Genomic DNA, 105,968 nt, shown 5'->3' on the forward strand with positions numbered 1-105,968 from the left:
AGGAAGACGCGCGAAGGCCGCGCCGACGAGATCAATACCTGCATTGCCTGCAATCAGGCCTGTCTGGACTTCATCTTTTCGGACCGGCCGGTCGGCTGTCTGGTCAACCCGCGGGCCGGGCGCGAAACCGAATTCCGGGATACGCCGACAGAATCACCACGGAAGCTGGCCGTCGTCGGTGGCGGCGCCGCAGGCATGGCCACGGCATCCGAGGCATCCCGTCTGGGCCACGACGTCACGCTTTTCGAAGCGCAGGACAAGCTGGGCGGGCAGCTGAATCTGGCGCGCGCGGCACCGGGCAAGGACGAATTCGACGAAACCCTGCGGTACTATTCCGGCCAGATGAAAAAGCACGGCGTTACGCTGCGTCTGGGGCAGCGGGCCGGGCTGGACGATCTGACCGGCTTTGACCATGTGGTCATTTCCACCGGGGTGAGCCCGCGCATTCCCGACCTGCCGGGCATCGATCACCCCAGTGTCGCGACCTATGCCGAAATCCTGTCGGGCGCGCGCGTCGCCGGCCAGACCGTCGTGGTGATGGGGGCAGGGGGCATTGGCCATGACGTGGCCGAGTTTCTCGTGACCGAGTCGGCCGAGGCTCACGACACCGACGCGTTCTGCCAGACATGGGGCGTGGACCCGACCTTTGCCGCATCGGGCGCGCTGGCGGGTGATCCGCTGGCGCCCAAGGCATCGCGGCGAAAGGTTGTCATGCTTCAGCGAAAGTCCTCGAAACCAGGCGCGGGGCTTGGTGTGTCCACGGGCTGGATTCTGCGCAACGCTCTGCGCAAGCACGGGGTCGAGGCCTTGGGCGGCGTGGTTTACGAACGCATTGACGACGCGGGGCTGCACATTCTCATGGACGGAGAACCAAAGGTCATTGCCGCCGATACGATCGTGCTTTGCACCGGTCAGGAACCGGAACGGGCTTTGGCCAAAGACCTCACCGCCCGCGGGGCCACGGTCACGATGATCGGCGGCGCAAAAGAGGCCGCCGAACTCGACGCGCTGCGCGCCATCGACGAAGGGGTGCGTCTGGCGCAAAGCCTCTGACCCGCCGATGGCGCGTTCGATCCAGAGTTAGACAGATGCGGCAGGCGGTTCAGGACACCGCCTGCCTGCCACTCCGGTTTCACGAAGGAAACCGGTTGAGGATGCGCCACACCCGGACGGCGTTTCCGTCATCCGGCAACACCCGTCCGTCCAACCAGCGCCATCAGCGTTCCGGTCATCGTGGCGACCAGCTTTTCATCCTGTCCTTTCAACGCATAGGCGCGCGCCTCGCAGATCGTCAGCGTCCTGCCAGGTTTCACCACATCGGCGACGAATCGAAACCGCTGGCCATCGGCGGGGTTGAGCAGGTTGATCTTGAATTCCACCGTCAGCACCGCGGCATCGGCGGGCATCAGCGAAAAGGCCGCATATCCGCAGGCGCTGTCCAGCGCGGTTGATACGATTCCGGCGTGCAGAAAGCCGTGCTGCTGGGTCAGCGCGTCGCTGTGCGCCATCTCCAGAACGATATGACCGGGCGTCAGGTCGGCAATGCCGATCCCCAGCGTGTGCATCACCTTCTGAAGATCGAAACTGTCGCGCACCCGCGCGTCAAAGTCGGGGTTCTTCGGCTCGAATTGCGCCATGGCGTGATTTCACTCCTTGCTGTCATCCATGATGACCAATCTTAGCCGGTCCTTGATCCCTCGTTCTTGTAACGAAAGGCCAAAAGCGCGCTCTGTGGCCTGAAACCGTAGCGCACCGGGCGGTCGGTCGGCGAAGGCCCGGCAGGATGCCGACATATGCGATTGATCGTAGTAGCCCGCGACCAGCGCCAGATCGCTTAACGGCAGGGCTGGGTCGGCGAAGCGTCCAAGCAGCAGGCGAAACCGGCGGAGCGCCGCAAGACGCCGCCTTGATATGCCGGTCTCTGCCCGTGCCCGGCGGCGTCCGGTCCGGTCGCTGAACGTCTGCGGGGGCGCAGCGAAGGTCAACTCGCTTGCAAGACCGTCCAGCGCCGCAACAAGCGACGGCAGGGCATCATCGCTCTGCCGGACCTTTCCAAGCGCGGCGGCCAATGGCTCTGGCGCCACGGTTCCGGGCCGACGCTCCGGTCGCGCCGACAGCCGCAGCCCGGCGACGATTCCGCAAAAGGATGACGGGCGGGGCACGAAATCCGGGCAGGGCGGCGCGAGCGACATGCGCGTCCCGCCACCTTTATCCGTCACCGAAAGCGTGAACAGATCGGTCGCGAAACGCCCGCTTCCGCGCGCGCTTAACACGTCAGTGTCGCGGAACACGAAGAGATGGTCGACCTGCACCGCAGCGCCCGTTGGCGGCGCCAGTTCAAGATAGAGCGGCGCGGCCGTCAGATCACTGGACGAAAGCATCCCGATTCTCGGCGACGAAATCGTGAAAGCGGCGGGCCGGGCGCCCGAGCACGTCGCTCACCGTGGTCTCGATGCGCCCGAGATAGCCCTTGGGCGCGATCGAGGCCAGTTCCACCATGGCCGCGGCGACCTCGTCCTGCATCCCGCCGGCGACCATCGCCGCCTTGGCGTCATCGGGAGACAGAGGCGCAGAGGTGATGGATCGTCCGGTCACTTCGGACAGGACGGCCGCAATGTCCTCGCCGGTCAGCGCTTCGGGGCCGGTCAGGCCATAAACCTTGCCCGCGTGCCCCGATCCGGTCAGCGCCTCGGCCGCCACATCGGCGATGTCGCGGGCGTCGATCCAGGCCACGGGTCCGCCAAGATCGTCGTAATACACCCCATCCCTTGCGATGCCTTCGGCCTGCCAGAGCAGGTTCTGCATAAAGTAAGTCGGCTGGACAAAGGTCCAGTCAAGGCCGCTTTCCTTCAGTAATTCCTGGGTGTCGGAATGCCACTTGCCAAAGGTCAGCCCCGCCTTTGGCGACGCGCCAAGCCCGGTGGCCAGAACCACATGTCCCACGCCCGCGGCCTTGGCCGCCTCTATCGCGCCGGCTTTCCACCGGCGCATGTCCCGATGCGCGGGCGTCACCAGATAGATCTTGTCCGCACCGGCGCAGGCCTGTTCCAGCGCTGCGGCATCGGTGAAATTCGCGGCGACCGCCTCGCATCCCTTGGCCTTGAGGCCGTCGAGCTTGGCCGGATCGCTGGTGACGGCGCGCACCTGGGCGCCCTTTGCCAGAAGCGTGTCGACAAGGGGGGCGCCGGTGGTGCCGGTGGCTCCGAAGACAGTGATCATGGCTTGTCCTTTCTCAGCTCTGCGATGGGCTGTATGGTTTCGGGGTTACTGATGGATGACAGGTCTCCGGGATCCTCGCCCAGGAAGGCCGCGCGCACGATCCGGCGCATCGTCTTCATGCTGCGGGTTTTCGGAAGCGCCTCGACGAAATGAATCTCTCGCGGGCGGAAGGGCTTCGAGACGACCTCTCCCACCCGGTCCTTGAGCTGTTCGACAAGGGCGTCGTCAGGCGACACACCCGGAGCCGGCACACAGACACAGACCACGGCCACGCCCTTGATATCATCGGGTGCGGCAATGGCGGCGGCATCCACCACCTTTCCGGACTCGGTCAGGGCCGATTCAATCTCGGGCGGCCCGATGCGTTTGCCGGCAATGTTCAGCGTGTCGTCGGACCGGCCGAGGATATACCATGTACCGTTCGGATCGCAGCGCACCCAATCGCCGTGCCGCCAGATGCCGGGGAATGTTGACCAGTAGGTTTCCAGATACCGCTTGCGGTTGCCGGCGATGGCCGGGGTCAGGCCAAGGGGCGGTTGCGTCACGACAAGTTCGCCGACCTCGCCCGGCGCGGCTTCGCTGCCGTCCTCGCGCAGCACTTTCGCCCCGACACCCAGCGCCTGCGCCGAGAATCCTCCGGGCCTGATCTCATGCAGCACCGTCGAGGTCAGGATCGCACCGAAAAGCTCGGTTCCGCCCGAGATATTCAGCGGCACCGCGCGGCGGCGGCAGATATGGTCACGTTGCCAGAGCCAGGCGTCCTCGGTCCAGGGTTCGCCGGTCGAGGCAACGATGCGCAGGGGCGACAGATCGTAACCGGACAGTGGTGCACGATCCTGCGTCATGAACTGCCGCACAAGTGTGGGTGCAACGCCGAGGTGGGTCACTTTCAATTCGGATGCAAGTCGCAACAACCTGAACGGATCACCGGGCATCGAGGGCGCGCCTTCGGCCAGAACCAGCGTCGCCCCCGACAGCAGCACCGACAAAAGGGTCAGTGGCCCCATGACCCAGCCCATGTCGGTCATCCACAGATGCCGGTCGTCGCGCTTCATGTCGAGCCCCAGCAGGAAATCCGCCGTCGCCTTGGCCTGCACACCCAAATGGGTGTGCACCACGCCCTTGGGGCGCCCGGTGGTGCCGGAGGTATAGGCGATGAGCAGTGGCGAGTCCGCCTCTGCCGGATGCGCGGGATAGGTCGGATCCGCATTTCCGACAGTTTCCTGCCAGTCAAGATCGCGGGCCGGATCGGCCGCCGCGCCGCCGAACCGCCGCAGGCTGATGACGGTATGAACCGAGGGCACTTCCTCCAGCGCTTTGACCAGCGTGGACTCCATCCAGACGGGATTGCCCCTTCGTGGCGTGGCATCCGCGGTCAGCACCGCCACGGCGCCGGAATCCTCGAGCCGGCTGGCGATGGCGGGCGGCGCGAAGCCCGAAAACAGCGGCACCGCCACGGCACCCAATCGGGCGATGCCTAAAAAGGCGGCGTCGATTTCGGGGATCATCGGCATGTAGATGCCAACGGCCTGGCCGGGTTTTACCCCGCGCCGGGCCAGCGCCGAGGCCACGCGCGCGGACTCGGCGGCAAGATCGGCATAGGTCCAGCTGCGGCGACACCCATCTTCGCCGACCCAGTCGATCGCGGTCTTGTCGCCCAGACCTGTCTCGATGCGGGCATCGAGACAGGTTTCCGTCAGGTTCAAGGCGCCGCCGACGGCCCATCGGATCGATTCCGGTCCATCGGACATATCCCGTAACCGCGTGTAGGGGCGATGGAACCGGATGCCGGCAAACTCGATGATCCGGCCCCAGAACCAGTCCGGGTCGGTGTTGGCCCGGCTGGCAAGATCCTCGTAACTGTCCGTGCCACAATCTTTCAGGAAAGCGGCCAGCGTGCTTGAACGCTGAATGTCAGTGTCTGGTTGAAACATTCCTCACCTTTCTTCACCGCAAAAAAGGCCGCACCTTGGGCACGGCCAGTCAGGGAGGTAACTTCTGGCCGACTTGGCGGCGCCGCCTTGTGACGGACGCCGCCACCTGCGTTCAGCCGTGCATCGACAAGCCGCCCGAAACCGAAATCACCTGCCCGGTGATGAACCCGGCGTCGTCGGAGGACAGGAAGCAGATGATGCCGGGGTAGTCCGTAGGCTGTGCCAGGCGCTTCATCGGGATGGCCCGCTTGAGGCCCTCGGCGATCTTTTGACCGGCATCGCCCTGGGCGACCTGGGCAAACAACGGCGTATCGGTCGGCCCGGGGGCGACAGCGTTCAATTGAATGCCCTTGCGCGCAAGTTCCCGCGCCACGGTTTTGGTGAACGAGATGATGCCGCCCTTGCAGGCCGAATAAACCGCTTCGCCCGATGACCCGACGCGACCGGCGTCCGAGGCGATGTTGACCACCCGGCCGCCGCCGTTCTGAACCATGCCCGGAAGCACCGCGTGATGCATGTTCAACGGTCCGTAAAGGTTGATGTCGATGACTTTTTTCCAGATTTCGGCATCGGTATCGAGGAACGGCTTGATCACGTCCCAGCCGGCGTTGTTCACAAGCACGTCGATCGGACCATTGGCCGAGAACTCGGCGACAGCCTTGTCGACCTGGGCGCGGTCGGTGATGTCCACCTTGAAGGCCTGTGCCTTGCCGCCCGCCTCGGTGATCAGGCGAACGGTGTCCTTCGCTCCGTCTTCGTTCATGTCAAAGATTGCGACCTCGGCGCCTTCCTGACCGAACCGTTCGCAAACCGCACGCCCGATGCCGCTGCCGCCGCCCGTTACAATCACGCGTTTTCCACTCAACCCTCGCATATGGAGATCCTCCTCTTCCGCTATCATTTTGGCAAAGAACTTGATTCGACGCCGCTCATCGCATATTCTAACACTTGTTAGGTTTATTGCAATGGACAGGCTTGCCGCTGACAAGTATCGAAAATTCATGATGAGACAATCTGATACCATCAAGCATACCGACGATGACTTGAGCAAGTCAGAGAGGACCCGCAGCGGTATCCTCGCTGCGGCCGCCCGCCTTTTCCGGCATGAGGGCTATTATGCGACGACGATGCGCGACATCGCGCAGGAATCCGGCATCGAAGCAGGAAGCATTTATTACCATTTCCAATCCAAGGAACAGATACTCAGCGAAGTTCTGGATCTTGGTGTTCGGCAAATGTACGAGAGGGTCTGCGAGATTGTCCGCCCGACGAAGGACAATCCGAAGGATTTCCGTGAGACCTTTGCCCTGCTTATCGAAACGCATCTGACCTATCTGCTGACCGAAAGCGATTTTACATCGGCCAATATCCGTAACTATCCGATGTTGTCGGATGAGGCGCGCGCGCCGCATCGCGAACTGCGGGCATCCTACGCAGGCGTCTGGACCAGTTTTCTGAGCGAGGCGAAACGCGCCGGCGACCTGCGAAGCGACATTTCGGTAACTGTGATCCGCCAGTTCATTCTGAGCGCCATGAACTGGACCGTGGAATGGTACGATGTGGACCGGTATCCGGTGAGCATTCTCGCGGAACGGATGAGCAAGCTGATCCTCGACGGCATGTGTTCGCGGCGCATCGTCGACACGAAAGGGCTGAAGCCAGACCGCTCCTTTTCGACCGATATCCCTGAATCCATCAACAAGGCCGCGAAAACCCGCGCAGAGATCCTGAGAGCCGCCGCGCGCATGCTGAGAGACAACGGGTACAAGGCGACCACGCTGAGGCAGATCGCTGAAGAAGCCGATATGAAGGCGGGCAGCGTCTATTACCATTTCAAGTCCAAAGAAGCGATCGTGGACGAGGTCTTGCACGCCGGGTTGAACGACCTGCTATTGGGTGTCAACGCCGCAGCCCAGGAATTTCAGGCCCCATATGATCATCACGCAAGGATCGCGACGGCAATCTGGGCGCATCTGGACTATCTGTTCAAGGCAAGCGAATTCACGTCCGCGAACATCAGAAGCTACGGGATGCTGCCCAATCACTTCAGAAAGAGACACGGGGGCATCCGTCATCAGTACGGAAAACTCTGGGACAGGATTCTGCGCGAAGCGCAGGGGGACGATGCCATAAGATCGGATATCAAGATTGTTCCGTTGCGTCAGGTCATGTTGGGTGCCTTGAACTGGACGGTCGAGTGGTTTGATCCGAACAAGGCGGACGTCGAAGGGTATCTTTCCCTGCCCGAATTCTCTGGCATGCTTATCAAGCTGCTTCTCGAAGGGATTTGCGACAGGCGAGATACCGCCTGCGCAGAACCAAACGAGGCTTGCTGATCGCAGCCGCCATCGCGATCAAACCAGGAGGAAGTGATACAGCCCTTCCGCCACTGGTTTATCTCGGGACGTCTGCCAGGAAATCGCACTGACACTCGCGATCCGCTTCCCCTTGCGCGTTACATGTGCGCTGGCATACAGCGGCCCCTTGGTGGCCGGCCTTAGATAATCCACGGTAAGATTGATCGGCTTGGCGGGAACGTCCGAAAATTCGGGATGGACCGCGATGGCCGACGTGGCCTCCATGAAACTTGCGATTATACCGCCGTGGTAAAGCTCCAGGACCGGGTTTCCGATATGACGGGAGGCAAAGGTCATCTCTGCATCGGCATGAAGGCTGTCAAGCCTCTGGACCTCGAAGTCGAGAAACCGGAAAAACGGCACCTTGGATACGTTGGCGTTGACGGTTTGCAGGTCCATTACGAGGCTTTTCCTTCTGTCGTTGCGCCAAACAGGCCGGTCTCACCGCGCGTCAGTGCAAACGAGGCGGTTCCACGGGCAATTTCCGCGTCTTCATGCCCATCGAACCAGATGCTGCCGGCATCAAATGCAATGTGGCGGGTCTGTCGAAAGCAATGCGCGCGCACGATGACATCCGCGCGCGAATAGGCGGGGCGCAGGTAATCGACCCGCAGATCCAGCGTCGCCATGGTGCTGACGCCATCAATCGCCACAAAGTTCGCAAGCCCGAAAACACTGTCCAGAAGGGCGGTCAGAATGCCGCCATGAAGCAGGGTTTGGTCCTTGTCGACGCAGAAGTCAGGATTGAACGGCATCCGGACCCGAACGCCTGCGCTTGATACCTCTTCGATATCAAGCGCCATGTGGGTAATCAGACCACTGCCACGCGCATTCCACATCTGCGCGATCCGCTCCATTTTCTGTTTGGTGACTTCTGGCATGCATTCTTTTCCTCAGCGCCCCGTGAAGTGGGGTTTTCGTTTCTCGATAAACGCGGCGATCGCCTCGTGGTGGTCTTCGGTCTGATGCATAAGGGCCTGATAGGCCGCAGCGGAATTCAGGAAATCCGGCAGATCCATCCGTTCGGCATTGCGCATCAGGCGCTTGGCGACGCGTACCGCGCGCGGTGGTTTCGCGGCGATCATGGCGGCCCGTTCGCGCGCCCGTTCCATCAGCGCGTCATGCGGCACAACCTCTAGCACCATGCCAAGTTCCAGCGCCTCTTTTGCCTCGACCATGCGGCCCGAGAATGTCAGATCGGCCGCTTTCTGATGGCCAAGGCGGCGCAACATGAACCAACTGCCCGCATCGCCGGGGATGATGCCCAGGTTCAGGAACACCTCGCCGAACTTCGCCTTCTCGGATGCGACGCGCATGTCGCACATCATGGTCAGATCGCATCCCGCGCCAACCGCCGCGCCATTGACCGCCGCGATCGTCGGGATGTCGAGGTTGTAAAGCGCAAGCGGCAGGCGCTGCACACCGTCGACATAGCTTTGCGCCGCCGTCAACGGTTCCTTGCGAAAGACGCTGTCGGGATCGTTCATTTCCTTGATGTCGCCGCCGGCACAGAACGCCGTACCTGCGCCGGTCAGAATCATGACGCTGACTTGCGGGTCCGCCTGCACCTTGGCAAATGTGTCCAGAAGCGAGGCGATCATGTCGTTGCCGGTGATCGGGTTGCGGCGTTCCGGATCGTTCAGCGTAACCGTGGCGATGCGATCGGAGATATCCAGAAGGACATGTGGCTCACTCATTTTTACCGTCTCCGCGTTCGCGTTTGTCGAACATGTCGGGATTGATCATGTCACGGGCATCGTGGCCCATATGCAGGGTTTCCCCGCCGTCTACATAGATGTCTTCGCCGGTTATGAAATTTCCCAGATCGGATGCAAGGAAAATAATCGTGCCGGCGATGTCTTCGGCCAGGCCCATCCGGTTCAGGACAGAGCGGTTCAGTTCTTTCCACCGTTCCGGGGGAATGGGATAGCGGCCAAGCGCCTCGGTCTTGATCGTTCCCGGCGCGACGCAGTTCAGACGGATGCCGTATTCGCCCCATTCGGCGGCCAGCGTTTTCATCATCCCGGTCACCCCCGCCCGCGCGGCAACGGTGTGGACAAAGCCGGTCAGCGCCGTCCGCGCCGAAATGGCGGTGACGAAGACGACCGAACCACCGTTATCATACATGAAATGATCCGCGGCCGCGCGGGTCATCTGCCATGATCCGATCAGGTTGTTGCGGATCACCGCCTCGAAGCCCTTGTTGGTGATGTCACGCGCAGCGGCGATATACTGGCCGCCCGCATTGTTCACCAGAACGTCAAGCTGCCCGTAATGGTCCTTGATGCGGCCCATCGCGGCTTCGATGCTGTCCTCGTCGCGGGTGTCGCCGGGCACGACGAACGCCTCGCCCCCAGCCGCGCGGATCATTTCGGCGGTTTCTTCCAACGGCTCTTCGCGGCGCGCGAACAGTGCCAGCCTGGCCCCGCAAGACGCCATTTCAAGCGCCGTCGCCCGACCCATTCCCGAACCGGATCCGGTCACAAGGGCAACCTGGCCCGCCATTAGATCCGGAGCATAACGCGATGTTCTTTTCTCGCTCATGGTTTCCCCCTCAGTTTTTCAGAAGTTCGCCGGAGATGATCAGCTTGCGCACCTCCTGAGTGCCCGCACCAACCTCAAGCACACGCCCGGTCCGGTAAAGCCGGTTCACTTCCGTGTCACGCATGTACCCCGACCCGCCGTGGATCTGGACGGCCTTGTCCAGCACGAACGAGGTTACCTCGGCGGCCTTGAAAATCGCCGCCGCCGTGAGCTTGTGAATTTCGCCGCGCCCGCCTTCGCCCTCTTCCAGGCCCTCGCACATGGCGACGGTTTTCAGGGACAGGCTGCGCGCCGCCTCGATCCGCGTGTACATGTCGGCCAGCATCGCCTGCACCATCTGGAAGCTGGCGATCGGCTTGCCGAACTGCTGGCGCGTCTTGGCGTAATCGACGGAGATATCCAGCGCGCGCTGCGCAATGCCAAGCGCGTTGAAGCAGACGATAGCCCGTTCAAGGTCGAGCCCCGACATCGTGACCGCCACGCCGCCGTCCAGCTTGCCGACCATGTTCTTGGCGGGCACGCGGCAATCCTCGAACACCAGTTCGCCGGTTGGCGAGCCGCGGAACCCCATCTTGTTGAGCTTCTGCGCCACCTTGAAACCGGGCGTGTCGGTTTCCACGATGAACGCGGAAATGCCCTTGGCGCCCTTTTCCGGCGAGGTCTTGGCATAGGCCAGCACCAGATTGGCAATCGGCCCGTTGGTGATATAGATCTTGGTGCCGTTCAGGATGTAATCGTCGCCATCCTTTTTCGCCGTTGTCCGCATCGAGCCAAGCGCATCCGACCCGGCGCCGGGTTCGGTCAGGCCCAGTGCGCCGACCAGCGTGCCGTTGCACAGGCCGGGCAGATATTTGCGGCGCAGATCGTCATTGGCGTTGCGGTAGATGTTGTTGACGCACAGGTTGTCGTGGGCCACATGCGTCAGCCCGATGGCCGCCGACGCGCGCGACAGTTCTTCGGTGATGATGCAGGCCGACGTGAAATCCAGCCCGGCACCGCCAAATTCCGGCGGCACGTTCAGCCCCAGATACCCCATCTTGCCCAGCGTGGGAAAGACCGAGGCGGGCAGATCATCGGTGTCGTCCATTTCCGCGTTCAGATGGTGAAATTCGGACATGAAAAACTTGCCGGCCTGATCGGCCAGCGCCTGCTGTTCGTCCGTCATGAAATGTGTCGGAAGGTCGATGTCGTTGCGCAGTTGCTTGTTCATGGTCTTGCCCCCCTCAGGCGCGCAGCAGTTCTTCGGCGATGATGATCTTGCGCACCTCGCTGGTGCCCGCGCCGATCTCCAACAGCTTGTTTGCGCGGAACAGCCGGTTGATTTCGGTGTCCTGCATGTAGCCGGAGCCGCCGTGGATGTGGCAGGCCTCGGTGACGGCCTTGTTGAACGCCTCGCCCGCGTAAAGGCAGGCAGCCGCGGTCAGCTTGTGAATCTCGCCGCGACCACCGGCCCCCTTGGGCAGGCCGACACAGGCGGCCAGCGCGCGATAGCTGAAGGCGCGGGCGGTTTCGACCTCGGTATAGATCTCGGCCAGTTTCGACTGCACCATCTGGAAACTTGCGATCGGCTTGCCGAATTGTTCGCGGATCTTGGCGTATTCCAGACCCAGTTCCAGCGCGCGGTCGGCCATGCCCACGCAGACCGAGGCGACCATCGCCCGTTCCAGATCCAGCCCGCTCATCACCACCGAAACGCCGCTGTTTTCAGCGCCCATCATGGCCGAGGCCGGCACCCGGCAATCCTCGAATACCAGTTCCCCGGTCGGCGAGCCGCGAAAGCCCATCTTGTCGAGCTTTTGCGCCACTTTGAAACCGGGATTGTCGGTTTCGATGATAAAGGCCGAAATGCCCTTGGCGCCCTTGGATTTGTCGGTCTTGGCATAGAGCAGGACCACATCGGCGATCGGCCCGTTGGTGATGTAGATCTTCGAGCCGTTGATGACATAGTCATCGCCGTCGCGAACCGCCGTGGTCGCCATGGACCCAAGCGCATCCGAGCCCGCGCCGGGCTCTGTCAACCCCAATGCGCCGACAAGATCGCCGGAACACAGGCCCGGCACATATTTCTTGACCTGTTCCTCGGACCCGTTGCGCAGCAGGTTGTTCAGGCACAGGTTGTCATGTGCCCCGTGCGACAGCCCCACGGCCGGATTCCATTTCGAGATGACTTCGGACACCAGCGCCTGGGTGAATTCGTTCTGCCCAGATCCGCCCAGTTCCTCGGGCGCGGTGATGCCCAAAAGGCCCAGCTCTCCCATCTGTTTGAACAGATCGTCAGGCCACCATTCCTCCTCATCCATACGCGCCTGAAGCGGGTGCAGCACCTCGCGCGACACCCGATCTACATGATCGACGATCTGGCGCTGCTCATCGGTCAGCGAATAGTTCGCCTTGATGGCTTCCAGTTCAGCGATGGCCGGTCCGTCCTTGCTGGACATCTCTTTTCCTCCCGAAGAATGTCTTGTGCAGTGTTGACCAAAATCAAACACATGTTAGAAATTAGATCAAGGCATGCTTTCGGCGACCCGAGGTTGCAAGCAAGGCGCTAACAGAAGGGGAGGGTTCGGAAATGGTCGAGAACGTCGTCCGTTCGGAGGCCCGAGGGCACGAAATACGCATTACAATTTGCCGTCCGGACCAGCGCAATGCCCTGAATCGCGACGTGGCAGAGGGAATCGTCGCCGCGCTCCAGGTGGCCGAGGCGGACGCAGATTGCCGGGTGATCGTGGTGACCGGCGAGGGCGAGCGCGCTTTCTGTGCCGGCGGCGACCTCAAGGCGGGGGCCGACGGCGGCCCGTTCGTTCAGGATCCGGCGGATCCGGGGCATTTTGCCGGCAGGTTGTTCGAAGCTCTTCACGCCTGTCGGAAACCGACCATCGCGCGCATCAACGGTGTGGCCGTTGGCGGGGGCGCGGGCATCATCTGTGCCTGCGATCTGGCGGTGATGGCGGATCACGCCAAAATCGGCACGCCCGAGGTAAAGGTGGGGCTGTTTCCCATGACCATCGTTCCGCCGATGATGCGCGTGTTGCCACGGCGCAGGCTGATGGAGATGTTCATCACCGGCATCCCCCTGACGGCCGAGGAATCGCTGCGCCATGACCTGGTCAACTATGTGACAGACAGCGCCGGCCTTGATGACAAGGTCTCCGAACTGGTCGCGCAAATAGCCGCGCAATCGCCGACCGCGATCCGGTTGGGGAAATACGCCTGCCACGCGATGGATGACATGACCTATCCGCAGCAGATGCGATTTGCGGAAACGCTGTTGCCGCGAATGGCACAGACCGAAGACGCGCGCGAGGGCTTCGACGCCTTCACTGCCAAACGCAAGCCGGAATGGACGGGCCGCTGAAACAGCGGGGAGGAGAAGACTATGTCGGATCGAAAGCTGCGCATCGGATGCGCGTCCGGTTTCTGGGGGGACACGCCCGAGGCCGTCGGCCAGCTGGTTTCCAGCGGCGATATTGACTACCTGGTGTTCGACTATCTGGCCGAGGTGACGATGTCTCTGATGGCCCGCGCCCGCGCCAAGACGCCGGAGGCGGGCTTTGCGCCGGACTTCGTCAAGGCGCTGGTGCCGTGGTTGCCTGAGATCAAGGCCAGGGGGATCAAGGTGGTGGCCAATGCCGGTGGGGTGAACCCCCGCGGCTGCCGCGATGCGCTTGCCAGGGCGGCGGAAGAGGCTGGGATCGACCTGTCCGTCGGTGTCGTTCTGGGCGACGATCTGATGGACCGCGCGGACGAGATCCGCGACCGTGGCGTGACCGAAATGTTCTCTGGCGCGGATTTCCCCGACGATATCTGGAGCATGAATGCCTATCTGGGCGCCCGCCCCATCGCCACCGCTCTGGACGGCGGCGCCGAGATCGTGATCACCGGGCGCTGCGCCGACAGCGCGGTGGCGCTTGGCCCGCTGATGCATGAATTCGGCTGGGGCGATGACGATTGGGACAAGCTCAGCCAGGGCTCGCTGGCGGGTCATCTGATCGAATGCGGACCGCAAGGGACGGGCGGCAACTTCACCGATTGGCAGGACGTGCCGGGCTGGGACAACATGGGCATGCCCATCGTCGAGATCTCGCCGGACGGCAGTTTTGTCATGACCAAGACGCCCGATACCGGCGGACTGGTTGTGCCGGGCTCGGTCGGCGAACAGATGCTTTACGAAATCGGCGATCCGCGGGCCTATCTGCTTCCGGACGTGATCTGCGACTGGTCCGGCGTCACGCTGGAACAGGTCGGCCCGGACCGCGTGCTGGTCAAGGGCGGCAAGGGCCTGGGGCGCACCGACAGCTACAAGGTGTCGGCCACCCATGCCGACGGCTGGCGCGCGGTCACCACGCTGACGCTGGCTGCCATCGACGCGCCAGCCAAGGCCGAGCGCGTCGCGGATGCGATCCTGACCCGCTGCCGCCGGATTTTCCGCGACAGGAACCTCGGCGACTTTCGGCAGGTCAGCGTCGAGGTTCTGGGGGCCGAGGCCGCCTATGGCGCCAACGCCCGCGCCCGAACCCGCGAAGTGGTGCTCAAGATCGGTGCGGCGCATGACGACCGGCGCGCGCTGAACATCTTTGCCGGGGAAATCGCACCGATGGCCATTTCCACCGCGCAGGGCCTGACCGGATTTTTTGCCGGGCGGCCGAAGGTGCAGCCGGTGGTCCGCCTTTTCTCGTTCCTGCAAGACAAGTCCGACACGCCCGTTGCGGTCGAGGTCGACGGCAAGGATGTGCCGGTCATCGTGGCCACCACGCCTGTGCAACTCGATCCGCCCGCCGTACCGCACGCAGACAGCCGCGACGCCGGCGCAGATGCGGTCAAGGTGCGGCTGGTCGATCTGGCCTGGGGCCGCTCCGGCGATAAGGGCGACATCGCCAATATCGGCATTCTGGCGCGCAAGCCCGAATATCTGCCCTATATCCGGTCGGCCCTGACCGAAGACGCGGTGAAAGACTATTTCGCCCATCTGTGCGACGGCCCGGTCGAACGCTTCGATCTACCCGGAAGCCATGCGCTGAACTTCCTGCTGCATGAATCGCTGGGCGGCGGCGGCATTGCCTCGGTCCGCATCGACCCGCAGGGCAAGGGGTTCGCGCAGATGCTGCTCGACATCGAAATTCCCGTACCGGCCGATCTGGCTGTGCAAAACGGGCTGCACCCCGCCAAGAGTGCGTGAAAGGACGGATAATGGGGATTTCCAAACTTCTGGTCGCCAATCGAGGCGAGATCGCGGCCCGCGTCCTGCGCACCGCCAGGGCGCGCGGCCTGGCGACCGCCGTCGTGCGGCACCGCTTGGAACAGGAGGGGCCGGCCCATCTGATTGCCGACGAGGTCGTGACCATCGACGGCCCCACCCCCGTGGCCGCCTATCTCGACATTCCGCAGATCGTCGAGGTCGCGAAAAAAATCGGCGCGGACGCGGTGCATCCGGGTTATGGATTCCTGTCGGAAAACGCGGGCTTTGTCGCTGCCCTGGAAAAGGCCGGCGTGACCTTCGTTGGCCCCACATCCGAGGTCATCGACCTGATGGGCGACAAGATCCGCGCGCGCGCCTTTGTCGAGGAGCGCGGCTTTCCGGTTGCCCCCTCGGCCATCGAGGATGACGACCCCGCAAGTTTTGTCGAACGCTCCCGCGCGGTCGGCTATCCACTGCTGATCAAGCCCTCGGCGGGCGGCGGCGGCAAGGGGATGCGCGTGGTGCGCGAAGACGGCGCGTTAGAGTCGGAAATCGAAACCGCGCGCCGCGAGGGCGAGCGTTATTTCGGCGACGGGCGGCTGTTCGTCGAACGCTATATCGAACGTCCGCGCCATATCGAGGTGCAGGTGATGGGCGACGGGCAGGGCAATGTGGTCCATTTCTGGGAACGCGAGTGCTCGATCCAGCGCCGGTTCCAGAAGATCATCGAGGAAACGCCCTCGCCGGCGCTGACCCCCGAACAGCGAGACGAGATCTGCGAAACCGCCGCCGGCATCGCCCGCGCCGTCAATTATCGCGGCGCTGGCACGGTCGAGTTCATCTATGCGCAGGACGGCTCCTTTTATTTCCTCGAAATGAACACCCGGCTTCAGGTTGAACATCCGGTGACCGAGATGGTGACGGGGTATGACCTTGTCGCCGAACAGCTGCGCATCGCGGCGGGCGAGGGGCTGAGCGCAGCGCAGACCGACATTCCGCAGTCAGGTCATTCGATCGAGCTGCGCATCTGCGCCGAGGACGCAACGGAAGATTTCCGCCCCGCGATCGGCGACATCCTGCTGCTGGACGAGCCGCAGGGCGAGGGCGTGCGTGTGGACAGCGGCATTCTGGACGGTGGCAAGGTCACCACCGACTTTGACCCGATGCTCTCCAAGCTGATCGTGCACGGGCCGGATCGCACGCAGGCCATCGCCCGCGCGCGGCAAGCGGTGCGGAATTATGTGATCCTCGGGGTGACCACCAACACTGGTTATCTCGATGCGATCCTTGCGCACCCTGATTTCGCCTCGGGCAATGTCTCGACCGGGTTTCTGGCCGAGCAGGCCGAGGCGCTGACCGCGCCGGGCGAAGATGTGACCGAGCTGCTGATGGCGGTCGCCGCCCTGTCGGATGAACGGCTGGTGAGCGACGTGATGCAGATACCCGAGATGCACCGGAAAATGGGCGGGTGGAGAAACTGATGCGGCGGATATACCAGATCGACGGCGACGAGACCGAATGCTGGCTGTCCCATGACGGCAATCGTTTTATCCTCAACACGCCCGATGGCGCGGTTCCCTGCCAATTGGACCCCACCGGGGCGCCCGGTGGCCATGTGCTGCGCGCGCGCGGGCGCGTGCAGGACGTGCGGCTGGCCGTCGGCCCTGACGCGACTTTTGTGCATATGAACGGGCGGACCTACGCGATCGGGCGGATCGATCCCGCCGAGCGTCTGGCCGGACGCGATGGCGTCGCCGCCGATGACCGCATCGTCGCGCCGATGCCCGGCGTGGTCGTGTCGGTGAACGCAAAGCCCGGCGATCACGTCAAGGAAGGCCAGCGGTTGCTTGTCATCGAAAGCATGAAACTCGAAACCAGCCTGACCGCGCCGCGCGACGGCGTGGTGGCCGAAATACCATTTGCCGAGGGCGACAGTTTCGGGCTGAAGGCCACGCTTGCCCTGCTGGCTCCGGAGGAGGAGTGACCATGCGCCGGATCGAAAGCCAGATCGACACCAATGCCCCTGACTTCAGGGCCAATCACGCGGCCATGTCCGAGCGGCTGAAAGAGTTTCACGCCCGCCAGCACGCGGCGCGTTTCGAACGCCCGCAGCGCGATATCGACCGTTTGGCGCGTCAGAACAAGCTGGGCGTGCGCGAGCGGCTGAAGCTGCTGCTGGACCCCGGCACACCGTTTCTGGAGTTCTCGACGCTCGCCGCCTGTCGCGAATATGATGGCGCTGTGCCCGGTGCCGCCGTGGTGACGGGCATCGGCATCGTGCAGGGGCGCGAGGTCGCCATTCACGCCAACGACGCCAGCGTCAAGGGCGGCGCATGGTATCCCCATACCGTCAAGAAAATCGTGCGGCTTCTGGATGTGGCATTGGAAAACCGCCTGCCGGTTGTCCATATCTGCGACAGCGCCGGCGGTTTCCTTCCGTTGCAGCACGGCGTCTTTCCCGACCGCTATCTGGGCGGACGCGTCTTTCGCAATCAGGTCAAGCTGAGCCAGGCGAACATCCCGCAAATCGCGGTGGTCGGCGGGCATTGCACCGCAGGGGGCGCCTATGTGCCGACGCTGAGCGATTACAACATCATCATCGAAGGCACCGGGGCGATTTTCCTCGGGGGTCCGCCGCTGGTGAAGGCCGCCACCGGCGAAGAGGTCGGCGTTCAGGAGCTGGGCGGGGCGGTCATGCACACCTCGGTCTCGGGCACCGGCGATTACCGCGCCGCCACCGAAGAACAGGCCTTTTCACTGGCGCGCGAAATTGTCAGCCAGTGGAAACGCACGCCCAAAACGATCATCGAAACCGCCTCCTTCGAGGAACCTTACTACGACCCCAAGGAACTCTACGGGATCATCCCCAAGGACCGGAAAACCCAGTTCGACATGCGCGAGGTTCTGGCCCGGATCGTGGACGGTTCGCGCTTTCACGAATATCAGCCCGATTACGGCACCACCATGATCTGCGGCTTTGCCCATATCTGGGGCTATAAGGTGGGGATTTTGGCCAACAACGGGGTGCTGTTCAACGACAGCTCGCTCAAGGCCGCGCATTTCATGCAGCTTTGCAACCAGAACCGCACGCCTCTGGTCTTTTTCCAGAACATCACCGGCTACATGGTGGGGCGCGAATACGAAGAGCGCGGCATCGCCAAGGACGGCGCCAAGATGCTGATGGCGCAGGGTGGGTCGGTCGTGCCGAAATTTACTGTGATCGCCAATGCGTCATATGGGGCGGGCAATTACGGCATGTGCGGACGGGCCTGGGATGCGCGCACGCTGTTCATGTGGCCACAGGCCGAAATCGGCGTGATGGGGGCGGATCAGGCCGCAAACACCATGGCCGACGTCAAGATCCGGCAGCTTCAGCGCGAAGGCAAGGAGTTGAGCGAAGAGGAAATCGCCGCGATACGCGACCCGGTGCTGGAAAAATTCCGGCGCGATGTCGAAGCCTATACCTCGACCTCGGAAATGTGGGACGACGGTATCCTCGACCCGGCCGACACCCGCAACGCGCTTGGCATGTCGATTTCCGCCTCGCTGAACGCACCGATCGACGATCCGCACTATGGTGTCTTCCGGCTGTAAAAGATCACGCCCCGGCGCGCCGCGCTGGCGCCGGGGCCCGAAGGCGCGGCGCGTCAGGTCGCCTTCTGCCGCGCCTCCTGTATCGACACGACATCAGAGGCCGCCATCTCCGGCCTGTTGGCCTCGACCGCTTTCAGGGGGTCAACAGGCTTCAATCCGGCCAGACAGTCGCGCGCCAATTGCTGATATTCGGCCGTCCCGCGGGTTTTCCATGCGATTTCCTTGTCGCTGACCTCGCGGATAACCTTTGCCGGCGATCCGACCACCATGGAACGCGGCGGGATCACCGTTTCGCCCCGCACGAACGCCTGCGCGCCGACAATCGATTCCGCGCCCAGCATGACGCCGTCCATGATGACGGCATTCATGCCGACCAGAGCATTCCGTCCGACGGTGCACCCGTGCAGGATCGCGCCGTGGCCGATATGACCGTCGGTTTCGACCACCGCATCACGGCCGGGGAAGGAATGGAGGATGCAATTGTCCTGAACATTGGCCCCGTCGCCGATCACGATCCTGCCAAAATCGCCCCGCAGGCTTGCGCCGGGCCCGATATAGCACCCCTGGCCGAGTATGACGTTTCCGATCAGCACAGCCTGAGGATGAACGAATGTCCCCTCGGGAACAACGGGAACGAAGCCCTTGAATTCATAGCAATACGCCATTGTTTTCTTCCTTTTGCGGACTGGACGTCTCTGGAGTCCGACAGCAGGCGCCCGATGTTCGGCATCCGCCATTCCAACGCTGGTGCGGGTCTGACGGTCGGAAGCGAACTGGCGTTTCAGACGTCGAGGGAAGGTTATTCAAACACATGTTAGAAAATTCGGCAAGCACCACCACCGCGTGACGTTGTTGACAGTGCCTTCCGTCGGTATGTAAATCTAACAACTGGTAGAAAATGTGATGGCGTTCGACTCATGGCGCTTGGATCAAAGCGGGAGAGAGAAAGATGAAAGACAAGGCTTATGTCGTCGGCGTCGGGATGGTTCCGTTCCAGAAGCCGGGAAAATCCGAAAGCTATGATGTCATGGCAACCGCGGCCACTCGTTCTGCGCTGGCCGACGCGGGGCTGGCTTATGACAAGGTCGAGCAGGCGTATGTGGGGTATGTCTACGGTGACAGCACCTGCGGCCAGCGGGCCCTGTACCATGTCGGCATGACCGGCATTCCGGTTTTGAACGTCAACAACAACTGCTCGACCGGGTCGTCCGCCCTGTTTCTGGCCCGCCAGGCCGTCGAGAGCGGCGCGGTAGAGTGCGCTCTGGCGCTTGGCTTCGAACAGATGCAGCCCGGCGCAATCGGCGCGATGTTCACCGATCGGGTAAGTCCGTTCGCGGCGTTCGACGAAGAAACCGACGACCTGGTGGGCAATCCGGACATTCCGCTGGCGCTTCGGTATTTCGGCGGCGCCGGCAAGGCACATATGGAGGAATTCGGCACGCCGCTGGAAACCTTCGCGAAGATCCGCGCCAAGTCCAGCCGTCATGCGGCCAAGAACCCGGTTGCCCTGTTCCGCCAGGAAGTAACCGCAGACGACGTCATGGCGGCGCAGGTCGTCTGGCCCGGCGTGATGACCAAGCTGATGGCTTGCCCGCCGACCTGCGGCGCGGCGGCGGCAATCGTCTGTTCCAAAGCCTTTGCCGACAAGCATGGGCTTGACAGCTCGGTGCGGATCGCGGCCCAGGCGATGACGACGGACGGGCCCGAGACCTTCAACGCCCATGACATGCGCGAGGTGGTCGGCTTCTCGATGGCCAAGCGCGCCGCCGATCAGGTCTACGAGGCGGCGGGCATCGGCCCGAAGGATGTGGACGTGGTCGAACTGCACGATTGTTTCGCCCATAACGAGCTGATCACCTACGAGGCGCTTGGCCTTTGCGCACGCGGCGATGCAGCGAAATTCGTTGACGATGGCGACAATACCTATGGCGGCAAATACGTGACCAACCCATCGGGCGGTCTGTTGTCCAAGGGCCACCCGCTTGGGGCGACCGGTCTTGCGCAATGCACCGAGCTTGTTCAGCAGCTGCGCGGACAGGCCGATGCGCGTCAGGTCGACGGCGCGCGCCTGGCGCTTCAGCACAACCTCGGCCTTGGTGGGGCCTGTGTGACCACGCTTTATGAAAAAGTCTGACGGCGTCATTCGGGAGGATAAACCATGACTGACAAACTTGACGGGCGCGTGGCGCTGGTCTCCGGTTCGGGCCGGGGCATCGGGCGTGAAATCGCGCTCAAACTGGCCTCGGAAGGGGCCCGCGTCGTGATCAACGATCTGGATGCCGACCCGGCCAATGAAACCGCCGAGGCGGTGCGCGCCGCTGGCGGCGAAGCGGTGGTCTGTGCCGGTAGCGTCACCGAAGACGGCTTTGCCGAACGGTTCATCAAGACCGGCGTCGACAGCTTTGGCGGGCTGGACATCATCGTAAATAACGCCGGCTACACCTGGGACAGCGTCGTTCAGAAGATGAGTGACGAACAATGGCAGGCGATCATCGACGTGCACCTGACCGCGCCCTTCAAGATCCTGCGCGCCGCTCAGCCGGTGATCAGCGCCAAGGCCAAAGAAGAAGCCGCCGCCGGACAAGAGGTGTTCCGCAAGGTTGTGAACATCTCGTCCATCGCGGGCACCGGCGGCAACGCGGGCCAGATCAACTATGCCGCCGCCAAGTCCGGCATTCTGGGGGTCACCCGGACGATGGCCAAGGAATGGGGCCGCTACAAGGTCAACGTCAATGCCGTGGCCTTCGGCCCGATCCGAACCCGCCTGACCGAGGGCAGCGCGGACGGCGACAGCACGATCAAGGTCGAGGAAAAAGAGATCAAGGTCGGCGTGAACCCCGACCTTCTGTCCCAGATGGAACGGATGATCCCGCTGGGCCGGGTCGGCACACCGCAAGAGGCCGCGGGCGCGGTCTATCTGTTCTGTGCGCCGGAATCGAACTTCATCTCGGGCCAGCACATCATCTGCGGCGGTGGCTTCGTGATCTAGCACCGGCCGACTTGGCCGCGTGTTCGGGTCCTGACTGACGATTGGGATTCCCGGGCAGCCGCATGACGGTTGCCCGAACTGCAACAGGATATCCGACCCATGGCGCGTCTCGAAACAACAGTACTGACCGCATCCGAAACCTATGCGCGCAACCACGCGGCGCAAAGCGAACGCGTCGAGACCCTGCGCGCGCGCATTGCCGCGGCGACGTCGGGCGGGCGCCCCGACATGGTCGACCGGCACCGCAAGCGCGGCAAACTTCTGGTCCGCGACCGGATCGACCTGCTGGTGGATCCGGGCACCGCGTTTCTGGAACTGTCGTCGCTGGCCGCCTATGGTCAATACGGTGGCGAGGTCCCCGGATCGGGGATCGTGACCGGCATCGGCATCGTCCACGGTCTGCCTTGTATGGTGATCGCCAACGACGCCACCGTAAAGGGAGGCTCATTCTACCACGAGACCGTGCAGAAACACATCCGCGCCCAGGAAATCGCGGCGGAAAACCGGCTGCCCTGCCTGTATCTGGTGGATTGCGGCGGGGCCTATTTGCCCGAACAGGACCGCGTCTTTCCCGACGCCCGCCATTTCGGCAATTCCTTTTATCGCCAGACCAACATGTCGGCCAGCGGGTTGCCGCAGATCTCGGCCGTGTTCGGTGGTTGCACGGCGGGCGGGGCCTATATCCCGGCGCTGTCGGACGAGGTCATCATGGTGCGCGGTAACGCGCGCATTCATCTCGGCGGGCCTTCCATCGTCAAGGTGGCGATCAACGAAGAGGTCGATGGTGAAACGCTGGGCGGGGCAGAGATGCATTCTCGTGTCTCGGGCGTTTCGGACCATCTGGCCGAGGACGAACACCATGCGCTGGCGCTGATGCGCGACATCGTGGCCGAGCTTGGCCAATCGCGCCCGATGCAGCCCGACACGCCCCGCGAAGCGCCCGCGCATGACCCGTCCGAACTGCTCGGTGTCATCAGTGCCGACCGCAAGGAACCCTATGACATGCGCGAGGTTCTGCTGCGCATGATCGACGCTGGCGAATTCCGCGAATTCAAGCCCGGCTGGGGCGAAACGCTGGTCTGCGGCACGGCGCGCATCCATGGTTATCGCGTCGGTATCCTGGCCAACAACGGCGCGCTTTTGTCCGAAAGCTCGCTTAAGGGCGCGCAATTTGTATCCATGTGCGACCAGCGGAACATCCCGCTTTTGTTCCTGCACAATATTTCCGGCTTCATGGTCGGGACGGAGGCCGAGCGCGGCGGCATCGCCAAGGACAGCGCCAAGCTGGTCTATGCGATGTCGGTGGCCAAGGTGCCGCGCCTGTCGGTCCTTCTGGGCGGATCTTACGGGGCGGGCAATTACGGCATGTGCGGGCGCGGCTTTGGGCCGAACTTCCTCTTTGCCTGGCCCACAGCGGAACTGGCCACCATGTCCGCCGACATCGCCAGCAACGTGATGTTGGAACTGCGTCGCCAGAAGGGTGGCGAGCCTGAAAGGATGCAGGCCGATCTGGCGCAGATCGAGGCACAGGTGCGCGCCCAATACGGCGAACAGTCCGATCCCTATTACGCCACATCGCGGTTGTGGGATGACGGGCTGATCGAACCGGGTCAGACCCGCGATATCCTCGGATTGTGTCTGGCGATCGTCTGTTCGGTACCCGAAGCAGGGCGCCACACGCCCGTATTCAGAATGTGAGGCCAAAAACATGACGACCTATGAAACCATTCATGTCGAAACCGACGCGCGTGGGGTTGCCACGGTAACGCTCAACCGGCCGGACAAGCACAATGCCCTGAACGGTACGCTGATCGCCGAGCTTTACGCCGCAACCGGGACGCTGGCTGCCGATGACACGGTGCGCATCGTGGTTCTCACCGGCAACGGCAAGAGCTTCTGTGCAGGGGGGGATTTCAACTGGTTCTCGTCGAATATCGACAAATCCCGCGCCGAACGGGTCGACCAGAGCGCGACGCTGGCGCAATTGCTGCGCCGCCTCGATACCCTGCCCAAACCGCTGATCGGACGGATCAACGGTCCGGCCTATGGCGGCGGCGTCGGCATGATTTCGGTCTGCGATTACACGATCGGCGCCGAAGGGTCGCGGTTTGGCCTGACAGAGGTCAAACTGGGCCTGTTGCCGGCCAATATCTCGCCCTATGTCGTGGCCCGCATCGGCAAGGTGCATTCGCGCGAAACCATGCTGTCGGGGGCGCTGTTCGACAGCGCGCGCGCCGAACGGATCGGACTGTTGACCGAGGTCGTCGCCGCTGATGATCTGGACGCGGCCATCGAAAATGTGGTGCACGATCACCTTCAGGCCGCGCCGGGGGCCGTGGCCGACACCAAGGCGCTGATCGCCTATGTCGCGGCCCACGATCTGGAAACCAACATGATCTACACTGCCGACCGTCTGGCCGACGCTTGGGAGACCGAGGAAGGCATCGAAGGCATCAACAGTTTCCTCAACAAGAGCATTCCTTCCTGGCGGGTGAAATGAGCTTTACTCGCGTCCTGATCGCCAACCGGGGCGAAATCGCCCGGCGCATCCAGCGCGGGTGCCGCAAGCTGGGGCTGGAAACGGTGGCGGTCTTTTCCGAGGCCGACCGCGATGCGCCTTTCGTGGCCGAAGCCGATCACGCCGTCTGCATCGGCGGGGCGGCACCATCGGAAAGCTATCTGAATATCGCCACGATTCTGGACGCCGCCCGCGCGACCGGCGCGGGCGCGGTGCATCCCGGCTATGGCTTTTTGTCCGAGAACGCCGGTTTCGCCTCTGCGGTCGAGGCGGCGGGTCTTGCGTTTATCGGGCCCGGACCGGGCGCGATTGCCATGATGGGATCGAAGATCGAGGCCAAGGCCGCCGCCGAGACCGCAGGTGTGCCCGTCCTGCCCGGCTACCGCGGCGCGGAGCAATCCGACGCGCGATTGTTGCAAGAGGCGCAGGCGCTTGGCACACCGTTTCTGGTCAAGGCCAGCGCGGGGGGCGGCGGGCGCGGCATGCGCCTTGTCACCGATCTGGCCGACGCGCCCGAGGCCATCGCTTCTGCCCGGGCCGAGGCGAAAGGCGCCTTTGGCGATGCGGCGGTTTTCCTCGAACGCTACGCGCCCCGCGCCCGCCATGTCGAGGTGCAGGTGCTGGGCGACAGCTACGGCACGGTGCTGCATCTGGGGGACCGCGACTGTTCGCTTCAACGCAACCACCAGAAGCTGATCGAGGAGGCCCCCGCCGCCGATCTGCCCGAGGCGGTGCGCGATGACATGCTGTCGGCGGCGGTGCGGCTGGCGCAGTCCATCGGCTATCGTTCGGCGGGGACGGTGGAATACCTCTACGATCCGGCGCGCGGCGAATACTACTTTCTTGAGATGAACACCCGCCTGCAGGTGGAACATCCGGTGACCGAGGCCATCACCGGCATCGACCTGGTCGAATGGCAGTTGCGCATCGCGCGGGGCGAGGCCCTGACGCTGGCGCAATCGGACGTGCGGTTCGACGGCCACGCCATTGAGGTGCGCATCGCCGCCGAGAACCCGGCCGAGAATTTCAGCCCCGAGACGGGCCGGATCACCCTGTGGGCTCCGCCCGCAGGCGTACGGTTGGACAGCGGTGTCGCGGCGGGGTCGGTCGTGGGGCACCACTACGATTCCATGCTGGCCAAGCTGATCGTCCATGCGGCGGACCGCGCCGGGGCGATCCGCAGGGCCGTCGCCGCGATTGATACCTTCGCCGTTGGCGGCGTGGGGCTGAACCTGTCCTATCAGCGGGCGCTGTTGACCCATGCGGATTTCCAGGCGTTTCGCCATCACACCTCGGGACTGTCCGAAATGTTTCCGGGTGGCTGGTCACAGCCCGCACCCGACGCCCGAGATACAGGTCTCGCCGCCATGGCGCTGCATATGCATCTTGCCCCGGCGGGCGGGTCGCCCTGGCAAAGCCTCGGGGCATGGCGGATCACGGCCCCTGCGGGACGGTCTGGTGCTGCGTCCTATTGGGCCACATCCGGGGATGAGCCGATCCGCTTGTCCGGCACCCCCGCAGAGCTTGCCGCCCTGTTTCCGGACGGCCAGAGCATCACCGTCGAAAGCGCCGTCCTGACAGGCGGCCGCCTGAGCGGGCGCATCGACGGGGTCCCCTTCACGCGCATCGCCCATGTCGAACGCGCCCGCGATCATTGGCGGGTGCATCTGCAGACCCCTGCGGGAATGACCGTGACAGACCTGCGCACTCTGGAAGATCAACACCTTGCCCGCGCCAGCGTCGGGGCAAGCGGCGCTGACCTGCTGACGGCCCCGATGCCGGGCGCCGTTGCCGAGGTGCGCGTCGCGCTTGGCGACCGGGTCGCCGCCGGCGACACGCTCGTGGTGCTCGAAGCCATGAAACTGCTGCAAAGCCTGCCCGCGCCGGTCGCGGGTGTGGTGACGGAAATCTATTGTGCGCCGGGCGATACGGTCGCCGGACACGCCCCACTCGTCAAACTTGACCCGGAGGAAACGACATGACCAGACAGGACACCATCACCGCGGCCGCCGGCCCGTTCAATGAAGACCTCGACATGATCCGCGACCAGCTGCGCCGGTTCATCCAAACCGAGGTGACGGCCAAGGCCGACGCATGGGAAGAGGAGGGCATGGTGCCCCGCGACGTGCTGCGCCGGATGGGCGAACTGGGCGTTCTGGGCATGCGCTATGACGAGGAATACGGCGGCGCGGGGCTGGATGTGATGTCCAGCGTGGTTCTGGCGGAAGAGGTCGGGCGGTCCACCTTTGGCGGTTTCGCGGCCACGGTGCTGGTGCATACCGACATGGCCTCGCCGCATCTTGAAAACGCCGGCACCTCGGAACAGAAGGCGCGCTGGATGCCTTCGATCACCTCGGGCAAAAAGATCGCCGCCGTCGCGGTGACCGAACCCGGCGCCGGGTCGGACGTGGCGGGCATGCGGACCCGCGCGGTGAAGGACGGGTCGGACTGGGTGCTGAACGGCACCAAGATGTTCATCACCAACGGGGTGCATGGCGATATCTTCTTCGTCGGGGCCAAGACCGACCCCGATGCCAAGGGGTCGCGCGGGATCACCATGTTCGCGATCGAAAAGGGCACGCCGGGTTTCTCGGTCGGACGCGCGCTGAACAAGACCGGCTGGCTGTGTTCGGACACGGCCGAGTTGATTTTCGAGGATGTCCGAGTCCCGGCCGGCGACGTGCTGGGTGAGGTCAACAAAGGCTTTTATTCGGTGATGAAGAACTTCCAGAACGAACGCATCGTGCTGGGCGCGATGGCCTGCGCCGAGGCGCAGACCGCGCTGGACATGACCCTGGACTACGTCAGGCAGCGCAAGGCATTCGGCGGTGTGCTCTGGGACAAGCAAGCGATCCGCCAGCGGCTGGCCGACTGTCAGACCCGAATCGAGGCAGGTCGCCAGCTTGTCTATCATGCGGCCAGGCAGGACGCCGCGGGCCGCGACTGCGTGAAAGAGGTCTCGATGGTCAAGGCCTATTGCGGCGAGCTGGTGAACTCTGTGCTTTACGACTGTGTGCAGTTCCACGGCGGCATGGGTTACATGCGCGAAACGCCCGTTGAACGCATGTCGCGCGATGCCCGCGTGCAGGCCATTGGCGGCGGGGCGAGCGAGGTCATGCTGGAAGAAGTCGCCAAGCGCATGTGAGCCATCGCTCAAGGAAAATCAAGGATCTGCTGACACGAGGACCAACGTCATGAACATCGAAACCACCCGGCGCCAGCCAGTCGCAAGATTGTCCCGAGAGTTCTTTGTAATACTCATCGGGACAGCTCTTCTGACACTCTCGGCGAAAGTCGCGGTGCCTTTCTACCCGGTCCCGATGTCGACCCAGACGCTGGTGGTTCTGAGCCTTGGGCTTTTTCTGGGACCGGTACGCAGTGGTCTTGTCGTCACTGCGTACCTTCTGCAAGGCATGTTTGGCCTTCCGGTGTTCGCGGGCACGCCACCCGCACCGGCAGGGCTGGCCTACATCATGGGTCCTACCGGCGGTTTCCTGATTGGATTCGTGCTCGCAGCGGGCGCGGCAGGCTGGGTGGTTCAAATGCTGGGAAGGGTTGGGCCAGCACTTTGCGCCACTGTCGCTGTGCTTTTCGGGTCGATACTCATGTATGGCACCGGCCTGCTCTGGTTGGGGGGTTTTGTCGGGTATGGCCAGGATTTGCTGAGCGCAGGTCTCTACCCGTTCCTGCTCGCGGACCTCACGAAGGCGGCGATTGCGGTGCTGCTGTTCACGGGGTTCCGCAATCGCTGTGCCATGTGACGACCGGACGCTTGGCTTCCATTTTCCAGTTGCCGGCTTGACCGGCGCCGGATCCCGTCTTGGGGTGACTGTAACGATGCCGAAACCAAAGGCAGAGAGACACATCTTGTTGTTTCGCCGGATGCACCGTCGTTCAGCGGAATTTATTTCACGTCTTGCGGCCAAGGGGGCGATGTCCTTTCCTCGGGCCGCAGGGCGTTGGCTGACAAACGGTGGCGATAACCAATGACAAAGAGCAGCATGTTTTTCGCAGAGCCGGAACCTCCCCGTGCGCAATGCGTGCAGGTGGCCGAGGGCATCCAGAGGATTGTCGCGAACAATCCTGGAAAGATGACCTACCATGGGACGAACACCTACCTCGTCGACACATCCGAGGGTCGGTATGTTATCGACCCCGGTCCGGTGGAAGACAGCGGTCACCTCGACGCGATTATCCGGAATCTGGGAACCAGCCCAACCGGGATTCTCGTCACGCATCACCATTCCGATCACTTTGGCGCGGCCCCGGTCTTGCGCGAAAAGACAGGTCTGCCGGTGTATGTCTCGCGGGTTTTTCCGGACGACGCGTTTCAACCTGACGGAGTCCTGGAGGACGCAGAGATGATCGCTGATCTCACTGTCCTGCACACACCGGGCCATGCGAGCGATCACCTCTGCTTCGCGCGCCGGGACGGGGTTCTGTTCAGCGGCGACCATATAATGAGTTGGAACAGTTCGATCGTGAGCCCGCCCGACGGCAACATGCACGACTACTGTGCCCAGCTTCAGCGATTGATCGCGCGTGACGACAAGATTTACCTGCCGGGTCACGGTCCGGTTCTGCGGAATCCGCAACCCTATGCCAAACGGCTGCTCGCCAATCGGGAGCGTCGGGAAGCGGAGATTCTCGCGCACCTTGCGAACACCTCGGATACGGTGAAAAACATTGCCGCTTCTGTCTACAGGAAATCCGATCCGCATATTGCAATGGCCGCAGAACGAAATGTTGCAGCGCATCTTGAGAAGCTTCTCTCGGAATCGCAGGTGGTGCAGGATGGAACGTACTGGAGACGAAATTAACATAAAACGGATTATCGGATTTTTTATAAATTGTTGTTTTCATGCAATTTTTATTCACTCCAGTCGAGTTTCAACCAGTATCGCGTGTGCCTCCGCTCGCCGGTTCGAGCGAGCACGCCCTTCTCGACCAGATCCTGCAGATCGCGGGTCGCGGTCGCGCGTGAGGTTCCGGTGATCTTGAGGTAGTTGTCGGCGCTGAGGCCGCCTTTGAAACCGCCAGGGCCTTCCCGCAACATTCGAGCGATGGCCTTGGCCTGGCGTTCGTTCAAGTGGTCTCTGTGACGATCGTAGAAGTGTGCCTTGCTGATGAAGAAGCCGACGCGGTCGAGTGTTGCCTGTTGGGCTTTCAAGACAACTTCCGCGAACCAGACGAGCCAATCGGTCACATCGAGCGTTTTTTGATGCTGCTCGAGCTGGTCGTAGTATGCCTTGCGCTGCTTCTCGATGGTGAAGGCGAGCGAGATGAGGGTCGGCTGGCCAATATTCTGCGCCAGCGACTTTTCAGCGAGGGCGCGACCCAAGCGTCCGTTGCCGTCTTCGAATGGGTGGATGCTCTCGAAATAGAGGTGGCTTAGCCCTGCGCGCGTCAGCGCTGGAAGCGGCTCTGCTCCCCCCGGCCCGGTCTTGTTGTACCAATCCGCGTATCGCTCCATCTCAGGCATGACCCGCTCCGAGGGCGGCGCTTCGAAATGGATCGTGGGCCGGTCAAGGCGGCCGGAAACGATTTGCATCGCCTCGGCGTGTTGTCGGTAGGCCCCGATGGTTTCCAACCGACTGTCATGGGACAGGAGCATTCGATGCCAGCGGTACAGCGTCTCATGGGTCAGCGGCTCTGCAAAACTGGAATAGACGTCGACCATCATTTCCGCGACGCCCTGTTCGCGCGGTTTGGCAGGGTAGCTGTCCGGATCGAGGCCCAGATGGCGGCGCAACGAAGACTGGACACTGAGCCGGTCGAGGATTTCACCCTCGATGGCGCTCGTCTGCATTGCTTCCTCGCTGAGCAGTTCGATGCGGAGTTGCTCGCGCTCCGGCTGGCTGACATGATGGACCGCGCCGAGGATTTCTCCGGACGACAGCAGGAACGTCTGCTCAAACGGCTCCAGCGCGGAGGCGTCATACCGGAAATCCGGCCAATCAGGCAGCGTCCAGTTCCAAGCCATGAGTTATAGATATCCTTTCTATAACTCACAGATAGATCACTTTTGAGGCATAGAAGTCAACTCTATCGCTCAAAGGACCTGCGGGATGGGATGACCCACAAACCGACGCGAGGCCTTGAGCTAGGCCTTTTCAAGGTGCGTCAGATCTTGCTGACGCGGTCTGGGGGTCTTCGGATCGACTGGGTTCTGTTCCGTCGCTTGAATGAATGGTTCATAGCGAACGTCCGCCATGGCGCCGTCGAACCAGGCAGGCTGCACGTCGCCATTGTTCCATTGGTACAGGTAGCCAACCAGATTTTCAGATGTCTTGCAGAGGATGCGCATGATCGGTTCGCCAGTCAGGCGGGGCTTCGTGTTCATAATGCGTTCCTCCTAAATGGACCTCGTAACTCGTCACCACTGAGGTCTGAAAATCTATATGACGCTCAATAGCGCCACGTTTTCCGCAACTGCAAGGCGAGCTTCTGCCGTTGGGCGAAAATCCACCGGCGAAATGCAAGTTATCTTTTCAGATAGATCTCTTACGGTGTGTGCTGCTCATGCGGCGATGCAGCGCGAACGGCAATTTCTTCCAAGATTTTGTCGATCTCGCCCCATATGCGTGGTTCCACTTGGCCGCGGATCAGAGCCCATTTACTCAAGACGTCGAGGGGGTCGTGGTCCCGAAGGAGCATACCCAGGCTGGCCGCATCGACTGCCAGTGATGTCCGGGCCTGCCACTGCGTGTTTCGAGTGCGCCGCTCCTCAGCAATTGGCGCGAAGACCGGCGACAGTTGCCAGCCTTTGACTGCACGGCGCAGGGCGGCACGCACCACATGTGCCGGCTCAACACCACAAGTTTCCAGCGCTGCTTCCTGTCGTTCGAGTGCGTTGACCCTGATGTCGATCTTCCGGGTCGGGCTCAAAGCTCGTGCCGAAACGGGAGCTCTCAGGCTGGTATGCGGGTCAGAGCTTTCCGCGGTGACTTGGTGCGGCGCCACGGCACTTTTCGGCGCACGCTCTGACTCGTGCCGATCAGCGCCAACGTCAGCGACTGGGGTGCCTGTCTTTGTTGCTGTGACCTGTACCTCTTCCTCCTTCTCGGGAACCTCGCGGTCACCCTGTTGCAGGGTGGCGGCGTAGGCTGGGTCGGGCCTAGTGATGGTCGGGATCTTCTTGCGCAATCGACTGTCCTCACGCAGCAAGAATGTTGTTGAGAATGTCCGTCGCCTCCTCAAGCGCCTCGACGACATGACGTACATGTGGACGCATAAGGGGGTTCGGATCGGATTGCTTTTCCAGCGCCAAGGCGTGGAGAAGCCCCTTCTGATCCATCTCCTTGTAAGTGTTTCGTCGCATCATGACGGTCTCAATCACCGGAAAACGGGTGAGCGCTTCTTCAATCAGGGCGGCGTCAGCACGGGTCGTTTTCGGGTCGACCATGTTGAGGACGACGTGGTGGCGCGGAAGGCTGGAGGGGTCGTCAACACGGGATTTCAGTTTCTCAAACCAATCAGAAGTCTGCGCTCCGACATCGAAATCAGACGTCGACAGCATGACGGGCGTCACGATGTGGTCCGCAAGCACCGCAATGCCGTCTGACCATTCGGCACCGACCCCTGCGGTATCGATGAAGATGAAGTCTGCCGTGCCTGCCATGTAGACCTGATTGATCTGATCCTCGACACCCGCCACGCTTTCGACGGTGACCGAGCAGAGAAGCGGCGAACTCAGCCCACCGGTTTCCGCCCGAGCATGCCAGGCACCGAGTACTCTCGTGCTGTCCGTGTCGATCAACATCACTCTGCGTCCGGCGGCGATCGCGGCGCTGATCAAGGCGCGCGAAAGCGTCGTTTTTCCACTGCCCCCTTTCCGGGCCATCGCTGCGATCACCACAAGATTTTCGTTCGGCATTCTGATCCTCCGCAAAAATAGTGAATCGCAACGATAATACCCAAATGTCGCTAAACGCATGAGGCGGAGGGGTCAAGCAGAAGTCGGGATGCGACCCGCGTTTGGCATGCAGCGGGCGGCGTTGTGCGATGACCGTGCGACGTCTGCCGTGGCGCCATCAGCATTCGCCGCGGGGCATCACACACCCTCCAAGTGTCGGGATACGCTTGGCGATGCGCTTCGGACAGAATGCAGGTGACGGTTAGCGCGCTCCAGACGACGGGAGGCAGTCTCGCGTATGTCGTTCTGCGGGTGACGCGAGCCGGTTAGCACGCAGCAAAACCCGTCTTGCGGGGTGCAAGAGACGGGGCGCGAAAGACGCGATGCGCGATGCGGAGACCGCATCGCGTGGTGCAATGAGCGCGACGCGCGATCCATTTGACAAAGGACGGAAAATCGCCCCTGCAGGGCGATTTTCTACATTGAGTACAAGCCCTTATGGTCGACTCCACTTGCGTTGGGAGTCGGCGGGCTTGTACGAAGTTGGCAAGAAATAGGAACGTTAACTTCAAAATGCCCCGCCGCCGCAGACTGTCAGTGATCGAACGATCGACCATCTCCCAAGAGCGCCGGAACGGCGTCTCCGCGGTGTCGTTGGCAGCCCGCTACGATGTCAGCCTGAAGACGATCTACAACGTGGTGAACCACTGGGATGAGCGTCAGACAGCGAACGGCAGCCGATCGCGGGTTGTGGGGATCCGGGTCTCGGACGACGACCTGCGCCGGTTCGACGCGGCGCTGTCGCGGCGCGGGATTGCGCACCGCTCGGATGCCATGCGCCGCCTGATGCTGGCGGCCGAAGGTGTTTTCCTGCCCGACGACGAGATGTGTGACGAGTTGCGCAACCTCGGCGCCGCGCTCAACCGGGTCGGCAACAACGTGAACCAGATCGCGCGACGTCTGAACGAGGCCAAGGTGCGGGGCGAGAGACTGTCCTACCCGGCCTCAAGTCACCGTGACGTCCGCGCCCTTGCGGGTCTGGTCTTCGATCTGGCCGACCAGGTCCAGGAGATGTCGCGTGCGCGGCGCAGCGTGCTGGACCTTGAGATCAGCTCTGCCCTGGCGGGCCTCGCCGAGAGGAATGAGAATGGCGCGGAGTGACCGGGTCCGTGGCATCGACCCGGCGCTATTTGACCGCGGCTGGAGCCGAGTTTCGGGATCCTGGCAGGGGCTTTCCAGGGGCGCGCAGATGGTTCGGGCCGCGCGCGGCTATTCGCCAGCGATCTTCAAGGCTATCTCGAAAGGGGGCTGTCACACCGGGGCGCAGCTACGGGCTCAGCTCACATATCTCACAACAAAGTCGACCCATATCCTCGACAGTCGCGGCACCCATGACGGGAAGAAGCAGCTCTCGGAAGCCGAGATCAACCGAGTGGCGCGGCGGTTCGAGAACCAGTGGAACGAGCGCTACAGCCCCAAGCTTGGCCATACGTCGCATCTGCTGATGGCATTCCCGGTTGGGACCAGGGGTGAAGAGGTGCGCGATATCACCCAGGCGGTCTGCGAGAAGTTCTTTCAAGGTGAGGGGTCGCAATTCGACTATATTGCTGCAATACACCAAGATCGCGCGCATCCACATGCGCATATTGTTCTGAACCGCCGCAGCAAGGATGGCGAAATGTGGTGATGTCACGTTAACTGCCCTATTGTTGTTCGCGTCGCGATTTCTTCTTATCTGACTGCAATGCAGACATCGGCTATCAGCTACAAGCGCCATCGCTTTCCATCCCAGATTATCGCTCACGCGGTCTGGCTCTACATGCGCTTCAACCTAAGCCTGCGTGAGGTTGAGGAGATGTTGCTCGAGCGCGGAATTGATGTGTCCTACGAAACCATCAGGCGCTGGACGGTCAAATTCGGGCCTCAGATCGCCCAGAATCTGCGACGGAGGCAAGCCCGTCCGGGTGATGTTTGGCATCTGGACGAAGTCGTCGTGAAGATTGCCGACAGGCCATTCTGGCTCTGGCGCGCGGTCGATCAACATGGGGTTGTGCTGGATGAAATCCTCCAGTCCAGTCGGAATAAGCCGGCTGCGAAACGTCTGATGCTCAGACTTCTCAAGCGTCATGGCTTCGTGCCAAAACGGATTATAACGGACAAGCTGCGATCCTATGGCGCTGCCAAGCGCGACGTAGCGCCCGGTTTGGATCATTGGTCGCACAAGGGCCTGAATAATCGCGCAGAGAACAGCCACCTGCCGTTTCGAAAGCGGGAACGGGTGATGCAAGGACACCGATCACCCGGCGGCTTGCAGCGCTTCGTGTCTGTTCACTCAGCAACCCGAAACTGCTTCTTTGTCCCATCCTGCCGCCGCACAGCCTTAACCATCCGCTTCCATCGGTTGCAGGCACTTGATGTCTGGAAAACGGCTGCGAACATCGCCTGATCCCACTAACGCGATGCCTTCGCCGATTGCCGACAGGTTAACGTGACAACACCCGCCCAATGCCACGGTGACTTCGATCACTGGCACATTGGAAAAATCGCCGATATCGGGGATTTGCACATCAATCTTCATCGCGTTTCCCCTTACAGGCTGATGCGCCGGAAATCCGACAGGATTGTTTTCATCGTCACCAGGAAATGCGCCGCCGCCACACCGTCGACCACGCGGTGATCCCAGCTTAGGCTCATCGGCTGAACCAGACGGGGCTGGAACGCCGCGCCATCCCAGACCGGCCGAATCGCGGACCGGGTCATGCCAAAGATCGCAACCTCCGGCGCGTTGATGATCGGCGTGAAGTTGGTGCCGCCGATCCCGCCGAGCGACGAGATGGTAAAGGTCGCCCCCTGCATGTCACCGACCTTGAGTTTGCCCGCACGCGCAGCGCCCGCAAGTTTGGTCATTTCGGCTGCGATGTCGTAGATGCCCTTCTTGTCGGCATCCTTGATCACCGGCACGACAAGCCCTTCGGGCGTGTCCGCCGCGACACCGATGTTATAGTATTTCTTCAGGATCAGGCCATCGCCATCGAGCGATGCGTTGAACTTAGGGAACTGCTTGAGGGCAGCGACAGCCGCCTTCACCACGAAAGGAAGAATCGAGAGTTTCGTGCCATCCTTCGCCTCGCTGTTCACCATCTTGCGGAATGCTTCGAGATCGGTGACATCGGCGTCTTCGAAATTGGTGACATGGGGAATGATCGTGGCGTTGCGCGCCAGGCTTGGCCCCGAGATTCTGGCGATCCGCGACAGAGGCACGCGCTCGATCTCGCCGAATTTGGCGAAATCGACCTTGGGCCAGGGCAGCAGGTCAAGCCCCCTGTCGGCGCCGCTCGCCGCAGGGGCAGAGGGCGCGGCCAGCGCCGTCTTGACGAAATCCTGCACGTCCTCGCGGGTGATGCGGCCTTTGGGGCCGGTGCCGGAAACAGCGTTGATATCAACGCCAAGCTCGCGGGCGAATTTGCGGATGGCGGGCGAGGCATGCGCCAGCCTGGCCGGCTGAGCCGGTGCGCTGGGTGTCGGGGTCGGCCTGGCCACGGTCGCCGCAGCCGCAGCCGCCGGAACAGCTGTCGGCGTGGGCGCCGGGGCCGCGCTTTCGGGTGCGACCACCGCCAGCAGGCTACCGCGACTCACCTTGTCGCCTTCGGCGACGAGCAACTCGACAACCCGGCCCGCGACGGCCGAGGGCACATCGAGCGTGGCCTTGTCCGATTCAAGAATCACCACCGTGTCGTCAACGTCAATAATGTCGCCTACCGCGATCACGATCTCGATCACCGGCACATCGGTGAAATCACCGATATCGGGCACGAGAAGCTCGATTTTTCCAGTAAGGCCCGCACCTTCGGCGGGTGCGGCGGCAGAGGCGCTCAGCTCTGGAACCGCATCGGCGGCCTCGCGCACATCAGGCCGGGTGGTGTCAGCTTCGGGGACTTCGCCCGCGGCCTCCAGTGTCATCACGAGGCTGCCCTCGCTGAGCTTGTCACCCTCGACCACATGGATGGCGGCGATCTTACCGCCGGTCGGTGCGGGAATATCCAGGGTTGCCTTGTCGCTTTCCAGCATCAAGATCGGGTCGTCCTTTGCGACGATATCGCCTACAGAGACGTTGATCTCGATCACGAGCACATTGGAAAAATCGCCAATATCAGGCACTTTCACGTCAATGGTGTTGGTCATGTCGCCTCCCCCTCTCATACGGTCCAGGGCGCCGGTGCCGAAGCATCCAGGCTGAATGCGTCCAGAGCCTTCGCCAGCGTGGCCGGTTCTTCGTCGCCTGCGCGCACCAGAGCCTCGATTACCGCCAGCGCGATGTTCTTGCGGTCCACCTCGAAGAAGGCGCGCAGGTCGGCCCGGTTGGCCGAACGGCCGAAGCCATCGGTGCCGAGCGCGATGAACCTTGCATCGACGTAGGGCGCAATCATCTGCGGTACGGCGCGGACATAATCCGTGGCCGCCACGATGGGGGCAGAACCGGCCAGTGTCTGGGACACATAGGCTTCAGTCGGGGTCGTGGTGCCGCCCAGACGGTTTTCCCGCTCCACCGCGCGCGCGTCGCGCGCCAGTTCGGAAAAACTGGTGGCGCTGAAAAGATCGGTGGCGATCCCATAATCCGTCGCCAGCATATCGGCGGCGGCGATCACCTCGGTCAGAATCGTGCCCGAGCCGATCAGGCGCGCTTTGGCGCCGCCCTCGCCGCGCGATCCAATCTGATAGAGCCCCTTCAGGATGCCTTGTTCGGCACCGTCAGGCATGCTGGGCTGGGCATAGTTTTCATTCATCACCGTCAGGTAATAGAACTCGTCGGCCTGATCTTCCATCATCCGCTTCATGCCGTCGTCCATGATCACCGCCAGTTCATAGGCATAGGCCGGATCATAGGCGCGGCAGTTCGGAACGGTCGCGGCGATGACGTGGCTGGTGCCATCCTGATGCTGAAGCCCTTCGCCCGACAGGGTGGTGCGCCCTGCGGTGGCGCCAAGCAGAAAGCCCCGCGCCCGCTGATCGGCCGCGGCCCAGATCAGGTCGCCCACCCGCTGAAACCCGAACATCGAATAGTAGATGTAGAACGGCAACGTCGGTGTATCGTGAACGGAATAAGAGGTCGCAGCGGCCGACCATGACGAAATCGCCCCGGCCTCGGTTATACCCTCTTCCAGCAACTGGCCGTTCTTGGCTTCTTTGTAGAACATCATCGACCCCGCATCCTCGGGTTCGTAAAGCTGCCCCTGCGGCGCATAGATGCCGATCTGGCGGAACAGGTTGTCCATGCCGAATGTGCGGGCCTCGTCGGCCACGATGGGCACGATGCGTGGGCCGAATGTCTTGTCTTTCAGCAGCCCGCCCAACATCCGCACCGCGGCCATTGTGGTGGACATCACCTTGCCGTCTGCCTCGGTCGCGAATCTGGCGTATTTGCTGCGGTCGGGCACGATCAGACGCTTGGGTTCCGGGGTTTTGGCGCGCCGTCTTGGCATGTAGCCGCCAAGGGTTTCGCGCTGCGCGTGCAGATATTTCATCTCGGGGCTGTCGGCGGCGGGCTTGTAGAACTTGAGTTCTTCCAGATCCTTCTCCGTCAGCGGCAGGCCGAACCGGTCCCGGAAGGCGACCAACGCCTCCATGTCCAGTTTTTTCGACTGGTGAGCTGTCATCCGGCTTTCGCCCGCGTCCCCCATGCCAAATCCTTTCTTGGTCTTGGCAAGGATCACAGTCGGGCGGCCTTTGTGTGCCTTGGCGGCTGCGAAGGCAGCATACAGCTTGCGAAAATCGTGGCCGCCGCGTTTCAGCGCGTTGATTTCACCATCGGTCATATGCATGACGAGATCGCGGGTGGCGGGGTCGCGATCAAAAAACTTGGCACGGTTGTAGTCGCCGTCCTTGGAGCCCAGATCCTGATATTCGCCATCCACGGTTTCGGCAAAACGGCGCAGCAACACGAGGTCTTTGTCGCGGGCAAAGAGATTGTCCCATTCCGAGCCCCAAAGCACCTTGATAACGTTCCAGCCGGCGCCGATGAACAGGCTCTCAAGCTCCTGAATAATCTGGCCGTTGCCGCGTACCGGCCCGTCCAGGCGCTGCAGGTTGCAGTTCACGATGAAGGTGAGGTTATCGAGGTTCTCGCGCGCCGCCAGCGTCAGCGCGCCAATGGATTCCGGCTCGTCCATCTCGCCGTCGCCGAACACGCCCCAGACGTGCCGCCCGGCGGTGTTGGCCAATCCGCGCCCTTCGAGGTAACGCATATAGCGCGCCTGATAGATCGCGCTCATCGGGCCGATGCCCATGGAACCTGTCGGGAACTGCCAGAAATCCGGCATCAGCCACGGATGCGGATAGGAACACAGCCCGTTTCCACCCACTTCCTGGCGGTAATTCGCCAGCCTTTCCTCGCTCAGGCGGCCTTCCAGAAAGGCGCGGGCGTATACGCCTGGCGCCGAGTGGGGCTGAAAATAGACCAGATCACCCCCGAAATCGTCTGATTGAGCGCGGAAGAAGTGGTTGAACCCGGTCTCGAAAATCTCGGCCGCCGAGGCATAACTGGCGATATGGCCACCCAGTTCGCCATAGGCCTTGTTGGCGCGCACCACCATCGCAAGCGCATTCCAGCGAATGATCGAGGTGAGCCGCTCTTCGACGTCAAGGTCGCCCGGATAATGCCCTTGCTGGGCCACCGGAATGGTGTTGCGATAGGACGAGAACGGCTGCCCCCCGGTGAAGACGCCGTTGCGGCGCGCCACGTCTTCAAGTCGGCGCAGCAGGTATTGCGCGCGCTCACTGCCGTTGGCCGCGGTGACAGCCGTAAGCGCATCGATCCATTCCTGTGTCTCGACTGCGTCAATATCTTGGGTCGGTACTTGGATGCTCATCGGGGCTGTCCTCGGCTTCACGTTACTGGTTGCTCTGCATAGCGCAACTTGACCGGCAGGTGGCGCTAAAATGATGGCGTAGCTCCCCAGTCTGCGGCATGAACTGCCTCAACATGCATGAATTGGAGAGAATTATGCCGGTGAGTGATCTTGACGCGACAGACCGAAGAATCCTGAAGCAGCTGCAGAATGAAGGCAAACTAACCAACATCGAGCTTTCAAACCGGATCGGGCTGTCTCCGTCCCCCTGTCTTTCAAGAGTGCGCGCGCTGGAGCAGTCTGGCGTGATTTCCGGCTATGTTGCGTTGGTAAACCCCGAAGCCATCGGATTGGGCGTCAACGTCTTTATCCAGATCACCCTGGAGCGTCAGATCGAGCAGGCGTTGGAAACGTTCGAAAACCGGATGGAGGCTTACCCGGAAGTTATGGAGTGCTTTCTGATGACCGGAGACAGCGATTATCTGATCCGCCTGGTTGTCCGCGATATCGCTGAACTCCAGCGCTTCATCCTGCAGAAATTGTCAAATATTCCGGGTGTGGCCAACATTCGTTCAAGCTTTGCGCTCAAACAGGTGAAATATAGAACCGCCCTGCCGGTGGACGATCTCTAGCCCGAAGTCTCCTCCCGCGCGACCGTATCTGATCTGCCACGGGATTGTTCCTCCCCCGTTGATTAAAGTTCGACCTGACTTGAGGACGGACAATGAAGCCATAGGAGACTTACATTCCTGCCAATTTGGCGGCCGCGCAACGGTGCGGGTGGCGTTCGCTGTTCAGGCCACGCGAACGATGTCGGCTGTGCCGAACCGCCCTCATGAACCGCGTCAGTGCCGGTGAAATTCCCGAAAGCGTCCGCGTGGGATGGCGTCGGTGGGCAAAGGCGAAGTCACGCCTTTGGCGCCAGTTTTGCAACATATGTAACCGCCCCAAGCGCAAGAGGTATCTTCAGATCTGATTTTGGCGCGTTGTCGGATGCTGACATAAGACCGGTCTCATGATGCGGCCATCAACATGCCGCGGGCCCGTATGGTGTGCGAAGGTCGGGTCCAGATCAACACCGCGTGCTCACAGGCACTCTGTTGCAGGCTGGTTCTCCCGATGCCGCCGCGCTGTCGCTGAGACCTGCCGATGTCCCCCACGGCTTTCTCGACCACCCTGATCTTGTCGGCATCGCTCCAGTGCCGACGACGCGGCGCATCCTCGGTGGACAGGATCTCGATCCGGGGTGTGAACGTAAGGTCGACCATAACGTCGGACTTATCATCGCCTCCAACGCCCCGTCAGACGGCCCCCGCCGGAGGGATACGCTTAAACGAGCACTTGGGGCGGCACGAAACTGCGACAGGTCCATGTAGCCTCGCAGCTGCCTGTGCTTTCGCTTCACACTGACGTGGTTCTTCTCGCCGTAGTGGCGCTTGCCGTGCTTCTTCTTCCGGCGATCGTCAGGGTCCGTCCGCCCGGCCCTCGGGTTCCCTGCCGTTCTCGTCTCGCATGTTGAGGTTGTACGACGGCCGCGCCGAGGATCTGTCCTGCCCGCGTGCGAAAGCGTATAGCGGTAAATTATTACCGCTATATCATTCGGCACCGGCCCACGAGATCGAGGCCAAAGAAGCGTATGAACAACAGCCGCTCGCGCAGTTGATACTTGATCTGGTTGCCGGACAGGGTGTAGACCGTGTTCAGCACGAGCGTCTTGAACATCAGCAACCGCATCCATCGACGCGCGACTCGCTTTCCGCACCCGGTTTGCGGTGGCCCTGCTCAAGCGCCAGGCGAAACTCCTCTGACCGCACGAGCGCGTCGATCAGCGGATCTGTCGTGGCATCGAGAGTCGCGCAGCGTTTTCAAAGATCGAAGAACCCCATCTGCGCCATCGCTTCATGCGCTGTACCGGTTTACCGCTTTATTGATGTCGCAGCGTCAAGAACAAGGTAATTTTTCGAGGTGACCTGTAGTAACACCCAGATCGTTGCGCTATTCTTCCCATCAAGTCACGTTTTCTGAAGTCGCCGAACATGTGTATTGCAGAATTGACCGCGACTTCAGGACGCTTGTGATTCAATAACGTCACCTTGGAATCTTATATGGCACCGTTAGCATGAACGAAGCAACACACAGCGAAATTGATATACACACTTTGCGAAGCCACCCCGGGCACTTGATCCGTCGTAGCTATCAGATATTCCTTTCAATGTTTGAGGCAGTCGGAAAGGACGTCGACCTTTCTCCGGTGCGCTGGATTCTCATCGCGACAATTCGCTTGCGTCCCGGCCTCTCGATGGCCGAGGTCTCCTTTATGACGGGCGTGGACAAAGCTTCAACGGGTCGCACTATACGCAATCTTGAAGGCTCTGGCCTGATCCGCGTTGTGCGCAGTGCGCACGACAAACGCGAGCGGCGGGTGTATACCACCACCAAAGGCGATAAACTGGTTCATGCGTTCTATCCGCGCATAAAGATTCTGCATGATGATATTATGGCAGCATTCGAACCGGAAGAGGCCAAGGAATTTGTTCGATTGCTCGGAAAATTCATCGAAGTTAACGATCACAGAAGCCGTGCCGCCCTTTCTGACAACCTGAGCGTTGGCCCTCTGTGAACGGCAGTGACAGTCTCGCCCTTGGGAATGGCGGGATGACCTGACTCCGGACGGACTAAAAACCGTCCACTTTCGCCTTTTCGGTCTCATGCCCCATGATTGCCACCGGCAACCGGGCACTCCCGCCGCTTCGAGATGTCATGATCCCGCGTTACCCCTGAACGCCGCGACAATCGCGTGTGCCGTTCCCATTTGGGAATGTGATCCGACCTGTGCGCGCATTTCGCTTGCAACGCAGACCGGCGGCGGAGTCCGCGCAAACTGCGAACCGATCCGCCATTTTTTCTGCTGCTATGGGCATTCGCGCAACGGGCGGATCATCAGGGCCGGGTTCTCGGGCTGACGGGGCTGCGCAGCGGCGATCCGACATGAATTTGCGAGTGCGCCAGCCGAGGCGGTCCGCCCGCCGCGCCTGGGGCAGCAGGCAACCCCGAAGGCCGACGTACCCGGTTCTTGCATCATTTCGACGGCGGACAACCCTGCGCCGCTCGACCGGGGTGCCATCTCGGTGTCAGGACCTCCGCCGCACGGTTCCTGTCAGTCGTTCCGGTCGAATTGCAGAGGCGCTCAGTCGGCTTCTTCGGCTTGGCCCAGTATTTCGGTTTGATGCTCGCCCACCGCCGGGACTTGGCCGGCCGGCTCGCTTATCCCCGCCATCGGCACCGGAAAGGCCATCACCTGCGCCGCACCGGCGGCGCGTACCATTCCGCGCGCCTTGAGATGCGGGTCTTGGGCCAGATCCTCCAGTCGGTTGACCGGGGCAAAGGGGACGTCCTCGGCCTCGAAAACCCGTGCCCAATGCGCATAGGGACGCGCGGCGATCAGCGGGGTCAGGGCGGCGCGGATGTCATCCGTGCGATCTGTGCGTGCGGCGAAGTCGTCAAGCGCCGGATCGTCGAACCCCGTCATCCCGGTTGCGCGGATGAGGCGGCGGAAGAAATGCGTTTCGATCGCGCCGATGGTGATGTATTTGCCGTCGGCCGTCCCGAAGATGCCATAGGCGGCCCGGCGCAGAATGTCGGCCTTGGTGATTTCGCGCCCGGCCTGGCGTCCGGCATCCCATACGCCGTAGCGCGGGGCGATCCAACTGGCCAGCGCGTCGGTGATCGCCACGTCGAGGTACTGGCCCCGCCCGGTGGCGTCGCGTCCGCGCAGCGCGGCCAGGATGGTGATGATGGCATACATCGCTGCCGACAGATCTCCGATCGGCACGCCCGTCGTGTATTCTGGCGGTCCGTCGGGCGCGCCCGAGATCGCCACCGCGCCCGCCATCGCCGCGTAGTTCAGATCATGCCCCGGCCAGTCCCGCGCTGGCCCGGTCTGACCATATCCGCTGACCGAGCAGTAGACGAGGCCGGGATTGAGCGTTGAAAGCGTCTGGTAGTCGATCCCGAGCCGCGCGGTCACACCCGGGCGATAGCCCTCGATCACCACGTCCGCCCGCTTGGCCAGCCGCAGGAAAGCCGCGCGGTCCGCGTCGTCCTTCAGGTTCAGCACGATGCTTTTCTTGCCGCGGTTCACCGCCGCGAAGAGACCGGGGAACATGACGCGCGCGGCGTCGCCCGCGGGGCGCTCGACCTTGATGACCTCGGCCCCCATCTCGGCCAGTTGTTGCGTGGCATAGGGACCGGGCAGAAGCTCGGTCAGATCCAGGACACGAAGCCCTGAAAGCGGTGCAGTGCCGGTCATTTTCATTGTTCCTTTCTGTCTCCGCGGGCCGGGTCGGCGATGCCAGCGCATTCCGCCGAATCGTCCTGCTCCAGGATCATGTCCCAGATCTTCTGACCCTGCGGGTTGTCGAGTTCTTCCATAAGATGCGCCAGAAGCCCGGCCGAGCGTCCGATCAGCGCGAAGGCCCGCGCCCAGATGGGGGAAAGCCCCATGTCCGACACGGTGGCCCCGACCGCGCCGGCGGCGTTGATCGGCAGCAGGCGACCATATTCCTCACGCGCGGCGGACTCGACGGCCGCCATGAACCGCCAGTGCCGCCCGTCGAACCCGTTCTCGCCCGCGATGCGCCGCAGGACCGGCGTGCGGGGGTCACCCGCCACATGGATCGGATGGCCGATGCCCGGCAGGACGCGCCGCGCCGCGCGAAAGGTGCGCACCACCTCGCGCGCGTGGGCGGCATAGGCGGCCTCGTCGTCGTTGTCGGTCAGCCCGCCGATCTCGTCGCGGGTAAAGGCGGCGGCGTTCTGCATTGTGCCGAGAAAATGGTTTCCCGCCCCCAGCAAGCCGGCGGCCACAGCGCCCTGAAGCGATTCCGGCGCGCCGAGAATGGTCATCCGCGCGGCAATTGCGCTGGGGGTAAGGCCGTGGTCGGTGGCGGTGACGATGATCGCGTTGGTCATCGCGCGGGTGCGGGCGTCGGGTTCCGTTCCGGTGGCGGTGAAATAGATCATGTCGATGAAATCCATCTTGCCGAGGACGTCATCCGCCAGGTCGCGCCCGCGCACGAAGATACGGTCGCGGGTGGTGAAGCCTATCTTCGTCTTGACCGTCATTGCCTTGCCCTTCCTTGTGTTTCGGTGGCCGCACGCGGAATCATTGCGCCCAGCCCCATGGTGCCCGCCGGACCGGCGCGCGCCGGAGTGAGGTCCATCGCCGCGATGGTGGCCAACGCATCGGTGGGACGCCTCGGCATGGCCGCATCGACGGGGCAAATCGACGCTCGGACCCGAAACCTCCTCGGGCCCGGGATTGAACGGGAAGACGTCTCTGTCGCAGTCGCAATGCGCGGCGCGATTTTGCAGCCCGCACCGCAGGGCCGGTCGCCGAGGCCGGGAATCGCCACGATCCGCCGTGCAGGAACCCGCGCAGGACTGGGGAAACCGCCCGCTCCCATTCGTTCAGGCACCTTGCGGTGCCCGCCGCACGAGCAGTTTCCAGATCCCTTCCACCACGGTTTCGCCGCGCTGGTTGATGACCTCGCGCCGGAACGACAGGATGCCGCGTTCGGGTTTCGACGTCTCGCGTTTCTCGGTCACGGTGACGCGCACGCCGATCGTGTCGCCGATGAAGGTGGGTTTCGGGAATCTGCACTGCATGTCCAGAAGCCCCAGAAGCGAAGGTTCGAGAAAATTGTTCATCAACATCCGCGTGGTCAGCCCGGACATCACCGACACCACCAGAAGCCCGTGCGCGATGCGCTGGCCGTAGGCCGATCCGGCGGCGTACTCGGCATCGACATGCAGCCGGTTGAAATCGCCGGAAAGGCAGGCAAATCCCGTCACATCGGCCTCGGTTATGGTACGGGTGGGGCTGTCGAACGCGTCTCCCTCGCTGAGATCCTCCCAGTAGAGCTGCTGGCCCGTCAGGGCTGAAAGGTCGGGGCGGGTCATCGGCTTTCCTCCTCCTGGGGCAGCGCCAGCACCGCCTCCTTGAGATCGGCCTTGAGAACGCGGCCGGTCAGGTTGCGCGGCACCGCTGTCATGAACACCACGCGGCGCGGGCGCTTGTAGCGGTCCAGCCGGGCCTCGGCATGGGCGATCACATCGGCCGCTGTCAGCCCGGCGCCCGGCGCGGGCACGATCACCGCGCAGATCGCCTCGGTCCAGCGCGGATCGGGCAGGCCGATGCAATGCGCCTCGGCAATCGCCGGGTGACCGGCCAGCGCCTCCTCGATCTCGGGGGCGTAGACGTTGATGCCGCCGCTCTTGATGATGTCGCGCTTGCGGCCAGTGAACCAGAGCAGCCCCTCGGCGTCGATCCGGCCCAGATCGCCCACGGTCAGATAATCGCCGCGCCGGGTTTCGGCGGTCAGCGTCTCGTCCTTGTAATACCCGTCATAGCGGCTCTCGCTGCGGGTGCAGATCTCGCCGACCTCGCCCTGCGGCACCTCGGTGCCATCGTCGTCCAAAAGCTTGAGTTCGACCCCGAAGAACGGCCGTCCGACGCAATTGCCCGTAAAGTTGCGGCGCAGATCCCGCGCCGTGAGGTTGGCGTAGGGCCCCGCTTCGCTGGAGGCGGCATAGATCATCAGCGCGTCGCCGAACTTGTCCAGCGCCGCGCGCTTGAGGTCGGGATACATCTCGCCGCCGCCCGATTGCAGCGTGCGCAGCGACGACAGGTCGGCGTTCGCGAACCCCTCGACCTCGACCATCCGTTGAAGCATGGCCGGCAGCAACATGGTGGCGGTCAGCCGTTCGTCCTGGATCAGGCGCAGCGCGGCGACCCCGTCAAACCGGCGCATCAGGTAAACGCTGGCGCCCAGGTAAAGCGGCAGCAGCGTGTAGGTGCAGCCAGCCGACAGGCAGATCGGCAGCGCCGAAAGCGCCCGATCGTCGGGGCGGAAGCGTTGCTCGATGGCGCGTTCCTCCATGCCGAACAGGCTGCGCAGCGCACCCTTGGGCTTGCCGGTGGTCCCCGAGGTGTGCAGCATGATCGTGGTGCCATCCTGTCCTTGCGGCGGATCGGGCGGGGTGTCTGCCAGAAGGTCCGACAGCCGTGGCAGCCCTTGCGCACCCTCCGCCACATCGCCCAGGGCGATGATGTCGCTCACCACGGTCCGGAACAGATCGGCATGGTCCAGCGCCGCGTCGCCCAGCAGCAGCGTCTTGCTGTCCGAGCGGGCGACCACATCGGCCATGACCTCGGGCGCGATGCGATAGTTGATCGGCGCGGGGATCGCGCCCAACCCGGTCACCGCCACATAGGCGGCAAGGAAATCGGGATGGTTCTCCGAGATCACCGCGACCTTGTCGCCCGGCCCGGTGCCGCGTCGCGCCAGCACCGTCATCATCCGTTCCACCCGGTCGAGGAGCTCCGTATAGGTCTGGCCGTGCCCCTCGAACACCACCGCCGGTTTCGTCGGAAACCGCCGTGCATTCAGCCTGAGGGCATGGAGAAAGGTCATCGGCATGGCCGCCTCCTCAGGTAAAGGCCGAGATCCCGAGAACCTCGCGCCCTATGATCAATGTCTGGATTTCCGACGTGCCCTCGGGGATCAGCCCGCCGCGCGTGTCGCGGAACAACCGCTCGACCGGGTAGTCGGTGGAATATCCCAGCCCGCCGTGCGCCTGCAGCGCCATCGAGGCCACCTCATGCGCCGCCTCGCTGGCATAAAGCTTGGCGATCGAGCATTCCTTGCGCCCGGGCAGCCCCGCATCAAGCGCCAGCGCAGCCCGGTCAGTCAGGGCGCGCGCCGCTTCGGTGCGGATGGTCATGTCGACGATCAGCTTCTGCACCAGCTGATAGCGTCCGATCACGTTGCCGAACTGCTTGCGCGTCTTGACGTAATCGGTGGACAGGTCCAGCGACCGCTGCGCCGCGCCCACCGCGCCCGCCGCCACGTTGAGCCGACCGTAGTTCAGCCCGGTGAGGATCGCCTTCAGCCCCTTGCCCGCCGGACCCAGCAGGTTTTCCTTGGGCACCCTTGCGTCGCGAAAGGCCAGCTGCGATGTCGCCGTGGCCTTGATGAACATCGTGCCCACCCGCGAGGCTTCGAAATCGGTCTCCTCAGGGTCCACGATGAACAGGCTCAGATCGCCATCGCAGCCGGTGGTGAAGGTGCGCGCAACCAGGATGCCGACCCGGCCGTGAACGCCGTTTGTCGTCCACAGCTTGCCGCCGTTGATCTGCCAGTGGTCGCCCTTGTCCTCGGCACGGGTCTGCACCGAGGCGACGTCGGAGCCGTGGTCGGGTTCGGTGATCCCTACCCAGACCGGCATTTCGCCGGCCATGACGGGGTTCAGCCATTTTTCCTTTTGCCGGGCGTCACCCAGATGGTGCAGCAGCGCGGCGACGATGTTGACGGTGTTGAGCAGCACCCGAAGCGACAGCCAGCGATACCCCGCCTCCTCCATCATCATCGCCCAGGTGCGGTAGCTGAGACCGTAGCCGCCCGCCTCCTCGGGCAGCAGCCCGCCGAGATAGCCGAACTGGCGCAGCGCGCCGACCATTTCCCATGGCAGCTCGCCCGCCGCCTCGCATTCGGCGATGCGCGCCTCGGTCAGCTCGCGCGCCATGAAACCCCGGATGCTGTCCCTCAGCATCCGAGTCTCCTGTTCCTGATCATCGGCGGGTGGCGCGATGTATTCAGCCATACCGCCCCCCGGTGATGTGAAGCGTTTCGCCCGAGATGTATTCCGCCGCATCCGAGGCGAGGAACACCACGCCGTTGGCGATGTCGCGCTCGGTGCCAAGACGCGGCACGGTGTTCATTGCCAGCGCGCGGGATTTGATCCGGTCGTAGTTCGGAAGCGCCTCGATCATGTCGGTTGCGATGAAGCCTGGCGCGATGGCGTTGACGGTGACGTTGAAACGCCCCTGCTCCATTCCAAGCGCACGGGTGAAACCGATGATGCCGGCCTTGGCCGCCGCATAGTTGGTCTGCCCGGGATTGCCGAGATAGGCGCGCGACGAAATGTTGACCACGCGGCCCCAGTGCTGTTCCATGAAATGGGGTACCACGGCGCGCGAGCAGTTGTAGGCCCCTTTCAGGATCACCCCCACCACCGCATCCCAATCCTGCTCCGGCATCTTGGTGATGTAATTGTCGCGCGGAAAGCCGGCGTTGTTCACAAGTATATGGACGGCGCCGAATGCCTCGACCGTGCGGGCGACAAGCGCATCGACCTGTGCCGCGTCGGTGACGTCGCAGACGACGCCGATCGCCGCGTAACCGTCGGCCTCCAGCTCGGCGCGGGTGGCTTCGGTGGTTTCCGCGTCGATATCGGTGATCACCACCTTTGCCCCTTCCTCGGCCAGCGCGCGCGCCGTCACTGCACCGATTCCGCGCCCCGATCCGGTGACGATTGCCACCTTGTTCTTCAGTCCCAATTCCACTTTCGGCTCCTTTGCGTTGCTTAATATTCGCCCGAGAACGCGGTCACGATTTCCGGGAAGAAGGCGATCAACGCCAGAACCGCGAACTCTGCCAGAACGAAAGGCAGCACACCCACAAAGACCCGCTTGAGCGGCACCCCGGTGATCGAGCTGGCGACAAAGACGTTCATGCCGATGGGCGGCGTGATCAGCCCGATCTCGACGGTCTTGGTAATGAGGATGCCAAACCAGATCGGCGAGTAGCCAAGTTCCATCACCATCGGAAAGACGATCGGCATGGTCAGGATCAGGATCGCCAGCTGATCCATGACGCAGCCCAGCAGCACAAAGATCACGATCAGGATCAGGATCACCATTCCCGGACTGACCTCCAGCCCCTGCACATAGGAAACCAGCGCTTGCGGCGCCATCGTGAGGGTCACGAAATAGCCGAAGATATGGGCCCCGATGATGATGGTAAAGATCATTGCCGTGGGGCGGGTGGTGCGTTCAAGCGCGTCCATGAAGTCGCGCCAGCCCATGCGCCGCAGCATCACGGCGGCGATCAGGATCGCGCCGAAACAGCCCGCCGCCGCGGCTTCGGTGACGGTGACGGCGCCGGAATAGATTCCGGCCACGACGAACACGAACAATACGATCACCGGCCAAAGCTCGCGCAGCGACAGGATGCGCTCTCGCCAGCTGTGGCTTTGCACCGGCGGCGCAAGATCGGGGTTCAGGCCCGCCCAGCCCATGGTGATGCCGGCAAAGGACAGCGCGGTGATAAGTCCGGGCACGATGCCGGCGATGAAGAGCCCGCCGATCGAGGTTTCGGTAATAATACCATAGACCATAAGCACCACCGACGGCGGGATCATGATCGACAACGTGCCGGCGGCCGCCACCGTGCCCACGATCATACCGCGGTCATAGCCGTATTTGTTGGCCTCGGGCGCGACGGTGCGGGCCATTGTCGCGGTGGCGGCGGTGGACGAGCCCGACACCGCACCGAAACCGGCGCTGGTGAACACGGTGGCCACCGCCAGCCCGCCCGGCAGATGCCCGACCCATTTGTTGGCGGCGCGGAACATGTCCGACGAGATCCGGCTGGCCGACAGGATCTCGGCCATCAGGATGAACAGGGGGATGGCGGTCAGCAACCAGGAGGCTGTGTTGCGATAGGGGGCGACCGACAGGATCCCGAGCGCAAGGTTGAGCCCGCCGATCAGATAAAGCCCGACAGTGCCGGCGATGCCCATTGCAAAGCCAATCGGCGTTCCGACGATAAGAAGTCCCGCCAGCAGGAAGGACACGGGTGCGAGATATTCCATATTCAGATTGTCCGATCCGGGGTGTGGCGAAGCCGCTGCACGTCGCCGGCCGCGTTCACCAGAAGCCGCAGGACAATCAGCAGGCAACCGATCGGCGCGATCACAAGGGCGGTAACGAGCGGCGCGTCGATGTCGCCCGACGTGCGATACCCGAAATCCCACGCCTTGAGCGCCTCGCGCGAGGCGCCGTAGCACACCAGTGCGAAGAACGCGGCCGCCACAAGGCGCAGGACCACGTCTAGACCGGCGCGCAGCCTGTCTGGCAACGTCTCGAACAGGATCCCCACCCGCACATGGCCATCGTGCATCTCAAGATAGCTCAGGCTTCCGAACACGATGATGGGCATCAGATAAAGTTCGGTGATCCCTATGACGCCCTCGATCGGGTCGTTCAGGACATAGCGGGTGAAGACCTGGACGAGGATCAGCACCAGCATGACCATCATTGCCGCACGCGACAGCCAGTTCGCCCAGGTGTCGACCCGGTCCATCGCGCGGCCAAGGGGGCCGTGCAGTCCTGCCTTGGGCGGCGGCACGGCTTCCCCTTCGGGATCAAGATCATGGGGATGCACGGACGAGCTCCTTTATTGCGTCTGGTACTTTTCGATATTCGCGCGAAAAGCCTCCACCACCTCGCCGCCGGGCATGCCGCGCCCTTCCAGTCCCGAAACCCAGGCATCGAAGACCGGCGCCGTGGTCGCCCTGACCTGTTCGCGCTGCGCTTCGTCCAGCACGATGACTTTGATACCGGCTTCGCGCATCTTGTTTTCAAGTTCGGCTGCCGAGCGGTCGGTTTCCTCGGCGACGCGCTGCATCGCCTCTTGCGCCGCCTGCTGCATGGCCTGCTGATGCTCGGGCGCAAGCCCTTGCCAGACCTCTTCGCGGATCACATAAGGCGCCCAGTACACAAAGACATCCAGCCCAAGCACAGCGGTATCGATCACCTCTTCGAGCTTGTAGGAATAGACGCTCGTGGTCGGAAAGATCGCGCCGTCAACCGTGCCGGTGCGGATCGCCTGATAGGTTTCGGGGCTGGGAATATCCACCGGAGCCCCGCCCAGGGCCTTGATCGATTCCGACATGTTGCCGGCGATGATCTTCAGCTTGAGCCCGTTGATATCCTCCAGGCCGTCAATCTCTTTGCCGCGGGTAAAAAGATTGTAGGTAGAGGTCATCACGCCCCAGAGGGGACGCATCCCGTTCTTCAGGAAATCGTTCCCCAGGATCGGCTCCGAGGTCACCGTATCGTAGAATGCCGGTGTGCCGACCTTGCTTTGCGAGAACAGGCCCGGCAGCGTGTGCACACCGGCCAGCGGCATGGTGCCTCCGTTATAGGCCGGTGGAACATAGCCAACGTCCACCACGCCCGATTGCACCATCGAGAACATGTCGCGAAGCGAGCCCATCTGCCCGGCGCCAAAATACTGAAACTTGACCTCGCCGTCGGTCAGTTCGGTCACCCGCTCCATCCAGTAGTTGGTGCCGGTCTCGACGATGTAGTGGCCCGGCGGAAAGGTGTCCGCCACCTTGAGGGTTGTTTCGGCCAGGGCCATCTGCGGCGTCAGCGCGCCCGCGACCATCATCGCCGCGCCTGCGGCAAGCCGATCCAGTCCGTTCAAAATGCTCATCGTAAGTCTTCCTCCCTGCGTCAGCCGACGCTCCCCGAACCAGGCCCTCTCCCTTGTTTTGGCGAGAGCCTCACGGACCCGTCCGTTGGTCGGCCTTCCTCGCCCGAGCCAACCAAACGGCAGGCCATCCGGTCAATGCGGAAGCGCCGCCCGCCCCGATCCGGCCACCAGATCGCACATATATGCGATTGCGCGGGGGCCCGGCGCGCGCAGGGGCTCTACCCCGTTTGCACTCACGCTTCGGGCGCCTGTCCAGCCAAAGGATGCGGCGCGCCACACGGCCATCTGCATCGCCTCCCTGAGGCTGACAGTTGCGGGATGTGGGCACGACAGTCGAATGGCCGGATGACAGTTTTCGGAGGGACATTGATGGCGGGGCAGCTGACGATCCGCGCCGGGCGATGGCCTGCGGCGCTTCCCGGCGGACGCATTATCCCGCATTATCCCGCAAGCTGGTCGATCGGGCATTTCGGGACGTGCGGCACCGCGATCTGGTGCATCCGCAACCCGACCGCGCTGTCGGAAATCGTCGGGTGTCGTACCGGTTTTGAAATCCCGTCCAGAAGATACCCGGATCGAATATCGAACACTGGCACGTTTCTGAACGTCATTTTACGACAGGGTGGTGGCGCCGTGGCCAGAACGGCCACCTGCGGCAGAGGGGCGGCACCCGGCCCGGACCCCGACAATCAGATCGGGGGGAATCGCCGCCGCATGATCTTGGGCCGGGCGGGGGTCATGGTGGATAAGAACACCGGCGTTCAGCAAACCCTGGGGTCTTGACCTTTCTTTCTCAGATGCTGAACGATTTCTTCACGCATGATCCTGACAATCTCGTTCTCGGATCGCAGGATGACATCCGTCGGTGCGCCAACCCCAACGGCAAACAGACGAGAACTCTGGTGGCTGGGAAACGGCATGGAGATCAACCCGGCGCCTTTGACGACCTGATCGGTTGACAGATAATACCCCTTGGCGCGGGTCTCGGCCAAGGAGGCGACGAAGGTCTTCACGTCCACCGCCGGTTTGTCGGGCGCACGATAGGCATTGATCTTTCGTAACAGGCGGCACACTTCTTCATCGCTGAAGCGGCTCATCAGAACCCGCCCCACCCCGGAATTCCCCAGCGGACGCCGCGTGCCGAGTGAAATGTGGTGGATCGGCGACTTCTTTGGACGGATCACTTGCACATACTCGGCTTCGTCGCCGTTCTTTGTTCCCAGTACGACGACATGCTGCGTCCGTTGCGCGATCGCCTTGAGCAGCCGCTGGATGATGCCTTCACCGAACAGATCCGGGCTCATCCAAGAGCCCAGAAGCGGGACGCGTTCGGTGGGAAAGTAGTTCTTGTTCCGGGCATCGTGGCTCAGGAAGCCGAGCTTGACCATGCTCTTCAAGAGCGCCGAAGTGCTCGATTGCGGATACCCCAGTTTCTTCGAGACTTCCACGACCGACAGCGGGCGCCGCACCTCGTCGAAATACACCAGCGTTTCACAGGTGCGGGCGACCGATTTTACGATATTGTCCCCGCGTGTCTTCACCGAAGTCTGTTCCGCGTCTTCCATGATCCCCTCCCAGCATACTATTATATGAACAGTATTCAGAAAGTAGAATGGCTGCGGATGTTATTTCTGTCAACTGGTAGAAGATCGCAGAAGACGCGCCGCATGCCGCGAGGGGATCGGAAAGATGCCGGGTCCGGGTGTCAGTGGCCTCCTCGCCTGGTGGGAACGATTACGGCGTCCGCAGCCACGGCACCCTGGCCGCTGGGTCCAACGATCAACGGGTTGACGTCAATGGTCTCAAGCGCTGCTCCGTGATGGGCCGCAAAGGCGGACAGGCGCGCAAGGGCGTCGGCAAGCGCGCCGATGTCGCGTTCGGGCGCGCCGCGGAAGGCGTCCAGCAGTTTGCGACCGTGGATTTCGTCGATCATCCGACGCGCTTCGGCGGGCCCGAAAGGGGCAACCCGGAAGGACACGTCCCCCAGGGCCTCGACCAGCACGCCGCCCAGCCCGAACATGACCACCGGGCCGAATGCCGGATCCTGGGTCACGCCGAGTATGGCCTCCAGCCCCGGTGCTGCCTGTTCGGCCACGACCAGCCCGTCGATCCGCGCATCGGGCGCTTTCTCGGACGCCAGTTCCAGAATGCGCGCCCCGGCAGAGCGGACCTCTTCGACCGAGCGCAAGTTCAGCGCCACGCCACCGATATCGGATTTATGCAGGATGTCGGGCGAGGCGATCTTCAACACGATCGGATAGCCCATCTCCTGCGCCGCCTCGGCTGCCGCCTCCGGGGTCTTGGCCAGGGTTTCGCGCACGATTGCGATGCCCGCTTCGGCCAGCAGCGCCTTGGCCTCGATCTCGTTCACCATGTCGTCCGGCAACGGCGACAGGTCGGACAGTTCGGGTATCGGGTCATGTTCGCCGGCCCGCGCGAAGGATCTGGCGAAATAGCGCAATGCGGCCATGGCACGGACCGCGCGGGTCGGTTCCTCGAACACGATGAACCCCGACTTTTCATATGCGGCACGGCCCTCGGGTTCGGTCAGCGAACAGAACAGCATCGGCCGGCCGGGAAACTTCTCGCGGATGCGCTCCAGCCCGGTCCGGATGGCTTCGTTCAGGTCGGCGACAAGACCGACCGTGGACATGAAGATGATGGCACCGTCAATTTCGCCGTCGCCAAACAACACATCCATGTTGGTTTCCAGCAGGTCGATCTGGTTGACCAGCTGCGCCGTCACATCGACCGGGTTTCGGACACCTGCGAAAGGCAGCACCTCTTTCAGCTTTTTCTGCGCGTGATCGGGAAGCGCGGGCACGTCCAGTTTCAGTTTCTCGGCCTCGTCGGCCATCAGCACCCCAACGCCGCCGGACACCGTCACAAGGCCCAGTCGGTCGCCCTGCATCATCGACGCGGATTCGGCGCAGGCATAGGTCACATCGAACATTTCATCGACCGATTGCGCCCGGTACACGCCGTATTGCCGAAAAGCCGCGTCATAGACCGCGTCGGACCCCGCCAGCGAGGCGGTATGCGATTGCGCGGCCTCGGCACCGACCGCGCTGCGGCCGACCTTCATCATGACCACCGGCTTTTCCCGTGCGCGCGCCAGTTCAAGGGCCTCGACCAGCCTGTCGCGGTCAGTCGCGCCTTCGAGGTATCCCATGATTACGCGGGTTTCGTCATCCTGCGCGCAATAGGCTACCGCATCGGCGAAATCGACGTCGCAGGAATTGCCCGTCGTCGCCCAGAGGTTCACACCCAGTCCGCGCATCCTGACCAGCGTCATGCAATACGACCCGAAGGCGCCGCTCTGGCTGACGATCGACACGCCGCCGGGCTTGGGCAGGTGCTTTTCGACCCCCGGTGTGAAGGTGGCGTAAAGATTGTGGCGCACATTGGCGATGCCCAGGCAATTCGGCCCGACAAGCCGCATACCGCCTTCGCGCGCGATATCGACCATTCGCGCCTGAAGCGCGGCCCCTTCGGCATTAACCTCGGAGAACCCAGAGCTGAAGATCACCGCGCCCCGCACGCCGCGCGCCGCGCAATCCTCGACCGCCTGAACCGCCAGCGGCGCGGGCAGCGCGATCACCGCCAGATCCGGTGTCGACGGGGCCTCGGTGATCGACGGATACGCCGTCAGGCCCTGCACTTCGGGCGATTTCGGGTTTATCGGCAGGATCGTGCCCTGGAACCCATGCCGTTTGAGAAAATCCACCGGCCGTCCGCCGATGCGTTTCGGGTCGCTCGACGCGCCGATCACGGCAACAGAACGAGGGGCGAAAATGGCATCCATTCCGTCAATACGCATGGGTCTTCCTTTGATGTTCGAATTAGTAGGATTTCGGCAGGCCGAGCGCGTGTTCCGCGATGAACGACAGCACCAGTTGCGGTGTTACCGGCGCGATGCGGAACAGGATGGCTTCGCGCACAAGGCGTTCGACATGGTATTCCTTGGCATATCCGAAACCGCCAAAAGTCAGCTGCGCGGTCTGCGTCGCCTTGACCGCCGCTTCGCCGGCCAGGTATTTGCCCGCGTTGGCCTCGTTTCCGCAGGGCTTGCCCGCATCGTAAAGCGCGCCGGCGTTCATCGCCATCAGATTGGCCGCTTCCAGTTCCGCCCAGCAGGCGGCCAGCGGATGCTGCACGCCCTGATTCTGGCCGATCGGCCTGCCAAACACGACGCGCTCATTGGCGTAATTGGCGGCGCGGCGCAGCGCGTTGCGCCCGATGCCCACAGCCTCGGCGGCGACCAGCACCCGTTCGGGATTCAGCCCGTGCAGGATCTGGCGAAAGCCCTGACCTTCCTCGCCGATCAGATCGGCGGCCGGTATCGGCAGCCCGTCGATGAACAGCTCGTTTGAATCGACACACTTGCGGCCCATCTTCTCGATCTCGCGCACGGTGACGAATGTCCGGTCAAGATCGGTGTAGAACAGGCTTAGGCCTTCGGTTGGTTTCTTGACATCCTCAAGCGGGGTGGTGCGCGCCAGCAGCAGGATCTTGTCCGCAACCTGGGCGGTCGAAATCCAGACCTTTTGCCCGTGCACGACATAGCGGTCACCCTGGCGCACGGCGCGGGTTTTCAGCTTCGTCGTGTCCAGGCCAGTCGTCGGTTCTGTGACGCCGAAACAGGCCTTTTGCTCACCGGCCACCAGCGGCGGAAGGTACTTTTTTTTCTGGTCGTCGGTGCCGAACTTGACGACCGGATTGAGGCCGAAGATGTTCATGTGCACCGCCGAAGCCGCGCTGTTGCCGCCACCGGATTCCGCGATCGCCTGCATCATGATGGCGGCGTCGACGATTCCAAGACCGGCCCCGCCGTATTCCTCGGGGATGGCGATTCCCAGCCAGCCATCGCGGGCCAGCTTCTGGTGCAGTTCGTGCGGGAAACCGCCTTCGCGATCCCGGTTTTGCCAGAACTCATCGTCGAATTCTGCGCAAACCCGCAGGATCGCATCGCGGATTCCCTGCTGATCGGATGTCATCTGATAGGTCATGGTGTTCTCCTCGAATCTCGCAATCCGCTCTCAGCGGTCCGGCCCGGCGATGGTGCCGTTCTGGGTGAGGGTGTCGATCTGCCCGGCGTCGTATCCGAGCTCTTCCAGCACCGCGCGGCTGTCGACGCCCAGCTCGCTGCGCCCGAGCCAGCGCAGCCGCCCCGGCGTCTTGTCCAGCTTTGGGATGGGGCCAACGACCTTGGTGTCGTCGCCCTCGACCCCGACGATATCGCCGCGCGCCGCGATCTGCGGATCGGCCAGGATGTCATCGACGTCATAGACCATCGCCGCCACGGCATCGTGGGCCTGGAAGATGTCGATCGCCTTCTGCGCGTCATGCCGGGCCACGAATGCCCCAAGCCGGTCCACGATTTCGTCCATGTGCTCCACGAAGCCGTCCAGATTTTGGAATTGCGGCTGTTCCGCCCATTCCTTTCCGCCCGCGGCCTCCAGAAGCCGACGTCCGGTCGCCGCACTGCCGGCGCTGATTGTGACCCATTTCCCGTCCTGGGCGCGAAACACCCCCGCCGGGGCGTAGGAATTGGGGGCCTGAAGCCCGTTTCGGTCAACCGGAAGCCCCGCGCCGGTCCGCGTCGGAACGTGATAGTCGATCAGGCGCAACAGCGGCTCGAAGATGGCGAGGTCCACCACCTGGCCCCTGGCGCTGCCGTTGCGCACCGCATGAAGCGCCATCATCGCGCCGTAGGCCGCCATGAGGCCCGTGGTTGAATCCGCGGCGGGAAAGCCGGGGTGCATCGGCGCGTTGTCGGCAAAGCCGGTCATGTTGGCCAGCCCGCTCATGGCCTCGCCGGCCCGACCGAAACCCGGCCAGGAGGAACGCGGCCCGGTCTGCCCATAGCCCGAGATCCGCACGATCACCAGATCCGGGTTCCATTCATGCAGAACCTCTGGCGCCAACCCCGCCCTTTCAAGCACGCCGGGGCGGAAGTTCTCGATCAGAACCTGCGCGTTTTCGACCAGGCGGCGCAGAACCTCGCGGCCGTCGTCGGTCTTCCAGTCCAGCGCCACCAGTCGCTTGTTTCGGGCCAGCGTCTTCCACCACACGCCGACGCCATCCTTGGCGCGCGCGCTCAGAACCCGCAGCATGTCGCCCTGCCCCGGTCGTTCGATCTTGATCACCTCAGCGCCGAAATCCGAGAGCAGAGCGCCGCACATCGGCGCGGCAATCACATGCCCCATTTCAATCACCCTGAGGTCGCTCAGCGGCCCGTCTTTTATCGTCACGCGGTCTTCTCCCAGATTGCCATTTCTCGATCGTCAAGCCCCAATCTCCGGGTCCAGCGCCCCTATTCTCCCCGGAACCGAAATCCATTGCGAGAATAATCGAACGTCCGTTAGATCTTCGAAACGGGCGGTGAAATTTTCACTTGACGGAGAAAGAAATGGCTGAACCAGAGACGAATCGAATGGCGACACGCCGGCCTTCGGTTGCACAGGCATTGGATGGTTTGTTTGATCCCCGCACCATCGCGGTGGTCGGGGCGTCGCGCACCAAGGGCAAGCTCGGGCAGGCCGTGCTGGCGCTGCTGAAGAGCAACGGCTATCGCGGCAAGATCATCCCGGTGAACCCGTCGGGCGGCGAGATCGAGGGGCTTGCGGCTGTGCGCAGTCTGGATGAGATCGACGGCCCGATCGACGTGGTCGTTCTGGCAACCCCGGTCGGTGTCGCTCTGGATGCGCTGGAAAGCTGCGCCCGGCTCGATGTCAAGGCCGTGGTCGGGGTGACCTCGGGATTTTCGGAGGCCGGCGAAGACGGGCGCAGCAACGAGATGCGGCTGCGCCGGATCATGCAGGACGCGCCCTTTCGTCTGGTCGGGCCGAACTGCGAAGGCGTGGTGCGCCCCGCAACGGACCTGCAACTGACTTTCAGCCCGATGTTCAACGGTCTCAGGCCCGGCCCGGTCGCGATGATTTCCCAGTCCGGCGCGCTTGCGGGCCTTATGGCATTGCGTCTGGGCGAACGCGGCGTGGGGATCAATGCCATCGTCTCCAGCGGCAACGAAACCGATCTGACCGCGGCGGATCTGCTTGAATATCTGGGCAACGACCCTGAGACCCGCGTGGTGCTGTGCTACGTCGAGGAACTGCGCGACGGGCGACGGTTCGCCGAGGTGGCCCGGCGACTGACGCAGGACGGAAAGCATGTCGTTGCGGTCAAGGGCGGGCGAAGCCGCGCCGGATCGCGCGCGGTCCAGTCGCATACCGGCGCGATGGCCGGGGACGACCGGGTGATCAGCGCGGTGTTTCGTGAAACCGGGGTTATCCGCGCGCGGGAATCCGTGGCCGCCGTCGATGCCGTCACGGCCCTCGCTGCGGGGCGGCGGCCTGCCGGCAACCGGGTCGGCATCATCTCTGTCACCGGCGGGCTCGGCGTCGAGATGACCGACCTTGCCGAAAGCGCCGGGTTCGAGGTGCCGGTCCTGGACGAGGCGACGCAGACCGCGCTGTCGCACTATGTGCCGTTCTACGGCTCGGTGTCGAATCCGGTCGATCTGACCGGCGTCGTTCTGGCGAATCCCACCTATGTGGGCCGCTGCCTGAAGGCCGTCGCAGCTGATCCGGGCGTGGATATCGCCATCGCAATTATCACATTTGTGCCGGATCAGCAGTTCATCGAGGCGTTGGCCGAGGCGTTCGACAGCACCGGCAAGCCGATCCTGATCGTCTGGACCGGCGCGGCGCGCAGCAATGCCTCGGGCGAGGCGCTGCGCGAACGGGCTGTTCCGGTGTATGATTCGCCGGCGCGTGCGGCGTCGGGGCTTGCGGCGCTGGCGGCCATGACGGGAGAAGTGGCATGACCCCGAGGGAAACACTGGAAAACTGGCAGCGTGCCGGGCGCAAAGTGGTGCACGAGGCCGACGCGAAGGACCTGCTGCAACGCATCGGCATACCGGTGCCGAAACGCGACCCCACCGAGGGGCGCTGTGTCGCCAAGCTCTGTCACGACGACTATCCGCATAAATCCGATCATGGCCTTGTCCGTCTGGGTCTTGCGCCCGAAGAGGCGCAGCAGGCCGCGGCCGAAATGGCGCAACGGTTTGCGGGCGGCACCCCGCTGATCGAGGAAATGGAAGAGGGGTCGGTGGCCGAATGGATCATCGGCTGCAAACGCGACGACACCTTTGGCCCGATCGTTCTGGCCGGTCCAGGCGGCATTCTGGTGGAACTGATCGACGCGGCCGAAATCCGGCTTGCGCCCGCGGGGCCGCAAACCGCCGAGACGATGGTGGATTCGGGCCCCGGTGCCAGGTTGCTGGCGGGGCTGCGCGGCGCGGAACCCGCCGACAAGGGGGCGCTGGCGGACCTGATTTCACGCATATCTGTTTTCTTCGCCGAAAACGCCGATCTGATCTCGGAAATTGAAATCAACCCTGTGATGGTTCGGGCGGACGGGAAAGGATTGGCCGCTGCCGACGCCTTGATCGTGTTGTCACCCAACGCGGATGAACAGGAGAGTTTAACGTGATACGTCACCCTTTCGGAGAGTTGTCACTGGGCCAGACCGGCGTTTCGAGCGGGCGGACGATGACGGAAACCGACGTCGTCAATTTCTGCATGCTCACCGGGAACTGGCTTGAGCTGCATTCCAACATCGAGCATGCCAAGGAGGCGATCTACGGCCAGCGCCTTGTTCAGGGCAGCCTCGTGTTTTCCATCGTCAACGCGATGATTCCCTTCGACAGCTCCGTGCTCGCTGCCTTCTACGGCTGCGACAGGCTGCGCTTTCTGCGCCCGACCTTCATCAACGACACCCTCTGGGCCCGCGTGGAAATCGTCAATCTCAAGGACCATGACGAAAAGCACGGTGTCGTGACCAGCAAGCTGGAAGGCATCAACCAGCGTGACGAAACGGTGATGCGCTGCGAGTTCAGCCTGCTGATCCGCAAGACCCGCCTCGATCGTCCCGGAGAACCGCCCAAAGTCAGGGCCGCGCACGACGCCACGCAAGGAGAGAGCGCATGAACTTTCTGACACCCGAACAGGAAATGTGGCGCGCGACCGTCGAGCGTTTCATCGATGAAGAGATCGGTCGCGACTACATCCGCAAATGCGACCTCGATCGCGAATACCCCTATGAGGCCTACGAAAAGGTTGCCAAGCAGGGCTGGCTGGGCATCCTGTTTTCCGAGGAAAGCGGCGGGCTGGGCGGCGACATCATGGATTACGCCCTGATGTGCGAGGGGCTGGCGAAATACGGTTTCGACTTTTCCACCGGCCTGATGGTCGCCACCTTCACCGCGATGAACATCGAGAAATTCGGCACGCCCGAACAGAAAGAGCGCTACATCCGGCCGTTCCTCGATGGCGACATCCGCTTCTCGATCTCGATTTCCGAGCCCGGCGCCGGGTCGGACGCGGCTTCGACCAAGACCCGCGCGCGGCGCGACGGCAACGGCTGGGTGGTCAAGGGGCAAAAGCTCTGGTGCTCGGGCGCAAAGGCCGACAATGCGATCCTTGCCATGCTGACCCGCACCGATCCCGATGCCCCCAAGCACAAGGGCCTGTCGGTGTTCCTGATCCCCAACGACACCGAAGGGCTGGACATCCGCAAGCTGCCGACCCTGGCACGGCGCGCAACAGGCACCACCGAGATTTTCGTCGATGACGTGAAACTGCCCGCCGATGCCCTGCTGGGCACCGAAAACGAAGGCTGGAAAATCATCACCGATCACCTGGAACTGGAACGTGTCGCCGTGGCCGCCGCCTATGTCGGCAACGCCCAGACAGCGGTGGACGATGCCCTGCGCTACGCCCATGAGCGGATTCAGTTCGACAAGCCGATCTTTGACTTTCAGGTGATCCGCCACATGCTGGCCGACATGCAGACCCAGGTCGACGCCGCGCGGCTGCTGGTCTATCGCGCCGCCAGCCTGGCCGCGGCCAAGACGCCCTGCACGCGCGAAGTGTCGATGGCAAAGCTCTTTGCCTCCGAGACCCTGCAAACCGTCACGCGCAACGGCATGCAGATCCTCGGCGGCCATTCCATGCTGCCCGAGGCGGATATGGAACGCTATTTCCGCGAAGGAATGCAAAGCACCATCGGTGGCGGGACCTCGCAGATTCAGCGCACGCTGATCGCCAAGACCATGCGCCCGAACTGACATCGGGGCCGCTTGGGGACACGACCGCACAACAAAGGGAAAGAGCATATGAAGAACGGACGCGATCCGGTGATCGTCGGCCTTGCCGACGCGCCAATCGAGGACGGGAAATTTGTCACGAAGGCTTCGGTTCTGGGCCATGCCGCCCTGGTGGCAAAGGCCGCCGTCGAAGAAGCCGGCCTGACGCTGGACGATGTGGACGGTCTTCTGACCGCCGGCATGTGGGGCGTACCGGGGCCGGGGCAGCTTGCGACGGTGACGCTGGGCGAATATCTCGGCATCATGCCAACCTATGTCGACGGCACCAATATCGGCGGCTCGGCGTTTGAGGCGCATGTCGCCCATGCCGCGATGGCGCTGCGCGAGGGCTATTGCGAGGTGGCGCTGATCGTCTACAGCTCCGACCAGAAATCCTTGCGCAGCCGCAATCTGGGGGGGCGCCCCTCGGTCCTGTCGATGCAGCATGAAACACCCTATGGGATGCCGACGCCGGTGGGTGGCTACGCGATGGCGGCGCAGCGCCACATGCACGAATACGGCACCACCTCCGAGAACCTGGCCGAGATCGCCGTCGCCACCCGGAAATGGGCGCAGCTGAACCCCGCCGCGACGCGGCGCGATCCGCTGTCCGTCGACGACGTCCTGTCCAGCACGATGATCTCGGAACCGCTGCACCTGCTTGATTGCTGCCTTGTCACCGACGGCGCGGGCGCCATCGTGATGACCACCGCCGAACGCGCCAAGGACCTCAAGACCAAACCCGTCGCGGTCAAGGGCTATGGCGAGGCACACACCCATTGGGCCATCGGAGAGATGCCCGATCTCGCCCGCCTGCTGCCGGCGCAAAAGGCTGGCGAAACCGCGATGAAAATGGCCGGCGTAAGCCATTCCGACATCGACGTGGTCGAGGTCTATGACAGTTTCACCATCACCGTCCTGCTGACGCTGGAGGCGCTGGGTTTCTGCAAGATCGGCGAAGGCGGCGATTTTGTCTCTGGCCAACGCACGGCGCCGGGCGGCGCCTTTCCGATGAACACCAATGGCGGCGGCCTGTCGGCGCTGCATCCGGGCATGTACGGGATGTTCCTGCTGATCGAGGCCACCCGCCAGTTGCGGGGCGTCTGCGGCGACCGGCAGGTCGCGGGTGCCGAGACCGCGCTGGTGCATGGCACGGGGGGCACGCTGTCCTCTGGCGCGACCGTGATTTTGCAGAAGGACTGAGCCGATGAGCACTGACAAACCGCTTCCGGTGATCGACCACGACAGCGCCCCCTATTGGCAGGCCGCACACGAGGGCCGTCTTGACATCCCGCTGTGCGGCGATTGCGGCAAGCATCACTTCTATCCGCGGGCGATCTGCCCGCATTGCCATTCCGACAACCTGAAATTCGACACGGTCAGCGGGCGTGGCGAGGTGCATACCTTCACCATCGCCCGCCGCCCGGCAGGCCCGGCCTTTGCCGACGACGTTCCCTATGTCGTCGCGTTGATCGAACTGGAAGAAGGCCCGCGGATGATGAGCCGGATCCAGACCGACGACCCGGAGAAAGTGCATATCGGGGCCGAGGTCGAAGTGACCTTCGTGAAAGCCACCGACGAGATCACCTTTCCCTATTTCAGGATGACCTGAGACAGCGGGCACAGGTCCGCGCAACCAATCGTAAAAGGGCCGCCGCAGAATACCTGCGGCGGCCCTTCTTTGTGAAAAGGCGCAGGCGTCACCCGGAACTGAGGGTCTTTCGCTCTCCGCGAAGAAAACGCCATGCAATGAGACCGGTCAATGCCAGCCCGCCGATAATATCGGCCATCGGCGCGGCATAGAACAGCAGCGCGGCCGCCGCCAGAAACAAGCCCCGGCCGATAAAGGACAGCGTTCCCCGAAGGTAACCGCTGAACCCGACACTGACAGCAAAAACCGCGGCGCTTGCCACGCCAACGTCCAGAATGACCTGACCGGTGCCGCCCTGTGCCAGGATCCCCGGCCGGAACACAAACAGGAACGGCACCACATAGACCGCCCCGGCCAGCGACAGCGCCCGACCCGCCACTTTCCAGAAATTGGCCCCGGCCAACGCGGCGGCGGCGTAGACGCTGGCGCAGACCGGCGGCGTGATGGCTGACAGGATCGCGTAGTAGAAGACGAACAGATGCGCCGTCAGTTCCGGCAGGCCAAGCCGCACGAGGCTGGGCGCGGCAACCGCTGCCGCCAGAACATAAGAGGCCGTGGTCGGCACATCCATGCCCAGCACGATCGACAGCACAGCCGCCAGCAGCAGGGCGACGATCAGGCCCTGATCGGACACCGAAAACAGCAGATTCGAGATTTTCACCCCCGCGCCCGTCGCTGTCAGAACCTTGACGACGATCGCGGCACAGGCCAGCAGCGCGGCGATCATCACCAGCGCGCGACCGGCCTCGACCATCCCCTCGTAAACGTCGCGGGCCAGCCCGGTCCAACATGCCTTCAGCCCCTGCCCCCTTGTGGCGCGGCCAAAGGGGCGCACGGCCGCACAGGCCAAGATCAAAACGATGATCGACGCGGCACCGGCAAAGCTTGGCGTGTAACCCTGGAACAGAAAGTAAACCACTGTCGCGATAGGAAGAAACAGCGGGATCGCCTTGTCGGGCGCCAGAAAATCCGCCGGTTTCGGCATTTCGTTTTTCGGCGTGGGCTGAAGGCCCGCGCGGCGCGCATAAAGGTCCACCCCGAGCCATATCGCGAGGTAGTAGAGAAACGCAGGACCGACCGCTGCCACGGCGATCTGGGTGTAGGGAATGTTCAGGAACTCGGCCATGATGAACGCCCCCGCCCCCATCACCGGCGGCGTCAGCTGACCGGCGGAAGACGCAACCGCCTCGACCGCCCCGGCAAAGGCCGGCGGATAGCGCAGCCGCTTCATCGTGGGGATGGTGATCGAACCCGTCGCCATCACATTGGCCACCGCCGATCCGGTCACTGTCCCGAACATCGCCGAGGACAGGGCGCAGACCTTGGCGGGGCCGCCAAACGTGCGTCCGGCGATCCAGGTGGCCATTTTCATGAACACGTCGGTTGCCCCCGTGGACAGCAGCAACGCCCCCAGAAGCACATAGATCGTGATGACCCGCGCGCCTACATCGGCAAGATAGCCGAACATGCCGGTGGTCGAACTGTAGAAGGTCTCGACTGCCGTGCGGGCCGAAACACGCGGCGGGCGCCAGCCCCCGTCAATCAGATCGTACCCGAAGTAGTAATAAAGAACGGTGATCAGTGCCAGCAGGGGCAGGAACCAGCCGATCACCCGGCGGGCCGCTTCAAGCGTCAGCAGAACGGCCAGCAACCCGGCGGCCCGAGCGTGATGTCGATGGCCCGTTCCAGGCGGTTTCGACCGCCCGTCCGCGACGCGCGCGCGGCGTACAGGAAAAAGGCACCGCCCAGACCGAAGCCGATAAAGATCGGTCGTTGAACCAGCGGTTCGAACTGTCCGAACAGGGCATTGTAGAAATGCAGCGCGACGAATGCCGCAAACAACGCGCCGAGCGCCTGCGCGCCGCGCCGTTCCCAGAGCGAAGCTTCGGTCGATGAGTGTTTCATGTTTCCTCCCGAGACGGCGGGGCGCATGTGGCGCCCCGCTGGGCCGGTCCGTTCGACCGGCGGTACGACCGCGCAGCGCGTATTCAGTTGCCGACGGCTTCTTTCCAGTATCGCGCCGCGCCCGGATGATAGGCGATACCGGCCTCCATCGTGGCGACGGCATCGGCGGCGATGTCGTACTCTGCCAGTTGCGGCCAGGCCTCGACCAGAAGGTCCATGTTCTGGTGGATGCTGCGGGCGATGTCATAGGCGGTCTCGTCGTCCATGACGCCGGTGCGGGTCAGGAAGAAGACATTGAGCTTGGGCACCCGCATCGCCTCGGACCCCGCAATAAGCCCGGCGGGAAGGGTTGTGAAACCGACGCCTTCCATGGCTTGCCTCGCCGCTTTCTCCTGCTCTTCGGAGAAGCCGATCAACCGCATCCTGGTGCTTGTCATCAGCTCTTGCAGGGTCGCATCGACAGAGTTTGCGGCACCGTATTTGCTGTAGCCGATGATCTGGCGGTTCTTGATACCTTCCACCGCGTCCCCGACGGCGCCGTGCACGAGGTCTGCGTTGATGTCGAACATCGACAGCACGTTGGTGGTCAGGGTCTCGGCGGCCGATCCCCGGATGCCGGGATTGAATTTCTTGCCATCCAGATCGTCAAGCGAGGTCACGCCCGATTCCTCGGTTGCGGCAATCAACAGCACCGATGCGCTGTAGGGATAAAGCGCAACCGTATCGGCAATGGCGTTGCCCTCGAACTTGCCGGTTCCGTTGCGGGCCGAGATCAGGATGTCGGTGGTGGCAAGACCCAGATCAATTTCTTCCCGCGCGAGGCGCAGGACATTGTCCACGCTGGCGCCGGTCTCGATCACGTTGACGGTGGCATCTTCCAGACCGGTCTCGATCGCCTTGCTCATCGCGACCGAGATCGTGAAATGGCTGGACGTCGGGCTTGTGGTCCCCATCGTGAGATCCTTGGCCGAAACCGACCCGCCCACAAGAATGGCACTCAGGACGACCGCGGCACCGATGGTCCCCCGGCTTCCGTTTGTTATGAGTTTGAACATGTCTTCCTCCCAGTCGTTGTTCAAAATTGTCGGCCCCCGCGCGTCAGGCGCGCAAGGTTCCGGTCTTGTCGATCCGCGCACGCAGGACAGTCAGTTCCTCCTCTGTTGGCGGCGGGGTCTGTGGCACGTCTCCGCTGATCCCAAGATCGAACCCGGTGTGACGCTGAACCTCCTTGGCGGTATTGCCGGCATGGACCGATTTCAGCCGCATCCGCAGCGTCTCCGGGTCGAAATCCATGACCGCGCGGGGCGTCACCACGAACCGCGGCCCTTCCTTGGTCAAGCCGGCGGCGCGCTTCGCCTCGGGGCCGGAAAGATGCCCCGGTATGGTGATGAAATCCGCTTTCTCGACAAAATTTCGCGCCGTATGAACGGTGGGGCAGATGTAGAACCGCGTCGACGTGTGGCAGTAGGACAGGTTGGCCGCGCCCGGTCCGCGCATCCTGGGCGCGTGCAGCGTGCCACCGACGTGATGCAGGTTGATGTTACCGAAGGCGTCGTGCTGCAACCCGCTGTGAAAGAAGAAATCCAGCCCGTGATGGCTGTGGCCGAACAGCTCGATGAACGTCTCGGCGGCCTCGCAGCGGCCCAGGGCGCGGTCGTCGAGCATCGAGGGATAGAGCCGTCCCGGCTCGGGGTTGAAAAACATCTCCCCGCCGACTGTCAGGTTGGGTGCGTGCAGTTCGCGCGCCAGGGCGATCGCCGCCATCGGCACCAGGGCCGCAGCACCCGCGGCGCCCAGTTCGCCATCGGCCAGGTCGCGGGCCAGCACGACGACCATTTGCTCAAGGGGGGAAATCGCCGCGCTCATTCCTGCCGGGCCTCCGCTTCGAGCCGGGCGAAATAGTCCGCGCCCCCGACCGCATTGATATAGTCTTCCTGGGTCGTCGGGCCTGTCACATGGCGCGCGATGTAGGCATCCAGACCCGCGCGGTCGCCGGCCCGGGCGGCATCGCCCAGATCGGCGTAGGCGTCGATATGATCCTCGTCCATTGCGTAATGGGGGAAGCTCGCGGTGGGATGCGCGCCGTAAGGCACCGCGACCACGGCATCCACATAGTGCGATGGCACGCTGACCCGCGATGGATCGTCAAGGATCACCTCGTCCGGCACGATCCTGTCCACGCTGGCAATGACCATGTCCGAGGCGCGCGCCATCAGCTGATCGGCATAGACCATCGTGCTGAGATGGCGCAGGTTCCCCCAGCGGTCGGCCTCTTGCGCGTGCAGAAACGTGACGCGGGGCCGGATGGGGCCGACGGCGTGGATGCGGCGACCCGAAAAGGGACAGTCGATTTCGCGGAGAAGCGGGTTGTGCTTCAGCACGTCCGACCCGCGCAGCGCGTCGATCGGCTGGAACGGAACACCATGGGCCGAGGCCATAAGCCCCCCCACCACGGTCAGCGCATCCAGCGCATGGGCCGTCACCTGCCCTGACTCGACCGCGCTTCGGAAATTGGGGCAGAGACGGTTTTCCAGCGTGACGCCGGGAATGAACACCTGTTCGACCGCTTCCGCCGCGATCATCAGATCGACGTCATAGCCGGCGCCGGGAGATGAATAGACATGCAGGTCCTTTGCGCCCGCAGCCAGCAGCGCGCGCACCAATGCGACCGGCCGGCCCTGCTTGAACAGACCGCCAAGGCAAAGTTCCGGTCGTTCCAGCAAAGCGCTCCGGGCCAGACGCGCTGCGTCGTGCAGCGCCGTGACCTTGCTGCGCCGCGTGGGTTTCGTGTGGCCTTGCATGGTGTGGATCGTCGCTCCGATGCTTCTGTTTCCCCGGCGGACCGCCGGGGGATTTGCGCAGAGCAACTGTACTGGAACGGACACGATCCGGCACTTTCCGGCGTGTGACAGCCATGATCGAACACATATGTGCGATTGGCCGCTCCGGGTGCGGGATCAGGACATCAGAGCAGCCCCGCCGCGACACCGCCAGCGACAATGAGAGCAATAAGGAGGATGCTGGCCAGACCGAACAGTCCGTTCCAGCGCAACCCGATGGTCAGGGGCCGTTCCCCCACGATGGAAGACGCATAAACGACGGCTGTGATGGCGGGCCCCATGCAAATGATGCTGCTCCAGCCTCCAGCCAGCGCAAGGCCCAGAGCAAGCGGCGACAACCCATCCACGCCGATGCGGTTGACCACTTCCGCCAGCAGCACCACCGAGATCATCGGATGCACCCCCAGCAGCCCGGTCAGGAATACCGTCATAATCAACAGCACAACGGTCAGCACAGGCCGCGTTGCGATCCAGCCAAGATGGTCGGCAATCCATTCGACCGGAACGACCTCCAGCGCGACGAGGCCGATGAACCCCGCCGACGCGATAACGCTCATTTCGGTCGCGAATCCCGGTGCCTGCGTCACGAACCGGCGCGACATGTCCGGAATGCTGCCGATGCCCTTTCGCAGACCCAGCCAGAGAAGCGCGTAAACCGGCACGATGGCGATCAGGACGGTCTGGAAACTGTATTCCGTCGCCCTGTCCAGTGCCACCACAGCGCCCCCGAGAATAAGGATATGACCGGCAACGATCACGACCGACCAATGCGCCCAGCCCGGCAAGTCCCCGGTCAGGGCCGCGACCCGACCGCGCGCCGACGGCGGGCGCCACCATTCCACCGTGTCGAACAGCCACCCGACAAGGAAAAGCACCCCGGCCAGCGCGATTCCGAAAGGCGCCAGATGCGCCCATTCAAGATCCGGAATCGTGAGAATCATCAGATTCAGGGCGACGCCGAACGGCGTCCAGAACGCGATCGAGGAAAACCCCCGCATACAGGCGCTTACCATCCTGCGCTTGCGGGCCTCGTACACCACATCGTCCATTTCATGGCGATGGGCCTCCAAGCCTTTCATGATGACCTCAAGCATCACGCCCAGCCCGCCGAGGTTCAGAAGCACGCCGAACAGGTGGCCCCCCGCACCCAGAGAGGCGTAGCGGCGGGTCGGCGGCTGCAACGTCAGGAACTCTCCGGCAACCTCTACAACCGGGTCCTGCGTGGCCGCGATGCGCAAGAAGGCGACAGCCGTAAGCAGCGCTGACAGGAAAACGACACGCCCCGCCGCCTCGGCGAAAATGCGCGCTTCGATACCATCGGCCAGCGCCAGACCGGCAATCGCGAACGAAAAGAAAAGCAGCACCCATCCGACGCGGGCAATGTTGCGGAACGCGATCACGAGATAGATGCCGAAAAACGGTACGATCGCAGCCGATACACCGCTGCCGGGAAAGACACCCTGCGCGATACCACCGCCAAGACAGATCATCAGACAGACAGCGGCAACCGGGTTGCGCACGGCGGACCGTTTCAGAACATCAATGGCCGACATCTGCACCCGCTTTTCCAAAGCCATATGGCCTCTCTGCAAGGCCGCGCCAGATCCGGCCGCGCCCGACACGCCGGGCGGGCAGCGCTGTCGTCAGTTCCTGCCTCATCCCGTGCGGCGCGCAACGCGCCCCTGTCGCCGGCGCGGGACCGGCGAGAGCAACCGCCCGATAGCCCCGGTAGCGGGTCTTTGCGAAAAGAACGTCTGACGGATACGGTGTGGTACAATGCCTTGGCGAATTCGCGCCCTTGCCTTCCAGTCCATTCACGCCGAGACCTCCAGCCGCGCTCGCCCTTCTTGTCGCAGCTTTTCTGACACGCCCGGCGCCCGATCTCAAAGGGATTCAAATGAGGGATTCAAATGAGGGTTTGCACGCAGGCTGCCTCATCCCGGTGGCGATCACAACGCGATAGCCCAGTTCAACACATATGTGCAAACAGGTGGCCACCCGAATTGATAGCACCTCCCGACATGAGGCAAAGTACAGTACCAGAGAGGATCAGAACATGACCAATGATTTCACCCGCCGTCTGACGGGGTTCATCGCCGCGCGGCATCGGCTGGACGCGGCAAATGCCGAGGAGGCCGCGCTTTGCGTGGAGGATACGGTGGCTGTCATCTATGGCGGATGGCACGAGCCGGTGGTCCGCCGGCTGGCGGCACTTGACGGGGACGAAGCGGCGACACCCGCGGGCACGGTCGGACAGGGCGGGGTCGAACGGGCCGGGTTCCTTAATGCCGTCGCCGGTCATGCGCTGGATTTCGACGATGTTCACACGCTCAGCGTCACGCATCCCAGTGTGGTCTTCGTGCCGGCGCTGATGGCGATGGCCGACGCGCGGCCCGAGACCGCCGACCGCATTGCCCCCGCGCTTGCGGTGGGAGCGGCCGTCAATGTCGCGCTGGGACAGGTTCTGGGCTTTGGCCACTACGACAAGGGCTGGCACGCCACATCGACGATCGGGGCAGTGGCCGCCGCGGCGGCGGTCGCGCATCAGCTCGACCTTGACGAAGACGCCATCGGTAACGCCCTGTCGCTGGCCGCGTCGCTGGCGGGCGGATTGCAGATAAATTTCGGGGCGATGGCCAAGCCGATCCAGGCCGGCAACGCCGCCCTTGTCGGACTGCGCGCCGCCCGTATGGCCGAGGCCGGCATTACCGGCGCCCCCGATATCTTTGCGCCGCGCGGTTTTTTCGATCTTTATGCCGGCCCGGACGGGCTTGCGGGCGATCCCGCCGGGGTGGAGCCAAGGATCGATCTGGGCAGCGTGTCGCGCAAGCTTTATCCCTGCTGCTATCTCACGCACAGGATGATCGCCGCGGGGCGGCACCTTTACGCCCAACGCGGCGGAGACGCGGTGCCCGAGGGCTCGGTGATCGAAATGACGGCGCCCAAGGGCGCTATGGTGCCCCTGCATGTCATGGATCCCAAGGATGGAATGGAAGCCAAGTTCTGCGCCGCCTATACCTTGTCGGCGGCCCTGCACCAGGGCCGGGTCGGGCTTGCGGATTTCGAGGACGACAGCCCTCACCGCCCCGAGATCCGCCGTCTCATGGACATGGTAACCATCGAAACCGAACCGGACGCGGGGCAGGATCGCGTCGGTGTGGACCATGGGGCGGTCCATGTCCGCCTGCGTCACGGAAACGAAACCCTGGCCGAAACGTCGGTCGCGGCGCATCCCGGTTCGCCCTCGGACCCGGCGAGCCCTGCCGAGATCGGCGACAAGATTGCCGATTGTCTTGACAAATACCGCAGGGACGGGGGCACGCCGCCTGCTGTCGCGGTTTTCCGTCAGGATCTGCGCACACGGCTGCATCTGCCGCCGCTGCGCGATTCGACCGCCCCCGCCGGCAAGCCGGAACACGGCAGCTCCGCCGCCAACCATGCACCGTCAGAAAGGACCGCCTGATGGAATCGATGATCCATGACATGGCCGAGCGGTTGTTCCGCGACCACATCGGCCACGGCCTGCGCGAGGGCGCCGCTGCCGGGCAATGCCCCGAGGCGCTCTGGACGCGGATCGAGGAGGCCGGGTTGCCCATGGCGCTGGTGCCCGAAGAGGCCGGCGGTTTCGGCGTGCCCGCCGCCGAGGCGCTGGGGCTGGTGCGCATCGCCGGGGCGCATGGCCTGCCGCTGCCACTGGCCGAAACCCTGATCGCGAACGCGGTGCTGGCGCGCGCGGGGCTCACGCTGCCCGGCGGCAGACTGACCATCGCCGAGGGTGCTGCGCTGCGGCTGGACCGGCGCGGGGCTGCCATCCATGCAAGCGGGCCGCTGACATTGGTGCCTTTTGCCCGCTGGGCGGACCGGATCGTGACCATCGCCGCGCTGGACGGCGTCGATCATGTTCTGTCCCTGCCGGTCAAGGATCTGACAGTCACCCCGGCGCAGGATCTCGCCGGGATGCCGCGCGACGATGCCGGGGTCGACCTTGCGCTGACCGATGCCGATGCCGCCCCCCTGCCGCGGTCGCTTGGCGGAATGCGCGGGCTGGGGGCGCTTGCCCGCAGTCTGGCCACCGCCGGCGCGATGGAGACCATCCTGTCGATGACTGTCGAATATGCCAACGACCGGGTCCAGTTCGGACGGCCGATCGGCAAGTTTCAGGCGATCCAACACTACCTCGCGACGATGGCCGGAGAAACCGCCGCGTCGCGCGCCGCCGCCGAAATGGCGGCCGACAGCTACGATACACCCGCCTTTGCGCTGACCGTTGCCGCCGCCAAGAGCCGCTCCGGGGAAGCCGCGGAAACAGTCGGTGCGCTGGCCCATCAGGTTCACGGGGCCATCGGCTATACCCAGGAACACGCGCTGCACCATTTCACCAAACGGATCTGGAGCTGGCGCGACGAGTTCGGCACCGAGCTGGACTGGACAAGGGAGCTGGGGCGGGCCGCCCTGTCGAGCCCCCGCGACACGTTCTGGCATTTCATCACCGACAGCACTGCACAAGGCATCCCGGCATGACCCTTACCGCATTTCCCCCGCCCCCGCCCGGCGCCGATTACGACGATCTGCGCCAAGAGGTCCGCGCGTTTCTGGCCGAGGAACTGGCCGGTTTCCCGCCCGAAAAGCGCGCGGAATCGTGGAACGGGTTCAGTCGCGCGTTTTCGCGCAAGCTGGCGCAGCGCGGCTGGGTCGGCATGACGTTCCCCAGGGAATACGGCGGGCACGCGCGCAGCGCGCTGGAACGGTATGTCGTGTCCGAAGAACTGCTGGCCGCCGGCGCGCCGGTGATCTCGCACTGGATCGCCGATCGTCAGAGCGGCCCGCTCATTCTGGCCAAGGGAACCGAGGAACAGAAACGCGCGATCGTGCCGCGCATCGCCGCGGGCGAGCTGTGTTTCTGCATCGGGATGAGCGAGCCCGATTCCGGCTCGGACCTTGCTGCAACGCGCACCGTCGCCACCGAGGTCGAAGGCGGTTTCCGTGTCAACGGCACCAAGGTCTGGACGACCTATGCGCATGTGGCCGACTACATGATCCTGTTCTGCCGAACCGGCAAGAGCGACGACCGCCACGGCGGGATGAGCCAGTTCCTCATTGATCTCAAGGCCACCGAAAACATCCAGATCAGCCCGATCATCGACCTGGGCGGCGAACATCATTTCAACCAGGTCATCTTCGACGACACGTTCCTGCCATCCGACGCGCTGCTGGGCGAAAAGGGCGAGGGCTGGTCGCAGGTCATGAGCGAACTGGCCTTCGAACGCAGCGGGCCGGAACGGTTCCTGTCGTCCTTCGCCCTGATCGAGGAACTGATCCGGGTGCTGCGCCAGGACGCCACCGAGGCCCAGCAGGCCGAGATCGGCCGCCTGTCCGCGCATCTGATGGTGCTGCGGCAAATGTCGCGCTCGGTGGCCGGCATGCTGAACGAGGGCAAAAACCCCGCGCTTCAGGCCGCCATCGTCAAGGATCTCGGCGCGCTCTATGAACAGGATATCCCGCGTCTGGCGCGCAGCCTCGTATCCCGCCCGGCGGTGCCCGGAGGGCGCGACAGCTATGCGGCGGTGCTGGCTTATACCGAACTTGCGGTGCCGTCTTTCTCGCTTCGGGGGGGCACCCGCGAGATTCTGCGCGGCATCATCGCACGCGGACTGGGCTTGCGGTGACGGGGGCGACCTGCAGGATCGGCGCGCGCCTAATTCAGGGCCGTTCCGGTCCCGCCCGGACGATAGCCTAGCGCCAGCGAAAGCTGTTCGGCGCTCGCTTTGGCCGCTGTCACGCACAGTTTCCGGTTCCGGGCGGCGCGTTCCAGGGGCGCGCCGATCACCAGCGCCCCTGCCAGGTTCCCATCGGCGCGAAACACGGGCACACCGAAGCCCGCGGCATCGACATGCGCCGTGCCGACCGTTCTGGCGTACCCGGTTTTGCGGATTTCCGATATCATGCGCCGCAATGCGTTTTCGTCGGTGATCGAATTGCCGGTAAGCGGCGTCAGTTCGGTCCGCGCGAAATACGCGTCAAGCTCGTCGGGGGTGTCGTAGGCCAGCATGACAAGCCCCGATGCCGAACAGAACAGGGGCCGGTCGGCCCCCGTCTGGGCAACGTACCGCACCGGCTGCGGGCTTTCGATGACCGACGAATAGACGACGCGATCACCATCGCGAACCGCAAAAAGAACCGTCTCGCCGGTCTGTTTCACAAGGTCGCTCATCACCCCGCGCAGGACCGACGCGAACGGGTGCTTTGTCAGAATGGTCTGCGCGAACTGGAAAATTCTCGGGCCGAGAAAATACGCGTCGTTCTCGCGCATCAGGTAACCCTTTTCGGTGAGAGGGCGCAGCAGCACCAGCAAACTGCTCTTGGGGCAATCCAACGCGCTGCTGAGCTCGGACAGGGACATGCGCCGGTCGCTTTGCGCCACCACATCGAAAAGCGCCAGGATGCGGTTCAGCGATCGCGGCCCTTCCGACGTGCGCCCGGCAGGTTCGATTCCGTCAGATTGCGCGGTTGTCATGGTCATCGTCTCCAGTTTCGCGATGCGACCGGGTATTGGCAAAACCGAAGCGGCAGTCCAGCCATATTCGGACCGGACCGGGCCCTCCACAGCGCGTCTGAAACGGGTCTATGCCTCTCCCGGCTCCTTGTCCGTCGTGCGTGCCTTGATCATCCGCAGGGGTGTGTATTCCAGCACCTGCTCGCCAGTTTGCTTGAAGATCTTGTTCCGGGTCCGGACCAGGCCGCGGTTCGGCCGGCTTTTCGAGCGGCGCGATTCCGTCACCTCGACTTCGCAATGGATCGTGTCGCCCGCGAACGTGGGTCCCAGAACCTTGAGTTCCATTTCCAGAAAGGCAAAGCCCGTGTGCTGCATCGTGGACTGTGTCAGCAGACCCTCCATGAGGGTGTAGACCAGCGCGCCGGGGGCGGCAAAGCCCGCGATGTTGGATTCCTTTTCGCGAAACTCGCTGTTGATGAACAACACCTCAAGCATGCCGGTGACGCTGACGAAATTCGTGATGTCTGTTTCGGTCACGGTGCGACCGATGGTCCGGAACCTGCGCCCCACCGGCAAATCTTCGTAACAAAATCCAAGGCCCACAGTTTCCATGCCGTTCGTTCCCTCGTTAGGTCCAGTCTTCTGCGAAGGCTCGGCCGCGCCGGCCCCACAACCGGGAGATTTCCCGTTCTCGGCAGGGTAGAGTGCAAGCGCCAGACCAATCAATCGAAGCGACCGTTTTTGCGGGTCCGGGATGAATCAAGCACATTCATGATGAATTCGGCCTGTCGGTCGGTTTCGCCGTTCTCAACGCGACATTGCACATATGTGCTTTTGCACAACCGCCGGCGGTTAGCGTTTGGTCGGGCGCGGCCGCCAACCTACGGTCTGCCAACAATCGTTCGGCATCCACAATCGCAAGGAGGTACTCTGGCATGAATTTCGGCTTTTCCGAGGAGCAGGATACCATACGCGAAACCCTGGCCCGGATGCTTGGTGATCACGCGACCCTGGAGGTCGCGCACACCCGGCTCGACAGCGGAGAAGGGTTCGATACGGCCACCTGGTCCGCACTGGCCGAAGGCGGCTGGCTTGGCCTTGCCATGTCGGAAGCACATGGCGGCTCGGGGATGGGTGCGGTGGAACTGGCCATCCTCGCCGAGGAGGTCGGGCGCTGTATGGCCGCCGTACCTTGCCTCCCGGTCCTGTGCATGGCGGTTCCGGCGCTTCAGTCCGCCGGGACGGAAGACCAGCGCAGATCGCTTCTGCCCGGCATCGCCGAGGGCCGCACGATCATCGCCATGGCGCTTGCCGAGGGCGGGGGTCTGGCACCGGACACCGTATCGGCAAAAGTGGCGCAGGGCCGTCTTTCGGGACAAAAATCGCCGGTCACCTTTGGCGCCGAGGCGACCCACGCACTTGTCGCCGCAACCGATGAAGAGGACACGCCGCGTCTTTATCTTGCGGATCTCACCGCGTCGGGTGTGACGACCAGTGCGCTTGACCCGATCGACCGCACACGCCCGACGGCCGAGATCGTCTTCGACAACGCGCCGGTCGAATTGCTGCCCGGCTCGGATCCCGCGGCGATCTATCGCCTTCTGAGCGGCGCCGCGGTGCTGGCCGCCTTCGAACAGATCGGCCTTGCCGGGCGCGCCCTTGCCCTGACCACCGCCTATGCCGGCGAGCGGCACGCTTTCGGGCGTCCGATCGGCGGCTTTCAGGCGGTCAAGCATCGGCTCGCCGACATGTTCGCCAAGATCGAGCTGGCGCGGTCCAACGCCTTCTTCGGTGCCTGGGCGCTGGCGAGCGGCGACAGTCGACTGCCCGAAGCCGCCGCCGTCGCGCGCCTGTCGGCGCTTGATGCGGTGCAATTCGTCACCGAGGAATCGATCCAGCTGCACGGCGGTATCGGGTTCACATGGGCCGCCGACCCGCATCTGTTTCTGCGGCGTGGCTGGCAGTTGAAGGCAGAACTTGGCCCGGCCGTTCTGTGGCGCGAACGGCTGATTGACAATCTGGCCGACGCCCCATGGGCCGCAAGCTGACAGGGAAATCAGACACATGGATTTTAGCGACAGCCCCGAAGAAGCCACCTTTCGCGCGAAAGCGCGGGACTGGCTGAATGCCAACGCAACCCTGCGGGACGGCAGCGAGAAAGCTCAGGATCACTTTATGGCCCGCGACGCCGACGAGGTCGCGCGGGCGCGCGACTGGCAGGCCCGCAAGGCCAAAGCGGGCTGGGCCGGACTGACCTGGCCGCGCGCCTTTGGCGGACGCGACGCGACTCCGATCGAACAGGTGATCTGGAACCAGGAGGAAGGGCGCTATGCCGTGCCGCCCAACGTCTTCCTGATCGGCATCGGGCTGGTCGGGCCCACGGTCATGATCCACGGCACGCAGAGCCAGAAAACCGCGGTTCTGCCGCGCGCCCTGACCGGCGAGGATATCTGGTGTCAGTTGTTTTCCGAACCCGCTGCCGGATCCGATCTGGCAGGCATACGCACCCGTGCGCGGCGCGACGGCGACGACTGGGTGATTTCCGGCCAGAAGGTCTGGACCTCGGGCGCGCATTATTCCAGCCACGGCATCCTTCTGGCACGCACAGATCCGCAGGTGCCCAAGCACAAGGGTATGACGATGTTCCTCGTGGACATGTCCGATCCGGCCATCGAAACGCGTCCGATCCGCCAGATCTCGGGTGGTGCCAGCTTCAACGAGGTGTTCATCGACGACCTGCGCGTGCCCGACAGCGCCCGTCTGGGCGGCGAATCCGAAGGCTGGAAGGTGGCGCTGACGACGTTGATGAACGAACGGTTCAGCATCTCGGTCGGTCGCGCCAGCGGCGGGGCGCGCGCCGAGGAACTGATTGCCCTTGCCACCCGTGTCGAACGCAACGGGCGCCCGGCTATCCAGGACGGCGAAGTGCGCGCGCGCATCGCGGATTTCGTTGCACGGCAACGCGGGCTCGAATTTACCTCCTACCGGGTCATGACGTCTCTGTCGCGCGGCGACGCTCCGGGCGAGGAAGGCTCGATCGGAAAGCTGCTGCTGGGCAAGCTGCGCCAGGAAATGGGCGCCTTCGGGCTGGAACTGGCCGGGACCGCGGCGGGCGTGTCGGCGGGGGCTGACGACGACGCCGCGCGCTGGCGCAACGAATATCTTACGGCGCCGGGCAACCGCATCGCCGGCGGGTCCGACGAGATCCAGCGCACGATCATCGGCGAACGCATTCTCGGGCTGCCGCCGGAAATGCGCGTGGACAAGACCGTGCCATTTTCGGAACTCTAGGCTGACCGCCCGGCTGCGCCGAAAGAACCAACAAGGAGGAGAATACCATGAACTTCAGATGGACAAGCATCGCGGCTGCCGGGTGTCTGGCGATGGCCGCGCCGGTCGGCGCGCAAGACATCGAATTGCCCGACGTCATCGCCTGGTCGGCCTATGACACGGGATCGGCGGGCCACGCGCATTCGATCGCCATCGGCAACATGATGCGCAGCCGTTACGGCACGACGATCCGGGTGCTTCCGGGGCGCAACGACGTCTCGCGGATGACGCCTCTCAAGAATGGCACGGTGGATTACTGCCTGTGCGGCATCGCGTCCTACTTTGCCGGCGAAGGGGTGTTCCTGTTCGCCGCGCCGGAATGGGGCCCGCAGCCGATCCGCGCGGTGCTTCAGGCTGTCGGCGATTACGGTCTGGGTGTAGCCGTCGCGGCCGATGCCGGGATCGAGACGGTTGCCGATCTCAAGGGCAAACGGGTCGGCCGCGCCGTCAGCTCGCCCGCGATTGATGTCAATATGGAGGGTCTGCTGGCTTTTGCGGACCTGACATGGGATGACGTGGAGGCTGTCGAATTCTCGGGCTATGTGAATTCTCTCAAGGGCATTCTCGAAGATCGCGTGGATGCCGCCTTTGCGCTGACGACAACCACCGTGAACTATCAGATCGAATCCAGCCCCCGGGGTCTCAAGTGGCTCGAAACCCCGGCGGAGGATACCGAAGCCTGGGCCCGCTATACCGGGGTCACGCCCTTCGTAACGCCGCACATGGTGTCGGTGGGGCCGGCTATCGACCCCGCCTCACCGCTGCCGATGGCGCTGTACCCCTATCCGATCCTCGTCACCGAAGCCGCTCAGGACACCACCGAGGTGCGCAACATCGTGGCCGCGCTTGACGCCGGGTTCGACGATTTCAAGGATGCCGCGCCCGGCGCCAATGCCTACGAAATAGATCGCCAGATCCTGAACTGGGTGATGCCGTGGAGCGATGGAAGCGTCGCCTATTTCAAGGAAAAGGGTCTCTGGACAGCCGAGGCTCAGGAAAACCAGGACAGGCTGGTGGACCGGCAGAAGGTTCTGATCGACTCCTGGGAAAGCTTTGTCGACGGCGCCCCGGACGATGAGGAAGCGTTCGCCGAAAGCTGGATGAAGGTGCGCGCCGAAGCGCTGGAAAGCGCCGGTCACGAAGTCTTTTTCCGCTGACACGTCGCTGCGCGGCGCTTTTGTGGCGCCGCGTATAATCGGAAAGGCCGGCACAACACGGGGAATCAGGCATGTCACAGGAAATACAGGACGACGCGGCGCAGCCGGTGGGCATGGGCACCCTGCCCCCTTACCTTCGCTGGCTGCTTGCCGCATCGGCCATACTGTTGTCGACGGCGTCAATCAACCATCTCTTCAATCTCGGGTTCTTCATGAACGTCCGCCTGCTCGAGATTCACTACCTCTATGTGATGCTGCTGCTGACCTTGCCGCTTGTTTACCTGATCTTTCCGTGCAGCAGGACAAACCCGTACGGATCAACGCGATGGTGGGACTATTTTCTGGCTCTCCTGGCGCTGAGCACCTGCGCGTTCTTTGCCTATTACGGGCGCAGCGTCGTGAACAAGGGCTGGGATTTTTCGGCCCCCACCCATGCGGTGATTGCCAGCTTCGCGTTCTGGTTCCTGCTGCTGGTGGCGGCGCGGCGCACGGGGGGCTGGATGCTGTTCGGCGTCATCCTGGTGTTTTCCGTCTATCCGATGGTCGCCAATTATGCGCCGGGACCGATCCAGGGGTTCCAGCGCCCGCCGGTTGAAACGGCGATCTTCCACGCCATGAGCGGCGAAAGCGTTCTGGGTATCCCGATGCGCAGTTTCGTCAACCTTGTGGTCGGCTTCATGATCTTCGGGGTGGCGATGCAGCACACCGGCGCGGGGCCGTTCTTTATCGACATCGCCTTTGCCGCGCTCGGGCATGTCCGGGGTGGGCCCGCCAAGGTCGGCGTCCTGACCAGCGCGTTGACCGGCTCGATGAGCGGCAGCGTCATCACCAATGTGCTGACCACCGGGTCGATCACCATTCCGGCCATGAAAAAGGTGGGGTTCCGGCCCAGCTATGCCGCCGGGATCGAGGCCGCGGCCTCGACCGGGGCGGTGTTGATGCCCCCGATCATGGGGGCCACGGCGTTTGTCATGGCAAGCTTTCTGCTGACCGATTACGCCAACATCGTGGTTGCGGCGGTGCTGCCCTCGCTGCTGTATTTCTTCGGCCTGTTCGCCCAGATCGACGCCTATTCGGCGCGCCACGGGCTGAAAGGCGTGCCGCGCGCCGATCTTCCCAGGTTCGGAAAGGTCCTGCGCGAGGGCTGGTATTTTCTCGCCGTCTTCGGGCTGCTTATCTGGATGCTGCTTTATCTCAAGCGCGAGGCGATTGCCCCGTTCTATGCGACCGCGCTGCTGATCGGCCTGAACCAACTGATGTCGAAATCGCGCTGGGGGCGGCAGGAGCTGATGAACTTCCTGATCGCGACGGGTCGGCTGTTTGTCGAACTGGTGGCGATCCTCGCGGCGGTCGGGCTGATTGTCGGCGGGCTGGCGGTGACCGGCATGTCCGGCACGATTTCGAACGATCTGCTTTTCATTGCGGGCGGCAACACCTTCCTGCTGCTGCTTCTGGGGGCTTTGACCAGCTTCATCCTTGGGATGGGCATGACGGTAACGGCGGCCTATGTCATCCTTGCCGTGTCTTTGGCCCCGGCCCTGATCGCCGGCGGGCTTGACCCGATCGGCGTGCATCTGTTCATCCTCTACTGGAGCATGCTGAGCTACATCACCCCGCCCGTGGCGCTGGCGGCTTTCGCCGCGGCGGCGATCGCCCAGGCCCGGCCCTTCGCTGCGGCATTCGAAGCGATGAAGCTCGGCACCATCATCTATATCGTGCCGTTCTTCTTTGTGCTCGACCCCGCGTATACCTTGCAGGCGGGGCTGTTTGACAGTGCCTTCACGGTCCTGCGCGCGGGTGTCGGAGTCCTGCTGATCTGCGCCGGATTGCAAGGGTACCTGCTGGGTGTCGGCCGTATCGAACCCGGCCCCACGGGCGCGATTGCGCGGCTTCTGCTCGGGTTTGCCGGTCTGGCTTTCGCGCTGCCGTCGACCGCGATTCTGGCAATTCCGATCGCTGCGGCGGTGGGCGTCGGTGTCGCGGTGACGGCGCTGGCGGCGGTCATCGTGACGTTCTCGCGCAACCGAAAGGCCGCCTGAGATGAGCGCACAGGATGGCAAACCCGAGGTTCCCGCCCCGTTCAACACCCTGCTGGGCGTCCGTTTCATCTCTTGGTCCGAGAGCAACGCCGAGCTGCAACTGACAATCACCCACGACCACCTGAACGGCGCCTTCGCGGTGCATGGGGGGGTGTTCGCGACCATGCTGGACAACGCGGTCACGTTTTGCGCCGCCTTTGCGGGCGAAGGCCGCCCCGGTCATCGCTGCCTGACGCTCTCGCTCACCACGAGCTTCGTCGGCCCGGCGGTCGAGGGCGACGTGCTGACGGCACGCGCGCACATTGCCGGTGGCGGGCGCAAGCTGGTGTTCGTGCAGGGCGAGATCGTCAATCAGGACGGGCGCCGCCTGGCGCATGGCGATGCCGTAATCAAGCGGGTCACGCCGCCATCGGCCCAGCCCGAGCCGGGCGGCGACAACCGAGTTGCAACAACGCATGAAGTGAGGAGAAAGAAATGATCAACCCGATGTCATTGGAAAATCAGGTGGTTATCGTTACCGGCGCCGGTCAGGGTATTGGCCGCGGCGTGGCGCAACTGGCGGCCGAGCTGGGTGCCAGGGTCGTCGTGAACGATCTTAACGAAAACGGGGTCAAGGAAACCGCCGAAAAGATCGGTGGCAATGCCCGCGCCCTCGTCGGGAACGTGGCTGACCCGGACTTTCCCGAGAAACTGGTGAAATTCGCGCTTGACGAATTCGGGGACATCAACGGGCTGGTGAACAACGCCGGCATCGTGCGCGCCGCGATGATCCACAAGATGGACCGTGCCACATGGCAGCAGGTCATCGACGTCAACCTCACCGGCGTCTTCGCCTGCCTGCAGGCCGTGGGCAGCTATTACAGGGATCAGGCCCAGAAAGACCCGGACAGCGCGGCGCGCCGTGCCATCGTCAACGTTTCCTCCGACGCCGGCCGGCGCGGCACGATCGGACAGATCAATTATGGTGCCGCCAAATCCGGCGTGCTCGGCCTTACGATGAGCGCCGCGCGGGAATGGGGCCGTTACAGGATCAACGTCAACTCTGTGTGTTTCGGAATGGTCGAAACGCCGATGACCGAAACCATCCGCTCGGACAAGTTCGCCGACAAGTACATGGCACAGATCCCGATGGGCCGGATGAGCACCCCGGACGAAGTGGCGCAGCCGGTCTGTTTCCTGTTGTCAAACGCAGCTTCCTACATCACCGGCCAGCACCTGAGCGTGAATGGCGGGTTCCACATCGGATTCTGAGATGACAGGCATGCAAAAGGACCAGGGGCCCGACGCCGTCTTTGCCGCCAAGCTGGCCGAGGGCGTCTTTGAGATTCAGAAATGCGGTAGCTGCGGTGCGCATGTCTTTCACCCGCGCGTGATCTGCCCGGCCTGTGGCAGCGCAGACCTTGAATGGATTGCGCCCACGGGGCGGGGAACGATCTACGCGCGGACAATCGTACGCCGAAAACCCGAACGGGGCGGCGATTACAACGTGGTGCTGGTGGATTTGCAAGAAGGCGTGCGCATGATGTCACGCGTTGACGGCATCGCACATGACGAAATTGCCGCCGGGCTGAAAGTGTCCGCGACAATCGGCGAAGGCCCGGACGGCGAACCCGCCGTGGTGTTCCGGCCAGAAGGAGAGGCACGATGAGTTTGCGGGGAAAAGCCGCCATCGTCGGCGCGGCGCTGGCCGGCTGCGGCGAGGCACATGGCAAAAGTTCGATGGAAATCACTGTCGAAGCCGTGCATGGCGCGCTGGCCGATGCCGGGGTGTCGCTTGGCGATGTGGATGCCATTGCCACCTGTCAGCCGCTGGACATGTTGTCGGGGCTGACGCTGGCGCAGGAACTTGGGCTGAACCCCAAGTTCACCATGAACAACCGCATGGGCGGCTCGTCGTTCCTGTCGCACACGCTCTGGGCCGCGATGCTGCTCGAGCTGCGGCTCGCTGACACTGTGCTGATCTGCTACGGGTCGAACCAGCGTACCGCCTCGGGCAAGCTGATGACCGCGCTTGGCCTGCCAACCTATGAGGCCCCCTACAAGCCGCTGTTCCCGCTGTCGTCCTACGCGCTTGCCGCGGACCGTCACATGACCCAGTTCGGCACCACGCGCGAACAGCTGGCCGACGTGGCGGTGGCCGCGCGTGCATGGGCGCAGAAGAACCCCGAGGCGTTCATCCGCGATCCCCTGACGCGCGAGGATGTCATTGCCTCGCGGCTGGTCTCGGATCCGCTGCGGGTGCGCGACTGTTGCCTTGTCACCGATGGTGGCGGCGCGATCGTGATGCGGCGGGCCGAAGCGGCAAAGGACCATCCGAAGCCGCCAGTCTATCTTTTAGGGGGCGGCGAAGGCACGACCCATCGCGACATTTCCGAGATGCCGGACCTGACCGTGACCGGGGCCGCCCAATCGGGCGCGTCCGCGATGGGGATGGCCGGCGTCAAGCCCGCCGACATCGACGTTGTGCAGCTTTACGACGCCTTCACCATCAACGTGATCCTGTTCCTTGAGGATCTGGGCTTTTGCAAGAAAGGCGAAGGTGGTGCCTTTGTTGAAAACGGCGGCATCGCGCCCGGCGGCCATCTGCCGGTCAACACCAACGGCGGCGGGCTGTCCTGCGTGCATCCCGGCATGTACGGCATCTTCACGCTGGTCGAAGCGGTGCGTCAGCTGCGCGGCGAGGCCGGAGACCGCCAGATCGCGGGTGCCGAGCTGGCACTGGCGCACGGCAACGGCGGTGTCCTGTCCAGTCAGGTGACGAATATCCTGGGCACCGAGTCGACGCTCTGATCGAAGGATCGCCCCAAGGCAAAAGCGGCCCCTTCGGAGGGCCGCTTTTCATTTCTGCCTGAGGTGGCTCAGTTCGGATATGTTGCCAGGTCGATCTTGGAATAGATTTCCTGACGCAGAAGATCGGCATAGGGCTGCGGGTTGTCGCGGATCGGTTGCAATGGCGCCACCAGCCCGTGCCATTTCTCGATCAGTTCGCGATAGGTCGCGATCAGCGGCTCGGGGTCTTCGATGCCGCGCTCTTCGCGCGAGATGCGGGCGATTTCTTCAAGATCAGCGGTGCGGAAATCGATCAGATCCTGAAGGAACTCGGGCGAAGGTTCGTGAATCGTCAATCCAAGGCCCGCGGCTTCTTTCAGCACATCCAGATCGTCGGTTTCGTAATTGACCGTCGTCTGCGCCACGGCCTCGGGGATATTCTTGACGAATTGCGTACGTTGCTCGCTCGACAGGGACTGCCAGAACTTCGGGCCAAGGGCAAAGATCGACCCGGAATGATAGGTGCCCAGCGGCAACTCTGTCAGGTGCTTGGCAACTTCGATCAGGCTGTGCCCCTTGAGCGCCCCGACCGGCTGCACCGCGGCGGTGACAACGCCGTGGCTCATCGTATCGTACATCTCGCTCGTTGGCACGTTGACCGGCTCCGCCCCAAGGCGTGTCGACCAGCGGTCCCAGACCGAGCCGCCGGTGCGCAGCTTGACGCCCTGCATGTCCTCGATGTTCACAATCGGCTTGGTCGTCAGCAGAACGTAGGGCGCGGTACTGATCCCGCTGAGCGCCACCATGCCGTTCTTGGCGAATTCGTCCTTGCAGGGCTGACAGTGCAGCATCACGAATTCGCTGGTGGCACCCGCCATCGCATAGTGATCATCGCCCAAGAGCGCCATATCGGCAACAAGCTGGGCATAGGGCATTTCCGAGCGGAAATAGGTCAGCGCCAGCAGGCCCACATCGGCCACACCGTCGCGCAGACCGGAAAGCGTCGGCTTGGCCGCGAGCAGGGCCCCGCCGTTAAACAGCTTGAAATCGAAGGCGTCGGGAAATTCGGCCTCGGTCATTTCCACAAAGGCAGCGTGGCCGCGCGATGTCGCATGATTGGGCGAGGTCCAGTTGCTCACCGTTACCCGTTTTTCGGCCAGGGCGGGCGTGGCCGAGATTGCGGCACCCGTCGCCACTATCGTCAGGATTTTCGTCAGTTTCATGTGGTCTCCTCCTCCTTGTCAAAGTCCCGCTGTTGCGCGGGTTTCGTCACCGCAAGTTCAATTTCCAAGCTCCGGCAGAAACATGATCAGTTCGGGAAAGGCGACCATGACGATCAGGACCACCACATCGGCAGCCAGAAACCACATGACGCCCTTGAAAATCAGCGAAATCGGAACCGCGTCTCCGACAATGCCCTTGATCACGAAGACGTTCAGCCCCACGGGCGGCGTGATAAGCGCCATCTCGACCAGCTTGGTCGCAAGCACGCCCAGCCAGATCAGACTGATATTGTTCGCCTCGTATATCGGCAGCAGGATCGGCAGCGTCAGCAGCAGGATACCCAGCGGATCGAGGATCATACCCAGCAGGCAAAAAAGCACCGCCGTGCCGAAAACCAGCATCACATAGCTGGCCCCCAGATCGATCACCAGATCCGACATCGCTTCGGGGATGCCGCTGATCGCCAGAAACCGGGAAAACAGGTTGGCGCCAACCGCGATGATAAAGATCGCCGCCGTCATTTTTGCGGTGTCCATCAGCGCGATTTTCGAAACTCTCCAGTTCAGGGTGCCGCGCGCCGCCGCGATCACGAAGGACAAGGCCGCGCCGACGGCGCCCGCCTGTGTCGGTGTGAAGATCCCGGTGAACAGGCCGCCAAAAACGCCCAGCACCAGCAAGATCACCGGCCATGTTTCGCTCAGGGCCTCCAGCCTTTCGGACCAGGTCGCTCGTTCGTCGAGCGGCGGCGCAAGCGCGGGATTAAGCCGCGTGCGAACGATGATCACGGCCCAGTACCCCAGCATCGTCAGCACGCCCGGCACGATCGCCGCCAGAAACAGCTTGCTGATCGCGACCTCGGCAAAAATTCCGTAGATGATCAGAAGAATACTCGGCGGAATGAGCGAACCCATGGTGCCGGCCGCGGCCACCACCGCGGTGCTCAGACCGGGATCGTAGTTGCGTTTCAGCATTTCCGGCACCGCGATCCGGCCCATGGCCGCGGCGCAGGCCAGGCTGGAACCCGCCGCCGCCGAAAACAGCGCCGCGCCGCCCACGCTGGCGACCGCCAGCCCCCCCGGCAGAAACGACAGCCAGACCCGCGCGGCCTTGAAGATCCCGCGCGTGATGTCGGTCTGGTAACAGACGTAGCCCATCAACAGGAACATCGGGATCGAACTCAGCGTCCAGTGCGCGGCGAAATCATAGGGCACGGCGGTCAGCAGGCCGAATGCCGCGCCGCTGCCCAGCATGGCCCAGAACCCGAAGAAGGACACGATGCCCAGGGCCACCGCGATCGGAACGCGCAGCAAGACCAGCAGAATGACAGAGACGACGCCGCAAAGGCCGATCTGGAAAAAGCTCACCGTTCCGCTCCTATTCGTACATGTCGTGATTGGGGCCGGCCATGCCAGCGTCGGTGAACGGCCTCTGGATCAACTTGGCCAGCAGAAGCAGCACCATCAGCCCCGCGCCGATCGGCAGAAAGAACCGACCGGGCCAGACGGTCACCGCCGCCATGCCCATCGATTGCTCTCCGATGAGGTATTTCTCGACAGCGTCGATCGAGGTCTGCCACGTGAGCAGCCCGTAGAACACCGCAGAGAGCGCCAGAGCCAGCATGTCGAGAACGGTCCTCGCCCCCGTCGGAAGCAGATCGTGGATCAGGTCGACCTTGATATGTTCGTTGCCATATTCCACGAACGGAAGCGGCAGAAAGACCAGCCCGACCATGTAATAATAGGACACATAATCCACCGTTCCCGGCAGCGGCTCGGCGATGAACTGGCTCAGGATGACGTCAAGCGTGACGTGGACCATCATCAGGGTCGCCAGAGCGGTGGCGGCATAGGTAATGATCCGCGACACCCAGCCGAGACGGACAATTACGGATTCCATCGCTGTATCTCCCCTGTCATGGTAAGGTCTCGGTCCGCATGGCTATGCCCCTCGAAATACCGGTTGTCTCTTGCTCAGAAAGGCGTCGATGCCTTCGGCGTGATCCGCGCTCTTGATGATTTGGCCCTGGATGATGGCCTCGGTTTCCAGAAAGCTTTCAAGCGAGGGTTGCAGCGCGGCGCGCATCAACCGCTTGGCCCCGGCCAGCGCAAAGGTCGGCCCCGCAGCCAGGTCCGCCGCATATTCTGTGGCGGCGTCATCGAGCGCGACGTCGGGATGCACCTGGCTGGCCAGCCCCAGGCTCAGCGCTTCTGGCGCCGGCACCAGCCGGGCCGAGAAAGCAAGGTCCGTCGCCCGCTGCCGTCCGATCAGGTTCTGAAGAAAGAACGCCGCGCCGCCATCCGGGGCCAGGCCGATCTTGCGAAAGACCTGACCAAGTTTCGCTGTCTCGGAAAGCAGCAGCACGTCGCAGGCCAGCGCCATGCTCAGCCCGATCCCCACCGCCGGACCGCGCACCGCCGCCACCACCGGCTTTTCACAGTTGTATATGGACAGGATCATCTGGTGCGCCCGGTGCAGACGCGCACGGTCGCCCCAGACATCGTCCTTGCCCATGGTGGAAATATCCGCGCCAGCACAAAAGGCACGGCCCTCGGCTCTCAGCAGCACCGCCCGAACCTCGGGGTCGGTGTGCATCTGGCGGAAGCTCTCCATCAGCTCGACCCGCATTTCAAGGGTCAGCGCGTTCAGCTTGTCCGGCCGATTCAACGATACAACGGCCAGACCGCCCTTGCGTTCAACTGTGATTTCACTTGCCATGACCGCCCCTCCCCAAGGCGAAAATCTGTCAATCGGCAAACAGCGCCCTTGCGATCCCGTTCTTGTGGATCTGGGTCGTGCCCCCGGTGATTGTCAGCATCCGCACGTCGCGCACCATCCGCTCCAGCGGCAGCGAGCCGAAATAGCCGTAGCCGCCGAACATCTGCATGGCGTCGTGGGTCACGCGCTGCGCCATCTCGGTGGCCTGAACCTTGGCGATCGAAGACAGCGTCGGATCGGGCTGGCCCCGGTCGATCAGCGACAGCGCGGTGTAGCAAAGCGCCCGGGCGGCCTCGATCTGCACCTTCATGTCCGACATCATCCATTGCAGGCCCTGCATGTCCGACAGCGCCTTGCCGAACTGGCGGCGGGTTTTCATGTAATCGCAGGCAAGGTCGAACGCGCCTTCGGCCACACCAAGCGCCAGAACCCCCATGCCGACGCGGGTGCCGTTATACACGCCCAGCGGGCGGACAAAGCCGCTGGAATTTCCGGCCAGACCTTCGGTCACGATATTTTCCGCCGGCACCCGCACATCGTCAAAATGGATCTCGCATTCGTTGCAGCCGCGCGCGCCCATCTTCTGTTCGAGGATGTGCACCGTGACGCCGGGGCTGTCACGTTCCACCAGAACCGTGCCGATGCCGCGCGCGCCCTTGCTGTCGCAGAACCGCGCATAGACCAGAAGGTAATCGGCCCGGTCGCCGAAGGTGGTGAAGATCTTGCCGCCGTTCAGCACAAAGCCGTTGCCGTCCTGTCGCAGTGAGGTCGTCACTGCCGTGGCGTCCGACCCCGCCTCGGGTTCGGTCCAGGAAATCGCGCATTCGATCTCGCCCGCCGCGAAGCGCGGCAGAAAGGCGCGCTTGAGCGCGTCGCTGCCGCAGGTGGCGATGATCCGGGGCGAGACGTTCTGATCGTGGACGATCAGCGCGGTGTTGAAATCCACCTTCGCCAGTTCCTCGACCACCAGATAGCAATCCACGAGCGAAACGCCGCCGCCGCCATATTCCTCGGGGATGGTCATACCCAGATAGCCAAGTTCGCTCAGGCGATGGTGGTTTTCGTCGGGGTAGATGCCCTCGCGGTCCCAGCGCGCGGCGCGGTCGCGGAATTCCCCCAGCGCCAGCTTGCGCGCCGCGTCTTTCAGCGCGATCTGTTCCTCGTTCAGCAATGAGGGATGCATGTGCCCTACCCTCCCCGCCGCTGGTTGAAGCTGTGGCCATAGACCATGGCGGCGATCGTGTTGCGCAGGATCTCGACCGTGCCACCGCCAAGCGCGAAGCCGCGCGCGTCGCGCACCATGCGTTCCAGCGGGTATTCCCGCGTATAGCCATTGTGGCCGTGGATCTGCAGCGCCTCGTTCGTGACCCGTTGCGCCATTTCGTTGGCGTAGAGCTTGGCCATGGTTGCGTCCATCGGATCGGGAAAGCCGTTCGGCGCCGGGTTGGTGGCGGCGCGATAGACCATCAGCCGCGCGGCATGGATCTGCGTCGCCATGTCGGCGATCTTCCATTGCAGGCCCTGGAATTCGTTGATGGGACGGCCGAACTGATGCCGGATCTCGGAATATTCCTTGGCCGCCTCGAAGGCGCCTTGCGCCAGACCCACGCACATCGCCGCATTGCCCACACGCTCGGGCCCGAAACTGCTCATCAACAGCGCAAAGGAGCGCGAGCTTTCCGGATCCCCCTCGACCAGCACATCCTCGGGACCGGCCTTGTAATTTTCAAGGATGATCTCGGCCTCGGTCAGACCCCGGCCCCCCATCTTCAGCGATATGTGGCCGATCCGCGCGCCGGGTTTCTTCAGATCAACGACGAAGGCGCCGATCCCCTTTGCCCCGCTGGCCTTGCCGAAGCGGCAGAAGACCAGCGCGTAATCGGCGATATGCGCCCCGGTGGACCAGCATTTATTGCCATTCAGCACCCAGCCGTCACCATCGTTGGTGGCCGTGGTGCGCAGATCGGTGACCGCGGATCCCGCTTCGGGCTCGCTGATGGCGATGGCGATGAATTTCCTGCCCGCCGCCATGTCCGGCAGAAACCGCTTTTTCTGTTCGTCGTTGCCCAACACGCTGATCGCCCGCGACGGACCGTTCAGGTAAAGCTGCGAGACCAGCGCGGTGTTGAAACACACCCGCGCCATTTCCTCCAGAAAGACGGTGCCCTGCACCACCGGCGCGCCGGAGCCGCCGTATTCCTCGGGGATGAACATGCCCAGATAGCCAAGGTCGGCCAGCTTGTCGCGATTGGCGGCGGGAAATTCCTCTTTCTCGTCCCAATAGGCAGCCTTTGAGGCGAATTCCCGTTCCGCCAGCTTGCGGACCTCGTGGCGAAAATCTTCCAGTTCCGGATCGAGCTTGAACATGTCAGTTTGAATCCTCTGATGGTGTGGAAAGCCCGGCCTGGCGCAATGCGCCCAGAACGCGCGCCGTATCGACACCCGCTGCCGGGGCGGGCCTGGGGGGCACGCGGTCATGACGCGCGAATGTCATCGGCAATCCGGGAACAGGGATCGTACCCAGATCCGGGTGCGGAAGGTCGTGGATCATGCCGCGGGTGCGCATGTCGTCGTCCGAAACCACCTCAGCCAACGTGCGCACCGGGGCGCCCGGCACGCGCGCATCGCTCAACGCCGCGAAAATCTCGGCGCGGGTGTGCCCGGTGGTCCAGTCCGAGACCCAGCCATCGACCTCGGCGCGCCGCGCACAGCGCGCGGGGCCCTCGGCCAATTCGGGATCCTCGGCCAGATCCGGGCGGCCCATCGCGCGGCTCAATTGCTGCCAGTGGCGGTCGTTCAGGCACATGATCGCCACCTGCCCGTCCCGCGCGGGAAACAGATCGTAGGGCGCGACCTTGAGCACCGCCTGACTGTTGCCGGCACGGTCGGCAAACCCGTCAGGAGCCAGCAGGAAGCTGGAGATATTCGACGCCAGCGCGTGATGCGCCACGTCCTGCATCGCGATCTGAACGAAGTCGCCGAGCCCGGTCGTGCCGCGGGCATGCAGCGCCGCCATGATCCCGCCGAACAGGTGGATCCCCCCAAGGAAATCGGTGATCGCCGCACCGCATTTCACTGGCGAGCCATCGGGAAATCCGGTCACCGACATCAGCCCGGTCAGCGCCTGAATGGGAAAATCCATCGCCGGCGCATCGCGGTAGACGGAATCGGCGGCGTAGCCCTTGCCCGATCCCATGACCAGACGCGGATTGCGCGCCGAGAGCGTCTTCCACCCCAGACCGAGCTTTTCCATCGTGCCGGGCCGGGAATTCTCGATCAGCACGTCGGCGGTATCGGCCAGCGCCAGCAGCGCGGACCGCCCTTCGTCCGACTGAAGATCGAGCGTCACGCTTTGCTTGCTCGAATTCAGCATCATTGCCGCCGGGTTTTCGCGCCCGCCCGCGATGCCGCGGATGCCGTCGCCGCCGGGCGGTTCGACCTTGATGACCTCGGCCCCCATAAGCGCGAACATAAGACCGCAATACGGCCCCAGATAAACCTGGCCCAGGTCGATCACCCTGAGACCGGACAGGGGCCCCGCCGCCGTCATGATCCACGAAAGCGCGGCTGGCGCTTTTCCCTGAAGGCGGCGACCGCCTCGCGATGATCCTCGGTCTGCATGATAAAGGCTTCGGCGGTGGCCTCGATCTCAAGATATGTCGCAAGGTCGCAATCCATGCCACGGTTCAGCATCGCCTTGCCCAGCCCGAAAGCACGGGTCGGCCCCTCGGCCAGACGCGTGGCAAGTGCCGCGGCTTCCGCCTCCAGCGCGTCTTCGTCGTAAATCGCATGGACGATTCCCAGATCGCGCGCCTCCTGCGCGCCGATCACCTGGGCGGTCATGAACATGGCCTTGGCGCGCTGCGTCCCGACCACCCGCGCCAGCAGGTACAGCCCGCCCCCATCGGGCACGATCGCAACCCGCGCATAGGCCTGACAGAATCTGGCCGTAGGTGCGGCGAGGATCACGTCGGCCAGAAGCGCGATATTGAACCCCACACCGAACGCAGGCCCGGCAACCGCCGCGATCACCGGCTTTTCCAGATCATAGAGCATCCGTGTGACGCGATGCTGCTGCTTCATGCGGTCGCGCATGGCGATGGGCGTCGAGCTGGCAAAGGTGTTGATGTCACCGCCCGCGCAGAACGCGCCCCCGGTTCCGCTGATCAGCAGCGCGCGGACCCGGTCGTCATCCCGCACTTCCGTGACGATACGCTCCATCTCCTTGCGTGCATCCTGGTCGAGTGCATTCTTTTTCTCGGGAAAGTCGAAGGTCATTCGACCGACCCCCCCCGAGCGGCTATAGAGCAATGGCACCGCTTCTTCCTCCCGAATGAGTCGGCTTCTGTCACGCTAAGGGTGCGCTGGCTCGGCGCACATATGCTGGCGTCGAAAAACAGACTCATGTGAAATTCGCGGCGCAGGCTTTTCCCGTTGTGATCTTCCGGCAGGGATGTTTCGCTCTGAATGTCTGTCTGCCATACACTTCGGTGAGGCCCCAGATTCGCCGAACCTAATAGAAACAATGAAGAAATTTGGCCATGTACTCCGACTCCCCTCTGGGCCGCCTGCGCCTGCCTGTGATCTGTTCTCCGATGTTTCTGGTGTCTGGCCCGGATCTGGTCATCGCCCAGTGCAAGGCCGGCGTGATCGGCAGCTTTCCGGCACTGAACGCGCGCGAGGCCGAGGGCGAACCACCCCTGCTGGACGCCTGGCTCAAGCGCATCACCGAAGAGCTCGACGCGCATAACCAGGCCAACCCCGACCGGCCCGCCGCGCCCTTCGCCGTCAATCAGATCGTGCACCGCTCGAATGACCGGGTCGAACGCGATATCGAGATCTGTGCCCGCTGGAAGGTGCCGGTCTGGATCACCTCGATGGGCGCGCGGGAAGACGTAAACCAGGCGGCACATGGCTGCGGCGGCGTTGTGTTGCACGACGTGATCAACAACCGCTACGCCAGAAAGGCCATCGACAAAGGTGCAGACGGGCTGATCGCGGTCTGCGCCGGTGCTGGGGGCCACGCGGGCGCGCTGTCGCCCTTTGCGCTGGTGCAGGAAATCCGCGAATGGTTCGACGGTCCGCTGGCGCTGTCGGGTTCCATCGCCACCGGAAGCTCCATTCTGGGCGCGCAGGCCATAGGTGCCGACTTCGGCTATATCGGATCGCCCTTCATCGCGACGACCGAGGCCGCCGCGTCGGAGGGCTACAAGCAGATGATCGTCGACAGCGGGGCCGATGATATTGTTTACACCAGCCATTTCAGCGGCGTGAACGCCAATTATCTCAAACCGTCTGTCCGTGCGGTTGGGCTTGACCCGGACAACCTGTCCGGCGACGGGAACAAGTTGGATCTGGCCACCGGCGACATCCGTCCGAAGGCCTGGCGCGACATCTGGGGCAGCGGCCAAGGGATCGGCGCCGTGCACGCGGTGACGACGACAGCGGCGTATGTTGACCGTCTCGACAGGGAATACCATGCTGCGAAGACGGCGCTGTGCGCCTGACGACGCACAAGGGCGGCAGGTTGCCCCGCCGCCCTTCGCTGTTGCAACCGCCGACTTCGGACGGTTCAGAAGGTCTCAGTTGTCTTTCTGATTGACGATCAAGTCCGCGTTTTCCGGCAACCCCGCGACGACCGTCACCGCGTCGGCCCGAATTCTCGAATGCAGCTTGAAAGCCTCGGCTCCGGCAGCCTGAGCCTCGGCCGCGTCGGCGCCATCCTCCAACACAAGAGAAACGCGGATCATGTCGCGGTCGTTTTCCCGCGTCACCACGGCCTGCGCGGCCTTTGCCCCCGGCGTGGCGATGACGACTTCCTCGATCACGCGCGGATAGACGAAAATCTCGCGCACCTTGACCGCCGCCCCGACCCGGCCCTGCAAGGCGGACAGGCGGCTGACGCTGCCATCCTCGTTGCTTTCCAGCGCGAATGCGCTGTCGCCGGTGCCGAACCGGATCATCGGCCAGGTCGCGTCGCGGGCGGTGACGACAACCTCGCCCGGTTCGCCCTGGTCGACCGGCGCGCCGCTGACCGGATCGCAGATCTGCACCACGCGGTCGGGATGGACCACATAGCCTTCGCCGCCATCCTCATAGCCGACAAGGCCCAGATCGGCGGTGGCATAGGCGGCCCAGGTCGATACACCGTAGTCCGCCTCGATCCGGCGGCGTTTGGCCATCCAGTCGCCCATCTCGCCGCCCAGGAAGGCGGTCTTTACCTTCCACGCGTCGCGGCCATAGGTTTCGATCACCTTGTCCGCGAGTGTCAGGAAGAAGGCGGTCGAGGCGCAGATCGAGGTCACACCGGTTTCCACGACGATCTGTGCCTGAAGTTCGGTATTGCCCACGCCGCCGGGAATGACCGTCGCGCCGGCGGCCTGTGCCGCCTCGTCGAACAGCAGGCCCGCCGGCACAAGGTGATACATCCAGGTGTTGAGGATGATGTCCCCCGCACCCACTGCCGCTGCCTTGAACAGTAGGTCCAGCCCGTGCCCGCCAGCGCCCGGAAGCGCCGGTTCGAAGATCGGGCCGGGCGAGACGTAGATCCGGCCGACATTCTTCAGATCGGAGGCGAGGAAACCGCCGAAGGGCGGATTGTCGCGCTGGATCTTCAGAAGCTCTTCTTTTTTCATCACCGGCAGACGCGACAAATCCGCCAATGAGGTCACGGCCGCCGGATTGAATCCGGCAGCCGCAAATCGTGATTTCAGACCCGGGGCCTTTTCCGCCGCGGCGGCATAGGCTTGAGCGATGTCTCTGTAGATGTCTTCAGACATGTTCATGCCTCTTTGTCCAATCCGGATTTACAGCGGGCAGTCCTTGCGGAAGTTCGGCGCGCGCTTTTCGCGGTGCGACAGCACACCTTCCTTGACGTCCTCGCTCATGAAGCCAAGCATTTCCAGTGCGGTCGAGGCATCGAAGATCGGACCGGCCTGGCGCAGCCAGTTGTTCAACGAATACTTGGTCCAGCGGATCGCGCTTTGCGAGCCGTTGGCCAGCTCGACAGCGGTATCCAGGGCGATCTGCTGCAGCTCGTCATCCTCGACACACATCGACACAAGACCGATGCGCTCGGCCTCTTCGCCGGACACCGGCTTGCAGGTCATCAGGTAGTATTTCGCCTTGGCCATCGAGGTCAGCAGCGGCCAGATGATCGCCGCGACGTCGCCGGCGGCGACACCCAGACGCGGGTGACCATCGACGATCTTGGCCCTTTTACCGGCGATCGAGATGTCCGCAAGGATCGCCACGACCAGGCCAGCGCCCGCAGCGGGGCCGTTGATCGCCGAAATGATCGGCTTGTTGCAGTTGATGATGTTGTAGACGAGATCCTTGGCCTCTTTCCACGTCTTCATGATCTCGTGCGAGTTGCCCATCATGTTTTCGATCAGGCTGAAATCACCACCTGCCGAGAACGCCTTGCCCGCACCGGTCACGATCACCGAGTTGATGTCGGGGTCGCGGTCGATGTCGATCCACATATCCGTCATTTGGGTATGGGTTTCCGCATCGACGGAATTCAACGTCTCGGGCCGGTCGAAGGTGATGCGCAGAACGCGATCCGCCGGATAGTCGAATTTCAACTTGTCGTATTTTGCATAACGGTCAGACATACTTCGTTTCCCTTTTTGGTGCCTATATTGGTTCAACCAGGCAGTCCGAGGACGGCCTTGGACAGGATGTTGCGCTGGATCTCGTTCGATCCGCCGTAGATCGTTCCCGGCCGGGCTTTGTAGAAACTCGACAGGACATCCACGCCAACGTTGCCGACCTGTAGCGGACCGATCGTTCCGCCATCGGGACCCGCAGCCTCGATCATCAGTTCGGTGATGCGCTGAAAGCACTCGGTCACCCAGATCTTGAGCATCGAGACATCGGCGCCCAGCGTCTCGCCGCGCTTGAGCTGGTCGGCAAAGCGCGCGTAAAGCGCGGCATGGTCCTCGACGTCAAGCGCGGCCTGCGCGAAACGGTCGCGAAACACAGGATCGTCGAACGCGCCGCGCCCGCGGGCAAAGCTTTCCAGCTGTCCCAGAGCGTTCTGCGCCAGACTTGGCGAGCCGATGAAGATGCGCTCGAAGCTCAAGAGCGCCTTTGCCATCGTCCAGCCCTTGTTCAGCTCGCCGACAAGGTTTTCCCGAGGCGTGCGGGCGTTGTCGAAAAACACCTCGCAAAATTCGGTCTCACCCGAAAGAGTGGTGATCGTGCGCACCTCGACACCGGACTGATCCATCGGTGCAAGAAGGAAACTGATGCCCTGCTGTTTCTTCGGCGCATCGGGATCGGTGCGCACCAGCATGAAGATGTGCGTGGCATCATGCGCCATCGTCGTCCAGATCTTCTGGCCGTTGATGACGAAGTCGTCGCCGTCAATTTCCGCGCGTGTGCGCAGATTGGCAAGATCAGACCCGGCGCCCGGCTCGGAATAGCCCTGGCACCAGATGTCTTCGCAGCTCAGGATACGCGGCAGCCAATAGTCTTTCTGTTCCTGTGTGCCGAACTTGATGATCAGCGGGCCGACCATCTGCACGCCCATGTCGCGCCCGCGGTTCACGCCCCAGCGTTGCTGTTCTTCGTAGAAGATCAGCAATTTCGCCGCATTCAACCCCATGCCGCCGTATTCCGCGGGCCAGGCCGGAGCGACCCAGCCTTTCGCGTGCAGCTTGCGGTGCCAGTGCGCGATCTCGGCGAATTTCGGGCGGTGCGGCAGGTTGCGCAGCTCTTCGGGATATTCCGCTTCGAAGAACCCGCGCACCTCTTTGCGGAAATCCGCATCGCTCATTGCGTTCCAGTCGGTCATCATGCGGCTCCCTCCGCTTCGCGCGCCATGAACCAAAGTCGCCTGTGATAGGCGTCGTCGCCCAGCCAAGCGGACAGAACCAGCGCTCGGTTCAGATAAAGCCCGATGTCGAACTCGTCGGTATAACCGACGGCCCCGTGCAGCTGGATGGCGTCGCGCGTGATCTTCTTGGCGGCGGTGACCGCGCGAGCCTTGGCCCGGCTGGCAAGCCGCGCCCGGACTTTTGGATCGGCTTCGCCATCCATCAGCCCCAGAGCTTCGCGCACGCCGGACTGTGCGACCTCGCACATCACGTTCAGATCGACGGCACGGTGCTGGATGACCTGGAACGACCCGATAGGCTTGTCGAACTGCTCGCGGGTCTTGATATACTCCAGCGTGATCTCGAAGGCGCGCGCGCTCAGGCCGACAAGTTCAGCGGCGGCAAGCGCCGTTGTATCGCTGACCGCGTCGGCGAGCGCGTCCTGAACCGTGTCGCCGCTGGCCAGTCGCTCGGCCGGGGTGCCCGAGAACGAAAGCTCTCCCATGGCGCTGCCATCGGCCTGCCTGCGCGCTTCAACGGACAGCCCGTCCGCACCGGCCTGTGCCAGCACAAGAACCGGGCCGGCATCCCCCTGGGCCACCACCAGGAAACCCTGCGCGCCGGACGCGCCAACAACCCAGGCCTTGCCGCCGGTCAGTTTTCCGTCGGCGTAACGACAGCTTGCCTCGGCGGGGCCGCCGTTCGGTCCGCGCTCTTGCCAGGCGACGGCCAGAACGGTTTCGCCGCCGACAAGCTGTTCCAATTTGGCGTGATCCGGGCAGAGCCGGCGAAGAAGGCCAAGGCTCAGTCCGACTGTCACCACCACCGGTTCCGGGGCGATCACCCGGCCGACCTCCTCGGCGATGACGCCCCCGGCAGCCAGACCCATGCCAAGCCCGCCGTTTTCCTCTGGCACGGTCACGCCGAAAACGCCGGCCTCGGCCAGTTCGTGGATCATGTCCGCGTCCCAGCCGCCACCGGAATCACGCAGTTTTCTGGATCTTCCGCTACCGCCCGCGCGCTCAAACAAGGTGCGCGCGCTTTCGCGCAGCAAGCGAAGGTCTTCCTGGTCGCTGGTAGGCAATTCAGTCTGTGTCATGTTGTTTTCGCTGGATCATAACGGGGGTGTCGGTTGTAAAAACGACCTCGCCCTGGGGGTTTTTGGCGCTGAGCGTATAGTGCAAAACGCCTCTGTCGGGCTTACTTTTCGACGGTGTGACCGTGTTGACCTTCAATTCGATATCGAGGGTTTCGTTCGGGCGCACGGGCCGCAGCCAACGCAGATTGTCAAAGCCCATGCCGCCGATATTGGCGGTCTTGACCATCATTTCCGTCATGACCGGCTTGAACACTTCAAGCATCGTCTGAAAGCCCGACGCGATCAGGCTGCCGTGTATGCCGGTGGCATAGTCCTCGTCGGTGTGCAGCCTTTGCGGGTCCCATTCCTGGGCGAATGCCTTGATAGAGTCCGAGCTCATCGGGTCGCTGCGGAAGCGAAAAACCTGGCCCGGCGCGAAATCGTCCAGATACTTCAAGACGCGCCCTCCTTGGAGAACCCGGCATCGTACCCGCTCGAATCTTTCGAAATTCGCACGCGGTTGAACTCTTCCAGTTTCGGGTAGGTTTCCCGGAAGGCCGCGAGGAACTCCGTGATCGGCGCATCGACATAGAGCCCGCGGTCATTCACATATTCCATGTGCCGCTGGTTCTGTTCGTCGAACTCGTGGAAGAGAGCGTCGTGATGCCCGTCAAAGACCAGCGGCTTGACCCCGAATCTTTCACACAGCTCCATGTTGAACGCGGGCGTGACCTTGTAGGCCTCGCCGTCGAGCCACAACTGGACGTAGCCGTGATAGATGAACAGGTCGCTGTCCATCAGCTCTTGCAGCTTGGGCGTATTCAGGTGGTTGCGCACATCCGCAAACCCTAGCGCGGCAGGGATACCGACAGCCCGCAGACAGGCCGCGAGAAGGATTGCCTTGGGCACGCAAAACGCCGCTTCTGCCCCGGCAATCCGGCCGGCCCGATACGACTCTTCATCCAGCGCGAAGCAATAAGGATCGTAACGGATATCGTCACGAACCGCTTCGAACAGACGAATCGCCTTGTCACGGCTGGATGCATCCGCAGGAAGATCACGCAACGCCCTGGTCACGAAACCCTGCACTTCAGGGTTGTCGCTTTCGACAAAATGCGACGGCATGACATAGCGATCTGCTTCTGCCGACAGGTCATCTTTCGACTGAGTCATTGTATCCCTGTGTCCCCCCGTTTTCTAACGATTGTTAGAATAAGGGCTAAAAATCTGCCCGTCAACGGGTTTCATTCTGTCTTTCGCGGATCCACGCCAAAGCGGGCATTGTCCTCTCCGAGAGTCGCCGCGCGTCCGACCGACCCCGCGCCAGTGCGAAACTGTGGCGCGATCGGCAGCGGCAGGGCTGGCACCTCCCGACCGGAAATGTCCAACTTTCGCTCGAACACACCCCGCGCGGTGAAATGCGGATCGGCTGCGGATTCGGCGGGTGTTTTCACCACCGAACAGCAACAATCCGCCGCCATCAGCAGCGGCCCCCAATGCGTTGACGGCTGGCGCCCCAGACGGCGCGCGACCTCTGCGGCACAGGCAACGGGATCGACCCAGTCGTCGCGAAGATCCTGCGGCTGACCAATGACATCACAGAAGGCCTGCCAGAATTTCTCTTCCAGCGCGCCGACCGCGATCTGCCGGCCATCCGCAGCCGAATAAAGCCGATAGCGCGCAAGGCGACCGGTCAGACGGCTGTCGGCGCTGGCAATTTCCTGCCCGGCGATCACGCCTTCCGCATGCGCCCAATAGGCAAAGGCAAATGCGCCCTCGGACATGGCGATATCGAGATGAACCCCCTGTCCGGTCTTTTGCCGCGCCATCAGGGCAAGCAGAATATTGACGACCGCCGGATAGGTGCCGCCCCCGATATCGGCCATCAGCCCGAACGGCATCGTCGGCCGGTCATCCGGCCCGCGGCTCAACGACAGAACCCCCGCATCGCCCACATAGTTGAGATCATGCCCCGCCGCCGTGGCCTTTGGCCCGGTCTGCCCGTAGCCGGTGATCGAACAATAGACGATTTGCGGATTGATCGTGCGCACCGCCTCGTATCCCAGCCCGAGCCGCTCCATCACGCCGGGGCGGAACTGCTCGACCAGAACATCGGCCTTTTCAAGCAAGGGACGCAGCGCATCGAGCGCGTCGTTCGATTTCAAATCGATGGCCACAGATCGCTTGCCGTGGTTCAGCACGGCAAACCCGATGCTTTCACCGTCGATCTTGGGATCCGTATGGCGCGCGTCCTCGCCTGTTACGGGTCGTTCGAACTTGACCACCTCGGCCCCGGCCTCGGACAGCATGAGCGTTGCCATCGGGCCGGGAAGAAGGGTGCTGAAATCCAGCACCAGTATGTCCTTGAGCGGTTGGGTCATCGCCGTTACCTCATGCGAAGCGCGCAGCGCCGTTGTTCAACACCAGGACATCGCGTGCCGGGATCGACGCGCGGAACCGGGCCTCGCCGCCCTCTTCCCAGATTTCGAACCGTACCGTTTCGCCGGGATAGACCGGCGCGGAGAACCGCACGTCCAGCCCGACAAGCCGGGCGGAGTCGTAATCCAGCACCGACTTGAGGATCGCGCGGGCAGCCAGACCATAGGTCGCCAGACCGTGCAGGATCGGCCGGTCGAATCCGACCGAGCGCGCAACATCGGGGTCGGCATGAAGCGGGTTCATGTCGCCGCTGAGCCGGTAGATCAGCGCCTGGCGCGGAAGCGTTTCGATATCACATATGTGATCGGGATCCCGGTCCGGCAGCATCGCCGGCTTCGGACCCGGCCGGTTCTCGCCGCCGAAACCGCCATCGCCCCGGCAAAAGGCCGACATCGCGACCCGCGCCAGCTTGTCACCGGTGTCTGCGTCGATGATGTCACGGCTTTGATAGATGACCGCGCCCTTGCCCTCGCCCTTGTCCGAGATGAAGTCGATCTTGCTGCGGCCGATGATATTGGCGTTCACGGGCAGCGGCTTGTAGATATCCAGCCACTGTTCGCCGTGCAGCACTTTCTGCCAGTTCACTCCGGTCCTGGGGTTGCGCAGCCAGAAGCCGGGATACCCCATGGTGACGGCCATCGAGGGAACAGCCTTCAGACCGTCCTCATAAACAAAGGCGAGTTCCTTCTTGTCGGTCGGATCCTCGCCGAACCCCAGCCCCAGCGCATACAGAATGGTATCCCGCTGGGTCAGAGTTTGCCGGATTTCTTCGAAATCCCAGTCTGAAAGAGCTTCGAAATCCAATGGCATGATCTTTCCTCCCTTGATCGCTGTCAGAGCGTGTTTTGTGACCCCAGAATTGCCGTGACCTGGCTGGACAGCACACCGCCGTTGCCATGCGCCAGCGCCAGATCGACATCGTTCAACTGAATGCCCGGCGCGTCGCCCCGAATCTGGCGCGCGGCCTCGATCACGGTGAAAATGCCATACATGCCGGGGTGTACACAGGACAAACCTCCGCCATTCGTATTTACCGGCAAGACGCCCTCGGGCGCGATACGCCCGCCTTCCACAAACGCCCCGCCCTCGCCCTTTGCACAGAAACCAAGGTCTTCGAGAAACAGAATGGTGTTGATGGTAAAGGCGTCATACAGCTCGACCGCCTGTATATCCCCCGGCGAAACCCCCGCCGCCGCAAAGGCGCGCTGGCCCGATGCGCGCGCCGCGGTCACCGTGAAATCCTTCATCTGCGAAATCTGCCTGTGCGAGCTTTCGGCCGCACTGCCCAGCACATAGACCGGTGGCTTGGGGAAATCCCGCGCACGGTCAGCCCGCACCATCACCACCGCGCCACCGCCATCGGTCACCAGACAGCAGTCACGCACCGTCAACGGATCCCCCACCATGCGCGCGCCCAACACGTCCTCGCGGGTCAGCGGGCCGCGCTCGAACGCTTCGGGGTTGTGCCGCGCCCAGGCCCGGGCAGAAACTGCCACGTCCGCCAGTTGTTCGCGGGTGGTGCCGTATTCGTGCATGTGCCGCGCCGCCGCCATCGCATAGGCAGAGATCGGATAGCGCGGGTTATACGGCGCTTCATAGGCCGGCGGGCGCGACGCCGTTACCAGCTTTCCCGACCCGGTGCGCTGGTTCGAGCCGTAAACGATCAGCGCGACATCACACAGGCCTGCGTCAAGCGCCATCGTCGCGGATGTCAGGTAGTTCACGAAGGATGACCCGCCCGACATGGTGCCGTCGATAAAGCGGGGCTGGATGCCCAGGTATTCGGCAGCCATCAGCGCCGGCATGCTGTCTTCCATCATGGTGCAGAACAGCCCGTCCACGTCCGACAGCTTCAGCCCGGCATCGCCCAGAGCCGCCAGCGCGGATTGCGCCATGACGTCATAGGCCGTCAGGCCGTGCGCCTCGCCGAAACCGGCGTGCCCGGTGCCCACAATCGCGGATTTTCCCCGAAGTTGATCGGTCATGCGTTATCCCTCCGCCGGCTTGAAAAACACGGCCGGGGCCCCGTCGGCCTCGCCCACAAAGGCGGTCACGTCCATGCCAATGACAACCTCGCCGGGGGCGATTCCGTCGACGCGGCTCATCATCCGAACGCCTTCCTCCAGCTCGACCATGCACACGTTGTAGTCGCCGCCGCGCTCGGGCTTCTGGCGCACGACGGTGGTGGTGTGGACCTTGCCCTTGCGGCTGGCGGGTTTCCACGAGATCGCGGTGCCATGGCAATGCGGGCACAGGACCCTGGGAAAGAAATGAAAGGCTCCGCAGTCATCGCACCTGGGAAGCACGATATCGTTCTTGGCGAGCGCGGTCCTGAAAATCTGGTCTGGCCCTGTGGTGTTCGACACTTGCGGTCTCCTTCCGATGACGGGGTGATCGGTTTTGCGGCAAAGCGCATTGATCCTAATTCTAACATATGTTAGATTTTGTCAAGCCCTTAGGATGATCCGCGAGAAACCCATGTCAGACACGAACCCAGCTCCTCTTTCCGGCAAACTTGTTGTTGCGCTCGAACAGGCCGTTGCTGCGCCTTTCTGCTCATCGCGGCTGGCCGACGCCGGAGCGCGCGTGATCAAGGTCGAGCGCAAGGGCGCCGGCGATTTCGCCCGCGCCTACGATACCGCCGCAAACGGCGAGAGTGCCTATTTCACCTGGCTGAACCGGGGCAAGGAATCCGTCGCGCTGGATATTAAGGCCGCAGACGACCGGGAGATCCTGTTGAAGATTCTGGAAAGCGCGGATGTGTTCATCCAGAATTTGCTGCCCGGCGCGCTGAAAAAGCTGGGGCTGGATTCCGCCTCCCTGCGGGAAAAATTTCCGCGCCTCGTGACCTGCGACATCACCGGATACGGCGAAGACGGCCCGATGCGAAACGCCAAGGCCTATGACCTTTTGGTGCAGTGTGAAAGTGGCCTCGCCTCGGTGACCGGCACGCCCGATGCGCCGGGCCGGGTTGGCGTTTCGGTCTGCGATATTGCCACCGGCATGACCGCCCATGCCGGGATCTGCGAAGCCTTGGTCGCGCGCGACCGCACCGGCACCGGCAGCGGCGTTTCGGTCGCGATGTTCGACGTGATGGCAGACTGGATGGCGGTTCCCCTTCTCTTTCACGACTACGCGGGCTTGCCCACACCCAGGACCGGACTTGGACATTCGGTCATATGCCCCTACGGCGCGTTTCGCTGCCGGGGCGGCGACCAGGTTGTCATATCGGTCCAGAACAGCCGCGAATGGGATCGGTTCTGCGCGCAAATTCTAGGAGACCCGGCGCTGGCCACCGACCCGCGCTTTCATGACAATTCCGCCAGAATTAACAACAAATCCGCGCTGGAAACGCTTATTGCAACTGCGTTCGGGGCGCATGACCGTGCCGAACTGCTGAACTTGCTGGACGGTGCCGGAATTGCCTCGGCGGCGGTGAACGATGTGGCCGCGTTGTCAGATCACCCTCAACTCGACCGTTCGACCATCGAGACCCCTTCCGGACCGATCAGTGTCGCGATGCCTCCGATTCGGCGCAGCAACATTGAGACCGCTCTTGGCCTCTCTCCTGCGTTCGATGCGGATGGCGCTGCCATTCGCGCCGAGTTCGGCTTGCGGTCATAGATCTCGAAATCGACATAGATCTCGAAATCGACCCGGACGCCCGCAGCCGAACCATCGACCCGCGCATGGCGTGGTGGCACCGCTCGCCGTAACGCGAATGGCGCAGGAATGCGCTCGTGCCGATGAAAAAGGCCGACAGCCCGCATATTGTCCGATCTGCCAGCAGACCGAGCGTAAGCATCCGGCGTAGGCTGCGGTCATGTAGCGAGTTGGCGCTGCGATGTCTGCCGATTCCATGGCAGAAGGTCCGGCACCCGTGAAGCCGTTGTGTTGGGGAGCTTGTCGCGGACGTCGGCGCGCCAAGCTTGCGGGGCGATGTCGTTCATCTTGGCCGTGACGATCAGGGAATACATGAAGGCGGCACGGTCGCCTCCACGCTCGGAGCCGGCGAAGAGCCAGGATTTCCGCCCCAAGGCAATGCCGCGCAGCGCGCGCTCGGCCGCGTTGTTTGTCAGGCGGACGCGCCCATCCTCAAGGAACAACGTGAAGGCGTTCCACCGGTCCTTCTTGAACATGTCGCTGATGGCCCTGGCGACGGGGTTGAGCTTCGACATGGTGCCCTGTTCGGCCCGCATCCAGTCGTGCAGGTCCTCGACCAGGGGGCGGACCAGCCGGTGCCGGGCGTCGAGCCGACTGGCGATGTCCAGACCGTTGATCTGGCGTTCGATGTCAGGGATGGCGTCGATCTTCTTCACGGCTTCCAGCGCGACAGGCGATATGTCGTGCGCGGGCTTCTTCTGGCGGGCATTCTGCTTGATGTCGGCGAGCTCGAAGAGCTTCCGTCGGGCATGGCTCCAGCGCAAGGCACTCTGAACCGGACCTGGGTCACGATCACCGCGATAGAGGTCGTTGTCGCCGCCATAGGCGGCAGTGGTTTGCTTGCAAACCATGGAGAGGGGGCCTGGAGAACGCCCTGCCACCCCGCAAGATGCCGGTTCGGATGCGCCATCCCCCTGTCGCGCGAGAAGGGGAGTGCGCCCATTTCCGCCATTGGTCCGAGGACAATGGGCGAACGCGGCCTGTGGCGCGCCACCGCCAAAGGGCTGGTCGTCGCGGACATAGCGCGCTGTCTGCGTCCCTCCCTTCGCGAGGAGGGGGACAGTTGTGTCGTCCATTGCCCGGCAGGCGCATGCAAAGCATGCTGCCGAGAGGGGCCGTGCAGGCGCTCGGCCGCCAGAACATGGGTCCGGATCAGGGCGTGGATCGGTGCCAGAGCTGCGGTGCAGGCCCCGACCCGGTCGGCCAGCGTCGAGAGGCTGAGGTCGATACCCTCCTTGGCGTAGCGCTCGGCCTGCCGGTTCAGCGGCTGGTGCTGACCGAACGTCTCGAACAGGAGTGAGCCATTGTGTCGCCATGTGTTCGAGACCAATGGCGAACGCCGGCAGGGTCGGCCCAGCCTCGGGGCGTGGGATGGAAGGGCGCTGGCGGCTGGCTGATCTTCTCGCAGGCCCGGCACGTGAACGTCTCGCGAACGGTCTGCACCTTCCACTGCCGGGGGATGACCGCGAGCGTCTCGGTGATGTCCTCGCCCATCTTCACGATGCGGTCCGACCCACAGCAAGAGCAGGCCGAGGGCGCGTCGATCACCACGCGCTCGCGCGGCAAATGCTCCGGGAATGGCTTGCGCGCCGGGCGGCGGCGCTCGAACCCGGCGACCGCCGTGGTCTTCGCCTTCCCGGCGGCGATCTCGTCCTCGGTGGCGGCGGCCTCGAGGTCCTCGAGCCGCATCTCCGGCTGGTCGATCAGGCGGGCACGGCGTTCGACGCTGTGGCGTTCGGCGCTGGGGCCGGAGTGGTCGCGCCGGAGTTTGGCGATCTCCAGCTTGAGGTGCTCGATCATGGCCTCGGAGGTCGAGACCACCGCCCGGGCCTGCGCCAGCTCGCTCTCGGCGGCCTCGGCACGGGCTTCCGACGCCACCAGGGCAGCGCGCAGTCGGGCCATCTCGGAGGCGGTACCGGACATGCCCGAAGCATACCCCGAGCTGGCGAAACGCCCGACAAAATATGGAGTTTTGCAGGGTTTTGTCCCGCCTTGGTCGGGCGTTGGGTCCAGCGCGGATTGCGCCAGTCCATCCCCTCCAGGAGACAGCCCAGTTGGGCCGCCGAGATCTGAACCGCTTCGCCGCTGCCGCTGCTCGGCCAAATGAACTTCCCGGCCTCCAGCCCCTTGGTGTAGAGCGACATGCCCACGCCGTTGTGCCAGAGCGGCTTGACCAAGTCGCCCTTGCGGCCGCGCAAGCAAAAGATCTCCCCGGCATGTGGATCGCGCCCGAGCCCCTGCTGGACCGACATGCGGCGCGGCATGAACACGCTGGCGCTGACGGTCCCCCCGCCGGCAATCCACACGCGCCCCCCCCC

The 105,968-nt window shown here is 63.2% G+C and carries 100 protein-coding genes and 1 pseudogene (1 of these 101 cut by a window edge); 40 read left to right on the forward strand and 61 right to left on the reverse strand.

Annotated features, from left to right (window positions below; all coding sequences use genetic code 11):
- Positions 1–1,053, forward strand: partial view of an NADPH-dependent 2,4-dienoyl-CoA reductase gene (locus BLQ77_RS20695; protein WP_207545868.1) — the 3' portion only. The gene continues 981 nt to the left of window position 1, outside the view; 1,053 of the gene's 2,034 nt are visible here — the last part of the coding sequence; its start codon lies beyond the left edge, outside the window; it ends in the stop codon at positions 1,051–1,053.
- A 128-nt stretch (positions 1,054–1,181) separates the two neighbouring features.
- Here the strand turns inward: BLQ77_RS20695 and BLQ77_RS20700 are convergent, their stop codons facing one another.
- From BLQ77_RS20700 to BLQ77_RS20720, 5 genes are all read right to left on the reverse strand, one after another.
- Positions 1,182–1,637 carry a PaaI family thioesterase gene (locus BLQ77_RS20700; RefSeq protein ID WP_009503103.1) on the reverse strand — a complete coding sequence of 152 codons (456 nt, stop codon included), beginning with the start codon at positions 1,635–1,637 and terminating at the stop codon, positions 1,182–1,184.
- A 9-nt stretch (positions 1,638–1,646) separates the two neighbouring features.
- On the reverse strand, positions 1,647–2,381 hold the full coding sequence (locus BLQ77_RS20705; RefSeq protein WP_009503104.1) for a helix-turn-helix domain-containing protein: 735 nt from the start codon (positions 2,379–2,381) through the stop codon (positions 1,647–1,649).
- A complete protein-coding gene (locus BLQ77_RS20710) occupies positions 2,365–3,219 on the reverse strand; it encodes an SDR family oxidoreductase (RefSeq protein WP_009503105.1) in 855 nt (284 codons plus the stop codon). The genes BLQ77_RS20705 and BLQ77_RS20710 overlap by 17 nt, the downstream gene beginning before the upstream one ends.
- Positions 3,216–5,153 carry an AMP-binding protein gene (locus BLQ77_RS20715; protein ID WP_009503106.1) on the reverse strand — a complete coding sequence of 646 codons (1,938 nt, stop codon included), beginning with the start codon at positions 5,151–5,153 and terminating at the stop codon, positions 3,216–3,218. Before BLQ77_RS20715 ends, BLQ77_RS20710 begins: the two co-directional genes overlap by 4 nt.
- A 112-nt stretch (positions 5,154–5,265) precedes the next feature.
- Positions 5,266–6,027: a glucose 1-dehydrogenase gene (locus BLQ77_RS20720; RefSeq protein WP_009503107.1), complete on the reverse strand. Its 762-nt coding sequence runs from the start codon at positions 6,025–6,027 to the stop codon at positions 5,266–5,268.
- A 91-nt stretch (positions 6,028–6,118) separates the two neighbouring features.
- On the opposite strand from BLQ77_RS20720, the gene BLQ77_RS20725 reads away from it, so the two are divergent.
- Positions 6,119–7,489, forward strand: coding sequence for a TetR/AcrR family transcriptional regulator (locus BLQ77_RS20725; protein ID WP_223866014.1), 1,371 nt, complete (start codon positions 6,119–6,121; stop codon positions 7,487–7,489).
- 18 nt (positions 7,490–7,507) lie between these two features.
- Here BLQ77_RS20725 and BLQ77_RS20730 read toward each other — a convergent pair whose 3' ends face one another.
- The 6 genes from BLQ77_RS20730 to BLQ77_RS20755 are packed head-to-tail and all read right to left on the reverse strand — an operon-like array spanning position 7,508 to position 12,492.
- A complete protein-coding gene (locus BLQ77_RS20730) occupies positions 7,508–7,909 on the reverse strand; it encodes a PaaI family thioesterase (RefSeq protein ID WP_034451657.1) in 402 nt (133 codons plus the stop codon).
- Entirely contained in the window at positions 7,909–8,391 is a 483-nt protein-coding gene (locus BLQ77_RS20735) for a PaaI family thioesterase (RefSeq protein ID WP_034451659.1), read from the reverse strand. Before BLQ77_RS20735 ends, BLQ77_RS20730 begins: the two co-directional genes overlap by 1 nt.
- Before the next feature lie 12 nt (positions 8,392–8,403).
- Positions 8,404–9,207: an enoyl-CoA hydratase-related protein gene (locus tag BLQ77_RS20740; RefSeq protein WP_089962653.1), complete on the reverse strand. Its 804-nt coding sequence runs from the start codon at positions 9,205–9,207 to the stop codon at positions 8,404–8,406.
- On the reverse strand, positions 9,200–10,054 hold the full coding sequence (locus BLQ77_RS20745) for an SDR family NAD(P)-dependent oxidoreductase (protein WP_034451661.1): 855 nt from the start codon (positions 10,052–10,054) through the stop codon (positions 9,200–9,202). The genes BLQ77_RS20740 and BLQ77_RS20745 overlap by 8 nt, the downstream gene beginning before the upstream one ends.
- 10 nt (positions 10,055–10,064) lie before the next feature.
- Positions 10,065–11,264, reverse strand: coding sequence for an acyl-CoA dehydrogenase family protein (locus BLQ77_RS20750; protein ID WP_009503111.1), 1,200 nt, complete (start codon positions 11,262–11,264; stop codon positions 10,065–10,067).
- A 13-nt stretch (positions 11,265–11,277) separates the two neighbouring features.
- Positions 11,278–12,492 (reverse strand): acyl-CoA dehydrogenase family protein, encoded by a 1,215-nt coding sequence (locus tag BLQ77_RS20755; RefSeq protein WP_009503112.1) that lies wholly within the window; start codon positions 12,490–12,492, stop codon positions 11,278–11,280.
- 131 nt (positions 12,493–12,623) lie between these two features.
- Here BLQ77_RS20755 and BLQ77_RS20760 point away from each other — a divergent pair, with 131 nt between their 5' ends.
- The 5 genes from BLQ77_RS20760 (at position 12,624) to BLQ77_RS20780 (ending at position 18,824) form a co-directional block, all read left to right on the forward strand.
- On the forward strand, positions 12,624–13,409 hold the full coding sequence (locus BLQ77_RS20760; RefSeq protein WP_089962655.1) for an enoyl-CoA hydratase-related protein: 786 nt from the start codon (positions 12,624–12,626) through the stop codon (positions 13,407–13,409).
- A 21-nt stretch (positions 13,410–13,430) separates the two neighbouring features.
- A complete protein-coding gene (locus BLQ77_RS20765) occupies positions 13,431–15,230 on the forward strand; it encodes an acyclic terpene utilization AtuA family protein (protein WP_089962656.1) in 1,800 nt (599 codons plus the stop codon).
- Between the two features lie 11 nt (positions 15,231–15,241).
- A complete protein-coding gene (locus tag BLQ77_RS20770) occupies positions 15,242–16,711 on the forward strand; it encodes an acetyl-CoA carboxylase biotin carboxylase subunit (RefSeq protein WP_089962658.1) in 1,470 nt (489 codons plus the stop codon).
- Positions 16,699–17,214, forward strand: a complete 516-nt coding sequence (locus BLQ77_RS20775; RefSeq protein WP_009503116.1) for an acyl-CoA carboxylase biotin carboxyl carrier protein subunit — start codon at positions 16,699–16,701, stop codon at positions 17,212–17,214. Before BLQ77_RS20770 ends, BLQ77_RS20775 begins: the two co-directional genes overlap by 13 nt.
- Before the next feature lie 65 nt (positions 17,215–17,279).
- A complete protein-coding gene (locus BLQ77_RS20780; protein WP_242661800.1) occupies positions 17,280–18,824 on the forward strand; it encodes an acyl-CoA carboxylase subunit beta in 1,545 nt (514 codons plus the stop codon).
- Between the two features lie 53 nt (positions 18,825–18,877).
- Here BLQ77_RS20780 and BLQ77_RS20785 read toward each other — a convergent pair whose 3' ends face one another.
- Complete coding sequence (locus BLQ77_RS20785; RefSeq protein ID WP_009503118.1) at positions 18,878–19,489, reverse strand: acyltransferase; 612 nt, start codon at positions 19,487–19,489, stop codon at positions 18,878–18,880.
- Between the two features lie 284 nt (positions 19,490–19,773).
- On the opposite strand from BLQ77_RS20785, the gene BLQ77_RS20790 reads away from it, so the two are divergent.
- The 8 genes from BLQ77_RS20790 to BLQ77_RS20825 all read left to right on the forward strand — a co-directional run bounded on the left by BLQ77_RS20790 (position 19,774) and on the right by BLQ77_RS20825 (position 29,151).
- Positions 19,774–20,958: a lipid-transfer protein gene (locus BLQ77_RS20790; RefSeq protein ID WP_089962659.1), complete on the forward strand. Its 1,185-nt coding sequence runs from the start codon at positions 19,774–19,776 to the stop codon at positions 20,956–20,958.
- Positions 20,959–20,982: 24 nt separating this feature from the next.
- Positions 20,983–21,813 (forward strand): SDR family NAD(P)-dependent oxidoreductase, encoded by an 831-nt coding sequence (locus BLQ77_RS20795; RefSeq protein ID WP_089962661.1) that lies wholly within the window; start codon positions 20,983–20,985, stop codon positions 21,811–21,813.
- 99 nt (positions 21,814–21,912) lie between these two features.
- Positions 21,913–23,511, forward strand: coding sequence for an acyl-CoA carboxylase subunit beta (locus BLQ77_RS20800; RefSeq protein WP_089962663.1), 1,599 nt, complete (start codon positions 21,913–21,915; stop codon positions 23,509–23,511).
- Positions 23,512–23,521: 10 nt separating this feature from the next.
- The gene (locus tag BLQ77_RS20805; RefSeq protein ID WP_009503122.1) at positions 23,522–24,313 is read left to right on the forward strand and encodes a crotonase/enoyl-CoA hydratase family protein; all 792 of its coding nucleotides are present in this window, start codon (positions 23,522–23,524) and stop codon (positions 24,311–24,313) included.
- On the forward strand, positions 24,238–26,313 hold the full coding sequence (locus tag BLQ77_RS20810; RefSeq protein WP_242661801.1) for an acetyl/propionyl/methylcrotonyl-CoA carboxylase subunit alpha: 2,076 nt from the start codon (positions 24,238–24,240) through the stop codon (positions 26,311–26,313). The genes BLQ77_RS20805 and BLQ77_RS20810 overlap by 76 nt, the downstream gene beginning before the upstream one ends.
- On the forward strand, positions 26,310–27,476 hold the full coding sequence (locus BLQ77_RS20815) for an acyl-CoA dehydrogenase family protein (protein WP_089962667.1): 1,167 nt from the start codon (positions 26,310–26,312) through the stop codon (positions 27,474–27,476). The genes BLQ77_RS20810 and BLQ77_RS20815 overlap by 4 nt, the downstream gene beginning before the upstream one ends.
- 49 nt (positions 27,477–27,525) lie before the next feature.
- Positions 27,526–28,092 carry a biotin transporter BioY gene (locus BLQ77_RS20820; RefSeq protein WP_009503125.1) on the forward strand — a complete coding sequence of 189 codons (567 nt, stop codon included), beginning with the start codon at positions 27,526–27,528 and terminating at the stop codon, positions 28,090–28,092.
- Between the two features lie 225 nt (positions 28,093–28,317).
- A complete protein-coding gene (locus BLQ77_RS20825) occupies positions 28,318–29,151 on the forward strand; it encodes an MBL fold metallo-hydrolase (protein ID WP_223866017.1) in 834 nt (277 codons plus the stop codon).
- Between the two features lie 50 nt (positions 29,152–29,201).
- On the opposite strand, the gene BLQ77_RS20830 is transcribed toward BLQ77_RS20825, so the two are convergent.
- The 4 genes from BLQ77_RS20830 to BLQ77_RS20845 all read right to left on the reverse strand — a co-directional run bounded on the left by BLQ77_RS20830 (position 29,202) and on the right by BLQ77_RS20845 (position 32,207).
- Positions 29,202–30,314 carry a Fic family protein gene (locus BLQ77_RS20830; protein WP_007803314.1) on the reverse strand — a complete coding sequence of 371 codons (1,113 nt, stop codon included), beginning with the start codon at positions 30,312–30,314 and terminating at the stop codon, positions 29,202–29,204.
- 120 nt (positions 30,315–30,434) lie between these two features.
- Positions 30,435–30,674 (reverse strand): hypothetical protein, encoded by a 240-nt coding sequence (locus BLQ77_RS20835; protein WP_043754644.1) that lies wholly within the window; start codon positions 30,672–30,674, stop codon positions 30,435–30,437.
- Positions 30,675–30,835: 161 nt separating this feature from the next.
- A complete protein-coding gene (locus BLQ77_RS20840; RefSeq protein ID WP_040545943.1) occupies positions 30,836–31,477 on the reverse strand; it encodes a hypothetical protein in 642 nt (213 codons plus the stop codon).
- Between the two features lie 10 nt (positions 31,478–31,487).
- Positions 31,488–32,207, reverse strand: coding sequence for a ParA family protein (locus tag BLQ77_RS20845; RefSeq protein WP_007803318.1), 720 nt, complete (start codon positions 32,205–32,207; stop codon positions 31,488–31,490).
- 552 nt (positions 32,208–32,759) lie between these two features.
- On the opposite strand from BLQ77_RS20845, the gene mobC reads away from it, so the two are divergent.
- The 3 genes from mobC to BLQ77_RS20860 are packed head-to-tail and all read left to right on the forward strand — an operon-like array spanning position 32,760 to position 34,632.
- Entirely contained in the window at positions 32,760–33,347 is a 588-nt protein-coding gene (gene mobC / locus BLQ77_RS20850; protein ID WP_028095094.1) for a plasmid mobilization relaxosome protein MobC, read from the forward strand.
- Positions 33,334–33,873, forward strand: coding sequence for a relaxase/mobilization nuclease domain-containing protein (locus BLQ77_RS20855; RefSeq protein ID WP_242661802.1), 540 nt, complete (start codon positions 33,334–33,336; stop codon positions 33,871–33,873). The genes mobC and BLQ77_RS20855 overlap by 14 nt, the downstream gene beginning before the upstream one ends.
- Positions 33,874–33,930: 57 nt before the next feature.
- Positions 33,931–34,632 (forward strand): IS6 family transposase, encoded by a 702-nt coding sequence (locus BLQ77_RS20860; RefSeq protein WP_047998185.1) that lies wholly within the window; start codon positions 33,931–33,933, stop codon positions 34,630–34,632.
- A 143-nt stretch (positions 34,633–34,775) separates the two neighbouring features.
- On the opposite strand, the gene BLQ77_RS20865 is transcribed toward BLQ77_RS20860, so the two are convergent.
- Positions 34,776–36,368, reverse strand: a complete 1,593-nt coding sequence (locus BLQ77_RS20865) for a dihydrolipoyllysine-residue acetyltransferase (protein WP_047998171.1) — start codon at positions 36,366–36,368, stop codon at positions 34,776–34,778.
- Between the two features lie 14 nt (positions 36,369–36,382).
- A complete protein-coding gene (mdeB, locus tag BLQ77_RS20870) occupies positions 36,383–39,052 on the reverse strand; it encodes an alpha-ketoglutarate dehydrogenase (RefSeq protein WP_047998172.1) in 2,670 nt (889 codons plus the stop codon).
- 134 nt (positions 39,053–39,186) lie between these two features.
- On the opposite strand from mdeB, the gene BLQ77_RS20875 reads away from it, so the two are divergent.
- Positions 39,187–39,663: an Lrp/AsnC family transcriptional regulator gene (locus tag BLQ77_RS20875; RefSeq protein ID WP_009505793.1), complete on the forward strand. Its 477-nt coding sequence runs from the start codon at positions 39,187–39,189 to the stop codon at positions 39,661–39,663.
- A 381-nt stretch (positions 39,664–40,044) separates the two neighbouring features.
- On the opposite strand, the gene BLQ77_RS29095 is transcribed toward BLQ77_RS20875, so the two are convergent.
- On the reverse strand, positions 40,045–40,299 hold the full coding sequence (locus BLQ77_RS29095; protein ID WP_053079201.1) for a hypothetical protein: 255 nt from the start codon (positions 40,297–40,299) through the stop codon (positions 40,045–40,047).
- Positions 40,300–40,621: 322 nt separating this feature from the next.
- Positions 40,622–40,753, reverse strand: coding sequence for a transposase (locus BLQ77_RS28255; protein ID WP_165617170.1), 132 nt, complete (start codon positions 40,751–40,753; stop codon positions 40,622–40,624).
- A 397-nt stretch (positions 40,754–41,150) separates the two neighbouring features.
- Between BLQ77_RS28255 and BLQ77_RS20885 the strand changes: the two genes are divergently transcribed.
- A complete protein-coding gene (locus BLQ77_RS20885; protein ID WP_082135451.1) occupies positions 41,151–41,651 on the forward strand; it encodes a MarR family winged helix-turn-helix transcriptional regulator in 501 nt (166 codons plus the stop codon).
- A gap of 567 nt (positions 41,652–42,218) precedes the next feature.
- On the opposite strand, the gene BLQ77_RS20890 is transcribed toward BLQ77_RS20885, so the two are convergent.
- From BLQ77_RS20890 to BLQ77_RS20930, 9 genes are all read right to left on the reverse strand, one after another.
- The gene (locus BLQ77_RS20890; protein WP_165617171.1) at positions 42,219–43,340 is read right to left on the reverse strand and encodes a CaiB/BaiF CoA transferase family protein; all 1,122 of its coding nucleotides are present in this window, start codon (positions 43,338–43,340) and stop codon (positions 42,219–42,221) included.
- Between the two features lie 2 nt (positions 43,341–43,342).
- Positions 43,343–44,155, reverse strand: coding sequence for a citryl-CoA lyase (locus BLQ77_RS20895; RefSeq protein WP_009504611.1), 813 nt, complete (start codon positions 44,153–44,155; stop codon positions 43,343–43,345).
- Between the two features lie 345 nt (positions 44,156–44,500).
- Complete coding sequence (locus tag BLQ77_RS20900) at positions 44,501–44,992, reverse strand: MaoC family dehydratase (protein WP_009504610.1); 492 nt, start codon at positions 44,990–44,992, stop codon at positions 44,501–44,503.
- Complete coding sequence (locus BLQ77_RS20905; RefSeq protein WP_089962671.1) at positions 44,989–46,512, reverse strand: class I adenylate-forming enzyme family protein; 1,524 nt, start codon at positions 46,510–46,512, stop codon at positions 44,989–44,991. Before BLQ77_RS20905 ends, BLQ77_RS20900 begins: the two co-directional genes overlap by 4 nt.
- Before the next feature lie 10 nt (positions 46,513–46,522).
- The gene (locus BLQ77_RS20910) at positions 46,523–47,644 is read right to left on the reverse strand and encodes an acyl-CoA dehydrogenase family protein (protein ID WP_034452471.1); all 1,122 of its coding nucleotides are present in this window, start codon (positions 47,642–47,644) and stop codon (positions 46,523–46,525) included.
- Between the two features lie 43 nt (positions 47,645–47,687).
- Positions 47,688–48,437 (reverse strand): SDR family NAD(P)-dependent oxidoreductase, encoded by a 750-nt coding sequence (locus BLQ77_RS20915; RefSeq protein WP_009504607.1) that lies wholly within the window; start codon positions 48,435–48,437, stop codon positions 47,688–47,690.
- A gap of 20 nt (positions 48,438–48,457) precedes the next feature.
- On the reverse strand, positions 48,458–49,747 hold the full coding sequence (locus BLQ77_RS20920; protein ID WP_009504606.1) for a TRAP transporter large permease: 1,290 nt from the start codon (positions 49,745–49,747) through the stop codon (positions 48,458–48,460).
- Between the two features lie 2 nt (positions 49,748–49,749).
- Entirely contained in the window at positions 49,750–50,319 is a 570-nt protein-coding gene (locus tag BLQ77_RS20925; RefSeq protein ID WP_009504605.1) for a TRAP transporter small permease, read from the reverse strand.
- A gap of 12 nt (positions 50,320–50,331) precedes the next feature.
- Positions 50,332–51,375 carry a TRAP transporter substrate-binding protein gene (locus BLQ77_RS20930; RefSeq protein WP_089962674.1) on the reverse strand — a complete coding sequence of 348 codons (1,044 nt, stop codon included), beginning with the start codon at positions 51,373–51,375 and terminating at the stop codon, positions 50,332–50,334.
- Between the two features lie 369 nt (positions 51,376–51,744).
- Between BLQ77_RS20930 and BLQ77_RS28490 the strand changes: the two genes are divergently transcribed.
- The gene (locus BLQ77_RS28490; protein ID WP_111550203.1) at positions 51,745–52,158 is read left to right on the forward strand and encodes a hypothetical protein; all 414 of its coding nucleotides are present in this window, start codon (positions 51,745–51,747) and stop codon (positions 52,156–52,158) included.
- Here the strand turns inward: BLQ77_RS28490 and BLQ77_RS20935 are convergent.
- The 4 genes from BLQ77_RS20935 to BLQ77_RS20950 all read right to left on the reverse strand — a co-directional run bounded on the left by BLQ77_RS20935 (position 52,137) and on the right by BLQ77_RS20950 (position 57,629).
- Positions 52,137–52,940 (reverse strand): IclR family transcriptional regulator, encoded by an 804-nt coding sequence (locus BLQ77_RS20935; RefSeq protein ID WP_009504603.1) that lies wholly within the window; start codon positions 52,938–52,940, stop codon positions 52,137–52,139. The genes BLQ77_RS28490 and BLQ77_RS20935 overlap by 22 nt on opposite strands.
- 140 nt (positions 52,941–53,080) lie before the next feature.
- Complete coding sequence (locus tag BLQ77_RS20940; protein WP_242661803.1) at positions 53,081–55,195, reverse strand: acetate--CoA ligase family protein; 2,115 nt, start codon at positions 55,193–55,195, stop codon at positions 53,081–53,083.
- 22 nt (positions 55,196–55,217) lie between these two features.
- Positions 55,218–56,384 carry an acyl-CoA dehydrogenase family protein gene (locus BLQ77_RS20945; protein WP_009504601.1) on the reverse strand — a complete coding sequence of 389 codons (1,167 nt, stop codon included), beginning with the start codon at positions 56,382–56,384 and terminating at the stop codon, positions 55,218–55,220.
- Positions 56,385–56,414: 30 nt separating this feature from the next.
- Positions 56,415–57,629: a CaiB/BaiF CoA transferase family protein gene (locus BLQ77_RS20950; RefSeq protein ID WP_089962677.1), complete on the reverse strand. Its 1,215-nt coding sequence runs from the start codon at positions 57,627–57,629 to the stop codon at positions 56,415–56,417.
- A gap of 158 nt (positions 57,630–57,787) precedes the next feature.
- Between BLQ77_RS20950 and BLQ77_RS20955 the strand changes: the two genes are divergently transcribed.
- From BLQ77_RS20955 to BLQ77_RS20980, 6 genes are read left to right on the forward strand one after another with little or no spacing between them, the layout of a single operon-like run.
- A complete protein-coding gene (locus tag BLQ77_RS20955) occupies positions 57,788–59,203 on the forward strand; it encodes an acetate--CoA ligase family protein (protein ID WP_242661804.1) in 1,416 nt (471 codons plus the stop codon).
- Positions 59,200–59,871 carry an acetate--CoA ligase family protein gene (locus BLQ77_RS20960; RefSeq protein ID WP_089962681.1) on the forward strand — a complete coding sequence of 224 codons (672 nt, stop codon included), beginning with the start codon at positions 59,200–59,202 and terminating at the stop codon, positions 59,869–59,871. The genes BLQ77_RS20955 and BLQ77_RS20960 overlap by 4 nt, the downstream gene beginning before the upstream one ends.
- Before the next feature lie 59 nt (positions 59,872–59,930).
- Entirely contained in the window at positions 59,931–60,368 is a 438-nt protein-coding gene (locus tag BLQ77_RS20965) for a MaoC/PaaZ C-terminal domain-containing protein (protein WP_009504597.1), read from the forward strand.
- Positions 60,365–61,507 carry an acyl-CoA dehydrogenase family protein gene (locus tag BLQ77_RS20970; RefSeq protein ID WP_089962683.1) on the forward strand — a complete coding sequence of 381 codons (1,143 nt, stop codon included), beginning with the start codon at positions 60,365–60,367 and terminating at the stop codon, positions 61,505–61,507. Before BLQ77_RS20965 ends, BLQ77_RS20970 begins: the two co-directional genes overlap by 4 nt.
- 48 nt (positions 61,508–61,555) lie before the next feature.
- Positions 61,556–62,728 carry an acetyl-CoA acetyltransferase gene (locus BLQ77_RS20975; RefSeq protein ID WP_089962685.1) on the forward strand — a complete coding sequence of 391 codons (1,173 nt, stop codon included), beginning with the start codon at positions 61,556–61,558 and terminating at the stop codon, positions 62,726–62,728.
- Between the two features lie 4 nt (positions 62,729–62,732).
- On the forward strand, positions 62,733–63,137 hold the full coding sequence (locus BLQ77_RS20980) for a Zn-ribbon domain-containing OB-fold protein (protein ID WP_089962687.1): 405 nt from the start codon (positions 62,733–62,735) through the stop codon (positions 63,135–63,137).
- Positions 63,138–63,225: 88 nt separating this feature from the next.
- Here the strand turns inward: BLQ77_RS20980 and BLQ77_RS20985 are convergent, their stop codons facing one another.
- From BLQ77_RS20985 to BLQ77_RS21005, 6 genes are all read right to left on the reverse strand, one after another.
- Positions 63,226–64,827 (reverse strand): TRAP transporter permease, encoded by a 1,602-nt coding sequence (locus tag BLQ77_RS20985; RefSeq protein WP_242661805.1) that lies wholly within the window; start codon positions 64,825–64,827, stop codon positions 63,226–63,228.
- Positions 64,809–65,081, reverse strand: a complete 273-nt coding sequence (locus BLQ77_RS29500) for a hypothetical protein (protein ID WP_242661806.1) — start codon at positions 65,079–65,081, stop codon at positions 64,809–64,811. The genes BLQ77_RS20985 and BLQ77_RS29500 overlap by 19 nt, the downstream gene beginning before the upstream one ends.
- An 83-nt stretch (positions 65,082–65,164) precedes the next feature.
- Positions 65,165–66,217 (reverse strand): TAXI family TRAP transporter solute-binding subunit, encoded by a 1,053-nt coding sequence (locus tag BLQ77_RS20990; RefSeq protein ID WP_242661807.1) that lies wholly within the window; start codon positions 66,215–66,217, stop codon positions 65,165–65,167.
- On the reverse strand, positions 66,180–66,947 hold the full coding sequence (locus tag BLQ77_RS20995) for a hypothetical protein (protein WP_009504590.1): 768 nt from the start codon (positions 66,945–66,947) through the stop codon (positions 66,180–66,182). The genes BLQ77_RS20990 and BLQ77_RS20995 overlap by 38 nt, the downstream gene beginning before the upstream one ends.
- Complete coding sequence (locus BLQ77_RS21000) at positions 66,944–67,882, reverse strand: CoA transferase subunit A (RefSeq protein ID WP_009504589.1); 939 nt, start codon at positions 67,880–67,882, stop codon at positions 66,944–66,946. The genes BLQ77_RS20995 and BLQ77_RS21000 overlap by 4 nt, the downstream gene beginning before the upstream one ends.
- Positions 67,883–68,046: 164 nt before the next feature.
- Positions 68,047–69,498: a hypothetical protein gene (locus tag BLQ77_RS21005; RefSeq protein WP_223870716.1), complete on the reverse strand. Its 1,452-nt coding sequence runs from the start codon at positions 69,496–69,498 to the stop codon at positions 68,047–68,049.
- Between the two features lie 479 nt (positions 69,499–69,977).
- Between BLQ77_RS21005 and BLQ77_RS21010 the strand changes: the two genes are divergently transcribed.
- From BLQ77_RS21010 to BLQ77_RS21020, 3 genes are read left to right on the forward strand one after another with little or no spacing between them, the layout of a single operon-like run.
- Positions 69,978–71,384 carry an MmgE/PrpD family protein gene (locus BLQ77_RS21010; protein ID WP_089962688.1) on the forward strand — a complete coding sequence of 469 codons (1,407 nt, stop codon included), beginning with the start codon at positions 69,978–69,980 and terminating at the stop codon, positions 71,382–71,384.
- On the forward strand, positions 71,384–72,442 hold the full coding sequence (locus BLQ77_RS21015; protein ID WP_009504586.1) for an acyl-CoA dehydrogenase family protein: 1,059 nt from the start codon (positions 71,384–71,386) through the stop codon (positions 72,440–72,442). The genes BLQ77_RS21010 and BLQ77_RS21015 overlap by 1 nt, the downstream gene beginning before the upstream one ends.
- Positions 72,439–73,587, forward strand: a complete 1,149-nt coding sequence (locus BLQ77_RS21020) for an acyl-CoA dehydrogenase family protein (protein WP_009504585.1) — start codon at positions 72,439–72,441, stop codon at positions 73,585–73,587. The genes BLQ77_RS21015 and BLQ77_RS21020 overlap by 4 nt, the downstream gene beginning before the upstream one ends.
- Before the next feature lie 29 nt (positions 73,588–73,616).
- On the opposite strand, the gene BLQ77_RS21025 is transcribed toward BLQ77_RS21020, so the two are convergent.
- Positions 73,617–74,441, reverse strand: a complete 825-nt coding sequence (locus BLQ77_RS21025) for an IclR family transcriptional regulator (RefSeq protein ID WP_089962690.1) — start codon at positions 74,439–74,441, stop codon at positions 73,617–73,619.
- 102 nt (positions 74,442–74,543) lie between these two features.
- Positions 74,544–75,026 (reverse strand): MaoC family dehydratase, encoded by a 483-nt coding sequence (locus tag BLQ77_RS21030; RefSeq protein WP_009504583.1) that lies wholly within the window; start codon positions 75,024–75,026, stop codon positions 74,544–74,546.
- A 323-nt stretch (positions 75,027–75,349) separates the two neighbouring features.
- On the opposite strand from BLQ77_RS21030, the gene BLQ77_RS21035 reads away from it, so the two are divergent.
- The 8 genes from BLQ77_RS21035 to BLQ77_RS21070 all read left to right on the forward strand — a co-directional run bounded on the left by BLQ77_RS21035 (position 75,350) and on the right by BLQ77_RS21070 (position 83,730).
- A complete protein-coding gene (locus BLQ77_RS21035; protein WP_089962692.1) occupies positions 75,350–76,462 on the forward strand; it encodes an acyl-CoA dehydrogenase family protein in 1,113 nt (370 codons plus the stop codon).
- A 16-nt stretch (positions 76,463–76,478) separates the two neighbouring features.
- Positions 76,479–77,705, forward strand: coding sequence for an acyl-CoA dehydrogenase family protein (locus tag BLQ77_RS21040; RefSeq protein ID WP_009504580.1), 1,227 nt, complete (start codon positions 76,479–76,481; stop codon positions 77,703–77,705).
- Positions 77,706–77,752: 47 nt separating this feature from the next.
- On the forward strand, positions 77,753–78,901 hold the full coding sequence (locus BLQ77_RS21045; protein ID WP_009504579.1) for a TAXI family TRAP transporter solute-binding subunit: 1,149 nt from the start codon (positions 77,753–77,755) through the stop codon (positions 78,899–78,901).
- Positions 78,902–78,972: 71 nt separating this feature from the next.
- Positions 78,973–80,940, forward strand: coding sequence for a TRAP transporter permease (locus BLQ77_RS21050; protein WP_009504578.1), 1,968 nt, complete (start codon positions 78,973–78,975; stop codon positions 80,938–80,940).
- 1 nt (position 80,941) lies between these two features.
- Positions 80,942–81,418: a PaaI family thioesterase gene (locus tag BLQ77_RS21055; protein WP_009504577.1), complete on the forward strand. Its 477-nt coding sequence runs from the start codon at positions 80,942–80,944 to the stop codon at positions 81,416–81,418.
- Positions 81,415–82,191, forward strand: coding sequence for an SDR family NAD(P)-dependent oxidoreductase (locus tag BLQ77_RS21060; protein WP_009504576.1), 777 nt, complete (start codon positions 81,415–81,417; stop codon positions 82,189–82,191). Before BLQ77_RS21055 ends, BLQ77_RS21060 begins: the two co-directional genes overlap by 4 nt.
- 10 nt (positions 82,192–82,201) lie before the next feature.
- A complete protein-coding gene (locus BLQ77_RS21065; RefSeq protein WP_242661808.1) occupies positions 82,202–82,588 on the forward strand; it encodes a Zn-ribbon domain-containing OB-fold protein in 387 nt (128 codons plus the stop codon).
- On the forward strand, positions 82,585–83,730 hold the full coding sequence (locus tag BLQ77_RS21070; RefSeq protein ID WP_089962695.1) for a thiolase family protein: 1,146 nt from the start codon (positions 82,585–82,587) through the stop codon (positions 83,728–83,730). The genes BLQ77_RS21065 and BLQ77_RS21070 overlap by 4 nt, the downstream gene beginning before the upstream one ends.
- Before the next feature lie 68 nt (positions 83,731–83,798).
- Here the strand turns inward: BLQ77_RS21070 and BLQ77_RS21075 are convergent, their stop codons facing one another.
- Genes BLQ77_RS21075 through BLQ77_RS21110 form a run of 8 tightly spaced genes read right to left on the reverse strand, consistent with a single transcriptional unit; the run spans position 83,799 to position 91,926 of the window.
- Complete coding sequence (locus BLQ77_RS21075) at positions 83,799–84,932, reverse strand: C4-dicarboxylate TRAP transporter substrate-binding protein (RefSeq protein WP_009504573.1); 1,134 nt, start codon at positions 84,930–84,932, stop codon at positions 83,799–83,801.
- A gap of 57 nt (positions 84,933–84,989) precedes the next feature.
- Complete coding sequence (locus BLQ77_RS21080; RefSeq protein WP_089962697.1) at positions 84,990–86,297, reverse strand: TRAP transporter large permease; 1,308 nt, start codon at positions 86,295–86,297, stop codon at positions 84,990–84,992.
- A gap of 10 nt (positions 86,298–86,307) precedes the next feature.
- Positions 86,308–86,829, reverse strand: coding sequence for a TRAP transporter small permease subunit (locus BLQ77_RS21085; RefSeq protein WP_009504571.1), 522 nt, complete (start codon positions 86,827–86,829; stop codon positions 86,308–86,310).
- Positions 86,830–86,871: 42 nt separating this feature from the next.
- A complete protein-coding gene (locus BLQ77_RS21090) occupies positions 86,872–87,648 on the reverse strand; it encodes an enoyl-CoA hydratase/isomerase family protein (RefSeq protein ID WP_089962698.1) in 777 nt (258 codons plus the stop codon).
- A 28-nt stretch (positions 87,649–87,676) separates the two neighbouring features.
- Complete coding sequence (locus tag BLQ77_RS21095; protein WP_089962699.1) at positions 87,677–88,831, reverse strand: acyl-CoA dehydrogenase family protein; 1,155 nt, start codon at positions 88,829–88,831, stop codon at positions 87,677–87,679.
- Between the two features lie 5 nt (positions 88,832–88,836).
- Positions 88,837–90,015 carry an acyl-CoA dehydrogenase family protein gene (locus tag BLQ77_RS21100; RefSeq protein ID WP_089962701.1) on the reverse strand — a complete coding sequence of 393 codons (1,179 nt, stop codon included), beginning with the start codon at positions 90,013–90,015 and terminating at the stop codon, positions 88,837–88,839.
- A gap of 1 nt (position 90,016) precedes the next feature.
- Positions 90,017–91,198, reverse strand: a complete 1,182-nt coding sequence (locus tag BLQ77_RS21105) for a CaiB/BaiF CoA transferase family protein (protein ID WP_089962703.1) — start codon at positions 91,196–91,198, stop codon at positions 90,017–90,019.
- Positions 91,195–91,926 (reverse strand): enoyl-CoA hydratase/isomerase family protein, encoded by a 732-nt coding sequence (locus BLQ77_RS21110; RefSeq protein WP_089962705.1) that lies wholly within the window; start codon positions 91,924–91,926, stop codon positions 91,195–91,197. The genes BLQ77_RS21105 and BLQ77_RS21110 overlap by 4 nt, the downstream gene beginning before the upstream one ends.
- Positions 91,927–92,189: 263 nt before the next feature.
- Between BLQ77_RS21110 and BLQ77_RS21115 the strand changes: the two genes are divergently transcribed.
- Positions 92,190–93,155 (forward strand): NAD(P)H-dependent flavin oxidoreductase, encoded by a 966-nt coding sequence (locus BLQ77_RS21115; RefSeq protein WP_009504565.1) that lies wholly within the window; start codon positions 92,190–92,192, stop codon positions 93,153–93,155.
- A 75-nt stretch (positions 93,156–93,230) separates the two neighbouring features.
- Here BLQ77_RS21115 and BLQ77_RS21120 read toward each other — a convergent pair whose 3' ends face one another.
- The 10 genes from BLQ77_RS21120 to BLQ77_RS21165 form a co-directional block, all read right to left on the reverse strand.
- Complete coding sequence (locus BLQ77_RS21120; RefSeq protein WP_242661810.1) at positions 93,231–94,427, reverse strand: phenylacetate--CoA ligase family protein; 1,197 nt, start codon at positions 94,425–94,427, stop codon at positions 93,231–93,233.
- Between the two features lie 27 nt (positions 94,428–94,454).
- The gene (locus tag BLQ77_RS21125; protein ID WP_009504563.1) at positions 94,455–95,264 is read right to left on the reverse strand and encodes an enoyl-CoA hydratase/isomerase family protein; all 810 of its coding nucleotides are present in this window, start codon (positions 95,262–95,264) and stop codon (positions 94,455–94,457) included.
- A 32-nt stretch (positions 95,265–95,296) separates the two neighbouring features.
- Positions 95,297–96,448 (reverse strand): acyl-CoA dehydrogenase family protein, encoded by a 1,152-nt coding sequence (locus tag BLQ77_RS21130; RefSeq protein ID WP_034452460.1) that lies wholly within the window; start codon positions 96,446–96,448, stop codon positions 95,297–95,299.
- Positions 96,448–97,569 carry an acyl-CoA dehydrogenase family protein gene (locus BLQ77_RS21135; protein ID WP_089962708.1) on the reverse strand — a complete coding sequence of 374 codons (1,122 nt, stop codon included), beginning with the start codon at positions 97,567–97,569 and terminating at the stop codon, positions 96,448–96,450. The genes BLQ77_RS21130 and BLQ77_RS21135 overlap by 1 nt, the downstream gene beginning before the upstream one ends.
- On the reverse strand, positions 97,556–98,005 hold the full coding sequence (locus tag BLQ77_RS21140; protein ID WP_089962709.1) for a MaoC family dehydratase: 450 nt from the start codon (positions 98,003–98,005) through the stop codon (positions 97,556–97,558). The genes BLQ77_RS21135 and BLQ77_RS21140 overlap by 14 nt, the downstream gene beginning before the upstream one ends.
- Positions 98,002–98,721, reverse strand: a complete 720-nt coding sequence (locus BLQ77_RS21145; RefSeq protein ID WP_009504559.1) for a transglutaminase-like domain-containing protein — start codon at positions 98,719–98,721, stop codon at positions 98,002–98,004. The genes BLQ77_RS21140 and BLQ77_RS21145 overlap by 4 nt, the downstream gene beginning before the upstream one ends.
- A 71-nt stretch (positions 98,722–98,792) precedes the next feature.
- Positions 98,793–99,929 carry a CaiB/BaiF CoA transferase family protein gene (locus BLQ77_RS21150; protein WP_009504558.1) on the reverse strand — a complete coding sequence of 379 codons (1,137 nt, stop codon included), beginning with the start codon at positions 99,927–99,929 and terminating at the stop codon, positions 98,793–98,795.
- 10 nt (positions 99,930–99,939) lie between these two features.
- Positions 99,940–100,797 carry a MaoC/PaaZ C-terminal domain-containing protein gene (locus BLQ77_RS21155; RefSeq protein WP_190323919.1) on the reverse strand — a complete coding sequence of 286 codons (858 nt, stop codon included), beginning with the start codon at positions 100,795–100,797 and terminating at the stop codon, positions 99,940–99,942.
- Between the two features lie 23 nt (positions 100,798–100,820).
- Positions 100,821–101,972 (reverse strand): thiolase family protein, encoded by a 1,152-nt coding sequence (locus BLQ77_RS21160; RefSeq protein WP_009504556.1) that lies wholly within the window; start codon positions 101,970–101,972, stop codon positions 100,821–100,823.
- A gap of 3 nt (positions 101,973–101,975) precedes the next feature.
- On the reverse strand, positions 101,976–102,353 hold the full coding sequence (locus BLQ77_RS21165; RefSeq protein ID WP_089962713.1) for a Zn-ribbon domain-containing OB-fold protein: 378 nt from the start codon (positions 102,351–102,353) through the stop codon (positions 101,976–101,978).
- Positions 102,354–102,465: 112 nt separating this feature from the next.
- On the opposite strand from BLQ77_RS21165, the gene BLQ77_RS21170 reads away from it, so the two are divergent.
- A complete protein-coding gene (locus BLQ77_RS21170) occupies positions 102,466–103,611 on the forward strand; it encodes a CaiB/BaiF CoA transferase family protein (protein ID WP_034452458.1) in 1,146 nt (381 codons plus the stop codon).
- Positions 103,612–103,808: 197 nt separating this feature from the next.
- On the opposite strand, the pseudogene tnpC reads toward BLQ77_RS21170, so the two are convergent.
- Both tnpC and tnpB read right to left on the reverse strand, forming a co-directional pair.
- Positions 103,809–105,552: pseudogene (gene tnpC / locus BLQ77_RS21175) on the reverse strand (IS66 family transposase).
- Positions 105,447–105,914, reverse strand: coding sequence for an IS66 family insertion sequence element accessory protein TnpB (tnpB, locus tag BLQ77_RS29910; protein WP_375360212.1), 468 nt, complete (start codon positions 105,912–105,914; stop codon positions 105,447–105,449). Before tnpB ends, tnpC begins: the two are co-directional and overlap by 106 nt.
- Positions 105,915–105,968: the final 54 nt, after the last annotated feature.

The sequence above is a fragment of the Salipiger thiooxidans genome (genome assembly GCF_900102075.1).
Classification (GTDB): Bacteria; Pseudomonadota; Alphaproteobacteria; order Rhodobacterales; family Rhodobacteraceae; genus Salipiger; species Salipiger thiooxidans.

What these genes read in the sequence shown, in the direction of transcription:
- BLQ77_RS20865 (WP_047998171.1), bottom strand. Translation starts at nt 36,368, where the DNA reads ATGACCAACACCATTGACGTGAAAGTGCCTGATATTGGCGATTTTTCC.
- BLQ77_RS20885 (WP_082135451.1), top strand. Translation starts at nt 41,151, where the DNA reads ATGAACGAAGCAACACACAGCGAAATTGATATACACACTTTGCGAAGC.
- BLQ77_RS20725 (WP_223866014.1), top strand. Translation starts at nt 6,119, where the DNA reads ATGGACAGGCTTGCCGCTGACAAGTATCGAAAATTCATGATGAGACAA.
- BLQ77_RS20960 (WP_089962681.1), top strand. Translation starts at nt 59,200, where the DNA reads ATGACCCCGAGGGAAACACTGGAAAACTGGCAGCGTGCCGGGCGCAAA.
- BLQ77_RS20980 (WP_089962687.1), top strand. Translation starts at nt 62,733, where the DNA reads ATGAGCACTGACAAACCGCTTCCGGTGATCGACCACGACAGCGCCCCC.
- BLQ77_RS20945 (WP_009504601.1), bottom strand. Translation starts at nt 56,384, where the DNA reads ATGACCTATCAGATGACATCCGATCAGCAGGGAATCCGCGATGCGATC.
- BLQ77_RS20900 (WP_009504610.1), bottom strand. Translation starts at nt 44,992, where the DNA reads ATGACCCGCCCCGACCTTTCAGCCCTGACGGGCCAGCAGCTCTACTGG.
- BLQ77_RS20910 (WP_034452471.1), bottom strand. Translation starts at nt 47,644, where the DNA reads ATGCTGAGGGACAGCATCCGGGGTTTCATGGCGCGCGAGCTGACCGAG.
- mobC (WP_028095094.1), top strand. Translation starts at nt 32,760, where the DNA reads ATGCCCCGCCGCCGCAGACTGTCAGTGATCGAACGATCGACCATCTCC.
- BLQ77_RS20720 (WP_009503107.1), bottom strand. Translation starts at nt 6,027, where the DNA reads ATGCGAGGGTTGAGTGGAAAACGCGTGATTGTAACGGGCGGCGGCAGC.
- BLQ77_RS20780 (WP_242661800.1), top strand. Translation starts at nt 17,280, where the DNA reads ATGTCCGAGCGGCTGAAAGAGTTTCACGCCCGCCAGCACGCGGCGCGT.
- BLQ77_RS20855 (WP_242661802.1), top strand. Translation starts at nt 33,334, where the DNA reads ATGGCGCGGAGTGACCGGGTCCGTGGCATCGACCCGGCGCTATTTGAC.
- BLQ77_RS20965 (WP_009504597.1), top strand. Translation starts at nt 59,931, where the DNA reads ATGACGGAAACCGACGTCGTCAATTTCTGCATGCTCACCGGGAACTGG.
- BLQ77_RS21005 (WP_223870716.1), bottom strand. Translation starts at nt 69,498, where the DNA reads ATGGCTTTGGAAAAGCGGGTGCAGATGTCGGCCATTGATGTTCTGAAA.
- BLQ77_RS28490 (WP_111550203.1), top strand. Translation starts at nt 51,745, where the DNA reads ATGGCGGGGCAGCTGACGATCCGCGCCGGGCGATGGCCTGCGGCGCTT.
- BLQ77_RS20715 (WP_009503106.1), bottom strand. Translation starts at nt 5,153, where the DNA reads ATGTTTCAACCAGACACTGACATTCAGCGTTCAAGCACGCTGGCCGCT.
- BLQ77_RS20735 (WP_034451659.1), bottom strand. Translation starts at nt 8,391, where the DNA reads ATGCCAGAAGTCACCAAACAGAAAATGGAGCGGATCGCGCAGATGTGG.
- BLQ77_RS21050 (WP_009504578.1), top strand. Translation starts at nt 78,973, where the DNA reads ATGTCACAGGAAATACAGGACGACGCGGCGCAGCCGGTGGGCATGGGC.
- BLQ77_RS21035 (WP_089962692.1), top strand. Translation starts at nt 75,350, where the DNA reads ATGAATTTCGGCTTTTCCGAGGAGCAGGATACCATACGCGAAACCCTG.
- BLQ77_RS21020 (WP_009504585.1), top strand. Translation starts at nt 72,439, where the DNA reads ATGACCCTTACCGCATTTCCCCCGCCCCCGCCCGGCGCCGATTACGAC.
- BLQ77_RS20750 (WP_009503111.1), bottom strand. Translation starts at nt 11,264, where the DNA reads ATGAACAAGCAACTGCGCAACGACATCGACCTTCCGACACATTTCATG.
- BLQ77_RS20705 (WP_009503104.1), bottom strand. Translation starts at nt 2,381, where the DNA reads ATGCTTTCGTCCAGTGATCTGACGGCCGCGCCGCTCTATCTTGAACTG.
- BLQ77_RS21115 (WP_009504565.1), top strand. Translation starts at nt 92,190, where the DNA reads ATGTACTCCGACTCCCCTCTGGGCCGCCTGCGCCTGCCTGTGATCTGT.
- BLQ77_RS21145 (WP_009504559.1), bottom strand. Translation starts at nt 98,721, where the DNA reads ATGACTCAGTCGAAAGATGACCTGTCGGCAGAAGCAGATCGCTATGTC.
- BLQ77_RS21040 (WP_009504580.1), top strand. Translation starts at nt 76,479, where the DNA reads ATGGATTTTAGCGACAGCCCCGAAGAAGCCACCTTTCGCGCGAAAGCG.
- BLQ77_RS20995 (WP_009504590.1), bottom strand. Translation starts at nt 66,947, where the DNA reads ATGAGCGCGGCGATTTCCCCCCTTGAGCAAATGGTCGTCGTGCTGGCC.
- BLQ77_RS20820 (WP_009503125.1), top strand. Translation starts at nt 27,526, where the DNA reads ATGAACATCGAAACCACCCGGCGCCAGCCAGTCGCAAGATTGTCCCGA.
- BLQ77_RS21100 (WP_089962701.1), bottom strand. Translation starts at nt 90,015, where the DNA reads ATGTTCAAGCTCGATCCGGAACTGGAAGATTTTCGCCACGAGGTCCGC.
- BLQ77_RS20955 (WP_242661804.1), top strand. Translation starts at nt 57,788, where the DNA reads ATGGCTGAACCAGAGACGAATCGAATGGCGACACGCCGGCCTTCGGTT.
- BLQ77_RS21090 (WP_089962698.1), bottom strand. Translation starts at nt 87,648, where the DNA reads ATGGCAAGTGAAATCACAGTTGAACGCAAGGGCGGTCTGGCCGTTGTA.
- BLQ77_RS20825 (WP_223866017.1), top strand. Translation starts at nt 28,318, where the DNA reads ATGACAAAGAGCAGCATGTTTTTCGCAGAGCCGGAACCTCCCCGTGCG.
- BLQ77_RS21010 (WP_089962688.1), top strand. Translation starts at nt 69,978, where the DNA reads ATGACCAATGATTTCACCCGCCGTCTGACGGGGTTCATCGCCGCGCGG.
- BLQ77_RS20875 (WP_009505793.1), top strand. Translation starts at nt 39,187, where the DNA reads ATGCCGGTGAGTGATCTTGACGCGACAGACCGAAGAATCCTGAAGCAG.
- BLQ77_RS21150 (WP_009504558.1), bottom strand. Translation starts at nt 99,929, where the DNA reads ATGACCCAACCGCTCAAGGACATACTGGTGCTGGATTTCAGCACCCTT.
- BLQ77_RS21120 (WP_242661810.1), bottom strand. Translation starts at nt 94,427, where the DNA reads ATGTCTGAAGACATCTACAGAGACATCGCTCAAGCCTATGCCGCCGCG.
- BLQ77_RS21075 (WP_009504573.1), bottom strand. Translation starts at nt 84,932, where the DNA reads ATGAAACTGACGAAAATCCTGACGATAGTGGCGACGGGTGCCGCAATC.
- BLQ77_RS20770 (WP_089962658.1), top strand. Translation starts at nt 15,242, where the DNA reads ATGGGGATTTCCAAACTTCTGGTCGCCAATCGAGGCGAGATCGCGGCC.
- BLQ77_RS20805 (WP_009503122.1), top strand. Translation starts at nt 23,522, where the DNA reads ATGACGACCTATGAAACCATTCATGTCGAAACCGACGCGCGTGGGGTT.
- BLQ77_RS20730 (WP_034451657.1), bottom strand. Translation starts at nt 7,909, where the DNA reads ATGGACCTGCAAACCGTCAACGCCAACGTATCCAAGGTGCCGTTTTTC.
- BLQ77_RS21030 (WP_009504583.1), bottom strand. Translation starts at nt 75,026, where the DNA reads ATGGAAACTGTGGGCCTTGGATTTTGTTACGAAGATTTGCCGGTGGGG.
- BLQ77_RS20935 (WP_009504603.1), bottom strand. Translation starts at nt 52,940, where the DNA reads ATGGAAGACGCGGAACAGACTTCGGTGAAGACACGCGGGGACAATATC.
- BLQ77_RS20795 (WP_089962661.1), top strand. Translation starts at nt 20,983, where the DNA reads ATGACTGACAAACTTGACGGGCGCGTGGCGCTGGTCTCCGGTTCGGGC.
- BLQ77_RS20970 (WP_089962683.1), top strand. Translation starts at nt 60,365, where the DNA reads ATGAACTTTCTGACACCCGAACAGGAAATGTGGCGCGCGACCGTCGAG.
- BLQ77_RS20760 (WP_089962655.1), top strand. Translation starts at nt 12,624, where the DNA reads ATGGTCGAGAACGTCGTCCGTTCGGAGGCCCGAGGGCACGAAATACGC.
- BLQ77_RS21135 (WP_089962708.1), bottom strand. Translation starts at nt 97,569, where the DNA reads ATGACACAGACTGAATTGCCTACCAGCGACCAGGAAGACCTTCGCTTG.
- BLQ77_RS20890 (WP_165617171.1), bottom strand. Translation starts at nt 43,340, where the DNA reads ATGACCGGCACTGCACCGCTTTCAGGGCTTCGTGTCCTGGATCTGACC.
- BLQ77_RS21060 (WP_009504576.1), top strand. Translation starts at nt 81,415, where the DNA reads ATGATCAACCCGATGTCATTGGAAAATCAGGTGGTTATCGTTACCGGC.
- BLQ77_RS21085 (WP_009504571.1), bottom strand. Translation starts at nt 86,829, where the DNA reads ATGGAATCCGTAATTGTCCGTCTCGGCTGGGTGTCGCGGATCATTACC.
- BLQ77_RS21025 (WP_089962690.1), bottom strand. Translation starts at nt 74,441, where the DNA reads ATGACCATGACAACCGCGCAATCTGACGGAATCGAACCTGCCGGGCGC.
- BLQ77_RS20830 (WP_007803314.1), bottom strand. Translation starts at nt 30,314, where the DNA reads ATGGCTTGGAACTGGACGCTGCCTGATTGGCCGGATTTCCGGTATGAC.
- BLQ77_RS20905 (WP_089962671.1), bottom strand. Translation starts at nt 46,512, where the DNA reads ATGCCGATGACCTTTCTCCATGCCCTCAGGCTGAATGCACGGCGGTTT.
- BLQ77_RS20930 (WP_089962674.1), bottom strand. Translation starts at nt 51,375, where the DNA reads ATGAGCATTTTGAACGGACTGGATCGGCTTGCCGCAGGCGCGGCGATG.
- BLQ77_RS20845 (WP_007803318.1), bottom strand. Translation starts at nt 32,207, where the DNA reads ATGCCGAACGAAAATCTTGTGGTGATCGCAGCGATGGCCCGGAAAGGG.
- BLQ77_RS20710 (WP_009503105.1), bottom strand. Translation starts at nt 3,219, where the DNA reads ATGATCACTGTCTTCGGAGCCACCGGCACCACCGGCGCCCCCCTTGTC.
- BLQ77_RS21130 (WP_034452460.1), bottom strand. Translation starts at nt 96,448, where the DNA reads ATGACCGACTGGAACGCAATGAGCGATGCGGATTTCCGCAAAGAGGTG.
- BLQ77_RS20800 (WP_089962663.1), top strand. Translation starts at nt 21,913, where the DNA reads ATGGCGCGTCTCGAAACAACAGTACTGACCGCATCCGAAACCTATGCG.
- BLQ77_RS20765 (WP_089962656.1), top strand. Translation starts at nt 13,431, where the DNA reads ATGTCGGATCGAAAGCTGCGCATCGGATGCGCGTCCGGTTTCTGGGGG.
- BLQ77_RS20835 (WP_043754644.1), bottom strand. Translation starts at nt 30,674, where the DNA reads ATGAACACGAAGCCCCGCCTGACTGGCGAACCGATCATGCGCATCCTC.
- BLQ77_RS21160 (WP_009504556.1), bottom strand. Translation starts at nt 101,972, where the DNA reads ATGACCGATCAACTTCGGGGAAAATCCGCGATTGTGGGCACCGGGCAC.
- BLQ77_RS21095 (WP_089962699.1), bottom strand. Translation starts at nt 88,831, where the DNA reads ATGCATCCCTCATTGCTGAACGAGGAACAGATCGCGCTGAAAGACGCG.
- BLQ77_RS21105 (WP_089962703.1), bottom strand. Translation starts at nt 91,198, where the DNA reads ATGACGGCGGCGGGGCCCCTGTCCGGTCTCAGGGTGATCGACCTGGGC.
- tnpB (WP_375360212.1), bottom strand. Translation starts at nt 105,914, where the DNA reads ATGCCGCGCCGCATGTCGGTCCAGCAGGGGCTCGGGCGCGATCCACAT.
- BLQ77_RS20920 (WP_009504606.1), bottom strand. Translation starts at nt 49,747, where the DNA reads ATGGAATATCTCGCACCCGTGTCCTTCCTGCTGGCGGGACTTCTTATC.
- BLQ77_RS21000 (WP_009504589.1), bottom strand. Translation starts at nt 67,882, where the DNA reads ATGCAAGGCCACACGAAACCCACGCGGCGCAGCAAGGTCACGGCGCTG.
- BLQ77_RS20700 (WP_009503103.1), bottom strand. Translation starts at nt 1,637, where the DNA reads ATGGCGCAATTCGAGCCGAAGAACCCCGACTTTGACGCGCGGGTGCGC.
- BLQ77_RS20895 (WP_009504611.1), bottom strand. Translation starts at nt 44,155, where the DNA reads ATGACGGTCAAGACGAAGATAGGCTTCACCACCCGCGACCGTATCTTC.
- BLQ77_RS20975 (WP_089962685.1), top strand. Translation starts at nt 61,556, where the DNA reads ATGAAGAACGGACGCGATCCGGTGATCGTCGGCCTTGCCGACGCGCCA.
- BLQ77_RS28255 (WP_165617170.1), bottom strand. Translation starts at nt 40,753, where the DNA reads ATGTTCAAGACGCTCGTGCTGAACACGGTCTACACCCTGTCCGGCAAC.
- BLQ77_RS21125 (WP_009504563.1), bottom strand. Translation starts at nt 95,264, where the DNA reads ATGTCTGACCGTTATGCAAAATACGACAAGTTGAAATTCGACTATCCG.
- BLQ77_RS21070 (WP_089962695.1), top strand. Translation starts at nt 82,585, where the DNA reads ATGAGTTTGCGGGGAAAAGCCGCCATCGTCGGCGCGGCGCTGGCCGGC.
- BLQ77_RS21055 (WP_009504577.1), top strand. Translation starts at nt 80,942, where the DNA reads ATGAGCGCACAGGATGGCAAACCCGAGGTTCCCGCCCCGTTCAACACC.
- BLQ77_RS21045 (WP_009504579.1), top strand. Translation starts at nt 77,753, where the DNA reads ATGAACTTCAGATGGACAAGCATCGCGGCTGCCGGGTGTCTGGCGATG.
- BLQ77_RS29500 (WP_242661806.1), bottom strand. Translation starts at nt 65,081, where the DNA reads ATGAAACACTCATCGACCGAAGCTTCGCTCTGGGAACGGCGCGGCGCG.
- BLQ77_RS20745 (WP_034451661.1), bottom strand. Translation starts at nt 10,054, where the DNA reads ATGAGCGAGAAAAGAACATCGCGTTATGCTCCGGATCTAATGGCGGGC.
- BLQ77_RS20785 (WP_009503118.1), bottom strand. Translation starts at nt 19,489, where the DNA reads ATGGCGTATTGCTATGAATTCAAGGGCTTCGTTCCCGTTGTTCCCGAG.
- BLQ77_RS20940 (WP_242661803.1), bottom strand. Translation starts at nt 55,195, where the DNA reads ATGCGTATTGACGGAATGGATGCCATTTTCGCCCCTCGTTCTGTTGCC.
- BLQ77_RS20815 (WP_089962667.1), top strand. Translation starts at nt 26,310, where the DNA reads ATGACCAGACAGGACACCATCACCGCGGCCGCCGGCCCGTTCAATGAA.
- BLQ77_RS20740 (WP_089962653.1), bottom strand. Translation starts at nt 9,207, where the DNA reads ATGAGTGAGCCACATGTCCTTCTGGATATCTCCGATCGCATCGCCACG.
- BLQ77_RS21065 (WP_242661808.1), top strand. Translation starts at nt 82,202, where the DNA reads ATGCAAAAGGACCAGGGGCCCGACGCCGTCTTTGCCGCCAAGCTGGCC.
- BLQ77_RS20755 (WP_009503112.1), bottom strand. Translation starts at nt 12,492, where the DNA reads ATGTCCAGCAAGGACGGACCGGCCATCGCTGAACTGGAAGCCATCAAG.
- mdeB (WP_047998172.1), bottom strand. Translation starts at nt 39,052, where the DNA reads ATGAGCATCCAAGTACCGACCCAAGATATTGACGCAGTCGAGACACAG.
- BLQ77_RS20790 (WP_089962659.1), top strand. Translation starts at nt 19,774, where the DNA reads ATGAAAGACAAGGCTTATGTCGTCGGCGTCGGGATGGTTCCGTTCCAG.
- BLQ77_RS21155 (WP_190323919.1), bottom strand. Translation starts at nt 100,797, where the DNA reads ATGCCATTGGATTTCGAAGCTCTTTCAGACTGGGATTTCGAAGAAATC.
- BLQ77_RS21170 (WP_034452458.1), top strand. Translation starts at nt 102,466, where the DNA reads ATGTCAGACACGAACCCAGCTCCTCTTTCCGGCAAACTTGTTGTTGCG.
- BLQ77_RS29095 (WP_053079201.1), bottom strand. Translation starts at nt 40,299, where the DNA reads ATGGTCGACCTTACGTTCACACCCCGGATCGAGATCCTGTCCACCGAG.
- BLQ77_RS21110 (WP_089962705.1), bottom strand. Translation starts at nt 91,926, where the DNA reads ATGACCTTCGACTTTCCCGAGAAAAAGAATGCACTCGACCAGGATGCA.
- BLQ77_RS20860 (WP_047998185.1), top strand. Translation starts at nt 33,931, where the DNA reads ATGCAGACATCGGCTATCAGCTACAAGCGCCATCGCTTTCCATCCCAG.
- BLQ77_RS21015 (WP_009504586.1), top strand. Translation starts at nt 71,384, where the DNA reads ATGGAATCGATGATCCATGACATGGCCGAGCGGTTGTTCCGCGACCAC.